At 42.3% G+C, this 115,343-nt stretch carries 106 protein-coding genes (2 of these 106 only partly in view); 75 read left to right on the top strand and 31 right to left on the bottom strand.

Features of this window, described 5'->3' with window-relative positions:
- On the bottom strand, positions 1-287 hold the 5' end (the start) of the coding sequence (locus FG28_RS03090; protein WP_036379877.1) for a replication-associated recombination protein A. It extends 991 nt beyond the left edge of the window; the window shows 287 of its 1,278 coding nt (coding positions 1-287); it begins with the start codon at positions 285-287; its stop codon lies beyond the left edge, outside the window.
- 119 nt (positions 288-406) lie between these two features.
- Here FG28_RS03090 and FG28_RS03085 point away from each other — a divergent pair, with 119 nt between their 5' ends.
- Positions 407-1,135: a rhomboid family intramembrane serine protease gene (locus FG28_RS03085; protein ID WP_036379876.1), complete on the top strand. Its 729-nt coding sequence runs from the start codon at positions 407-409 to the stop codon at positions 1,133-1,135.
- On the opposite strand, the gene rlmB is transcribed toward FG28_RS03085, so the two are convergent.
- From rlmB to FG28_RS03060, 5 genes are all read right to left on the bottom strand, one after another.
- A complete protein-coding gene (rlmB, locus tag FG28_RS03080) occupies positions 1,132-1,863 on the bottom strand; it encodes a 23S rRNA (guanosine(2251)-2'-O)-methyltransferase RlmB (protein ID WP_036379873.1) in 732 nt (243 codons plus the stop codon). The two genes, FG28_RS03085 and rlmB, sit on opposite strands and share 4 nt — an antisense overlap.
- 35 nt (positions 1,864-1,898) lie before the next feature.
- Entirely contained in the window at positions 1,899-5,162 is a 3,264-nt protein-coding gene (locus FG28_RS03075) for a VCBS repeat-containing protein (RefSeq protein WP_197062545.1), read from the bottom strand.
- Positions 5,163-5,473: 311 nt separating this feature from the next.
- Positions 5,474-6,823: a hypothetical protein gene (locus FG28_RS03070; protein WP_036379870.1), complete on the bottom strand. Its 1,350-nt coding sequence runs from the start codon at positions 6,821-6,823 to the stop codon at positions 5,474-5,476.
- Positions 6,824-6,852: 29 nt separating this feature from the next.
- Positions 6,853-8,589, bottom strand: coding sequence for a SusD/RagB family nutrient-binding outer membrane lipoprotein (locus tag FG28_RS03065; RefSeq protein ID WP_036386087.1), 1,737 nt, complete (start codon positions 8,587-8,589; stop codon positions 6,853-6,855).
- Positions 8,590-8,611: 22 nt separating this feature from the next.
- Complete coding sequence (locus FG28_RS03060; protein ID WP_036379869.1) at positions 8,612-11,863, bottom strand: SusC/RagA family TonB-linked outer membrane protein; 3,252 nt, start codon at positions 11,861-11,863, stop codon at positions 8,612-8,614.
- Between the two features lie 429 nt (positions 11,864-12,292).
- Here FG28_RS03060 and FG28_RS03055 point away from each other — a divergent pair, with 429 nt between their 5' ends.
- From FG28_RS03055 to FG28_RS02860, 41 genes are all read left to right on the top strand, one after another.
- The gene (locus FG28_RS03055) at positions 12,293-13,105 is read left to right on the top strand and encodes a hypothetical protein (RefSeq protein WP_036379867.1); all 813 of its coding nucleotides are present in this window, start codon (positions 12,293-12,295) and stop codon (positions 13,103-13,105) included.
- Positions 13,106-13,139: 34 nt separating this feature from the next.
- Entirely contained in the window at positions 13,140-13,943 is an 804-nt protein-coding gene (locus FG28_RS03050) for a hypothetical protein (RefSeq protein ID WP_036379865.1), read from the top strand.
- A 57-nt stretch (positions 13,944-14,000) separates the two neighbouring features.
- Complete coding sequence (locus FG28_RS03045; protein WP_156102189.1) at positions 14,001-14,795, top strand: hypothetical protein; 795 nt, start codon at positions 14,001-14,003, stop codon at positions 14,793-14,795.
- 39 nt (positions 14,796-14,834) lie between these two features.
- A complete protein-coding gene (locus tag FG28_RS03040; protein ID WP_036379863.1) occupies positions 14,835-15,599 on the top strand; it encodes a hypothetical protein in 765 nt (254 codons plus the stop codon).
- A gap of 164 nt (positions 15,600-15,763) precedes the next feature.
- Positions 15,764-16,585 (top strand): hypothetical protein, encoded by an 822-nt coding sequence (locus tag FG28_RS03035; RefSeq protein ID WP_036379862.1) that lies wholly within the window; start codon positions 15,764-15,766, stop codon positions 16,583-16,585.
- A 231-nt stretch (positions 16,586-16,816) separates the two neighbouring features.
- A complete protein-coding gene (rpsL, locus tag FG28_RS03030; protein WP_013305196.1) occupies positions 16,817-17,191 on the top strand; it encodes a 30S ribosomal protein S12 in 375 nt (124 codons plus the stop codon).
- 19 nt (positions 17,192-17,210) lie between these two features.
- The gene (gene rpsG / locus FG28_RS03025) at positions 17,211-17,687 is read left to right on the top strand and encodes a 30S ribosomal protein S7 (protein ID WP_036379861.1); all 477 of its coding nucleotides are present in this window, start codon (positions 17,211-17,213) and stop codon (positions 17,685-17,687) included.
- 8 nt (positions 17,688-17,695) lie between these two features.
- Positions 17,696-19,822: an elongation factor G gene (gene fusA, locus FG28_RS03020; protein WP_036379860.1), complete on the top strand. Its 2,127-nt coding sequence runs from the start codon at positions 17,696-17,698 to the stop codon at positions 19,820-19,822.
- Positions 19,823-19,833: 11 nt separating this feature from the next.
- A complete protein-coding gene (gene rpsJ, locus FG28_RS03015) occupies positions 19,834-20,139 on the top strand; it encodes a 30S ribosomal protein S10 (protein WP_007094989.1) in 306 nt (101 codons plus the stop codon).
- Positions 20,140-20,377: 238 nt separating this feature from the next.
- Entirely contained in the window at positions 20,378-21,001 is a 624-nt protein-coding gene (gene rplC, locus FG28_RS03010; protein WP_036379857.1) for a 50S ribosomal protein L3, read from the top strand.
- Positions 21,001-21,630 (top strand): 50S ribosomal protein L4, encoded by a 630-nt coding sequence (gene rplD, locus FG28_RS03005; protein ID WP_036379855.1) that lies wholly within the window; start codon positions 21,001-21,003, stop codon positions 21,628-21,630. Before rplC ends, rplD begins: the two co-directional genes overlap by 1 nt.
- A 7-nt stretch (positions 21,631-21,637) precedes the next feature.
- Positions 21,638-21,928: a 50S ribosomal protein L23 gene (gene rplW, locus FG28_RS03000; RefSeq protein WP_036379853.1), complete on the top strand. Its 291-nt coding sequence runs from the start codon at positions 21,638-21,640 to the stop codon at positions 21,926-21,928.
- 9 nt (positions 21,929-21,937) lie between these two features.
- Complete coding sequence (rplB, locus tag FG28_RS02995) at positions 21,938-22,762, top strand: 50S ribosomal protein L2 (protein WP_036379850.1); 825 nt, start codon at positions 21,938-21,940, stop codon at positions 22,760-22,762.
- A gap of 12 nt (positions 22,763-22,774) precedes the next feature.
- On the top strand, positions 22,775-23,053 hold the full coding sequence (gene rpsS / locus FG28_RS02990) for a 30S ribosomal protein S19 (RefSeq protein ID WP_036379848.1): 279 nt from the start codon (positions 22,775-22,777) through the stop codon (positions 23,051-23,053).
- Positions 23,054-23,060: 7 nt separating this feature from the next.
- Positions 23,061-23,468: a 50S ribosomal protein L22 gene (gene rplV, locus FG28_RS02985; protein ID WP_036379846.1), complete on the top strand. Its 408-nt coding sequence runs from the start codon at positions 23,061-23,063 to the stop codon at positions 23,466-23,468.
- A 10-nt stretch (positions 23,469-23,478) separates the two neighbouring features.
- Positions 23,479-24,195, top strand: a complete 717-nt coding sequence (gene rpsC / locus FG28_RS02980) for a 30S ribosomal protein S3 (RefSeq protein WP_036379843.1) — start codon at positions 23,479-23,481, stop codon at positions 24,193-24,195.
- 19 nt (positions 24,196-24,214) lie between these two features.
- A complete protein-coding gene (rplP, locus tag FG28_RS02975; RefSeq protein ID WP_036379840.1) occupies positions 24,215-24,634 on the top strand; it encodes a 50S ribosomal protein L16 in 420 nt (139 codons plus the stop codon).
- 19 nt (positions 24,635-24,653) lie between these two features.
- Positions 24,654-24,845, top strand: coding sequence for a 50S ribosomal protein L29 (gene rpmC / locus FG28_RS02970; RefSeq protein WP_014032004.1), 192 nt, complete (start codon positions 24,654-24,656; stop codon positions 24,843-24,845).
- Between the two features lie 13 nt (positions 24,846-24,858).
- Positions 24,859-25,116, top strand: a complete 258-nt coding sequence (gene rpsQ, locus FG28_RS02965; RefSeq protein WP_014032003.1) for a 30S ribosomal protein S17 — start codon at positions 24,859-24,861, stop codon at positions 25,114-25,116.
- A 2-nt stretch (positions 25,117-25,118) separates the two neighbouring features.
- The gene (gene rplN / locus FG28_RS02960; RefSeq protein ID WP_036379836.1) at positions 25,119-25,487 is read left to right on the top strand and encodes a 50S ribosomal protein L14; all 369 of its coding nucleotides are present in this window, start codon (positions 25,119-25,121) and stop codon (positions 25,485-25,487) included.
- A 16-nt stretch (positions 25,488-25,503) separates the two neighbouring features.
- On the top strand, positions 25,504-25,815 hold the full coding sequence (gene rplX, locus FG28_RS02955; RefSeq protein ID WP_036379834.1) for a 50S ribosomal protein L24: 312 nt from the start codon (positions 25,504-25,506) through the stop codon (positions 25,813-25,815).
- 2 nt (positions 25,816-25,817) lie between these two features.
- Positions 25,818-26,369 carry a 50S ribosomal protein L5 gene (gene rplE / locus FG28_RS02950; protein ID WP_036379832.1) on the top strand — a complete coding sequence of 184 codons (552 nt, stop codon included), beginning with the start codon at positions 25,818-25,820 and terminating at the stop codon, positions 26,367-26,369.
- Between the two features lies 1 nt (position 26,370).
- Positions 26,371-26,640 carry a 30S ribosomal protein S14 gene (gene rpsN, locus FG28_RS02945; protein ID WP_036379829.1) on the top strand — a complete coding sequence of 90 codons (270 nt, stop codon included), beginning with the start codon at positions 26,371-26,373 and terminating at the stop codon, positions 26,638-26,640.
- A gap of 18 nt (positions 26,641-26,658) precedes the next feature.
- Positions 26,659-27,057, top strand: coding sequence for a 30S ribosomal protein S8 (rpsH, locus tag FG28_RS02940; protein ID WP_036379827.1), 399 nt, complete (start codon positions 26,659-26,661; stop codon positions 27,055-27,057).
- Positions 27,058-27,076: 19 nt separating this feature from the next.
- Positions 27,077-27,619, top strand: coding sequence for a 50S ribosomal protein L6 (gene rplF, locus FG28_RS02935; RefSeq protein ID WP_036379825.1), 543 nt, complete (start codon positions 27,077-27,079; stop codon positions 27,617-27,619).
- A gap of 11 nt (positions 27,620-27,630) precedes the next feature.
- Positions 27,631-27,984: a 50S ribosomal protein L18 gene (gene rplR, locus FG28_RS02930; RefSeq protein ID WP_036379822.1), complete on the top strand. Its 354-nt coding sequence runs from the start codon at positions 27,631-27,633 to the stop codon at positions 27,982-27,984.
- 7 nt (positions 27,985-27,991) lie between these two features.
- The gene (gene rpsE / locus FG28_RS02925; protein ID WP_036379820.1) at positions 27,992-28,516 is read left to right on the top strand and encodes a 30S ribosomal protein S5; all 525 of its coding nucleotides are present in this window, start codon (positions 27,992-27,994) and stop codon (positions 28,514-28,516) included.
- A gap of 12 nt (positions 28,517-28,528) precedes the next feature.
- Positions 28,529-28,708 (top strand): 50S ribosomal protein L30, encoded by a 180-nt coding sequence (rpmD, locus tag FG28_RS02920; protein ID WP_036379818.1) that lies wholly within the window; start codon positions 28,529-28,531, stop codon positions 28,706-28,708.
- 13 nt (positions 28,709-28,721) lie between these two features.
- The gene (rplO, locus tag FG28_RS02915; protein ID WP_036379815.1) at positions 28,722-29,174 is read left to right on the top strand and encodes a 50S ribosomal protein L15; all 453 of its coding nucleotides are present in this window, start codon (positions 28,722-28,724) and stop codon (positions 29,172-29,174) included.
- A 14-nt stretch (positions 29,175-29,188) separates the two neighbouring features.
- Positions 29,189-30,532 (top strand): preprotein translocase subunit SecY, encoded by a 1,344-nt coding sequence (secY, locus tag FG28_RS02910; protein WP_036379813.1) that lies wholly within the window; start codon positions 29,189-29,191, stop codon positions 30,530-30,532.
- Position 30,533: 1 nt separating this feature from the next.
- Complete coding sequence (gene infA / locus FG28_RS02905) at positions 30,534-30,749, top strand: translation initiation factor IF-1 (protein ID WP_014031991.1); 216 nt, start codon at positions 30,534-30,536, stop codon at positions 30,747-30,749.
- Positions 30,750-30,753: 4 nt separating this feature from the next.
- Positions 30,754-30,870: a type B 50S ribosomal protein L36 gene (ykgO, locus tag FG28_RS20410; protein WP_010519235.1), complete on the top strand. Its 117-nt coding sequence runs from the start codon at positions 30,754-30,756 to the stop codon at positions 30,868-30,870.
- 2 nt (positions 30,871-30,872) lie between these two features.
- Positions 30,873-31,247 carry a 30S ribosomal protein S13 gene (gene rpsM / locus FG28_RS02900; RefSeq protein WP_036379807.1) on the top strand — a complete coding sequence of 125 codons (375 nt, stop codon included), beginning with the start codon at positions 30,873-30,875 and terminating at the stop codon, positions 31,245-31,247.
- Positions 31,248-31,348: 101 nt separating this feature from the next.
- Positions 31,349-31,741: a 30S ribosomal protein S11 gene (gene rpsK / locus FG28_RS02895; protein ID WP_036379804.1), complete on the top strand. Its 393-nt coding sequence runs from the start codon at positions 31,349-31,351 to the stop codon at positions 31,739-31,741.
- 104 nt (positions 31,742-31,845) lie between these two features.
- Complete coding sequence (rpsD, locus tag FG28_RS02890; protein ID WP_036379802.1) at positions 31,846-32,451, top strand: 30S ribosomal protein S4; 606 nt, start codon at positions 31,846-31,848, stop codon at positions 32,449-32,451.
- Positions 32,452-32,471: 20 nt separating this feature from the next.
- Positions 32,472-33,464: a DNA-directed RNA polymerase subunit alpha gene (locus FG28_RS02885; RefSeq protein ID WP_036379800.1), complete on the top strand. Its 993-nt coding sequence runs from the start codon at positions 32,472-32,474 to the stop codon at positions 33,462-33,464.
- Positions 33,465-33,523: 59 nt separating this feature from the next.
- Entirely contained in the window at positions 33,524-34,024 is a 501-nt protein-coding gene (rplQ, locus tag FG28_RS02880; protein WP_036379797.1) for a 50S ribosomal protein L17, read from the top strand.
- A gap of 97 nt (positions 34,025-34,121) precedes the next feature.
- The gene (carA, locus tag FG28_RS02875; RefSeq protein WP_036379795.1) at positions 34,122-35,234 is read left to right on the top strand and encodes a glutamine-hydrolyzing carbamoyl-phosphate synthase small subunit; all 1,113 of its coding nucleotides are present in this window, start codon (positions 34,122-34,124) and stop codon (positions 35,232-35,234) included.
- 119 nt (positions 35,235-35,353) lie between these two features.
- Entirely contained in the window at positions 35,354-36,646 is a 1,293-nt protein-coding gene (gene eno / locus FG28_RS02870; protein ID WP_036379793.1) for a phosphopyruvate hydratase, read from the top strand.
- 122 nt (positions 36,647-36,768) lie between these two features.
- The gene (locus FG28_RS02865; RefSeq protein ID WP_036379791.1) at positions 36,769-38,307 is read left to right on the top strand and encodes a glycogen synthase; all 1,539 of its coding nucleotides are present in this window, start codon (positions 36,769-36,771) and stop codon (positions 38,305-38,307) included.
- 126 nt (positions 38,308-38,433) lie between these two features.
- Complete coding sequence (locus tag FG28_RS02860; RefSeq protein ID WP_036379789.1) at positions 38,434-39,717, top strand: citrate synthase; 1,284 nt, start codon at positions 38,434-38,436, stop codon at positions 39,715-39,717.
- Positions 39,718-39,774: 57 nt separating this feature from the next.
- Here the strand turns inward: FG28_RS02860 and FG28_RS02855 are convergent, their stop codons facing one another.
- On the bottom strand, positions 39,775-40,248 hold the full coding sequence (locus tag FG28_RS02855; RefSeq protein ID WP_036379787.1) for a hypothetical protein: 474 nt from the start codon (positions 40,246-40,248) through the stop codon (positions 39,775-39,777).
- A 276-nt stretch (positions 40,249-40,524) separates the two neighbouring features.
- Between FG28_RS02855 and FG28_RS02850 the strand changes: the two genes are divergently transcribed.
- Positions 40,525-41,439, top strand: coding sequence for a dimethylarginine dimethylaminohydrolase family protein (locus FG28_RS02850; protein WP_036379785.1), 915 nt, complete (start codon positions 40,525-40,527; stop codon positions 41,437-41,439).
- A gap of 67 nt (positions 41,440-41,506) precedes the next feature.
- Positions 41,507-42,412: a citrulline utilization hydrolase CtlX gene (gene ctlX / locus FG28_RS02845; protein WP_036379783.1), complete on the top strand. Its 906-nt coding sequence runs from the start codon at positions 41,507-41,509 to the stop codon at positions 42,410-42,412.
- A 197-nt stretch (positions 42,413-42,609) separates the two neighbouring features.
- Here the strand turns inward: ctlX and FG28_RS02840 are convergent, their stop codons facing one another.
- Positions 42,610-44,067 (bottom strand): BCCT family transporter, encoded by a 1,458-nt coding sequence (locus FG28_RS02840; RefSeq protein ID WP_051947163.1) that lies wholly within the window; start codon positions 44,065-44,067, stop codon positions 42,610-42,612.
- A 662-nt stretch (positions 44,068-44,729) separates the two neighbouring features.
- Here FG28_RS02840 and FG28_RS02835 point away from each other — a divergent pair.
- Complete coding sequence (locus FG28_RS02835) at positions 44,730-46,418, top strand: ATP-dependent endonuclease (protein WP_036379780.1); 1,689 nt, start codon at positions 44,730-44,732, stop codon at positions 46,416-46,418.
- 37 nt (positions 46,419-46,455) lie between these two features.
- Here FG28_RS02835 and FG28_RS02830 read toward each other — a convergent pair whose 3' ends face one another.
- The 4 genes from FG28_RS02830 to FG28_RS02815 form a co-directional block, all read right to left on the bottom strand.
- Positions 46,456-46,656 (bottom strand): hypothetical protein, encoded by a 201-nt coding sequence (locus FG28_RS02830; RefSeq protein ID WP_081894480.1) that lies wholly within the window; start codon positions 46,654-46,656, stop codon positions 46,456-46,458.
- A 136-nt stretch (positions 46,657-46,792) separates the two neighbouring features.
- Positions 46,793-48,298 (bottom strand): hypothetical protein, encoded by a 1,506-nt coding sequence (locus tag FG28_RS02825; RefSeq protein WP_036379775.1) that lies wholly within the window; start codon positions 48,296-48,298, stop codon positions 46,793-46,795.
- 343 nt (positions 48,299-48,641) lie between these two features.
- Positions 48,642-49,160, bottom strand: a complete 519-nt coding sequence (locus FG28_RS02820; RefSeq protein WP_036379773.1) for a DUF1648 domain-containing protein — start codon at positions 49,158-49,160, stop codon at positions 48,642-48,644.
- A complete protein-coding gene (locus FG28_RS02815) occupies positions 49,157-49,582 on the bottom strand; it encodes a hypothetical protein (RefSeq protein ID WP_036379770.1) in 426 nt (141 codons plus the stop codon). The genes FG28_RS02820 and FG28_RS02815 overlap by 4 nt, the downstream gene beginning before the upstream one ends.
- 105 nt (positions 49,583-49,687) lie before the next feature.
- Here FG28_RS02815 and argS point away from each other — a divergent pair, with 105 nt between their 5' ends.
- Positions 49,688-51,796: an arginine--tRNA ligase gene (gene argS, locus FG28_RS02810; RefSeq protein ID WP_036379768.1), complete on the top strand. Its 2,109-nt coding sequence runs from the start codon at positions 49,688-49,690 to the stop codon at positions 51,794-51,796.
- A gap of 30 nt (positions 51,797-51,826) precedes the next feature.
- Here argS and FG28_RS02805 read toward each other — a convergent pair whose 3' ends face one another.
- From FG28_RS02805 to FG28_RS02790, 4 genes are all read right to left on the bottom strand, one after another.
- Entirely contained in the window at positions 51,827-52,228 is a 402-nt protein-coding gene (locus tag FG28_RS02805; protein ID WP_051947554.1) for an endonuclease domain-containing protein, read from the bottom strand.
- Between the two features lie 88 nt (positions 52,229-52,316).
- The gene (locus tag FG28_RS02800) at positions 52,317-54,881 is read right to left on the bottom strand and encodes a carboxypeptidase-like regulatory domain-containing protein (protein WP_036379765.1); all 2,565 of its coding nucleotides are present in this window, start codon (positions 54,879-54,881) and stop codon (positions 52,317-52,319) included.
- On the bottom strand, positions 54,859-55,773 hold the full coding sequence (locus FG28_RS02795; protein WP_036379762.1) for a FecR family protein: 915 nt from the start codon (positions 55,771-55,773) through the stop codon (positions 54,859-54,861). Before FG28_RS02795 ends, FG28_RS02800 begins: the two co-directional genes overlap by 23 nt.
- A 146-nt stretch (positions 55,774-55,919) precedes the next feature.
- Complete coding sequence (locus FG28_RS02790; protein ID WP_036379760.1) at positions 55,920-56,420, bottom strand: RNA polymerase sigma factor; 501 nt, start codon at positions 56,418-56,420, stop codon at positions 55,920-55,922.
- Positions 56,421-56,533: 113 nt separating this feature from the next.
- Here FG28_RS02790 and FG28_RS02785 point away from each other — a divergent pair, with 113 nt between their 5' ends.
- The 3 genes from FG28_RS02785 (at position 56,534) to folD (ending at position 60,740) form a co-directional block, all read left to right on the top strand.
- The gene (locus tag FG28_RS02785; RefSeq protein ID WP_036379758.1) at positions 56,534-58,300 is read left to right on the top strand and encodes a hypothetical protein; all 1,767 of its coding nucleotides are present in this window, start codon (positions 56,534-56,536) and stop codon (positions 58,298-58,300) included.
- 109 nt (positions 58,301-58,409) lie between these two features.
- Entirely contained in the window at positions 58,410-59,738 is a 1,329-nt protein-coding gene (gene ffh, locus FG28_RS02780; protein WP_036379756.1) for a signal recognition particle protein, read from the top strand.
- 117 nt (positions 59,739-59,855) lie between these two features.
- Positions 59,856-60,740: a bifunctional methylenetetrahydrofolate dehydrogenase/methenyltetrahydrofolate cyclohydrolase FolD gene (gene folD, locus FG28_RS02775; RefSeq protein ID WP_036379755.1), complete on the top strand. Its 885-nt coding sequence runs from the start codon at positions 59,856-59,858 to the stop codon at positions 60,738-60,740.
- On the opposite strand, the gene FG28_RS20550 is transcribed toward folD, so the two are convergent.
- Complete coding sequence (locus FG28_RS20550) at positions 60,737-60,895, bottom strand: hypothetical protein (RefSeq protein ID WP_156102188.1); 159 nt, start codon at positions 60,893-60,895, stop codon at positions 60,737-60,739. The two genes, folD and FG28_RS20550, sit on opposite strands and share 4 nt — an antisense overlap.
- Before the next feature lie 118 nt (positions 60,896-61,013).
- Between FG28_RS20550 and FG28_RS02770 the strand changes: the two genes are divergently transcribed.
- Complete coding sequence (locus tag FG28_RS02770; RefSeq protein ID WP_036379753.1) at positions 61,014-61,640, top strand: DUF2306 domain-containing protein; 627 nt, start codon at positions 61,014-61,016, stop codon at positions 61,638-61,640.
- Between the two features lies 1 nt (position 61,641).
- On the opposite strand, the gene FG28_RS20545 is transcribed toward FG28_RS02770, so the two are convergent.
- Together FG28_RS20545 and FG28_RS02760 are read right to left on the bottom strand one after the other, a co-directional pair.
- Positions 61,642-62,064: a VOC family protein gene (locus FG28_RS20545; RefSeq protein WP_036379751.1), complete on the bottom strand. Its 423-nt coding sequence runs from the start codon at positions 62,062-62,064 to the stop codon at positions 61,642-61,644.
- A gap of 33 nt (positions 62,065-62,097) precedes the next feature.
- Positions 62,098-62,937 (bottom strand): alpha/beta fold hydrolase, encoded by an 840-nt coding sequence (locus tag FG28_RS02760; RefSeq protein ID WP_036379748.1) that lies wholly within the window; start codon positions 62,935-62,937, stop codon positions 62,098-62,100.
- 97 nt (positions 62,938-63,034) lie between these two features.
- Here FG28_RS02760 and FG28_RS02755 point away from each other — a divergent pair, with 97 nt between their 5' ends.
- Positions 63,035-63,457: a helix-turn-helix domain-containing protein gene (locus FG28_RS02755; RefSeq protein ID WP_036379745.1), complete on the top strand. Its 423-nt coding sequence runs from the start codon at positions 63,035-63,037 to the stop codon at positions 63,455-63,457.
- Here the strand turns inward: FG28_RS02755 and FG28_RS02750 are convergent.
- From FG28_RS02750 to FG28_RS02740, 3 genes are all read right to left on the bottom strand, one after another.
- Positions 63,454-63,894 carry a DUF4440 domain-containing protein gene (locus FG28_RS02750; RefSeq protein ID WP_036379742.1) on the bottom strand — a complete coding sequence of 147 codons (441 nt, stop codon included), beginning with the start codon at positions 63,892-63,894 and terminating at the stop codon, positions 63,454-63,456. The two genes, FG28_RS02755 and FG28_RS02750, sit on opposite strands and share 4 nt — an antisense overlap.
- A gap of 72 nt (positions 63,895-63,966) precedes the next feature.
- Entirely contained in the window at positions 63,967-64,515 is a 549-nt protein-coding gene (locus FG28_RS02745) for a hypothetical protein (protein WP_036379740.1), read from the bottom strand.
- A gap of 7 nt (positions 64,516-64,522) precedes the next feature.
- On the bottom strand, positions 64,523-66,031 hold the full coding sequence (locus tag FG28_RS02740; protein WP_036379738.1) for a helicase HerA-like domain-containing protein: 1,509 nt from the start codon (positions 66,029-66,031) through the stop codon (positions 64,523-64,525).
- Positions 66,032-66,087: 56 nt separating this feature from the next.
- Between FG28_RS02740 and FG28_RS02735 the strand changes: the two genes are divergently transcribed.
- Together FG28_RS02735 and FG28_RS02730 are read left to right on the top strand one after the other, a co-directional pair.
- Positions 66,088-66,540: a RidA family protein gene (locus tag FG28_RS02735; RefSeq protein ID WP_036379736.1), complete on the top strand. Its 453-nt coding sequence runs from the start codon at positions 66,088-66,090 to the stop codon at positions 66,538-66,540.
- A 49-nt stretch (positions 66,541-66,589) separates the two neighbouring features.
- Positions 66,590-67,222, top strand: a complete 633-nt coding sequence (locus FG28_RS02730; RefSeq protein ID WP_036379734.1) for a 7-carboxy-7-deazaguanine synthase QueE — start codon at positions 66,590-66,592, stop codon at positions 67,220-67,222.
- Positions 67,223-67,234: 12 nt separating this feature from the next.
- Here FG28_RS02730 and FG28_RS02725 read toward each other — a convergent pair whose 3' ends face one another.
- A complete protein-coding gene (locus FG28_RS02725) occupies positions 67,235-68,035 on the bottom strand; it encodes a hypothetical protein (protein ID WP_036379732.1) in 801 nt (266 codons plus the stop codon).
- A 43-nt stretch (positions 68,036-68,078) separates the two neighbouring features.
- On the bottom strand, positions 68,079-68,786 hold the full coding sequence (locus FG28_RS02720) for a bifunctional 2-polyprenyl-6-hydroxyphenol methylase/3-demethylubiquinol 3-O-methyltransferase UbiG (RefSeq protein WP_036379730.1): 708 nt from the start codon (positions 68,784-68,786) through the stop codon (positions 68,079-68,081).
- Positions 68,787-68,871: 85 nt separating this feature from the next.
- Between FG28_RS02720 and FG28_RS02715 the strand changes: the two genes are divergently transcribed.
- Positions 68,872-69,366: a YkgJ family cysteine cluster protein gene (locus FG28_RS02715; protein ID WP_036379728.1), complete on the top strand. Its 495-nt coding sequence runs from the start codon at positions 68,872-68,874 to the stop codon at positions 69,364-69,366.
- Between the two features lie 21 nt (positions 69,367-69,387).
- Positions 69,388-70,218, top strand: a complete 831-nt coding sequence (locus tag FG28_RS02710; protein WP_036379726.1) for a sterol desaturase family protein — start codon at positions 69,388-69,390, stop codon at positions 70,216-70,218.
- A gap of 165 nt (positions 70,219-70,383) precedes the next feature.
- On the opposite strand, the gene FG28_RS02705 is transcribed toward FG28_RS02710, so the two are convergent.
- Positions 70,384-71,610, bottom strand: coding sequence for an exo-beta-N-acetylmuramidase NamZ domain-containing protein (locus FG28_RS02705; protein ID WP_036379723.1), 1,227 nt, complete (start codon positions 71,608-71,610; stop codon positions 70,384-70,386).
- Positions 71,611-71,613: 3 nt separating this feature from the next.
- Between FG28_RS02705 and FG28_RS02700 the strand changes: the two genes are divergently transcribed.
- The 4 genes from FG28_RS02700 to FG28_RS02685 all read left to right on the top strand — a co-directional run bounded on the left by FG28_RS02700 (position 71,614) and on the right by FG28_RS02685 (position 76,024).
- Positions 71,614-72,855, top strand: coding sequence for an ABC transporter permease (locus FG28_RS02700; RefSeq protein WP_036379722.1), 1,242 nt, complete (start codon positions 71,614-71,616; stop codon positions 72,853-72,855).
- A gap of 84 nt (positions 72,856-72,939) precedes the next feature.
- The gene (locus FG28_RS02695; RefSeq protein ID WP_036379719.1) at positions 72,940-73,920 is read left to right on the top strand and encodes a PLP-dependent cysteine synthase family protein; all 981 of its coding nucleotides are present in this window, start codon (positions 72,940-72,942) and stop codon (positions 73,918-73,920) included.
- A 32-nt stretch (positions 73,921-73,952) separates the two neighbouring features.
- Complete coding sequence (locus FG28_RS02690; RefSeq protein ID WP_036379717.1) at positions 73,953-75,254, top strand: M20/M25/M40 family metallo-hydrolase; 1,302 nt, start codon at positions 73,953-73,955, stop codon at positions 75,252-75,254.
- A complete protein-coding gene (locus FG28_RS02685) occupies positions 75,251-76,024 on the top strand; it encodes an aldose epimerase (RefSeq protein ID WP_036379715.1) in 774 nt (257 codons plus the stop codon). Before FG28_RS02690 ends, FG28_RS02685 begins: the two co-directional genes overlap by 4 nt.
- A gap of 279 nt (positions 76,025-76,303) precedes the next feature.
- On the opposite strand, the gene FG28_RS02675 is transcribed toward FG28_RS02685, so the two are convergent.
- The 4 genes from FG28_RS02675 to FG28_RS02660 all read right to left on the bottom strand — a co-directional run bounded on the left by FG28_RS02675 (position 76,304) and on the right by FG28_RS02660 (position 82,181).
- Positions 76,304-77,665 carry an exonuclease domain-containing protein gene (locus tag FG28_RS02675; protein WP_036379711.1) on the bottom strand — a complete coding sequence of 454 codons (1,362 nt, stop codon included), beginning with the start codon at positions 77,663-77,665 and terminating at the stop codon, positions 76,304-76,306.
- 65 nt (positions 77,666-77,730) lie between these two features.
- Positions 77,731-80,148 (bottom strand): TonB-dependent receptor domain-containing protein, encoded by a 2,418-nt coding sequence (locus tag FG28_RS02670; protein ID WP_036379709.1) that lies wholly within the window; start codon positions 80,146-80,148, stop codon positions 77,731-77,733.
- 186 nt (positions 80,149-80,334) lie between these two features.
- A complete protein-coding gene (locus FG28_RS02665; RefSeq protein ID WP_036379708.1) occupies positions 80,335-81,420 on the bottom strand; it encodes a sensor histidine kinase in 1,086 nt (361 codons plus the stop codon).
- The gene (locus FG28_RS02660) at positions 81,420-82,181 is read right to left on the bottom strand and encodes a LytTR family DNA-binding domain-containing protein (protein ID WP_036379706.1); all 762 of its coding nucleotides are present in this window, start codon (positions 82,179-82,181) and stop codon (positions 81,420-81,422) included. The genes FG28_RS02665 and FG28_RS02660 overlap by 1 nt, the downstream gene beginning before the upstream one ends.
- A 308-nt stretch (positions 82,182-82,489) precedes the next feature.
- Between FG28_RS02660 and FG28_RS02655 the strand changes: the two genes are divergently transcribed.
- The 5 genes from FG28_RS02655 (at position 82,490) to FG28_RS02635 (ending at position 92,703) form a co-directional block, all read left to right on the top strand.
- Positions 82,490-85,114, top strand: a complete 2,625-nt coding sequence (locus tag FG28_RS02655; RefSeq protein WP_036379704.1) for a DUF5916 domain-containing protein — start codon at positions 82,490-82,492, stop codon at positions 85,112-85,114.
- A 66-nt stretch (positions 85,115-85,180) separates the two neighbouring features.
- Positions 85,181-85,630: a DUF4440 domain-containing protein gene (locus FG28_RS02650; protein ID WP_036379701.1), complete on the top strand. Its 450-nt coding sequence runs from the start codon at positions 85,181-85,183 to the stop codon at positions 85,628-85,630.
- Positions 85,631-85,669: 39 nt separating this feature from the next.
- Entirely contained in the window at positions 85,670-87,661 is a 1,992-nt protein-coding gene (locus FG28_RS02645; RefSeq protein WP_036379699.1) for a M13 family metallopeptidase, read from the top strand.
- Between the two features lie 434 nt (positions 87,662-88,095).
- Positions 88,096-91,092, top strand: a complete 2,997-nt coding sequence (locus tag FG28_RS02640; RefSeq protein WP_036379696.1) for a TonB-dependent receptor — start codon at positions 88,096-88,098, stop codon at positions 91,090-91,092.
- Between the two features lie 12 nt (positions 91,093-91,104).
- Positions 91,105-92,703 (top strand): RagB/SusD family nutrient uptake outer membrane protein, encoded by a 1,599-nt coding sequence (locus FG28_RS02635; RefSeq protein ID WP_036379694.1) that lies wholly within the window; start codon positions 91,105-91,107, stop codon positions 92,701-92,703.
- A gap of 155 nt (positions 92,704-92,858) precedes the next feature.
- Here FG28_RS02635 and FG28_RS02630 read toward each other — a convergent pair whose 3' ends face one another.
- Complete coding sequence (locus FG28_RS02630; RefSeq protein WP_036379692.1) at positions 92,859-93,701, bottom strand: AraC family transcriptional regulator; 843 nt, start codon at positions 93,699-93,701, stop codon at positions 92,859-92,861.
- Between the two features lie 134 nt (positions 93,702-93,835).
- Between FG28_RS02630 and FG28_RS02625 the strand changes: the two genes are divergently transcribed.
- The 7 genes from FG28_RS02625 to FG28_RS02595 all read left to right on the top strand — a co-directional run bounded on the left by FG28_RS02625 (position 93,836) and on the right by FG28_RS02595 (position 107,347).
- A complete protein-coding gene (locus FG28_RS02625; RefSeq protein ID WP_081894197.1) occupies positions 93,836-94,759 on the top strand; it encodes a dihydrodipicolinate synthase family protein in 924 nt (307 codons plus the stop codon).
- 323 nt (positions 94,760-95,082) lie between these two features.
- Positions 95,083-96,090, top strand: a complete 1,008-nt coding sequence (locus FG28_RS02620) for a 4-hydroxyproline epimerase (protein ID WP_036379688.1) — start codon at positions 95,083-95,085, stop codon at positions 96,088-96,090.
- A gap of 21 nt (positions 96,091-96,111) precedes the next feature.
- Positions 96,112-97,356 carry an FAD-binding oxidoreductase gene (locus tag FG28_RS02615; RefSeq protein WP_036379685.1) on the top strand — a complete coding sequence of 415 codons (1,245 nt, stop codon included), beginning with the start codon at positions 96,112-96,114 and terminating at the stop codon, positions 97,354-97,356.
- 173 nt (positions 97,357-97,529) lie between these two features.
- Entirely contained in the window at positions 97,530-99,779 is a 2,250-nt protein-coding gene (locus tag FG28_RS02610; protein ID WP_036379683.1) for a S9 family peptidase, read from the top strand.
- A 73-nt stretch (positions 99,780-99,852) separates the two neighbouring features.
- Positions 99,853-102,909 carry a beta-L-arabinofuranosidase domain-containing protein gene (locus FG28_RS02605; protein ID WP_036379681.1) on the top strand — a complete coding sequence of 1,019 codons (3,057 nt, stop codon included), beginning with the start codon at positions 99,853-99,855 and terminating at the stop codon, positions 102,907-102,909.
- Between the two features lie 23 nt (positions 102,910-102,932).
- Positions 102,933-104,630, top strand: a complete 1,698-nt coding sequence (locus tag FG28_RS02600; protein ID WP_036379679.1) for a DUF885 family protein — start codon at positions 102,933-102,935, stop codon at positions 104,628-104,630.
- A gap of 17 nt (positions 104,631-104,647) precedes the next feature.
- Positions 104,648-107,347 (top strand): DUF5695 domain-containing protein, encoded by a 2,700-nt coding sequence (locus FG28_RS02595; RefSeq protein ID WP_036379677.1) that lies wholly within the window; start codon positions 104,648-104,650, stop codon positions 107,345-107,347.
- Between the two features lie 8 nt (positions 107,348-107,355).
- Here FG28_RS02595 and FG28_RS02590 read toward each other — a convergent pair whose 3' ends face one another.
- The gene (locus tag FG28_RS02590) at positions 107,356-108,093 is read right to left on the bottom strand and encodes an NUDIX hydrolase (RefSeq protein ID WP_051947162.1); all 738 of its coding nucleotides are present in this window, start codon (positions 108,091-108,093) and stop codon (positions 107,356-107,358) included.
- A gap of 265 nt (positions 108,094-108,358) precedes the next feature.
- Between FG28_RS02590 and FG28_RS02585 the strand changes: the two genes are divergently transcribed.
- The 4 genes in view from FG28_RS02585 to FG28_RS02570 are tightly spaced (at most 48 nt apart) and all read left to right on the top strand, a layout consistent with a single transcriptional unit that may run on beyond the window.
- Entirely contained in the window at positions 108,359-109,912 is a 1,554-nt protein-coding gene (locus FG28_RS02585; RefSeq protein WP_036386081.1) for an alpha-N-arabinofuranosidase, read from the top strand.
- Between the two features lie 7 nt (positions 109,913-109,919).
- The gene (locus FG28_RS02580; protein ID WP_036379675.1) at positions 109,920-111,893 is read left to right on the top strand and encodes a glycoside hydrolase family 127 protein; all 1,974 of its coding nucleotides are present in this window, start codon (positions 109,920-109,922) and stop codon (positions 111,891-111,893) included.
- A gap of 16 nt (positions 111,894-111,909) precedes the next feature.
- Positions 111,910-113,928, top strand: a complete 2,019-nt coding sequence (locus tag FG28_RS02575; RefSeq protein ID WP_036379672.1) for an alpha-L-arabinofuranosidase C-terminal domain-containing protein — start codon at positions 111,910-111,912, stop codon at positions 113,926-113,928.
- A gap of 48 nt (positions 113,929-113,976) precedes the next feature.
- Positions 113,977-115,343, top strand: the 5' portion of a protein-coding gene (locus tag FG28_RS02570; protein WP_036379669.1) for a ribulokinase. 310 nt of this gene lie beyond the right edge of the window; only the first 1,367 of its 1,677 coding nucleotides appear in the window; the start codon lies at positions 113,977-113,979; the stop codon falls past the right edge of the window.

Raw genomic sequence — 115,343 nt, 5'->3', positions numbered from 1 at the left:
GCTGTAAAGAGACCACCACTTTGTTTCGCCTTTTCAATGACCTCCCGAACATCTTTTACCCCACTGCTGATGGCACTCAACGTGTAAAATGGACGTTGGCTCTCACTGGCAATGATATTGGCCAAGGTGGTTTTTCCGGTTCCGGGAGGACCCCAGAAAATCAAAGAAGGAATCACACCATTCCGTATTTGGTTGGTCAAAGCACCTTGTGGCCCCACCAAATGCTGCTGACTGATGTAATCCTCCAATGTTTTGGGACGTATGCGTTCTGCCAAGGGTTCATTCATACGGATAAAAATAAGACAATTTTAGAGGTGTAAAGGGCATCTCTTCCATGGCGTTTTCAACAAACCTGACAATTTGTGTAAATTCATGTCCGTGGTCAGGTAATTGATGAAAGGAGTATATGCATTCAAATGAGCATTTTAGGTTTTCCAATGGCGTAGTTTTGGCACCCTTGCTTGCCGTGTTGTCCATTTGGACCGTATTTTGGGTTGAAGTCAAGTTCGGAATCAACTTCAATGACTATGGCATTTATCCCAGAAGAATTTCTGGATTAAAAGGAGTGTTGCTTAGCCCGTTTATCCATGGATCCGTTGAACATTTGTACAACAATACCATCCCCCTGGCTGTTTTAACAGCATTTCTGTTTTATTTCTATCAAAAGGCGGCCCTTCGGGTTTTTGTAATGGGGATTTTAATTTCGGGACTATTGACTTGGGTAATTGCGCGTCCATCCTACCATATTGGGGCCAGTGGAATTATCTATGTTTTGGCCAGTTTTATTTTTTTTAAAGGTGTTTTTGCGAAGCATTATCGGTTGGTGGCCCTTTCCTTGGTGGTTGTCTTTATCTATGGGAGCATGTTGTGGTATATTTTTCCGGTGCGGGAAAATATTTCATGGGAAGGACATTTAGCTGGATTCATCACGGGTTTTTTGTTGGCCTTGATGATTAGGGTTAAGCTTCCTGTTGAAAAGAAATATGAATGGGAACGGGAGGATTACAATGAGGAAGATGACCCTTTCCTAAGACATTTTGATGAAAATGGGAATTTTATTGAAACCACTGAAGACCCCAGTGAGCACATCCAAATAAAATATCATTATAAGAAGGACAATGGGAGCGATACTTAACTTCTTCGTTGGCGGACCACTTCATACAAAAAAACACCACAGGCCACGGAAACATTAAGCGAGCCTATGCTGCCCAAAAGAGGAAGCTTTGCCGTATGGTCTAAAATAGATAGAATTGAAGGTGAAATGCCCCGATCTTCGGAACCCATGACAATGGCACAGGGTTGGTTAAAATCCACCGCGTAGATTTCATCCTCGGTCTTTTCTGTAGCCCCCACAACTTGAATTCCCGAAGATTGCAGGTAGAATATGGCATCCTTCAGGTGGTCCACTTTCGCAATGGGCACATTAAAGGCTGCTCCGGCTGAGGTTTTTACGGTATCATCTGTAATGGGAGCTGCCCCACTTTTAGGAATGATTATGCCTTGTACCCCACAACATTCAGCAGTGCGTATGATAGCGCCAAAATTGCGCACATCCGAAACTTGGTCCAACAACAAGAAAAAAGGCATCTTTTCTTGTGCCATCACATTTTCAACCAAAGTTTCAAAATTGTGGAATTTCACGGGTGAAATCTGCGCTACCACCCCTTGGTGGTTGTTTCGGGTAAGCCGATTGAGCTTTTCAATGGGCACGTATGACGCACTGAGGCCATTTTTTCGAATAGCCGACTCCAATTCCTTAAAAAGCTCGCCTTTAAGACCTCTTTGTAAAAAAATCTTATTGATTGGCTGGTCGGCATCCATGGCCTCCATTACGGCCCGTATCCCATAAATCTGGTCACTCATCTCCTTGTTTCAATTGCTTGGATGCTGCAAATATATCACGAAGAAATCTTGTGGACACCCAAAGGCCCATTATTCGTGGTATTTAATAAAAAGGTCTCGTTATTGGCGTTGGTGATAAGCTCAACACTTTTTACGTTACCTCCCATAAAAAGTCCAGAATTTGGATAGGGTACGCTGATATACCCATCATTGCCATTGGAAAGGAGGATCACTCCGGATAGGGCATCCAATCGGGGTGTTTCTACCTCAGTTTCATAAATGTTGCCTATGGCAATAATATCTTCAAAGCCATCTTTGTTAAGGTCGGCAACCGCACAATCCAAAATGGGAATGGTCTGCCCCGCTACTGGAAGCAGATGTTTTTCAAAAACCAGATTGCCTTTATTGATCAAAACAACGGACTTGAGTTCGGTAACCGTGCTCTCATAAGAAGATTTCAGCTTTTCCCCATAAATGTCGACCAAACTGGCATTGGCAAAATCGGAATAGGTCTCAAACTTTTCCTTGATGAAAGGCATTTGCTGTGACGAACATTCCCTTCCGCGTACCGGAACGTAAGTTCCTTTGTATTTTTTGCTCAGTACGATGTCGTTGGTTCCATTTTCATCAAAGTCGGTGGCATATACCTTAAATGGTTTTTCCTCTGAAGCCTTGAACTTGATGTTCAGACCTACATTTCCAACCACATAATCTTTTAGACCATCGTTGTTGATATCGGTTTCGGTCACGGAGAACCACCATCCTTTTTCATTGAGTATGGCATCCTCTTGTCCCATATTTTTAAAGGTGCCCTGCTCATTGATGAAAATACCGATTCCGGTCCATTCACCCACAGCGATAAAGTCTGGCCAGCCATCATTGTTCACATCTGTAGTTTGGATATCATTGACAATACCAAAATCCTTAAATTCTGGAGCCACTTGCTCGGTAACGTCCACGAGTTCACCATCCCTGTTTTCAAGCAGTGTGGAAGTTTGTGGTTTTGGGTATTGTTTGGGAACTACCCGGTTGCCCACCAAAATATCGTTGTCCCCATCTTTATCAAAATCTATGATGGAGACCGATTTTCCATTTTTGGGAAGCTTGGACAGCGCGTCGCTTTGCAGTCTTGTGAATTGTCCACGACCATCATTAATATAGATTCGGTCTGAGTGGTATGATGAATTTTCGGCAAACTCGTTTCCACCGCTAACCACATAAAGGTCCATATCGCTGTCACCATCAAAATCAAAAAACACAGATTCCATATCCTCAAACTGGGCATCATTGGAAAGGGCAGGGGAGTTTAGTTTGGTAAAGCCCCGGCCAGATTGTATGTAAAACTGTCCAGCTTGGCCTGAGGCGCCTCCTACATGGATATCTTCCAGCCCGTCACCATTTATATCACCTTTGGTGATAAAAGGCCCTAAATTGGATTGTTTATAGGGTAGAAGTATCTCTGTTTCAAAATCGTCGTATACATTTTCGGTATGAACAAAGTCCAATCCTAAGGTTTTGGCATCAACATCGGCAAAATACCTTCCTTTTTCAGAGCTGGAAGGAATGGGTATGGTGGCGTCACTTTCATTGAAAGTTAGCGTGGAATTGGCCGGTACGTTGAATTTTTGTTCCATTTTGCCAGATTTCCAATATACCGTTACCGTATCTACGGTTTCTTGATGCGCAAGTCCAAAAAAGGCTTTGGGCTCTTGTGCAGAACGGTAGCCACGAACCCGTTTTACTTCAACCATCTGGGAATTATTACCTGTACTGATCTTTACTTTTGCAAATTCCTCGGACGAATCCCCTTTGGTGATAACCTTTAGATAATTGCCTAGTTCGTCTTCAACGGAAAGGTTTTTGTACACAAATGCAGCTTCGTCCATGTTATTGATGACAATGTCCATATCACCATCATTGTCCAAATCCCCGGAAGCGGCACCGTTACTGAACGAAAAATCGGCCAAGCCCCAATCTTTGGCCACATCATCGTAAATAAGCTCAGACGTTCTCTTGTACATGATGTTGGGCAATTTTTCGGAGGGCATGGACTCATAGAGCTGTTGTTTTACTTCCAAAGGAACGTTTTGCCCATATTTCTGTCTAGCTTCAAAAACTTTCATCTGCAGATCATTGTCCAGGGCATACCGACGATATCCATTGGTGACATGGATTTCCTTGTGCCCGTCCAGGTCAAAATCGTTCATGAGCACGGACCAACTCCAGTCTGTATTGGCCACTCCGGATAATTGTGAAATATTACTGAATTTGTTATGGCCCATGTTCTTTTGCAAGGAGTTGTACATGTATTGGTAATGGTATCCGGCTTTGTTCACCAAATAATCGAACCGTTTGGTGTTCATGGAGGCCATAAGTGTTTTGGAGCGAACGTGGTCATTGGCAGCCATATCCAGCACAAAAATGTCCTGAAGGTCATCGTTGTCCAAATCAGCAATATCTATTCCCATCCCATAAAAGGATATCTGATCTGTGGCTTCCTTGATTTGGTCTGTAAAGGTGCCATCTTGGTTATTTATATAAAGGGCATCGGGCAAATAATAATCACTGGCCATATAGATGTCCATCCAACCATCTTCGTTGATGTCTGCGACGGCAAGGCCAAGGCCGAAGATGGGTTTTTCAAGTCCTGCTGCTTTGGTAACATCGGTAAAAGTTCCATCATCATTTCGGTATAGATGGGATGAGTTGAAATAGGCCATTTCTTCGTTTGAATCCACATAGCGGTTAAAGCTGATGGGGTCCATGCCGTAGAGCTCATTCTCGTTCATCACGAGACAGTCCAAGTCACCATCTTTGTCCAAATCAAAAAAGACGGATTGGGTACTGATGCCCATATCCGCTAAACCATATTGTTCGGCTTTTTCTTCGAAGGTTCCATCTTGCTGATTGATGAACAGTAAATTTTTTCGTTTGTCCCGGGTATTGGGCCCACCTTGGGAGACGTAGATGTCCATCCAACCATCGGCGTTTATATCGGCAAAGGTGACCCCGTTGGACCAGACTTTTCCCATATTGATTTGGGCTTTTTCCGAAACATCCTTGAACCTGAGGCCTCCTTGATTGATGTACAGAACATTATTGACTTGATTTCCACAGAAAAATACATCCAAAAGGCCATCATTGTTCAGGTCTTCCATACCAACCCCGGCACCGTTGTAAAAGTAATCATAGTCGAAGAGGTTATTAAGGCTTGCTACATCATGGGTGATGGTGTTTGCAAAGCTTATACCACTTTGCTGTATGTCTATTTTTTTGAAAATGGGGTCAATCCTTTCCAAACTTAGATCTGATTTGGACATCTCATTTTCTTTATTTGAATTGGCACAACTTGAAAGTAATACCAAAGCCAATATTGCTCGAAAAAAATTTCTCATACTAAATGATATGCTTTTGTCGGATATTCTATTAGGTCAATTAAAAATTCGATTCTACTATTTGATACTCAAAATATGAACTGTTTGGAAAATGATACAATACATAAAGAGCCATATAATTCTCCAAAGGTATTTAAATTCAGGGACTGTTCTAATTTAAGTCCTATGATATTAACTGCTTAACAAAAAAGGGCACCGATTCGGTGCCCTTTTTACTATAGAATTATTAGTGATTCCTATTCACAGACCAATATGTCTCCACCTGGATATTCAAATGGGCCAGAGCCATTTGTATTAGGGTAGGGGCCACCAGTCGCTGCTGGACCGCCATTGGGATCATAGAGCGTCCAGGTGTTCTCCTCATCCCAATCCCCACTAGTGTAGAAGAATTCGAAAGATGTCGCACCCTCGGGAATCGTGAACGAGGCGCTACTTTCAGCACCTACTGCGGCGAATGTCTCTTCAAGCGGTTCGCCATCTATAACTACGGTTAAAAAGCCTCCGTTCCAATCATCCTCAAATGCATCCTTCATAACAAAGGTATATTCCCCTGGGTAAGGAGCATCGGCATTCAACTGAACGCATTCAAATACATCGTAGGTAGTGTAATACTCGGTATCTGCTTCAGAAGTTGTGATGATACGGCCATCAGTAGTCAACAACTCATAACGCAAACGGAACTGGTCATTTACCAACAAATCTGAGAAATCGATGTTTGGACCGTACAATTCTTCTTGCGTAAACCCATAAGTTAGGGTCAATACACCATCTTCTTCTGTGAAATCAGCCAAATCAAACACAAAATCCTGGAAAACAGCTTCATCTTCTGATAAATCGTCTTCGGGCTCTTCAATGTTTCTATCCGAGAAAGAGCGGTAAACAGTTACAGACTCCAAATAATCGGTTTCAGCAAAATCAGGATCGCTCATGTCAATACTGATCGTGATCAAGAAGTCATCGTTGGTGGCACCTTCGGTGACATCGACCACGTTTCGATTTTCATCTGTGATCTCAAATTCAATACCATCATCCAATGTTTCAGTGTACTGGAACGGAGCAGTGTAGAATGACCCACCGGAAACTGTACCATTGGCATTATTGGTGAAAACTCTCCCATCGGTCAACTCCCCCTCAAGTCTGAAGAAAAATTGGTCTCCTGGAAGAACATCTTCTATTGAAATCCCCGCTGTTGCCAAGGCTTCTGCATAGGTCAACGAAACTGTCCCAGTTGGTAGCCCAAACTCCCCAACTCCATCAAAGGAAGAGGCAGGGTAGGTATTTACCAACGTTTCTTCTGAAGTTACATCTGTACTTGCGTCGCCTTCAACGGTATTATTGTCGATAAATGTGAAATACAACCTTGTTTCTGAAAGAAAGGCCCCATTTTCTTGGTCTTGGACTTCCAATTCCACAGACCAAGTACCGGAGGTATCAAATATATCAAAGGAGTTGCTATCGGTCAAGGTCCTTAAAACCAAACCTCGTTCGGTGTCTCGTGTGACTTCATCTACTAACGTTTCTTCGCTACACGAAAAGGCAATGCAAACGAAAAAAAGCAGTGTTATATGTTTTTTCAAATTTTTCATGATTTTAGTTTTTACGTTCATTGCCAATATTAATTAGAGAATGGGAATCCACTGGCCGGATTGGTATCCCAGAACACAGTCACGGTTTGATCAGGTTTCTGTGTAATGTTGGGGTTACTGGTCACAGCTTGGTTAGGATAGTACATGGAACGGGGGAATGCCCCTGGATCCGGCTCCCTATTAGGTTGCAACGTACTTGGATATCCCGTTCTTCTGTAAAAATTATAGGTCTCTATACCATTACCGTAGTGGCTCACAAAATATTGCTCTGCAAGAATGTCCCATTGTGCGTCAATATCTCCTGCGGCATCATTGAATGCAATGATGGTGGCATCAATGAAATTGTTCACGTCTGTTTCTGATGGCGCAAACGAGAGATCGGCATTAAGGTCATTGGCCGCAAATGATTGTGCTTTGGCAATTTGTTTGGTCAAAGCATTTTGCAGATGCGTTGCTGCAGTACCGGGCTGATTAGCAGCCAGTGCCATCTCGGCTCTCCAGAAGTCCACCATAAAGGCATCCAAGATGGGGGTGATTCCAGTACCACCCGCTCCAAACGAAGCTGGGTTTATTGATTGAGCAATCGCTTCAAAGCTGTCATCGTCAAATCTTCCCCCTGCAGGGTAAACACCGACTGTAGTTTTTAACAATCCATCCGGTGGTCCCCCTTCATCATCTCCGTGATCTCTACCCCAATACCCATTGGGCAGGGCGCAGAAGGTAAACCCACCATTCACATAATGTGGAGGAGGAGTCTGCAAAGAACAGGTCAATAATTCCTCATCCGGTGGGAAACCTGACTGTCCAGGTACATTAATGGTTTGACGGTAGAAATAGTACCGCAATCTGGGATCTTCTGTGTTATCCATCAAATTGGCCATCCAATTGGATGTGTACGCTGAAGCGCCAGCTGAAGCGTAGTTGACACCATAATTTGGGTGTCTTGTATCAGGCTGTGAAGCACTGGTTCCTGGCCAGAACCAATCCAAGTCATCAGCGGTGTCCATAATATAGTTGTCGGAAGCGATGATGGCATTGAAACTTGCTGCCGCTGAAGCATCTACCAATCTTGTTTGAACGTAGATCTTGAGCTTCAACGTATTGGCGGCCTTTACCCATTTCTCGTAATCATTTCCATAGAAATAATCGTTCACTGGGTTTGAAGAGGGCGTGCTATTAAAGTTAGCAATAGCTTGGTCCAATAGTGAAAGTGCAGCTTCGTAAACAGAGGCTCCACTATCTAAACTAGGGTTTAGAATTTCAGGAGCTTGTAGTGCTTCGGTGTAAGGAATGTCCCCGAAGAAGTCCACCAAAGTAACAATGGTGTACGCCTCAATGAACTGGGCGATACCCAAGTGTCTGGTAAGACCAGCTTCCACTGCAAGAGGCTCCATGTTACGAATGTCAAAAAGGATGCCCCTGTAGGCGTTGTCCCATTCGTCATCCACATCGATGTCCTGAAAACCACTTCTGTAGTCACGGGAACTGTACGGTACCAAACGGGTAAGTTCACCTCCCAATACAGAAAGGCCATCTTCGGTAACGTTACCACCGGAAGTGAAGTTATCCTGGGGGTCCCCTGTCGCCTCTCCATCTATCTGTCTTGCAAAATCTTCCTGTATTGCGTTTAGGAAGAAATCCGGGCTTGCCTGCTGTGGTGTCAAAAAGTTGGGGTCTTCTGTCAGATCCAGTTCGGTGGACTCACAGGATACCATCAATGACCCTACAAGCAAGGCTGATGCTATATATGTGCTTATGTTTTTCATTTTTATAACTATTTTTTTCATCTTAGAATGTTGCTTTAACACTGAATCCATATCTTCTAGAGCTAGGTCCGTTCAAGAAATCAAATCCAAAACCGTTACCGACACCTGTACCAGAGGTATTAGGGTCAAAATTGGCACCGTCAGGCGTGTTTATGGCATCATACCAAAGGTTGAAACCAGATACTGTGAATGACAATGCGCCAAAAGGTGTTTTGTCCAAGAACTTCTTGGGAACCGAGTAGCCTAGGGAAACTTCTTGAAGCCTAAGAACTGTGGCATCATAAACTTGAAGCTCACTAGGGCCGAAAAGAATGTTGTTAAAGAAGTAATCTGAATTGTTGATCTGAACGTCATTAGGTTCACCAGTACTTTGGTTTACACCGGGTAGGATGTATGTGTTCTCCCTATCTACTGTTTCAACAATCAAACCTCTACCTAACAAGGTACTGATCGTACTTGAGTAGATATCCCCACCCTGGGTCCAGTTGAACTGGAAGCCTAAGTTGAAGTTCTTGAAGCTGAAATTATTGATGAAGTTAAGTAGAAAGTCAGGGTTTGGATCTCCAATGATACCATCTTGGGAATCCTGTACATAGTCTCCAGAAGAGTTGGTCACCAAGTTTCCATCTTCATCTCTTAATATACGTGAACTATAGATTACACCAAGGGGCTCACCTTCTATGGCAGCGTTACCCAAGTTTCCGAAACCAGAGTAAACAATCAGGTCCGTATCCTGGCCCAAGTCCTCAACCGTAGTTTCGGTGGCACTGAAGTTCACATTGGACCTCCAGTTAAAGCCATCGCTATCACTTCTGATCAAATTCAAACCAAGGTCAATCTCAACCCCTTCACCTTTAATCTCACCTACGTTAGTGGTGGTCCTAAAGTATCCAGAAGCTGGATCCAAGGGTTGTGTCACGATCAAATCGGTTGTTGTTCTTTGGTAAACAGAGGCATCGAATGTAATTCTGCCATCCCACCATCTAGATTCAACCCCTAATTCAATCTCTGAAACTTGCTCAGGCAATAGGTCTGGGTTACCCAATGTTAACGGAGTTGTATTGGTTACGATATTTCTACCGGTATTATCTTGGAAATCCTGTGTGTCCAAAGAAAGTCTCGCGGCAATTGGGTAAGAATCAGAGTTTTGGTCAGGGAAACCTGCAGAGGTACCGTAACCTGCTCGTATCTTAAGATAGTTCAGCACATCGCTCTTCAGACCGTCAAATGCGGTCGTTGGAACAAAGGACAAACTCGCACTAGGGTAGAACAATGCCCTGTTCTCCGTATCCAAGTTGGATACCCAGTCGTTTCTTCCGGCCAGCGTAACAAACACAAAGTTGTCGTAATCAAACTCAACCTGTCCGTAGAGACCAATTACATTACGTTCTGATGTTTGTTGAATCTCGTTTTGGTTCAAGAAGTTGAAGTGGCGAAGCACGCCAAATACTTGCTGGCCATCACTTGCGACACCAGTCTGGTTGAAGACTTCCCTTCTTCCATTGAAACCTATGTTGAAGGTACTTCCAACGGTTTCGGTCAAATCGAAATCACCGTTTATGGCAACGTTGTGGTCCCAAATAGTATTGGTGTTGTTCCAAGTCTCATAGACACCGCTCTGTAGCCTGATATCGTTACTGTTACTGTTTACACCACCTTTATTCTGGTAGTTTGTGTTGTTCTCACTGTAGTTATCAATACCAACCCTATAGACCAAGTTAAGGTTTTCGCTCAGGTCATATTGTATACCTAGGTTACCAAACACCCTGTTGGTCTGCTGCCGTGTACCGGCGTTGTTCACGGTCCACAAGGGGTGCTGAATGGAGTTGTTCTGACGATAGTAAACACTACCACCAGTGATTGGGTCTTGATAAGGTAATCCTAAAACATCAACCGAACGCGGTGTAAAGAACAAATCTCCAAATACGGATGAACCACTACCAGTGGCTCCGTTACCCTGGCTCAATGCCACAGGTGGAGAGATGAACTTCGTACGCGCATAGTTAAGAGTACCTGAAACGGTGAACTTGTTGCTCAATACTGCTCTACCCCCAATACCAAAGTTGTTCCTGTTTAAACTGTTGCCTGGAGTAAAACCTTGGTCTTTCAAATAGCCATAGTTGGCGTTGTATGAAATTTTTCCGTCAGAAGAGGCTCCTGCAACGTTGATGGAAGTATTGGTAACCGTACCTGTTTTGAAGAAATTTTCAAAACTCTTATACGGTCTCCACTCATAGCGTGCGCCCTGAAATTCTGGGAAAGCGGCCTGAATGGCGTCAGTTGATGTTGAATATGGGTGGGGCAATGTTCCATTTGCATCAAAAGCTGAACTATTTCCCCAACCAGCACGCCCTTCTCTTCTAAAGGCTGGTCCCCAGTTACTGAAGAACCATCCGAAGGCCTGGTCAAAACCGTTACCATACTCATCCTGATATTCTGGCTGTGAAGCAATCTCATTGAAGAACATGGAAGAAGTAACTGTAATTTCAGTCTTCTTGGCTCCTTCTCCTCCTGCTCCTGCCTTGGTGGTGATCAAAATCACACCGTTTCTACCCAAAGATCCATATAGTGTGGAGGCCGCAAGACCTTTCAATACGTTCACACTCTCAATGCTGTTCGGGTCAAGATCCAAGAACCTACTGGAACCGTTGTTACCGTTGATGAAATCCTGACGGCTGCCCTGTCTACCTGAGGGGTTGGTGTCTCCGTTGAAGGGAACACCGTCCACAATGAACAGTGGTTGGTTACTTTGGCTAAAGGAGTTAAAACCCCGGATGATAATATTGGTACCGGATCCGGACAGACCACTTTGCTGGGTGATGTTCACCCCGGAGGCCTTACCCATAAGGACACGTCCAAGGTCACCTTCTGCTTTCTCCTCAAGTTGTTCGGAGCTTACCTCGGCAACCGCATATCCAAGGGCCTGCTTCTCCCTTTTAATACCAAGGGCAGTCACAACCACCTCTTCAAGAGCCTGGGTGTCCTCTTCCATCTGAACATTGATCACACTTCCTGCACCAACTGGTCTACTTGTGGCTCTTTGCCCTATATAGGTGAAAAGCAATGTTTGACCTTGACTTGCACTGATCGAATAGTTACCATCAAAATCTGTTTGGGTACCGTTGGTGGTCCCTTCGACGACAATGTTGACCCCAGGCAACGGAAGACCATCGGAATCCGTAACAGTACCTGTAATCGTCTTGTCCTGTGCAAAGGATACATGCACAACAAACGCCAATAACAGCGTTAACAATCCATTAAGTTTTGTTCTCATTTTTAAATTATTTGAATTAGCTAGCCGCTAAAATCATAATTTCATGTTAATAATCCAAACTAATTTTACTAAATTTTTAAGATGATGTTAGCAAATGCAATAACCTCAAAATGACCTTTGGTATTTAATGGACTTCTTAATTTGGCGCATTAAAAATTATGTTGATAATAAAATAGTGCCAAATTTAGGGTTGGGGTTTTCGTGCGGATGTAGCTATATATGCAAGTTGCTGTGGATTATTCAATTATTGGTTTTGCTTATACCTTATTATATATACTTAAAAATTTTAGATTGTTCTTTTTGAGGTTTTGGCGCATTTGCCCATGTTCTTTTAATAGAAATGACATTTATACGTCTTCCATAGTGCATAACCCCTTAATTTTTATATATTTAAGGTAGATACTTAATTTTATCTTAAAGTTCTAAACCATGAGAAGGTTGTTTTATGTCACTTTTGGTTTTATAATATTCTTTGGCTTCCATGCAAATGCTCAGGGCAATATTCATTCTCCAGGCGAAGGCGGTGTATTTACGGCAAATAGACTGGCTGGTCTTAAAGGAAACAGCAGTGCGGGGTATGCGGAAGAGTATGACCTTGGCAATAACCCAAGTGCCATGAACCTTTTTAGTGATTTACGGATGAAGTTTGCGCGTTTGGGAGAAGAGGTGAACCTTACTTTGGATGACATTGATGGCACAATTTATGTGGATGAATCATTTCAATTGGGTGCACTTTATCATAATGGTGTTGTTTTTAAAAGAATGTACGCCCGATATGATGCATATAATGACGAGATAGAACTTAGGACAAGCCCAAATGCTGAAACCACCAGGGCTATGGTAAAAAATGAGGAATATTCATGCTCCATTCAAGGAAATGAATTTGTGTTCATGGAATATGTGGATGAAAATGGTGCAATTGTCAAAGGTTACCTTACCCCAATGGTCAGAGGTAGGGAATATGTGCTTTATCAAAAACAACTTAAAGTCTTTAAAGAAGGGAAACTGGCAAAGACTTCTTTGGACAGGCCATTTCCGCATCGATTTTTGGATAGGACCAAGTATTATGTTTCGATTGATGGAGGAACGCCTTCCTACATGAAAACAAAGAAGAAGGAAGTGTTATCGGTTTTTTCAGATAAGGATCAAAAAGAAGTTAAGAAATATATGAAGGATAAAAGGAGCAATGTGGATAAGGATATAGATTTGCTAAATTTGTTTGCATACGCCAATACTTTATAGAAGTTGTTTCCCTTAATGGAATAAAAATCAAAAAATGAAAAACAAAGAAAACTTTATTTGGACCTGTTTTATGATTGGGACAATGGTCTCGGTTTATGCCCAGGGAAATATCCATGTGCAGGGAGAAGGTGGGGTGTTTACCCCAGCGAGATTGGCTTTGCTGAAAAGTGATCACGGTGAACAGGCTGGTTTGGGCAATAACCCAGCCATGATGGATCTATACAACGACATGCGAATGAAATTTGGTCGCATGGGAGAAGAGGTGAATCTTACTTTAGATGATATTGATGGGACCATATACCTGAATGAGGACTTTACCTTAGGTGCCCTCTATGAAGATGGGGTGGCATTTAAAAGGTTGTACCTTCGGTATGATGCTTACAATGACGAGGTGGAGTTAAAGGAGTCAGCGGATTCTGAAATGGTCCGGGCCATGGTGAAGCATCCAAAGTATTCTTGCTCCATTGATGGTGATAAATTTGTCTATATGGATTACCAAAATGAAGATGGCGAGTCTGTAAGTGGATATTTAAAACCCTTGGTTTATGGAGATGGCTATGTTTTGTATGAAAAACAGATAAAAGTCTTTAAAGAAGGCAAACCGGCTAAGACCTCGTTGGATAATTCTTTCCCGCACCGCTTTTTGGACAAGACCGAGTATTATGTGTCCTCAGGAGGGGAGTTCCCGAAGTTCATGAAAACGAAAAAGTCGGATGTGCTTTCTGTGTTTCCTGATGATCAATATGGAGCCATGAAAAATTATGTGAAGGGTAAGCGCATCGATTTTGATGACAGTAGGGATTTGATGAATCTCTTCGCTTATGCAAATTCATTGTAAAATTGCAGACGTTATATTGCTGTAGCCCTCTGTATAGTAGAATCAAAAAAAATGAAAATGATAAAAAGAAAAGTATTGGGAATTTTTTTAATTCTCGGAGTGGTAACCGCTATAAATGCCCAAGGTAATATCCATGTGCAAGGAGAAGGAGGTGTTTTTACTGCGGATAGACTGGCGTTGTTGAAGAGTGGTGAAGGTGGTGGTTTGGGGAACAACCCTGCCATGATGAACCTTTACAATGACATGCGGAATAAGTTTGGTCGCTTGGGAGAAGAAGTCAATCTCACCTTGGAAGATATTGATGGGAGCATCTACCCCAATGAGAACTTTACTCTGGGCACATTGTATGAAGACGGTATTGCTTTTAAGAAGTTGTACCTGCGTTATGATGCCTATAATGACGAAGTGGAGCTAAAGGAATCCAAAGATGATGATGTGGTTCGGGCCATGGTGCAACATCCAAAGTACTCTTGCTCAATGAATGGGGAGGTCTACCAGTTCATAGGGTATATAGATGAAGATGGTGAATCCCAAAGAGGGTACTTGATGCCATTGACGGCTGGTGAGAACTACGCCTTGTTCATGAAGCAAATAAAAGTTTTTAAAGAGGGGAAACCCGCCAAGACCTCGTTGGACAATTCCTTCCCGCACCGTTTTTTGGATAAGACAGAATTTTATGTTTCCAAGTCAGGTGACGTACCCGTTTTTGTAAAGACAAGAAAATCAGAAATACTTTCTTTGTTTCGTGAGAAGAATCAAAAGATCATGAAAAACTATATGAAGGAAAAACGGCCCAATCTAAATGATGAGGATGATCTGCAGAATCTTTTTGCTTACGCCAATACCTTATAAAGTGGAAGGCAAAGAAATTAAATCTTAAACAGTACAGTTATGAAGCCATACATATTCGCACTTGTCCTAGGTGCTTTTTTCCTGAATTCCAGTGTTGCCCAGAATGTAAATGTGCAACCAGGAGTAAATGGTGGAAGCTTTGACCATGAATCTGCGTTCGGCAACAATCCTCACGTGCTAAACTTATATAATGACATGCGAATCAAGTTTGGCCGCATGGGTGAAGAGGTAAACTTGACCCTGGAAGATATTGATGGGACTATATACCTTAATGAGAATTTTACTTTGGGGTCTCTATATGAAGACGGGGAAGAGTTTAAAAAGCTGTATATGCGATACGATGCCTATAATGATGAAGTGGAACTAGAGGAGACACTGGGGTCAAACGTGGTGCGTGCCATGGTAAAGCATCCCATCTATTCCTGCGCTGTAAATGGCAACGAATACTATTACCTCGGGTATACTGATGAGGACGGCAACCCTCAAAAAGGGTATCTGACCCCAGTGGTAACTGGTGACGACTATACGCTTTTTGTAAAGCATATAAAAGTGTTCAAAGAAGGAAAACCTGCCAAGACCTCGTTGGACAACTCCTTTCCGCACCGCTTTTTGGACAAGACCGAATACTATGTCTCCAAAACCGGTGATGTTCCCATGTTTATGAAGACCAGAAAATCTGACGTGCTCTCTATGTTTTCCGAGGAAGACCAGAAAGCAATCAAAAGTTATATTAAGGATAAGCGTCCCAATGTAAATGATGGTGACGATTTGCGGAACCTATTCGCGTATGGTAATTCGTTGTAGTAAAGGTAGCAAAGATTGTATTTATTTGAAATTTAGAATGTTATTTAGGGAATTTATGTATCTTAAAAAAGAATAAAAATTGTGATGCATGGTATCCTTCAGATGCAAAGACTTCATGGAGAGTAAAACGTAGAATTTTTGAAGTTAATCTTAAAAACAAAAAAATGAAAAAGCAACTAATCTCTTGTTTTCTATTCCTGTTGGGGGTATCGGCTTTTGGTCAATACCAATTGATGAACCCTGCCTTTGCTAAAGGAGGTGATAAGGCGGGTAGGGATGCGCTCGGTCTCTGTTGTACATCTCAGGCCTCATTGGGCAACAATCCCTCCGTAATGAACTTTTTTTCCGATTTAAGGAACAAGTTTGGGGATGTTACGTTCACCAAAACAGATGGATATGCCAGAGTGCAGGGAAGTGCCTATTATGTGAAGGAATTTAAAAAGGCCACTATTTATGACAAAGGCGAGGAGGTTGCAGAATTTTATGTGCGATATGATGCATTTAACGATGACTTGGAGGTGAAGCGAAACAAGTATAGCCTTACAAAAGAATCACTTATTCGGGACGAGGATGTCTCTTGTGTGGTTGATGGACGCGAATATAGGTATATGTCGTTCAAGGACGACAACGATGAGATGGTAAAGGGTTATGTGGTTTCCATATATGAAGGAAACACCTACACAGTATATGAAAGGTTGCGCAAAACCTATAAGGATGGAAAATACGCAAAGACATCCCATGGAACTGATTTTCCACCACGCTTTTCAGACAAGACGGAGTACTACGTGGCGGTTTCCAATGATCCACCAGTCTATGCCAAATTGAACAAGAAAAAAGTATTGGACTTTTTTGATGGCTCTTCCAAAAAGGAATTGGCAAAGTATATCAAGAAAAAGAGTATTGGTTTTAAGAACGCGGAAGATTTAGTTTCCGTTTTTAGAAAAGCGGATATAATGGGCAATGAGATTGCTGTGGCCAGTAACTGAAAAAAGAAAAACTATTACAGTCAAAGCACCTTTTAATGGGTGCTTTTTTTATAGCCAAAATGTCCATTCAGACCATTTTTTAAGAGTTGGCCAACGCATGAATTGATATAAAATACGACAAACAATAAAAAATCTTTGAAATTAATTATATTGGGATTTGATTACTAATGAAATATCACTACATTTGCAGCCCTCAAAATGAGGGTTATTTAGTTTTTAATAGAAATTTTAATGCCAACAATTTCACAATTAGTACGAAAAGGAAGGGCCACAATTACCAAGAAGAGTAAATCGGCTGCTTTGGATTCGTGTCCTCAACGAAGAGGGGTTTGTACGCGGGTTTACACCACTACACCTAAAAAACCAAACTCTGCAATGCGTAAAGTTGCAAGGGTAAGGTTAACCAACGGTAAAGAGGTGAACGCATACATCCCTGGTGAAGGACACAACCTCCAAGAGCACTCGATAGTATTGGTTAGAGGTGGAAGAGTAAAGGATTTGCCTGGTGTGCGATATCATATCGTTCGTGGGGCGTTGGACACTGCCGGTGTGGCGGGAAGAACGCAACGTCGATCTAAATATGGTGCAAAGCGTCCTAAAAAGTAATCAACTTTAAGAAGAAGCGATGAGAAAAAAGCAGGCAAAGAAAAGACCGTTATTGCCAGACCCAAGATTTAACGATCAACTTGTTACACGTTTTGTGAACATGATGATGTGGGATGGTAAAAAGTCAGTTGCATTCAAGATTTTCTACGATGCAATTGATATTGTTGACGAAAAGAACACTGACGAAGAAAAAACAGGACTCGAACTATGGAAAGATGCCCTTTCCAATGTTATGCCACACGTTGAGGTAAGAAGTAGAAGAGTGGGTGGTGCAACATTCCAGATTCCAATGCAGATTCGTCCAGACAGAAAAATATCCACTGCCATGAAATGGTTGATTCTCTACGCAAGAAAGCGTAACGAGAAATCCATGGCGCAGAAACTGGCTTCTGAAATTTTGGCCGCTGCCAAAGAAGAAGGTGCCGCAGTGAAGAAAAGGGTAGATACACACAAAATGGCTGAGGCCAATAAAGCATTCTCACACTTTAGATTCTAATCATTACAATGGGAAGAGATTTAAAATATACAAGGAATATAGGTATTGCAGCTCACATTGATGCTGGTAAAACAACTACTACAGAGCGTATTCTTTTTTATACCGGTGTGAGCCACAAAATTGGTGAGGTGCACGATGGTGCAGCTACTATGGACTGGATGGAGCAAGAGCAGGAGCGTGGTATTACCATTACCTCTGCCGCTACTACCTGTACATGGAAGTTTCCCATGGAAAATGCACAGCCTTTGCCTGATACAAAAGACTACCACTTTAATATTATAGACACTCCCGGACACGTGGACTTTACCGTTGAGGTGAACCGTTCCCTTCGTGTTTTGGACGGATTGGTGTTCCTGTTCAGTGCCGTTGACGGTGTTGAGCCACAATCCGAAACCAACTGGAGATTGGCCGATAACTACAAAGTACCACGTATCGGTTTTGTGAACAAAATGGACCGTCAAGGTTCCAATTTCTTGAACGTGTGCAAACAAGTTCGTGAAATGTTGGGCTCCAATGCGGTGCCAATTGTATTGCCAATTGGTGACGAAGCTGATTTTAAAGGTATTGTTGACTTGGCGAAGAACAGGGCTGTTGTATGGCATGAGGATAACTTCGGTTCTACCTTTGATGTTGTGGAAATTCCTGCTGAAATGGAGGCTGAAGTGAAAGAATACAGAGCAGCTTTGATTGAAGCTGTTGCTGAATATGATGAAAACTTGATGGAAAAATTCTTCGAAGATGAAGATTCCATCACTGAGGAGGAAGTACACGCTGCTTTGCGTGCCGCAGTTATGGATAGAGCTATTATTCCTATGATTTGCGGTTCTTCCTTCAAAAACAAAGGGGTCCAATTCCTTTTGGATGCCGTTTGTCGCTACTTGCCTTCGCCTTTGGATAAGGATGATATCATCGGTATCAATCCAGATACAGAGAAAGAGGAAAGAAGAAAACCAGACCCAAAACAGCCGTTTTCAGCGCTTGCCTTTAAGATTGCTACCGATCCTTTTGTAGGTCGTTTGGCTTTCTTTAGAGCATATTCCGGTCGTTTGGACGCAGGTTCTTATATCCTGAACAACCGATCTGGAAACAAAGAGCGTATTTCACGTATCTATCAAATGCACTCCAATAAGCAAAACGCCATCGATTTTATCGAAGCGGGTGATATTGGTGCGGCGGTTGGATTTAAGGACATCAAGACTGGGGATACCCTTTCTGATGAGAAACATCCAATTGTATTGGAAAGTATGCAATTCCCTGATCCCGTTATCGGTATTGCCGTTGAGCCAAAAACAAAAGCAGACGTTGATAAGTTGGGTATGGCTTTGGCCAAGTTGGCCGAAGAAGATCCAACCTTCCAGGTTAAAACCGATGAGGCTTCAGGTCAGACCATCATCTCTGGTATGGGTGAGCTTCACTTGGATATCATTGTGGATCGTTTGCGACGTGAGTTTAAGGTTGAGGTTAACCAAGGTCAGCCTCAAGTGGAATACAAAGAAGCGATTACACAAGCGGCAAATCACAGAGAAGTTTACAAAAAGCAATCCGGTGGTCGAGGTAAATTCGCGGATATTGTCTTTACCATGGAGCCTGCCGCTGAAGATGTGGTTGGATTGGAGTTTGTGAATGAAATAAAAGGAGGTAACATTCCTAAAGAATATATTCCATCTGTTGAAAAAGGATTCAAAGAGGCTATGAAGAATGGTCCTTTGGCCGGATTTGAGATGGATAGTATGAAGATTACCTTAAAGGATGGTTCATTCCACCCTGTGGATTCCGATTCACTATCATTTGAATTGGCTGCAAAAATGGGGTACAAGGCCGCTGCCAAATCAGCCAAATCCGTATTAATGGAGCCCATCATGAAAATTGAGGTGTTGACACCTGAAGAAAACATGGGGGATATTGTTGGAGATTTGAACAGACGTAGAGGTACTATCAGTAGCATGAGCGATAGAGCTGGTGCCAAAGTAGTAAAGGGTGAAGTGCCCTTATCTGAAATGTTTGGTTATGTAACCTCTTTGAGGACCTTGTCTTCAGGAAGGGCTACATCTACAATGGAATTTTCACACTATGCCGAGACTCCTTCCAACATTGCGGAAGAGGTGATTAAAGCAGCTAAAGGAGTAACCGCTTAATTTTCAGCAAGATGAGTCAAAAAATTAGAATAAAATTGAAATCTTACGATCACAATTTGGTGGACAAATCTGCTGAAAAGATCGTGAAAACAGTAAAAACAACCGGTGCTGTGGTAACTGGGCCAATTCCATTGCCAACACACAAAAAGATATTTACGGTTTTGCGTTCACCCCACGTGAACAAAAAATCGAGAGAGCAGTTCCAATTGAGCTCTTACAAGAGATTGTTGGACATTTACAGCTCTTCATCAAAAACCATTGATGCCCTTATGAAGCTTGAGCTTCCCAGCGGCGTTGAGGTTGAGATCAAAGTTTGATGAGGACTTGACTTTCTGATTTGCAGAAAGTCTTAGCCGAACAAACACTGAGCGAAGTCGAAGTGTCTTATTGAAGAGATGCTGAAACAAGTTCAGCATAAACATGTCCCGGACGACGGTTCGGGAAAAACGGTGAAAGAAAAAAATCTGGGTCAGAGCAGAATCTTTTCTTGACCCAATTTTTTTGCCAAGAAATTGGCGCAGTTTAAAAGAGTAAACAATTAATAATTAAGTATATATGTCTGGGTTAATAGGAAAAAAAATCGGTATGACCAGCATCTTCGACGAGAATGGAAAGAACATTCCATGTACCGTTCTTGAAGCTGGACCATGCGTGGTTACCCAAGTCAGAACCGAAGAGGTTGACGGGTACAAAGGCCTTCAACTTGGTTTCGATGACAAGGCAGAAAAACGTGCAAACAAGGCCGAATCCGGTCACTTTAAAAAAGCAGGTGCTTCTCCAAAGAAAAAGGTCGTTGAGTTCCAAGGATTTGAAGGTGAATACAAATTGGGAGACACCGTAGGTGTTGACATTTTCATGGAAGGTGAGTTTGTTGACGTTGTAGGAACTTCCAAAGGAAAAGGATTCCAAGGGGTTGTAAAACGCCATGGTTTTGGAGGAGTGGGTCAAGCGACCCACGGTCAGCATAACCGATTGAGAGCTCCTGGTTCCATCGGTGCTGCTTCATATCCAGCCCGTGTTTTCAAAGGAATGCGAATGGCAGGCCAAATGGGAAATGAAAGAGTGACAGTGCAAAACTTAAGAGTATTGAAGGTGGTTCCAGAGAAAAACCTTTTGGTTGTAAAAGGATGTGTACCTGGTCACAAAAATTCATACGTAACTATTCAAAGGTGGCAATAATGAAGGTAGCAGTTTTAGATATCAAAGGAAAAGAAACCGGAAGGAAGGTAGACCTTTCTGACGATGTTTTTGCCGTAGAGCCCAATGAGCATGCCATTTATTTGGATGTAAAGCAATACTTGGCACACCAAAGGCAAGGTACCCATAAATCAAAGGAAAGAGCTGAGATTGCCGGAAGTACCCGTAAGATCAAGAAACAAAAGGGAACCGGTACCGCAAGGGCTGGTAGCATCAAGTCTCCTATTTTTAAGGGAGGTGGTAGAATCTTTGGTCCAAGACCTAAGGATTATACCCAAAAATTGAACAAGAACGTTAAGCGATTGGCCCGTAAATCGGCCTTGAGCATAAAGTCCAAAGAGAAAGCTTTGGTGGTTGTGGAAGACTTTAATTTTGAGGCGCCCAAAACCAAGGATTTTGTAGCATTTTTGACTTCTTTGGGCCTTGAGAACAAAAAGTCTCTTATTGTGTTGGGTGATACAAATAATAACGTATATTTGTCGTCGCGTAATTTAGAGCGTTCCGAAGTCGTAACTGGTTCACAATTAAATACTTACAAAATAGTTAACGCTAACAGTTTAGTATTGACCGAAAGTGCTTTGGAAGGAATTGAATCGAACCTAAAGAAATAAGAATATCATGAGTGTGTTGATAAGACCGATAATTACGGAGAAGATGACCGCTGATAGCGAGCTTTTCAATCGTTATGGTTTCTATGTTGACCCGAGTGCCAACAAATTAGAGATCAAAGACGCTGTTGAAGCCACTTATGGTGTTTCTGTGGAAAAGGTAAGAACCATGAATTATGGTCCAACCCGTAAGAGTCGCTATACAAAAACCGGAATCCAGCATGGAAAAACAAATGCCATGAAGAAGGCAATTGTTGATGTGGCCGAAGGTGACATAATTGATTTTTACAGTAATCTATAAAGACGAGAAATGTCAGTTAGAAAATTAAAACCGATAACCCCTGGTCAGCGTTTTAGAGTAGTAAACGGATTTGACGCGATTACTACTGATAAGCCGGAGAAAAGCTTGCTTGCTCCGTTAAAAAAGACAGGTGGTAGGAACAGTCAAGGAAAAATGACCATGCGCCATAGAGGTGGAGGTCATAAGAGAAGATATCGTATCATCGATTTCAAAAGGGACAAACAAGGAGTAGATGCCACTGTGGTTTCTATTCAGTACGACCCCAACAGAACTGCATTTATCGCCTTGGTAGAGTACAAGGACGGTGAAAAAAGATATGTGGTTGCCCAAAACGGGATGCAAGTAGGTCAGACCATCAAGTCTGGAGCTGGTGCCACCCCAGAAATTGGAAACGCACTTCCTTTAAGTGAAATTCCATTGGGAACCATTGTCTCTTGCATAGAATTGAGACCTGGTCAAGGAGCGATCATGGCACGAAGTGCCGGTACATTTGCCCAGTTGATGGCCAAGGATGGTAAGTTCGTTACCGTTAAACTTCCTTCTGGTGAAACCCGTATGATCTTGGCCACTTGTTTGGCCACCATCGGAGCGGTTTCCAACTCAGATCACCAATTGTTGGTGTCTGGTAAAGCCGGTAGAAGCAGATGGTTGGGCAGAAGACCAAGAACAAGACCAGTAGCCATGAACCCTGTAGATCACCCAATGGGTGGTGGTGAAGGAAGGGCTTCCGGAGGTCATCCAAGATCTAGAAACGGCATTCCTGCAAAAGGATTTAGAACCCGTTCCAAGACCAAGGACACCAATAGATATATCATAGAACGTAGAAAGAAATAAAAGAAAAAGTAAATGGCACGTTCGTTAAAAAAAGGACCATACGTTCATTTTAGTTTGGAGAAAAAAGTCCAAGCCAATATAGAATCAGGAAAGAAAACGGTTATCAAAACATGGTCAAGAGCCTCAATGATAACGCCGGATTTTGTGGGACAGACCATCGCAGTGCACAACGGGAGACAATTTGTTCCTGTGTATGTAACCGAGAACATGGTAGGTCACAAACTTGGAGAATTTTCACCTACACGATCTTTTAGGGGTCATGCGGGAGCTAAAAACAAAGGTAAAAAGTAAGTAAGCTATGGGAGTTCGTAAAAGACAAATGGCCGAAAGGTTAAAGGAAGAGAAAAAGCAACTTGCTATTGCAAAGCTTAACAATTGCCCAACGTCTCCAAGAAAGATGCGTTTGGTAGCTGATTTGGTACGAGGAAAACAGGTAGAAATGGCTTTGGCTATTTTGAAGTTCAACCAAAAGGAAGCTTCAAGAAAGTTGGAAAAGCTTTTGCTTTCCGCTATCGCCAATTGGGAAGCCAAGAATGAGGAGGCCAATATTGAGGAAGCCGATCTTTACATCAAGGAAATCCGTGTAGACGGAGGAACCATGTTGAAGCGTTTGAGACCAGCTCCCCAAGGAAGGGCTCACAGAATCAGAAAGCGTTCCAATCATGTGACCATGATCGTGGAGGCCAATAACAACGTTCAAAGCTAGAAGATATAATATGGGACAAAAGACCAATCCAATAGGAAATCGCTTAGGAATTATCAGAGGATGGGAATCCAACTGGTACGGAGGAAACGATTACGGCGATAAGCTGGCTGAGGATGATAAAATAAGAAAGTACGTGCATGCACGATTGGCCAAGGCCAGTGTATCACGAGTGATCATAGAACGCACCTTGAAGTTGATCACCATTACCATTACCACGGCTCGTCCTGGTATCATCATTGGTAAAGGAGGTCAAGAAGTTGATAAGCTTAAGGAAGAGCTTAAGAAAATCACCAACAAGGAAGTTCAGATCAATATTCACGAGATCAAGAGACCTGAGCTGGATGCCAATTTGGTAGCTGCCAGTGTTGCAAGACAGATTGAGAGCAGGATTTCATACCGTAGAGCCATTAAAATGGCCATTGCAGCAGCAATGCGTATGAATGCTGAGGGAATCAAGATTCAGATTTCTGGACGTTTGAATGGTGCTGAAATGGCACGTTCCGAGTCTTACAAAGAAGGAAGGATTCCATTGTCAACCTTCCGTGCCGATGTGGATTATGCCTTGCACGAAGCCCACACTACCTATGGTAGATTGGGAATCAAGGTATGGATCATGAAGGGTGAGGTTTACGGAAAAAGAGAACTTTCCCCATTGGTAGGATTGAGCAAGAGTCAAGGAAAAGGCGGTAAACAAGATGGTGGTAAAAAGCCACGCCGTAGAAAGTAATAAGATAAAGTAAGGTAAGATGTTACAGCCAAAAAGAACAAAATTTCGTAAAGCCCAGAAGGGGCGTATGAAAGGAATCTCACAAAGAGGGCACCAACTTTCCAATGGAATGTTCGGTATCAAGTCCATGGATTCGCACTTCATTACTTCCCGTCAAATAGAGGCTGCACGTATCGCTGCGACAAGATACATGAAGAGGCAAGGTCAGTTGTGGATCAAGATTTTCCCGGACAAGCCCATCACCAAGAAGCCTCTTGAGGTTCGTATGGGTAAAGGTAAGGGTGCTCCAGAATACTGGGTGGCCATTGTAAAGCCAGGAAGAATCATGTTCGAGATTGCCGGTGTACCCATGGATGTTGCCAAGGAAGCTTTGAGACTAGCGGCTCAAAAATTGCCGGTAAAGACCAAGTTTGTTGTAGCTAGGGATTATTCCGCTTAATTTTTAATTGGGAAGAAAGATGAGACAATCAGAAATAAAAGAACTTTCAATTGAAGAGCTAAAGGAGCGTTTGGCCGAGTTCAAAAAACAACATGCCGACCTGAAAATGGCACATGCCGTTACTCCTTTGGAAAATCCTTTACAGATCAGAAAGACAAGAAGGACGGTAGCAAGACTTGCAACTGAATTAACTAAAAGGGAATTACAATAATTGGTTCTGCCTTATGGAAAACAGAAATTTAAGAAAAGAAAGAATAGGCGTTGTTACCAGCAACAAAATGGAGAAATCAATTGTGGTTTCTGAGGTAAAACGAGTTAAGCACCCAATGTACGGGAAATTCGTTTTGAAGACCAAGAAATATGTTGCCCATGACGAAAAGAACGATTGCAACGAAGGTGATACCGTCAAAATAATGGAAACCCGTCCCTTGAGCAAAACAAAATGCTGGAGGTTGGTTGAAATCCTTGAAAGAGCTAAATAATTATGGTACAGCAAGAATCAAGATTAAAGGTTGCGGACAATACTGGTGCAAAGGAAGTTTTGACCATCCGCGTATTGGGAGGAACAAAAAGAAGATATGCTTCCTTGGGTGACAAAATTGTGGTTACCGTAAAAGAAGCTACTCCAAATGGTACTGTAAAGAAAGGTTCTGTATCAACAGCAGTTGTTGTTCGTACCAAAAAGGAAGTAAGAAGGCCAGATGGTTCTTACATCCGTTTTGATGACAATGCTTGCGTATTGTTGAACCCAACCGGCGAAATGAGGGGAACCCGTGTTTTTGGACCGGTTGCCAGAGAACTTAGGGACAGACAGTTCATGAAGATTGTTTCATTGGCACCTGAAGTGCTGTAATAGAAATATCAGAGAGATGAAGTTGAAAATAAAAACAGGGGATACGGTAAGAGTCATTGCGGGAGACCACAAGGGCAGCGAAGGCAAAGTACTTCGTGTAGACCGTGAAAAGAACAAGGCCATCGTGGAAGGCATCAATGAGGTGTCCAAACACGAAAAGCCAAGTGCTCAGAACCCTCAAGGAGGCATAACAAAAAAGGAAGCTCCTATCCATATTTCTAACCTATCGTTGATCGATCCAAAATCTGGTGACGCCACACGTGTTGGTTACGAAGTACGCGATGGAAAGAAAGTTAGGGTTTCCAAAAAATCCAATGAAGTAATTTAGTCATGAGCTACATTCCAAGATTAAAGCAAGAATATAAGGAGCGCGTGATCAAGGCGCTTACCGACGAGTTCGGTTACAAGAACGTAATGCAGGTTCCAAAGTTGCAAAAGATAGTAGTGAGCCGTGGAGTTGGAGCTGCCGTATCTGATAAGAAGCTTATTGATCATGCTGTGGACGAGTTGACCAACATTACAGGTCAAAAAGCAGTGGCCACCCTTTCTAAAAAGGACGTTGCTTCCTTTAAATTGAGAAAAGGGATGCCCATTGGAGCCAAAGTAACGTTGAGAGGAGAGCGCATGTATGAGTTTTTGGACAGATTGATCACCAGTGCCCTTCCAAGGGTACGTGATTTCCAAGGTGTAAGAGCTACCGGATTTGACGGTAGAGGAAACTACAACTTGGGGGTTACCGAACAGATTATCTTTCCAGAGATCAATATTGACAGAATTAACAGGATCAACGGAATGGACATCACATTTGTGACCACCGCTGAAACTGATAAAGAAGCAAAATCGTTGTTAACCGAATTGGGAGTACCCTTTAAAAAGAACTAGTATGGCCAAGGAATCAATGAAAGCCCGTGAGAGAAAAAGGGCAAAAATGGTTGAGAAATACGCCGAAAAGAGAAAAGCTTTAAAAGAGGCCGGAGATTATGAGGCCTTGCAAAAGCTACCTAAGAATGCATCTCCTGTGCGTATGCGTAACCGTTGCAAATTGACCGGAAGACCAAGGGGCTACATGAGAACCTTCGGTATCTCTAGGGTGATGTTCAGGGAAATGGCCAACAAGGGCTTGATTCCAGGAGTTAAAAAGGCAAGTTGGTAATTTAGATATAGAAAAGAAATGCTTACAGATCCAATTTCAGATTATTTGACCAGAATCAGGAATGCCAGCAAGGCAGGCCATAGGGTAGTGGATATCCCTGGTTCAAACCTAAAGAGACAGATTACCAAAATATTGTTTGATCAAGGCTATATTTTGAGTTATAAGTTCGAGGAGGATAAAGTTCAAGGGAACATTAAAATAGCCCTTAAGTACGATAAAGCTACCAAGGAGCCCATTATTAAAAGACTAGAGCGTGTAAGTAAGCCAGGTCTTCGTAAGTATTCCGGTTCTGGGGACTTGCCAAGGGTCTTGAACGGTTTAGGTATTGCCATTGTGTCCACTTCACACGGAGTAATGACCAGCAAGCAAGCCAAACAAGAGAATGTAGGTGGTGAAGTATTGTGCTACGTATATTAATTGAGAAAAGAGAAGAAAAATGTCAAGAATAGGTAACAATCCAATCGCAATTCCAGAAGGAGTAACCGTAGAGGTTAAAGATGCCTTGGTTACCGTAAAAGGTAAATTGGGGGAACTTACACAAGATTTCTCGGGAGTTGATGTAAAGGTTGAGGAAGGTAAGGTTTTGGTTACAAGACCTTCTGACTCCAAAGAACACAAAGCAAAACACGGTCTATACCGCGCCCTTTTTTCCAATATGATAAAAGGTGTATCCCAAGGATGGACCAAGGAATTGGAGTTGGTAGGGGTTGGATACAGAGCCAGCAACCAAGGCCAGAAATTGGATTTGGCCCTAGGATTCTCTCACAATATCATCATGGACATTGCTCCAGAAGTGAAGATCGAGACCGTCTCAGAAAAAGGGAAAAACCCTATTGTAAAACTAACATCTCACGACAAACAATTGGTGGGCCAAGTTGCTGCCAAGATCAGGGGTTTCCGTAAGCCAGAGCCTTACAAAGGAAAAGGTATCAAGTTTGTTGGTGAGCAACTAAGAAGAAAAGCAGGTAAATCAGCTTAATAATTAAGACTATGGGATTATCTAAGACTGAAAGAAAACAACGCATCCGAAGAAGAATACGTAAGGTATCCTCCGGAACTGAGGCAAGACCAAGATTGTCTGTCTTCAGAAGCAATAAAGAAATTTATGCCCAGTTGATAGACGACGTTAAGGGTGTTACTTTGGCTGCTGCCTCATCCCGAGATAAGGATGTTGACGCCAAAGGAAGCAAATCCGAAGTCGCAACCGCAGTGGGCAAGGCCATAGCAGAAAAGGCCCTTAAGCTTGGTGTAGAAGCCGTTGCTTTTGACAGAGGTGGAAACCTTTATCACGGAAGAGTAAAATCATTGGCCGAAGGAGCTAGGGAAGCAGGACTAAAATTCTAATAAGACTATGTACCAGAAATACAAAAACGTAGAGATAGTTAAGCCAGGGGGACTGGAGTTGAAAGACCGTTTGGTTGGAGTGCAAAGGGTTACCAAGGTAACAAAAGGAGGTAGAGCCTTTGGTTTTTCAGCAATAGTTGTTGTTGGTGATGAAAACGGTGTTGTTGGACATGGTTTGGGAAAATCCAAAGAAGTAGCCACTGCAATTGCTAAAGCTATCGAGGATGCCAAAAAGAACTTGGTTCGTATTCCTTTGACCAAAGCAACGCTTCCCCACGAGCAAAAAGGGAAGTATGGAGGTGCCAGGGTGTACATTAAGCCTGCATCCCACGGTACCGGGGTAATCGCCGGTGGTGCGGTAAGGGCGGTATTGGAAGCTGTTGGAGTACAGGACGTATTGTCTAAGTCCCAAGGTTCTTCCAACCCTCACAACGTGGTAAAAGCAACTTTTGATGCCCTTTTGCAATTGAGAAGTGCGGAAACCGTGGCACAACAAAGAGGTATTTCTTTGGAAAAAGTCTTTAAAGGATAAATAGAGGATATTATGTCAAAGATTAAGGTAAAACAGATAAAGAGCGCCATCAAAAAGCCACAGAACCAAAAAAGAACTTTGGAGGCTCTTGGGTTGCGCAAGATCGGGCAGGTTGTTGAGCATGATGCAACTCCCAATATCCTTGGAATGGTAAATAAGGTAAAACACTTGGTTTCCACAGAGGAAGCTTAAAATATAACGGCACATGGATTTACATAATCTTAAACCAGCGAAAGGCGCTGTGCACAAAGAAGGAAAACGTGTAGGTAGGGGAGAAGGCTCTGGAAAAGGAGGCACTGCCACCCGTGGACACAAAGGAGCCAAGTCTAGGTCTGGATATTCCAAAAAGATTGGTTTTGAAGGAGGTCAGATGCCTTTGCAAAGACGTGTTCCCAAGTTTGGTTTCACAAACATCAACCGAAAGGAATACAGAGGCATCAACTTGGGCAAATTGCAAGAGTTGGTAGACAATGGTACAATTAAGAAAGAAGTTACTTTTGACATCCTTGTTGAAAATGGTTTGGCCCACAAAAACGATTTGGTAAAGATTTTGGGTGATGGCGAATTAAAAGCTGGCCTAAAAGTGTCTGTACATAAATTTAGTGCTTCCGCTAAAGCTGCCATAGAGAAAGCTGGAGGTGAGGCAATAAGTTTATAAGGAATAGTTATAGCATGAAGAAATTTATAGAGACCATATCAAATATCTGGAAAATCGATGAACTGAGACAGCGTATCATCCTAACCCTTGGGTTACTGTTGGTATATCGTTTTGGTACCCGTATTGTACTTCCAGGTATAGATACTACCCAATTGACCCAGTTGGCTTCAAGTACCGATTCGGGTATTTTGGGAATTCTTAATGCTTTCACAGGAGGCGCTTTTGCCAATGCATCGGTTTTTGCATTGGGAATTATGCCCTATATCTCCGCCTCCATTGTGGTTCAGTTGATGGGAATAGCCATTCCGTATCTTCAAAAACTACAAAAAGAAGGAGAAAGTGGCAGAAAGACCATAAATCAGATTACAAGATGGTTGACCATCGGAATCTGTATTGTTCAGGCTCCTGCCTATTTGTACGGTCTGGGTGCACTTGGTGTTCCGGATAGTGCTTTTGTTTTGGGCAAAGGTTTGGATTTCATCATCCCATCTGTTATTATTTTGGTGACCGGATGTGTGTTTGCGATGTGGTTGGGTGAGAAGATTACGGACAAAGGTATCGGAAACGGTATTTCATTGTTGATCATGGTTGGTATCATTGCTACTATGCCCCAATCCTTTGTTCAGGAATTTGTCTCTAGGACCACAAACAATACCGGAGGTATCATGTTCATGTTGATTGAGGTCATCATTTGGTTCTTGGTCATCTTGGCGAGTGTGCTTTTGGTTATGGCTGTTAGACAGATTCCAGTGCAATACGCAAGAAGAACAGCCTCTGGTGGTTACGAAAAGAATATCATGGGAGCGCGACAGTACATTCCGCTAAAATTGAATGCCTCTGGGGTTATGCCCATCATTTTTGCACAGGCTATTATGTTTGCACCAAGTTTGTTGGGAAGAACCTTTAACGATACTGCTGTTGGACAATGGATGGAAGTACAGTTTGCTGATATTTTTGGATTGGCTTACAACATTTTGTTTGCCATTTTGATTATAATTTTCACCTATTTCTATACAGCGATCACCGTGCCTACCAACAAAATGGCCGATGATTTGAAAAGAAGTGGAGGGTTTATACCCGGTATCCGTCCAGGAAAAGAAACAGGGGATTATTTGGATAAGATCATGTCATTGATAACTTTACCTGGATCCGTGTTTTTGGCGCTGTTGGCCGTTTTGCCAGCTGTTGTCGTAAAATTGATGGATGTACAGGCTGGATGGGCCTTGTTTTACGGAGGAACATCACTGTTGATCATGGTGGGTGTGGCTATAGATACGGTACAACAAGTAAACTCATATTTGTTGAACAGACATTATGATGGCCTGATGAAAACCGGAAAAAACAGAAAAGTAGCATAACATGGCAAAGCAACCAGCAATAGAACAAGACGGGACTATTATTGAAGCATTGTCCAATGCAATGTTCAGAGTGGAATTGGAGAATGGGCACGTTGTTACGGCGCATATATCCGGGAAAATGAGAATGCACTACATTAAGTTGCTTCCCGGTGATAAAGTAAAGTTGGAGATGAGTCCATACGATTTAACAAAAGCAAGAATTACTTATAGATACTAGTTACATGAAAGTAAGAGCATCAATAAAGAAGAGAAGTGCCGACTGCAAGATTGTTCGCAGAAAGGGCAGATTGTACGTAATCAACAAAAAGAATCCTAGATTTAAACAAAGACAAGGGTAATTATGGCAAGAATTGCAGGGGTTGACATACCTAAACAAAAGCGAGGCGTTATTTCACTTACCTACATTTATGGAATAGGTAAAAGTAGGGCCCAAGAGATTTTGGCTAAGGCCCAAGTAAGTGAAGATACCAAGGTTTCTGATTGGAACGATGACGAAATCGGGAAGATCAGGGAAGCCGTTTCTGAGTATACCATTGAAGGTGAGCTTCGTTCTGAGACCCAATTGAACATCAAGCGATTGATGGACATTGGTTGCTACCGTGGAATTCGCCACAGAGCCGGATTGCCATTGAGAGGTCAGCGTACCAAGAACAACTCTAGGACCAGAAAAGGAAAAAGAAAAACGGTTGCCAACAAGAAAAAAGCAACGAAATAATAAGAACATAGTCATTAGTATTTAGACGTTAGAAGAATCTGTTTGAAATGTAAAAGTCTAGGATTCCAATAACTAAGAACTAACACTAGAAACTAAAAAATATGGCAAAGGCAAATACCAAAACAACAAAAAAACGCAAGGTAATCGTTGAGTCTACCGGCGAGGCACACGTTGTTGCATCTTTCAACAACATCATTATATCCCTTACCAACAAGAAAGGGGATGTAATCTCGTGGTCCTCTGCTGGGAAAATGGGTTTCCGCGGTTCTAAAAAGAACACCCCTTATGCTGCTCAAGTAGCCGCTGAGGATTGCGCAAAAGTTGCCCACGAAGCAGGATTGCGTAAAGTAAAGGTTTACGTGAAGGGACCAGGAAACGGCAGGGAATCTGCTATCCGTTCCATTCACAACGCTGGGATTGAGGTAACCGAAATCATAGATGTTACCCCACTTCCACACAACGGTTGTAGACCGCCCAAAAGAAGAAGAGTTTAATAATCAGTTTTAATAATGGCCCAAAAGGGTCTTCACCCGAAGGTGCAGTTAGATTATCGAAGGATAAGCCTTAATTCATAATCGCACTTTCAAACTAATAGAAGATGGCAAGATACACAGGACCAAAAACAAAAATCGCTAGAAAATTTGGAGAAGCGATTTTCGGGGACGACAAATCCTTTGAAAAGAAAAATTACCCTCCAGGACAGCACGGCAACAACAGACGCCGTGGTAAAAAATCAGAATACGCAATCCAGTTGATGGAAAAGCAAAAAGCCAAGTATACCTACGGTATTTTGGAGAAGCAGTTCCGTAACCTTTTCGCCGAAGCCAAAAGAAAAGAAGGTGTTACCGGTGAAATTTTGCTTCAATTGTGCGAATCCCGTTTGGACAATGTAGTCTACAGAATGGGAATTTCCCCATCACGAAGAGGAGCACGTCAGTTGGTTTCGCACCGTCACATTACCGTAAATGGAAATGTGGTGAACATTCCATCGTACACCCTAAAGGCTGGAGACGTTGTAGGTGTTCGTGAAAAATCAAAATCCGTACAATCCATTGAGGATTCTTTGTCTGCCAACAGCAGCGTATACGAATGGATCACTTGGAATTCCGAAAAGAAAGAAGGTACGTATGTATCGGTTCCTGAAAGAATTCAAATTCCTGAAAACATCAAGGAACAGTTGATCGTCGAATTATACTCTAAATAAAATTCAACATTAATCCAATTATGGCATTACTTAATTTTCAGAAGCCCGATAAAGTTATAATGATAGATTCAACAGATTTCGAAGGGAAATTTGAATTTCGCCCTTTGGAACCTGGCTATGGATTAACAGTTGGGAATGCGCTGAGAAGGGTATTACTTTCCTCTTTGGAAGGTTTTGCCATCACTTCTGTGCGCATAGATGGAGTTGAACATGAGTTTTCTGTTATCCCAGGCGTTGTTGAAGACGTAACTGAGATCATTTTGAACCTAAAGCAGGTTCGTTTTAAAAGACAGATTGATGATGTTGAGAGCGAGACAGTTTCCATTTCCGTTAGCGGAAAGGAACAGTTGACTGCTGGCGATTTCCAAAAATTCATCTCAGGATATCAAGTGCTCAACCCAGAATTGGTGATCTGCAACATGGATCCCAAAGTGAGCATCAACCTTGAGATTATCATAGAAAAAGGACGTGGCTACGTTCCTGCTGAGGAAAACAAAAAATCCAATGCCCCATTGGGAAGCATTGCGGTTGACTCTGTTTACACTCCGGTAAAGAACGTAAAATACAGCATTGAAAACTTCAGGGTAGAGCAAAAGACCGATTACGAAAAGTTGGTTTTTGAAATCCTTACCGATGGTTCCATCCATCCTAAGGATGCTTTGACCGAAGCTGCCAAAGTATTGATTCACCACTTTATGTTGTTCTCTGATGAGCGCATCACCCTTGAGGCCGATGAAATCGCTCAGACCGAGACCTACGATGAGGAATCCTTGCACATGCGTCAATTGTTGAAGACCAAATTGGTAGACATGGACTTGTCCGTTAGGGCATTGAACTGTCTAAAAGCTGCCGAAGTGGATACTTTGGGTGATTTGGTTTCCTTCAATAAAAATGATTTGATGAAGTTCAGAAACTTCGGTAAAAAATCATTGACCGAGTTGGAAGAGTTGGTCATCAACAAAGGTCTACAATTTGGTATGGACCTTTCCAAATACAAATTAGATAAAGATTAATAATCATATTTTGCTCCCCATTTAAATTGGGTCTGGTAGCAAGATGATAAACAAGAAAGATGAGACACGGAAAGAAATTCAATCACTTAGGTAGAACAGCGGCCCACAGAAAGGCCATGTTGGCCAATATGGCTTGCTCCCTTATCGAGCATAAGCGTATCAATACCACTGTGGCCAAAGCGAAAGCTTTGAAGCAGTTTGTTGAGCCTTTGATCACAAAAGCCAAGATTGAGAACAATCAAACTACCGAAAAAGGTACACACAACAGAAGGGTTGTTTTCAGTAACTTGAGAAGCAAGGAAGCGATTACTGAACTTTTTAGCACTGTTGCTGAAAAAGTAGCGGACAGACCAGGAGGATATACCCGAATCATTAAGTTGGGTAACCGATTGGGTGATAACGCCGATATGGCCATGATCGAACTAGTGGATTTCAACGAGGTATACAACGCAGGTAAACCCAAAAAGAAATCGACCAGAAGAAGTAGAAGGGGAGGAAGCAAGAAAGCGGAGCCTGTGGCACCAACGGCTGAAACCAAAACTGACGATTCTGAAGAATAAGAACAATGTTATTAACTATTGTATTAGTGGAAAAAGGATAAGTGAAAACTTATCCTTTTTTTATGTTTTTTTGTAAACTGAAAAATTGGAACACTTCATGAAGTATCACGAAAAGAAAAAAGCACTGTTATTGTTGGCGGATGGTACCATTTTCTACGGGAAAGCTGTAGGGGGCAAAGAAGGTACTGCCGTTGGAGAAGTATGTTTTAACACCGGTATGACAGGGTATCAGGAAATCTTTACCGACCCCTCATATTTTGGACAGTTGATGGTCACCACCAATGCCCATATTGGGAACTATGGAGCCCATACAGACGAAGTTGAATCGGATTCCGTGAAAATCGCTGGGCTTATCTGTAAAAATTTCAGCTACGAGTACTCAAGACCCGATGCCAGCATGAGCTTGTTGGAGTTTTTGAACAATAACAATCTGTTTGCCATCTCCGATGTGGATACCCGAGCCTTGGTAAGTTATATTCGTGATAACGGCGCCATGAACGCCTTAATTTCTACAAGGGTAGATGAGATTGATGCACTAAAGGAAGAATTGAAACAAGTCCCCAGCATGGAAGGTTTGGAACTTTCCTCCAAGGTTTCCACCAAGGAGCCCTACTACTACGGGGATGAAAATTCGACCTACAGGATTTCAGCTTTGGATATCGGTATCAAAAAGAATATTCTAAGAAACTTGGCCAAAAGAGGTGCCTACATCAAGGTATTTCCATACAACACTTCCTTTGAGGAAATGGAGAAATGGAATCCAGATGGGTACTTTATTTCCAATGGACCTGGAGATCCAGAACCGTTGACGGATGCGATTACCGCGGCAAAAAAGATGATCAATTCTGATAAACCATTGTTCGGTATTTGTTTGGGACACCAAGTATTGGCCTTGGCCAATGGGGTTTCCACCTACAAGATGCACAATGGACACCGCGGTATCAACCACCCTATTTTGAACTTGGTTACTGGAAAAGGTGAGATTACGTCCCAAAACCATGGGTTTGCCATCAATAAGGAAGAAACCGAGGCGCATCCTGAATTGGAGATCACCCACACCCACTTGAACGATCATACCGTAGCTGGGATAAAAATGAAGGAAAAGGACGTATTTTCGGTACAATATCACCCAGAAGCAAGTCCAGGGCCACACGATGCCGACTATCTGTTCGACCAATTTTTTGATGCGATCAAAACAGGAAAGAACTAAAACGTTATAGTTTTATTTTTAGGTTACCAAGCCCATAATATGGGCTGTTTCATACTGTTAAAAGGGTCACCTTTTCGTATCTTTGCCGAATTAAATTACAATCATAAACTTTGAATACAATGAGCATTATTATCAATATTCATGCAAGACAGATATTAGATTCAAGAGGTAATCCTACCGTGGAGGTGGATGTGGTTACCGAAAATGGAATTTTGGGAAGGGCAGCTGTACCTTCCGGAGCCTCAACAGGAGAACACGAGGCTGTTGAATTACGGGATGGAGGAGATTCCTTTATGGGAAAAGGTGTTGGAAAAGCCGTAAACAATGTCAACACTGTTATTGCTGAAGAGTTGGTAGGCACTTCGGTTTTTGATCAAAATGCTATCGATCAAACCATGATTGAGCTTGATGGTACGCCCAACAAATCCAAATTGGGTGCCAATGCAATTTTGGGGGTTTCTTTGGCGGTGGCCAAAGCCGCTGCCAATGAATTGGGAATGCCTTTGTACCGTTATGTAGGTGGTGTTAGCGCCAATACACTTCCTGTACCCATGATGAACATCATCAATGGGGGTTCTCACTCCGATGCGCCCATTGCGTTCCAAGAGTTTATGATCATGCCTGTAAAGGCGAAAGATTTTAGCCACTCCATGCAAATGGGTACTGAAATCTTCCATAACCTTAAAAAAGTATTGCACGACCGTGGTTTGAGTACAGCTGTAGGTGATGAAGGTGGTTTTGCCCCAACATTGGAAGGTGGAACCGAGGACGCTTTGGATACCATCGGTAAAGCGGTTGAAAAAGCAGGGTACAAATTGGGTGACGATGTAATGATCGCTTTGGACTGCGCATCTGCAGAATTCTATGTTGATGGCAAATACGACTACACCAAGTTTGAAGGCGATAAAGGAATGGTTCGAACTTCTGAAGAGCAAGCCCAATATTTGGCTGACCTTTGTGAAAAATACCCAATCATCTCCATTGAAGATGGAATGGATGAGAACGATTGGGAAGGTTGGAAACTCCTTACGGATAAAATCGGAGACAAAGTTCAGTTGGTAGGTGACGATTTGTTCGTTACAAACGTAGAGCGCTTGTCCAGAGGTATTGAAAACGGAATTGCCAACTCCATTTTGATCAAGGTAAACCAAATTGGAACCTTAAGTGAGACCATCGCTGCGGTGAATATGGCCAAAAATGCAGGATACACTTCCGTAATGTCACACCGTTCAGGAGAAACCGAAGACAACACTATCGCCGATTTGGCTGTGGCGTTGAATACAGGTCAAATTAAGACCGGTTCTGCTTCACGAAGTGACCGTATGGCAAAATACAATCAATTATTGCGCATCGAGGAAGAGTTGGGAAGTGTTGCCTATTATCCTCAGGAAAAAGCCTTTAAGGTAAAATAAGCATAAAGATTATTTAGCATAATAAAAGCCTTTCTCAATTGTGAAAGGCTTTTTTTTGTTTCAATACTAAACTTTAGCTAAATTATAGCATCGAACCAACAGAACTAACTTACGTACCTAATATGAATAATTTTCTTTTTGTTGCAGCGGAAAACGACGCCCTCGCCAACTGTAAAGCAGGTGGAATGGGGGATGTAGTACGGGATGTACCACGGCAAATTTCTGAACATGGAGACAAAGTGCATGTCATTGTACCGTCCTATTCCCGACTGCACAAAGATGGATTGTTCAAAACCAACCTGAATTTTTATTTGAGGGGATTGCGGTACACAGCGGAGTTGTATGAGGTAAAACCCAAAAAGGAATTTCCCAACATTGTGCATTATGTGCTCCATCATCCCGAGATAGAGGCAGGCGATATTGCCCATATCTATCACAATGACCCAGAAGAGCCTTTTTATACGGATGCCATCAAGTATTTTATCTTTTGTACTGCTGTTTCGGAGGCCATTAAGCAAGGTGCATTTGGAGATTTGGATGTGGTGCATCTGCACGATTGGCATTCCAGTCTTTTGTTGTTTTTAAGGGAATATCACCCAGATTATAGCAACTTGAAGGACATTCGGTTTGTATACAGTATTCATAATTTGGCCATTCAGGGAATACGACCTTTTGATGGCAACTATTCTTCCGTGAAAAACTGGTTCCCCGAGGTGCCGTTGGATTATCAAAAATTAATGGATTATCGGTATCAGGATTGCATTAACCTGATGGCTGTGGGAATTCGTTTTGCCGATGCGGTGCACACGGTTTCGCCGTCCTATAAAGAAGATGTGTTGTTGCCGAGTTCTCCACCCGAGTTCATTGGGGGTGAAGGTTTGGAAAAGGACCTTCAAAAAGCCGATGATGAAGGGAGATTGTTCGGTATTTTGAACGGATGCAATTACAAGAACATCAATTCCGAAGCAAAAGGCCAGATCTATCGCAATACGGTAAAGGCACTCTTTGGTTGGCTGCAGCAAGAGGATAAGAAATATAAAGCCGATTTTTTGGCCCATACCGGCGAAAAAATCATGGACTATGTGGGTAACCGACCCAAGTTCATTGCATCCAGCGTAGCGCGATTGACCGAACAAAAATTCTACTTCTTCATGCGTTCTCCCGAAGCGTTTGTAGAGATCCTGAAACGATTGGAAAAGGTGGACGGTATTTTTATGTTGTTGGGTACCGGTGCGCCAGAGTATGAGGAACTCTTCAGAAAATTGAGCTATGAGCACAAGAATTTTATTTTTACCAACGGGCAGTCGGAAAAACTCATCGACTCCATTTATCTGGAATCTGACCTGTACTTCATGCCGAGTCTTTTTGAACCCTGTGGCATAAGCCAAATGTTGGCCATGAGGAACGGTAATCCTTGTTTGGTGCACCATACAGGTGGGTTAAAGGATACCGTAAAACATATGAAGACCGGTTTCAGTTTTGATGGCGACAGTTACGATGAAAAGATCAAGAACATGCTGGAAGTGTTGGACGAGGCCTTGGATGTTTATGAGAATGACAAACCCACGTGGAAGAAAATACAAGCAGCAGCCAAAAGAATGCGCTTTACTTGGAAAAAGTCGGTTGATGATTATTACAAGTTGCTCTACAATATTGCCTGATCGCTTTTTTTGTGACCATTGATATTTTATTGTTAATAACGGCACAAATAAGAGTTGGAAATTGTTAATGGCTGTGCTTTTTCGTAATTTTCGCATTCTATTTTTACTAATCTATTAAAACATAAAATGTCGGATAAAGCTATACTCGAATATGGAGGAAAACAGTATGAGTTCCCCGTAATCAAAGGTACTGAAGATGAATTGGCCATTGATATAAAAACGTTAAGGGCCTCAACTGGAATGGTGACGATAGATCCCGGTTACAAAAACACGGGTTCTTGTGAAAGTGCAATTACCTTTCTTGATGGGGAAAAGGGAATTCTTAGGTATAGAGGATACTCCATTGAGGATTTAGCGGAAAAGGCAGATTTTTTGGAAGTAGCATATCTCCTGATTTTTGGTGAGTTGCCCAATAAGGAACAATTGGAAAAGTTCCATAATGATATAAAAGAGGAATCCCATGTAGACGAGGAAATGAAGAAGATTTTGGATGCCTTTCCCAAGGCGGCGCATCCAATGGGGGTACTTTCGTCATTAACAAGTGCGTTGGTAGCTTTCAACCCTATTTCCGTTGATGTTTCCTCTGAGAAAGCGATGTATGCATCCATCGTTCGTATTTTGGCCAAATTCCCGGTATTGGTGGCTTGGACCCAAAGAAAGAAAAAAGGACTTCCCTTGGATTACGGGGATGATAGCTTGGGCTATGTGGAGAACATTCACAAGATGATGTTCAAAAAACCCAACCAAGAGTACAAAAAAGATCCCATTGCCATTGAGGCCTTGGATAAATTATTGATTCTGCATGCGGATCACGAACAAAACTGCTCCACATCAACGGTTCGTATTGTAGGTTCTTCCCATGCAGGTCTATTTGCTTCTTTGTCAGCGGGTATCTCAGCACTTTGGGGACCCTTGCACGGAGGCGCCAATCAGGCCGTTTTGGAAATGTTGGAAGCCATTGAGGCCGATGGGGGAGATACCAAAAAATACATGGCTAAGGCCAAGGATAAGAATGACCCATTTCGGTTGATGGGCTTTGGACACCGTGTCTATAAAAATTTTGACCCCAGGGCTAAAATCATCAAGAAATCTGCGGATGATGTGCTGGGCAACCTTGGCATTGAGGACCCCATTTTGGACATTGCCAAAGGTTTGGAAAAAGAGGCATTGGAGGACAAATACTTTGTGGACAGAAAATTATATCCCAATGTGGACTTCTACTCTGGAATTATCTACAGGGCGTTGGGAATCCCAACAGAAATGTTCACCGTAATGTTTGCCCTGGGAAGACTGCCCGGATGGATTGCCCAATGGAGGGAGATGCGATTGCGAAAGGAACCCATAGGAAGACCCCGACAAGTGTATATCGGGGAAAACCTAAGGTCTTTTGTTCCATTGGAAAAAAGATAAGACTTGGGGGACAGTCAAAAAAACTAAGGGGCGATTGAAAAATCGCCCTTTTTTTGTTTATAGGCTGTGGGGATTGTTACTGGAGCCAAGGTTCAGCGACTTATCATTGTCATAGCATATACGCATGATCTCTTGGAGGTAGTGAACACGTACCCATGAAAGATCCTTGGTATTTGTTATAGTGTTTTTTGATCGTTCAAATTCTTTATGGAGAAAGTTATGGGCATCTATGGCATTCAAGTTTTTAATGGTAGAATCCAAAGTTTGTCCATATCTATTGATAAAAGCATTTACCTTCATCAAGTCCCAGTCACTCTCAATAGTAAGATGGTCACGTGAAATGGTATCATCAGGAAAGTCACTCAACATAATACAATCTTGATACTTTGCGGAATACAAAGAATCAACATTTTGATCCAAAGTGGAATATGTTGTGGTTGTGGAACTCTTGCTCTTTTGAAATGCATTGATAGGCCCCCACAGCGCTAATACTGCCAAGGCCAATAAGGATGAAATCAATAGTTTTTTCATGTGTAGGAAAAATCTTAATGCAAATGTAGTAATTAAAAATGTATAAGCAACATTTGTGGTATAAAAATTTACATCAGATAGTGTTTTTTAACGTATTAATATACAGGTAGTTAAGATTTATGGATTTCCCATTTTTTAGCGGATTAAATCCCATATCTAAAAATGACTTTTTTCCTGTTTTGTAGGAGGAAAATAGGAGTCAAAACACTAGATTTGCCTTAAAATTTTTAGGGGAAATCCCTATTTTCAATTCACACCCACTTCAATGATTACGGTATGATGCAGTTAAACATTGTAGACGAAACAAGCCCTTTAAAGGCAGTGATTTTAGGGACAGCGCAAAGCTGTGGCCCAACTCCCGGCCCTGAGGAAGCCTATGACCCAAAGTCTTTGGAGCATATTTTGGCGGGTACCTATCCCAAAGAAACTGATATGGTGAAGGAAATGGAAGCTTTTGCACAAGTCTTTCATAAATATGGGGTTAAGGTGTATCGCCCAGAAGTCCTGGAAAATTGCAACCAAATCTTTTCGAGGGACATTGCCTTTGTGATTGAGGATAAATTGTTCCATGCCAACATTTTGCCTGATCGTGAGCGTGAATTTGTTGCTATTCACGAAGTATTGGATGAAATCGACCCCAATAAAATCATTCGGCCGCCCGAAGAGGTGCATATTGAAGGTGGCGACGTAATGCCCTGGCACGATTATATTTTTATAGGCACCTATACGGGACGAGATTATCCTGATTTTATCACAGCACGTACCAATAAAGAAGCGGTGGAGTACATTCAAGAGATGTTCCCCCATAAAAAAGTAAAATCCTTTGAGTTAAGAAAATCCAACACCGACCCCAAGGAGAATGCCTTGCATTTAGATTGCTGTTTTCAACCGGTGGGAAAAGACAAGGCCATTTTGCACAAAAATGGATTTTTAATTGAGGAAGAATACCAGTGGTTGGTGGATTACTTCGGAAAGGACAATGTTTTTGAGATCAACAAGGATGAAATGTACCAAATGTTCAGCAACGTATTTTCCATTTCACCCGAAGTGGTCGTTTCGGAAAAGAGCTTCACCCGACTGAACAACTGGCTTCGCGAGCAAGGGTTTACAGTAGAAGAGATTCCCTATGCCGAAATTGCCAAACAAGAGGGGCTGCTTCGGTGCAGTACCATGCCTCTCATTAGAGCATAAAGATTACGCACTTACAACAACTAAACACACAAACGAATTGAGAGCACAGATTACAAACACCATTCTAATGATTCGTCCAGTGAATTTCCGGATGAATGAGCAGACTGCGGTCAACAATTACTTTCAGGAAGACCTGCACCTTAAAAATGCGGAGATCAACCGAAAGGCCCAAGAGGAGTTCGATGCCTTTGTGAAAGTACTTCGCGAACACGGAGTCCATGTGATGGTAGTGGATGACACCAAGGAGCGTGACACCCCGGATTCCATTTTTCCGAACAACTGGGTCTCTTTCCATGAAAGTGGCACCATTTGCGTCTATCCCATGTTTGCTGAAAACCGAAGGAAAGAACGCCGAGAGGATATTTTTGAGGTCTTGGAAAAAGAAGGTTTTGTGATTAACAATATCATGGATTACACCTCAGCCGAAGATGAGGGCGTCTTTTTGGAAGGTACGGGCAGCATCCTAAAAGATCGTGCCAACCAAAAAGCGTATTGTGCGCTCTCGGAACGGGCCCATGAAGAACTTTTTATTGAATTCTGCGAGGATTTTGATTGCTTTCCAGTTATTTTCCATGCCAACCAAACCGTGGACGGGGAACGTTTGCCCATTTACCATACCAATGTAATGATGGCGATGGCGGAGACTTTTGTGGTCATCTGTTTAAAGTCCATCGATGATAAAAAAGAGCGCAAAAATGTGGTGGAACAAATTAAGATGGATGGTAGGGAGATCATTGATATCACTGAGGAGCAATTGTATCACTTTGCAGGAAACATGCTCCAAGTGATAGGGACTAATGGCCAGCGTTTTATGGTGATGAGCACCCAAGCCTACAACAGTCTTCGGGAAGATCAAATCAAGGCCATTGAAAAGCATTGTGCCATCATCCACAGCCCATTGGATACCATTGAATCTTCTGGGGGTGGCAGCGCGCGTTGTATGATGGCCGAGGTCTTTTTGCCGAAAAAGTAATGTCCCCCTTGTCATTCTGAACGCAGTGAAGAATCTGTTTTTGGCTTAACACCTATGCCACGAATTATCTCGAACGCCTTATGTCATTTCGAACTGTCAGATTGAGCGTAGTCGAAATCAAAGTGAGAAATCTCTTCTGAGGTTTTGACACGAATTACACCAATTTACCCGAACGACCATTGGTCATTGTCAATTGTTTATTGTTCACTGGCTTTGAATCCACTCAAAAATACCGCAGCCATAAACACCATAAAAAAGGCAAAGGGCAGGGAGGTGATGATGAGCAATTTCTGAACGGCGGTAAGCACATCAATATCCGGTTTGGCATTGCCGAGAAGAATAAGCGCCAAGGTGGCCAACAAAATAAAGATGGACCAGATAAGTCGGTGTTTCCGTTGCGGATTGGGATTGCCTTTGTCCGTGAACATGCTCAACACAAATACGGCGGAGTCCACCGAAGTGACCAAAAAACTCACCAACAATAAAATAGTGATGCCATTGAGCAGTCCCGAAAGCGGATATTCCCCAAAAAAGAGAAAAATGGAGGAAAACACGCTAGCAAATTCATTGTTGTAGCTACCCCAGCTTTCAATGATTTCAAAGGCTGAAGTGCCAAAAACCGAAAACCAAAAGAACGTCCCCAACGATGGTAAGATCAAAACCCCCAACAACATTTGCCGCAAGGTGCGACCTCGAGAAATTCGGGCGATAAAAATACCGGTAAACGGAGCCCAGGCCAACCAGAAAGCCCAATAATAAAATGTCCAATCGGTGAGGAATTCGATGCCAGGGTTGTAGCGCCCCACGGCAATGCTCATCGGAACAAAATCTATGAGGTAGTGGAACGAGGCCCTTCCGAAGGAAAGTAGAATATCCCCCATATTGCTATTGACAAACACAAAGGCCAATAGCAGCAGCGTCACCAAAATATTGAACTTGGAAATCCTTTTGATGCCCTTGTCCACCCCCAACCACACGGAGACAAACGCAATGGCGGAAATCAGGATAGCCAGCAGTAGGGTAACCATTACCCCAAACTCGGACTGAAACACATGGTTAAGCCCTCCGGTAATCTGGGCGGTACCCAACCCTATGGCGGCAATCAACCCGAAAACGGTGGTGATGATGGCCAGAATATCCACTGCGTTGGCCCGTTTGATGCCCTTGAATTTTTTCGGAATGGAACTGCTCACCAGTACTTTTTGGTTTTTGGCAAAGAGCGCATGGCCAATGATCAGAGCAAACAATCCGTAAAAGGCCCAAGCGGTAAAGCCCCATTGGTAAAAGGTGAACTCCAGTGCCAAGATTTCTGGAGTGGTGTTGGTGGCAATGGGTGGGTTTTGCTGCATAAAAACAGGTTCCTGAACGGCCCTGAGCAAAATACCGGCCCCCATGCCCGTGCTGTAGAGCATACTGGCCCACGCCCAGGTGGAATGCTCCGGTTTTTCGGTGGGTTGACCCAATTTGAGCCTGCCCCAGGGCGATACGGCAATGCCCAAGAGCAGCAGCACACAACCGAGACCCAGATACAGGTAAAAATACCCAAAGCGGCTCCGCACCCAGAGCGAGAGTACCTCAATGGATTGGTAGCTCCACTCCGTAAACAGGAACACCACTGCCGAAAACAGCAACAGCAGCCCTGTGGAGACCGCCAAGAGTGGGTTATGTTTTAGGAAGTTGTAAATGCCGTCCTTATTTTGTCATTCCGCACTTGATGCGGAATCCATTTTATCTTCCCGAAGATAACAGGAAATCCGCAATTAAGGCTGTCCCCTTGAGGGGACTTTAGGGGTGTTTTTGGTTTGACATGCCTGCCTGCCGCAGGCAGGGGACTTTAGGGGTGTTTATGGTTTGACAAGAATGGAACGAATTACTCGAATGTCACCGTCACCCTGAACTTGTTTCAGGGTCTTTTGTTTTGGGATGGGATGCCGAAACGAGTTCGGCATGACGCAGGATCTCTACTTGTCATTTCGAACGAATGTGAGAAATCTGTGAATTGGATGAGATTTCTCAATCGATGCGTTGCATCTCATATCGAAATGACTACATGCCGGCCTTGTCATCTTGAGCGGAGTCGAAAGGTAGACAAGGCATCTCGACTGCGCTCGATGTGACAGGATGGGCATTGCACTGTCCCCTTGAGGGGACCATAGGGGTGTTATTGCTAATTGTACATTGTGTATTGCAATAAGCATTATCGCGCAAGCGTGTAAGATAATTTGGTAAAAAAGTTTATATTGGGTTGATTTTTAATGTTTTAAATACTTATATACTGTTTAGCTCATTGTAGAGACCAAAATGTAAACAAACCCATATGAACCCAAAAGTTTGGATTAAAAAAATTGAATTTAGCGATAATACTGTGATAGAGTTTGACAAGAATGATATCATTGTAGTTGTTGGTCCGAACAATTCTGGAAAGAGCGCTTTACTGAAAGAATCTTCAAGTTTGTTAAGAACTAAAAATACTAACACTAAAGTTATTAAATCTATTGAATTTGATAAATATGGTTCATCCGATGAGGTATTGAAAATGATGGAGGATAATTCAATGGTTGAACATACTGATATGGACAGACCTTGGTATAATGGAATAGGATATAGAATTTATGGAGGTAATGTCAAAAGAATTTGGGAAAAATCAGGAAATGAGTTTGGAGATTTATCATTGATTTTTTCTAAAAACCTGACAACGGAAGCGAGATTGCAAGCTGCAAATCCTGCTCCAAATATTAAATTAACTTCCGAGGCGCCAAGACATCCAATTAACATCATCCAAAAGTCCGATACCTTGGAGAAAAAGTTTAATGGATACTTCAGGCAAGCCTTTGAGCTTGACTTAATAGTACATAGGAATGCTGGTAGTGAAGTTCCACTCTATGTTGGAATTGCCCCTGTAATTAAAAAGGGGGAAGATAGACTTTCAGAATCCTATCAAACCAAATTAGAAGAATTAGATTTATTACATGAACAGGGTGATGGAATGAGAAGTTTTGTAGGCGTCCTTTTAAATGCCTTTATAGGCAATCAGAGTTTGCTTTTTATTGATGAACCAGAGGCTTTTTTACATCCACCACAAGCAAGACTATTAGGAAAGATGCTAGCTAAAGATTTACCGGCCGATAGACAGTTATTGCTTGCAAGTCACAGTACGGACTTTCTAAAAGGTTTATTGGAAGGGAATTCAAACAACCTAAAAGTTATTAGGATTCAGCGAAATGGGAGTATTAACAATGTTAATACGCTAAATAGTGCAGAAATAAATTCCATTTGGGGAGATTCATTATTGCGGCACACCAATGTTTTAGATGGATTGTTTCATAGCAAAGTAATAATTTGTGAAAGTGATTCTGATTCAAGATTTTACTCCGCTATTCTGTCTACTGTAAATGAAAAAAAAGCAAAACCATATTCCGATACATTGTTCATTCAATGTGGAGGTAAGCACAGAATTCCTGTTGTCATAAAAGCGTTAAAAAAACTAAATGTTCCAGTATGTACGATATGTGATTTTGATGTTTTAAATGATGTGAATCCATTGAAAAGTATAATTGAAGAATCTGGTGGAAATTGGAAAGATATTGAGAAGGAGTGGAAAATTGTTAAAGCTGCAATTGAAGCTAAAAGACCAGAGTTAGAAACAAAAGAGTTAAAAGATGAAATTGATAGCATATTTGATTCAGTTTCTGAAAAAAATATGCCTAAGGAAAAAATTTCCGCAATTACTAAATCATTAAAAAAGGCTTCAGCTTGGGCTCATGCTAAGCAAGTTGGAGAATCATTTGTTCCCAATGGACAACCAACTCAAGCATATAAAAAACTGATAAAGGGTTTAAAATCTAATAATATATTTGTTGTAGAAGTTGGAGAGTTAGAGAGCTTTGTTAAATCAGTTGCAAATCATGGGCCAAAATGGGTTAATGATGTTCTTATTAAAGATTTAAAAAATGATTCAGAACTAGAAACAGCTCGAAAGTTTATTGAAGAGATATCAGAACAATAGAATTCTTTAGTTACTCTGTTGGTCAAATTTTAGAATACTATAAAGGCTTGTTTTTATATCTCAACCCCACAACAATCCCCCTCAGTGCAGCCACCACATTTTGCACTTCCTTTTGCTCAAAAGAACCTTCTTCCAAATAAAATAGCATTTCAATCCCATAATCCAGAATTTTAGCCAGTTCTTCGGGAGAACCGTAGGTATCTTCAACCCATTCCTTAAAAGTCTCGTCTTTTTCCATAATAGGAGCAAGAAAACCGTTTTTCGGCAACGGGTGCATGTCATATATGGCAAGAGGGGTAAATAGTTACGAGTTGCGGGTTTCGGGAAAAGGGTTAAAGGTTAAAGTGGGGAAACTAAAAACTCAACCCTTAAAATTACTCTTCCACAGTGAATTCCCGTATCGCTTGGTTGGGCTCCATAATGGTATGGCCTTGCCAAAACTCGGGGTCATAGGTGGGCATATAGGTGGCGCGGGCGGTCTTGTCCTCTTTAAACTCACTAAACTGGTCTTCGGGCACCACGGCTTGGTCAAACACCACCAGTTCCCATTTTTGGGTAGGGCTCATCCGAAAATCTATGTTCAGTGAGAGTTCGTTCTGCTTACGGCGACCCTTTACATGCTTGTTCTTTTCAATTACTTTTAGGGGGCGGTCCACGGCAAAGTAGCGGCCAAAGGTAAAGTCCATAAAGCGGAGGTCGTACTTGCCATTGGGCAGTTGGGCAAAGCGCATGGTGCCCTTGTAGAGCACTTCGCGGTAGGTAATGCCCAGCAGCCTAAAATTGCGCAGGCGCTCCGTGTTCTGCACATCCAGCCGCATAATGGCAAAGTCCTCAATATTGATATAGAGGCGGCCCTTGAACTCGGCACTGCTACGCTTGGGCTCAAAGTCGATGACATACACCCCGGCATCTTCTATTTCGGTATAGCCGGCGAGGGTAAACTCGTATTTCCGGGTTTTTGAGATGAGGTCCAGTTTGCTGTCCTCGTTGTAATACAGTTCGTTGAGCAGTTCCTTGAAAGCACTACGTTGGCTGTCCACCAGTCCGGAGTTTTTCTTTTTTTCAAGATTTTGCGCTAGCTCCTCGGCCTCTTTGGCCTGCTCTTTTTCCATGTCGCTAAGGATGGAATCTACCTGCACCTTTTGGCTAAAGATACCCGATTTGATTTTTAGGTAGGAATCTGGTTTAATGTTCTGCGTAAAAATCGTCTGCATGCGCTCGCCCAGTTCCTCAAAAGAGCCCACTTGGTTCTTGTCGTACAGATCGGCGGCCTTAATGATGTCCAGTTTGTACTTGCCGTTGTTTTTGTAGAGGTCGCCCAGACTTTCGGTGTAGTGGTGGCCATTTCTAGGGATGGATTGGGCAATGCTGTCCATGAGTTCCTTATTAAGCTCCGCAATACTGGATTTTTTAAAACCAAAGTCCACCTTGTTGATGGTGGCAAACTCGGACTGCCGCAAAAAGAAGCGTTGCTTTACGGGTGCTTTGTTGATGTTCTGCGGAACGCGTTCCACCATTTTCTCGATGATCTCGTCCACGTCCAGTTCCTTATCGAAGACATACACGCCACTGAGTTCAATGGCCTTGGGTTGAAGGAATACCAAACTGTCCTGCAATTGTGCCAGGGTGAACCCCTTTTTGGAGTATCCCATGGAAGAAATGTAGATGGAGTCGGGGGCAGCGGTTTCGTCCAACGAAAAACTGAAACGGCCTTCATCGTTGGTGATCACGCCCTTGTGCTCGCCATATTGGATGGTGGCATAGGGAATGCCTTTTTGGGTCTTGGCATCCACCAATTTGGAGCTGATGGTCTGGGCGGTCATGGGCAGCGCCATGAGGAAAAGTAACACGGGGAAGATCTTGGTGTTGGTCAAGGTCATCTGTTCGTTTTTGATGTAATTACTAAATAGACACTGCAAACTTAAAAAGGTTGCACATGGGTTAGACGAGCTGGGGAGGATTTTGTAACAGACGTGCTTTAGTCTTGTCATCTTGAGCGGAGTCGAAAGGTAGACAAGACATCTCGACTGCGCTCGATGTGGCAAATGTATGTCACCCTGAATTTATTTCAGGGTCTTATGCTTTGGGGTGGGATGCCGAAACGAGTTCGGCATGACGTTCGGTATTGTGCTATCCCCTTGAGGGGATTATAGGGGTGTTGTTAGTCTGACACTAATGACACGAATTCTCACGAATGTTCTTTTGTCATTTTGAAATGACGAATTACTCCCGCACAACCACAACCATCTTGTACACGTAATAAAGCGGAACCATACCATTGAGGACCCACAACCCAATGAGGAGCTGGACATCCCCTGCATCTATCCATCCTTTTATTCTAAGAAGGATGATACCTGTGGTCATCAAAAAGGCCATTACAAAACAGAAATTCATGACCGCCAACATGCGCAGGGCCAGCGAATAGAGTTTAGGGGCATTTTCTTCGGTCACTTTTACCGGATAGTTCATTAGCCACGGTTTTAGTTTGGTGGCAACGAGTCCCAGAGCCAGATAGAGTCCGGCACTGAGCATGGGAATGGCCCAAAGGGCGGATTTATGTCCGTAGCCATCCACCCTGCCTAGAAAGTTGAAATGGGTGGGAATGGTTTCGGGGAGGTCAGCATAGACCCCAAGAACCAGAAAAACATTGAAGGCCACCACCATCCAACCAGCCCGGTAGAGCAGTACATCTGCTTGGGAAGGTTTTACTTCGACTCGTGGATGTTTCTTGAACCAGTTCATAGATCTTCAATGGATGTTGGCGTATTATCCGCCTTGTGGTCCAACAATTTTTTAAAGAACCGTTGTATGGCCTTGGTATCTGATTTCACCTTAATGAAATAATGGTCCATATAAACGGAATGTATAGCACTATCGCCCTTGTACAGTTTTAATTTGTAATAGGGGATGATGAGCCCATATGTTTCCAATAAGGACCGAAACCGTACAATAATGCCCTTGGGGCGGATTTCAATATTACAGGAATTCAGGTTATTGTCCAAAATGAGCAGGTTTTGGATCTGCATACTGGTTTCAGTGATATGCAATTTTGGCGAACCAATTCCACCCATGGCAAAACGTTCTTTCAAGGAAAAGGGCTTGCCCACCGACTCATCGATTTTTCGGGTGATGTCCTTGTCAGAATAAGAAACGTTTAGAAGCATGCCTAAAAATACTCAAAATACTAACTATCTATAGGTCAATGCTTCGGGAAATATGTTACAAAAGGGCAAAAAATATGTAGTTTTGCGGGCTGAAACGCTTTTTAGATGAGTTTGCAAAACGATTTGGGCCAAAAGGTCAAGGATGCTGTAAAGGAACTGTACCAAGTTGAACTTCCCACGGTTGAATTTCAACCTACCCGCAAGGATTTTGAGGGGGATGTCACGGTGGTGGTTTTTCCCATGCTTCGTTTTGTAAAGGGCAATCCGTTGCAGATTGGGACCCAAATCGGGGACTATTTGCAGGAACAGGTGGCCGAGGTCGCCAAGTGCAATGTGGTGCAGGGCTTTTTGAACATTGTGATCGAGGACAGCTACTATCTCAACTTTTTCAATAGCATCAAAGATGAAGTGGACTATGGTTATGTGAAGTCCACCTCAAAAGATGCTATTATGGTGGAGTATTCGTCCCCCAATACCAACAAACCCTTGCATTTAGGGCATATCCGAAACAATCTTTTGGGCTATTCCGTGGCAGAAATCTTAAAGGCTTCTGGAAAGAAAGTGTACAAAACCCAAATCATCAACGACCGGGGCATCCATATTTGTAAAAGTATGTTGGCCTGGCAGAAATTTGGCGATGGGGAAACCCCAGAATCCTCCGGCTTGAAAGGTGACCATTTGGTGGGGAAATACTATGTGGCTTTTGATAAAGCATTTAAGAAACAGTTACAAGAAAAATTTCAAGAATTATCAGAGTTACTAAAAAATGAACTTGATAAGCAAGAACCATTTAACTTAAAAACAGCCATACATAATATTGATGAAGGATCTAATTATTACTCAATTTTAGGTGCGGCGATTAAAGATTTTTACAAGTTTGACAATAACATAGGAGAAGAGGAATTTAGGAAAGATAAAGTTTTATCTCAGTTCAGGGATATTGATTTTATGACAGAAGATGTTCCTTTAAAGGATTTGATTAAATCTAGAAATAAGTTTTTAAGCATTTATTCGAAAATTTATGGGGTTACTAGGATTGATGAGGAATTTACGGACAAGGATATTAGGATAGTAAGAAATATATTAGATGACAAGTTAACACCACTAGTTGAAATTCTGAAAGAAGCTCAAGAAATGCTCCGTAAATGGGAAGCTGGTGATGCTGAGGTCGTAGCTCTTTGGAAAAAAATGAACAGCTGGGTCTATGCCGGTTTTGATACCACCTATAAAAATCTGGGAGTTGATTTTGACAAACTCTATTACGAAAGCGATACCTATCTGTTGGGTCGGGATGTGGTGAAAGATGGCCTTGAAAAAGGGGTCTTTTTCAAAAAGGAGGATGGTAGTGTTTGGATAGACCTTACGGATGAGGGCTTGGATGAAAAAATCGTCCTTCGTTCCGATGGTACGGCGGTCTATATGACCCAAGATATTGGTACGGCCATCCAACGGGTAACGGATTTTCCGGATATCAACGGGATGGTATACACTGTGGGGAATGAGCAGGATTATCATTTTAAGGTGCTTTTTCTCATCCTGAACAAATTGGGCTATTCGTGGGCGGAACAATTGTACCATTTGAGTTATGGTATGGTGGACTTGCCCAGTGGGAAGATGAAGAGTAGGGAAGGTACCGTGGTGGATGCCGATGACCTTATCCAAAATATGGAAGAGACCGCAGAATTCATTTCAGCCGAATTGGGCAAATTGGAAGGCTATTCCGAAGAAGAAAAGAAAGGCTTGTACCGAACCATTGGTTTGGGTGCTTTAAAATACTACATCCTAAAAGTGGATCCCAAGAAACGGATTTTGTTCAACCCGGAGGAGTCTGTGGATTTTCAAGGGAACACCGGGCCGTTTATCCAATATACGTATGCGCGGATTCAGTCCATTCTCCGCAAAGCGGACTTTGATGTCTCGACTGCGCTCGACATGACATTTGAACTGCATGAGAAAGAGAAGGAATTATTGAAGGGAATCCAATTATTCCCCGAAACCGTGCAATTGGCGGCGGAGAACTTTAGTCCGGCTTTACTAGCCAATTACACCTACGATTTGGTGAAGGAGTTCAATTCATTCTACCAACAGGTATCCATTTTAGGGGAACCGGACGAGCAGAAAAAGCAATTTCGGGTGCAGTTGTCCCAAAAAGTGGGCGAGGTGATTCAGTCTGCATTTAGACTATTGGGCATTGATGTTCCGGAACGGATGTAACTCTTCTAACCCTCCGAGTTTTGACACTTGTCAAAGCTCACCTCCCTTATTGAGGGAGGAGCCTTGAGGGTTTTGTTGAAAATGTTCAGAGATTTCTAGAAGCACAGATTCCAGATTTTCAAATACCATTTTATTTTCAAACCGGATAACGGTAAAGCCAAGTTCATTCAATACTTCCGTTCTTTTACGGTCATATTCTTGTGCTTGTGGGGTAAAATGTACGGCTCCATCCAATTCTATCACCAATTTTTCAGCGGCACAATAGAAATCAACAATGTAATTTTTTATGCTATGCTGTCTGTTGAAACGTCTTCCGCATAATTTTTTGGCTTTTAAGTGTCGCCATAAAAATGCTTCAGCTGGTGTTAAATTTTCCCTGAGTTTTTTGCGGTAGGCCTGTAGTTCCTTTCGGCTGTGAATTCTTTTTTTCATCAATCCCATTTTAAAGCTCCCCTCTTTGCCCAAGAGGGGTGATTCGGGCTGACCGAATCGGGGAGATTGAGAATTACAATATATGCATTTAAAAACGCACCCTAAAACTTACATTGGGGGTAATGCCCAGCGAAACGCTTTCCACCGTTTCAATCTGGTTTTCATCATTTACCCGATAGTAGCGGTTGAGACTGTTTTTTCGATTGGTCATATTGAGTAGGGAGATCCCTGCATTTGCTTTGATGCCTCGCGTTAAGGCAAAACTATAAATGGCCGAGGCATCTGCCCTAAAGTATTCGGGAAGTCGACTGCTGTTAGGCGCTTCATAGTTGATTTGTGCAGGGAAAAAGGAAGTGTCCAGCGCCTCATCACCTTCCACAGGTTCTGTATAGGGTTTTCCTGTTCGGTAGTTGACCCCAACACTCAATTTTAGGTTTTTATAGGTATAGGTTCCCGCAAAGGTAATGGTATGTCTAATATCCAGATTGTTAGGGAAGCTATGGGGTACTATGGAATCAAAGGTATAGTCATTCTTGTTGTACGCATAGCTCAACCAAGTGCTATACCGGTCACCTCTTTTGTTGATGAGAAATTCAATTCCTTTTACATCATAACTGCCAATTTCCCCACTAAACTGATCTTGGTTCTGGAATCCTTGGGTACTTGTGCTGATACCGTCCACATTTTTATAGAAACCTTCAAGACCCACATAAAAATTGTTTCGTTCAAAGTTGATGCCCACAGAGCCTTGTTTACTTTGGGTTACGGGTAGGGTGTCATCATCAGATAGAATCCATCTGCGTTTTTCAATGCCCAGAAAATTCTGTTCCAAATCTATGACCTGATTGGTGGTCTGGCTCTTGAATTCTCCCAAAACCTCTGCACGTAGATAATTGGCCAGTCGAAAATTAAGGTTGAGACGGGGTTCCACCAAAAATGTATTGAAGGTGTCTAGGTTTTCAATGAAGTTGAACCGTGCCCCAAACTTGCCGATAAACTTATTTTCAAAGGAGGTATACTCAATTTCGGAATATGGGGCATGGATTCGGATAACTCCTTTAGTGTTGATGTCAAAATTAGGTTGATTAACAAACGCTCGGTTGATGATGCCCGTTTCGATATATTGAAACCCGTTGGTCCATTGCAATTGGTCTGAAACCTCATATTCTGTATTGAGCTTTACCGCCCTTTCATCCACACTATTTTTCTGATCCAACTGCCGTATTTGGTTGAACACGCTTTGACCATCCAAATTGTATTTGGAATAATACACATTTAGGCGGGAAGAGAATTGATCGGTCCATTGGCTCTGAAGCTGCCCTCCAACGGAAAGATTGGTTTGTTTCAGCAAACTGATAGTGGTTTCGTTGTCGGTCATGTTATTTTCCACATATCGTAGATTGTTGTTCAGGCTGATGGCACTCAACCTAAATTTATGGGCGTCATTGATATCATAAAACAGTTTTCCGGAAAAGTCGTAGAAATAGAAGTCTTCATCCCGGGTAATCTCATCATCTACGGCCACATTGTCTTCATCGGTTACCTCGCTGTCCTGAAAGGCGCGGTCAAAAAACTTATTATAGGTAGGGGTGTTCAAAAAATCCGTTGTGGATCTACGAGCGGAGAATTGGAAACCCAATTTGTCATTTAAGCGAAACTGGCCAAAAACATCCCCACTGATAAAATTGAATCCTGCACCACCTTCAAAACCATCAGCGATATGATTGCTGGTTTCCATTTGGATGACGCTGCTCACCCCATCGCCAAAATTGGCGGGTGTACCATTTTTAATTACCGAAATTTTATCCGTTAAATAGGGGTTGAAGGCAGAAATCAGCCCAAAGAAATGTCCGGATTGATACATTTTAATGCCGTTCCAAAGGATGAGGTTCTGGTCGTTTGTGCCTCCTCTTACGTTAATGTCGGAGACTGTCTCATCTATACTTTTAATGCCTGGAAGTGCTTGAACGGTTTGTAGGATATCGGGCTCAATGAGTCCGGGAAGAATACCAAACTCGGCTGTGTTCATGGTAATGCTGGCATCGGTTTCCTTAATGAGTCCCGTGGTCAGGAATTTGTATACGATGACTTCGTCCAATTGCTCGTAATGCTGGGCCATCAATATTTTTGGGCATCCGCCTTGTTGCAATAAACTTTCAACATTGACATACTTGGTAAGGTAACCCAAATACCGAATTTTGAGGGACGCATTGCGAGGAACATCATTAAGAACAAAAGAGCCATTTATATCTGTGGTTTGGGCAATGTTGGCTCCCAAGATTTCTATAGTTGCACCCGGAATGGTATTTTCCGCAAAATTGTCGAGCACACGTCCACAGAGTGTTACCGAGCGGAGTTTTGTCAATGTAAAGTAACGATCACTAAGTTTTTTGCTTTCTATTTGAAATTGGGATTCCACATAACCGAGAATATCATCCAGCGTCACCAAATTTTCAGGAACGGCAATGGAAATATCTTCCAAATCTTCATTGAGATATGAAAATTTGACATCAAAGCGCTCTTCCAAGGTTTTTATATATGGAATAAGACCCATGTGTTCTTGCTGTTTTTCTTGGGCATAATTTGAACAGAAGAAGAACAGCAAAAAAACCAAAAAGAGGCCAATTTGGCTATTGCGGTGTATTCCCAGCATAGAAAAGTACGTTATCACCCTCAACTTTATAGTTTGTGCGAGACGGGGTACTTATACTTTTTAACGCCATATTGAGGTCTGTGTTGCTAAAGGTACCTGTAAAAAGTAAATCAGTGTTTACATTTTCGGTCTTTACTTTGATGTTGTACTGTCTTTCCAACTCATTAAAGACATATTGAAGGGGAATACTTGCAAAACTACTTTCATTGTTCATCCAAGTGGGTTGATGACCATCGGGCTTGGAGGTATCCATGACTTTTCCATTAATAACCATAAAGGAAGTGCCCGCGGGCAATTTGGTCTCAGTGTTATTGTAGGCAACGCTTACCAATCCTTCATAGCAGGTGACCTCGAAGAACCCTTTTCTATTTTCTACATTAAACTGGGTTCCTAAAACGGCTACCGTACCGTGTTCAGTCTCCACCGTGAATTTTTTTCCTTTGGCCACCTTAAAGAACGCTTCACCTTTAAGGGTCACGTTTCTTTTTTTGTCCCAGTTCTTTTTGCTGAAGGATACCTCAGAATCTGCATTGAGGAAAATTTCGGAATCATCGGGAAGGGTAACCTCGGAACGTTCGGCAAATTCGGTGGTAATGGATTCGTTCAAGGTGTTGAGGTAAAAGTAGGAACCGGCAAGCAATACGGCAATAACAGCGGCAACCCGAAGGAATTTTTTGAAAGGGTTCAATGTAATGACCTTTGGGACTTGGCCCATGCGTCCTTCTTTTAGGCGCTCCAAACTTTGGTCCACATTAAACTCGGGGGCTTCCAAAGTGCTGGAAACCTCCTTGAGCTTTTTATAGGAAGCATACTCCTCGGACTTTTTAAATTCCGTGAGTTCTGCTTCGGAAAGCTCTCCGCTAAGCCATTTTGCCAAGTAATTTTCTTGCATGGTTTCTATGCTTTACTACCTTATAACAACTCTATTATAAAATACCCTACTTTTTCAATTTACAATTTTCAATTCACAGTAATTAATGGACTGTGGTTTTGATAATCGGTCATTGTAAATTGTTTATTGCTAACTGTCCATTGTCTTCATATTCCATCAATCTGCTCCCGCAAACTTTTTAGGGCCAGGTGCATCCTTTTTTCAATGGCTTTTACACTTACGCCTTCCATTTCAGCAATTTCCGCATATTTCTTCCCATCAATTCTATTGAGCAAAAAGGTGGTCCTTTGGTTCTCCGGTAATGCATTCAGGGCATTGTCCAGTTTTTCCTTGTATTCTTGCTCCTCCATCAAAAACTCTGGGGACAGATTGGAAGATTGGTCATCAACACTATTGGCGTATTTTAATCTGACCTTTTCGGCCTTTATTACATTTAAGTATAAATTATTTGCCACGGTGTATACAAATGATTTGGCCTTTTCAGGACTTACCTTGGCGCAGTTTTCCCAAAGCTTTACAAAGGCTTCCTGTACAGCGTCATTGGCCTTTTCCTCATTACCAAACTTGTAATAAATGTAGTTAAAAACCGTTTTGGAATGGGCCTTGAATATGGAACTGAAGACCTGATCTTCACATACGTTGCTCATGGGAAAGAATTTGTTTCCTCACCAAAGATATTTGAAAAAAATTAAGATTAGGTAGGGTTTTTTTTAACGGAGTTGTTTTAGAATTGAATTGTAACCCCAAAATTCAAATTGTTATGAAAAAGTTGATCAACAACTTAATGTATGCAGGGCTAATTCTTATGGCCCTTAATTTTACCTCTTGCCAAGATGAGTTCGAACAAGTAGGAGGTACCGATGAACAAGAGACTATCCAAGCGAATTCTTCAGTAGCTAAACTAATTAAGGAAACCTCTTCCCATGATGGTTCTTATGACAACATTGTGGATGGTGCCAGCTGTTTTGCCTTGCAATTTCCCTACACGGTGGAAGTCAATGGTATTGAGATCACATTGGACTCCAAAGAAGATTTGCACGCCATCGAAGAAATTTTTGATGAAGTTGATGGTGATGATGATATTTTGGAAATTTTCTTTCCCATTACCATTACATTGGCTGATTTTTCAGAAATCGTAATTGAAAACAAGGAACAATTGCTGGCCAAGGCCGAGGAGTGTTTTGAAGGTGGTGATGACGATGATATTGAATGTATTGATTTTGTTTACCCAATTACCCTTTTCACTTTTGATGTCGATTTTCAACAATCGGGTCAAGTAAAAATCGAGAGTGACGAACAAATGAGGAGGTTCTTTGCCGAACTGGAAGATAATGCCATCGTTAGCATTGAATTTCCAATAACGCTTAAAAAATACGATGGAACAGAAATCGTAGTTGAGAACAATGCCTCATTGGATATGGCACTTGGCTATGCGAAAAATGAATGTGATGAGGATGACGACAACGATTACAACGATGACGACTTCACCAAAGAACGCTTGGATGCCTATTTGGTGGAATGCCCATGGGAAGTTCGTGAGATGTATCGCGAAAATGTAGATCAGACCCAGCAGTACTTGGAGTACCTTATGGCCTTTAAAGAAGATGGAAGCGTAACCGTAAATGACCGTATAGGCAACACATTGCACGGTACATGGAGTACAACTGCCACAGACGCTGGCGTTCTTGTAGCTTTGGATTTTGATGTGTTGGTTGATTTTAATATTGAATGGTTGGTCTATGAGTTGGACGAGCATACCATCAAATTCTATAATGACAATGGCAACAAGATTATCCTAAAACAACGTTGCGATATTACTCCGGGAGAAGAACCCAACCCTAATATTTTGCGGGATATTCTTGGTGAGTGTGAGTGGATCATCAAAAAAGTCAAGAATCAAGGTGAGGAAATCGATAGACTCTTGGGCTATGAGTTCAAGTTCATGGCTGAAGGGGTGGTAACCTTGAGCAATGGTATCAATACTTCCGAAGGCACTTGGGAAATCGGGCTTAACAGTGAATTGGTGTTGTCACTAATGATTAATATTGGCGATGAACCTGGTGTAAGTTTTGAGTGGCCAGTTCGTGAACTTACAGATACTCGATTAAAGTTCGATATTGATGAAATCGGTTATGAATTGATTTTGCTCCGAGTTTGTGATGATAGTGCCAATGATGGCGACATCACCGAAATTAGAAATATAATGATGGGTGGACCCTGGAATGTGGCCCTCTACTCAGAAGGTGAAGTTAATTTGACCACAGAATTCAACGATATGGATTTCAATTTCACTACCATGCATCAAGTTGAAGTATCCGAATTGGGTAATGTAACCGCTGAAGGTTTGTGGAGAATACTTCGGGATTCAGAAGAAGGATTGAAGTTCTACCTCAACTTTGATACCGCAGGCAGTTTAGGTGAATTAACTGAGGATTGGAAAATAATTTCAGTTACATCCACTAGAATTGAATTGAAGGACGAGAGTGGTGATGGAACCATAGAAACCTTGGTATTCGAAAAACCATAATAAATTTTCCCCAATCTTTTTGATTTGAGAAGGACGGCTCTCCCCAAAGCCGTCCTTTTCTTTGTTATTATTCTTAACTTTGTCCTCCTTTTTAAAATGAAGAGCACCTATGTTCGATAATTTAAGCGAAAAACTGGATAAGGCACTCCATTCCCTCAAGGGACATGGACAGATAACCGAGATCAATGTTGCGGAAACCCTCAAGGAAGTTCGGAGAGCGTTACTGGATGCCGATGTCAATTTTAAGATAGCCAAGGAATTTACCAATAAAGTAAAGGAAAAAGCACTTGGTCAGAACGTGTTGACCACCTTGCAGCCGGGCCAGCTTATGGTCAAAATTGTAAAGGATGAGTTGACTGAACTCATGGGCGGTGAAACGGAAGGCATTGACCTTTCTGGGAATCCCTCAGTGATTTTGATGTCTGGTCTTCAAGGTTCTGGTAAAACTACCTTTTCCGGAAAATTGGCCAATTTCCTTCAAAATAAAAAGAGCAAAAAACCACTTTTGGTGGCCTGTGATGTCTATCGTCCCGCTGCGATTGACCAGTTACACGTAGTTGGTGAACAAATTGGGGTCGAGGTTTATTCAGATATAGAGAACAATGACCCTGTGGCCATAGCCAAGGCCGGGATAAAACATGCAAAAAGTTTGGGGTGCAACGTAGTAATCATCGATACCGCAGGTCGTTTGGCCGTGGATGAGCAGATGATGAACGAAATTGCCAATATCCATAAAGCGGTTGAACCGCAGGAAACCCTTTTTGTGGTAGATGCCATGACAGGTCAAGATGCGGTGAATACGGCAAAGGCGTTTAACGATGTCCTTAATTTTGATGGGGTCATCCTTACCAAATTGGACGGTGATACCCGTGGTGGTGCGGCCATTTCCATTAAATCTGTGGTGGATAAACCCATCAAGTTCATCGGTACCGGTGAAAAAATGGAGGCCATAGATGTGTTTCACCCTTCACGTATGGCCGACCGTATTTTGGGGATGGGCGATGTGGTTTCCTTGGTGGAACGTGCCCAAGAACAGTTTGATGAAGAACAGGCCCGAAAAATCCAGAAGAAGATTGCCAAGAACAAGTTCGGGTTTGATGATTTCTTGAGCCAGATTCAGCAGATCAAGAAAATGGGGAACATGAAGGACCTCATGGGCATGATTCCCGGTGCAGGAAAAGCATTGAAAGGCTTGGATATTGATGACGATGCCTTTAAGCATATTGAAGCCATCATTCATTCCATGACCCCTGATGAAAGATCTACACCATCCAAATTAAATGCGAGCCGTAAAAAACGAATCGCTGCCGGGAGCGGTACTTCCATCCAAGAAGTAAACCAATTGCTGAAGCAGTTCGAACAAATGAGCAAAATGATGAAGATGATGCAAGGTGGGGGCGGCAAAAAGATGATGCAGATGATGCAGAATATGAGATAACTTTAGTCAGAAGTCAGAAGTCAGAAGTCAGAAGTCAGAAGTCAGAAGTCAGAAGTCAGAAGTCAGAAGTCAGAAGTCAGAGACCAAAACCTAAAAACCAAAACCAAATACAAGACCATGGAAATCCTTGACGGGAAAAAAATATCGAACCAAATCAAAGAAGAAATCACCGTTGAGGTGGCCCAAATGAAGGAAAAGGGTGAAAAAATTCCTCATTTGGCCGCAGTTTTGGTGGGCAATGACGGTGCCAGTCTCACCTATGTGGGAAGCAAGGTGCGTTCCTGCAAAAAAATAGGTTTTGAATCCACTTTGATCCATCTTCCGGAAGAAACCACAGAAGAAGAACTGTTAAAGCATGTGGCCGACTTAAATGCCAACCCTGACATTGATGGGTATATTGTGCAGTTACCGTTGCCCAAACATATTGATGAGGAAAAAGTGCTCATGGCCGTAGACCCAGATAAGGATGTGGATGGTTTTCACCCTACCAATTTCGGAAAAATGGCCTTGGAGATGGAATCCTTTATTTCGGCAACGCCATTTGGTATCATGGAGCTATTGCGTCGGTACAATGTGGAAACCGAAGGAAAACACACCGTTGTCATAGGAAGAAGTCATATTGTGGGAAGACCCATCAGCATCTTAATGAGCCAAAAGGGCAAAGCGGCCAATTCTACCGTGACCCTTACCCACAGCCGAACCAAAGATATTGCCTCACTCACCCGTCAGGCCGATATTGTGGTCTCTGCTTTGGGGGTTCCCAATTTCTTAAAGGCCGACATGGTCAAAGACGGAGTGGTCATCATTGATGTGGGTATTACCCGAGTGCCTGATGATTCCCGTGAAAGAGGGTATTACATCACCGGTGATGTGGACTTTGAAAATGTAAGCAAAAAAGCATCCTACATCACCCCGGTCCCTGGAGGAGTAGGTCCCATGACCATCGCTATGTTACTTAAAAATACCTTGTTGGCCAGGGAAAGACACAAGGCAAATGCCTAGTCGTTATTTTCCTCAGCTTGGGTTTCCATCAAAAGAACCTCTTCTTCATCGTTGGGGGAAATGAAATCAAGGTCATTATCACCTTCATCATTGGTGCAGCTGGTTACGGCCATGGATGAAAACAGTACCGTGATCAATAGTAGAATAATCTTCATAATAGTACGATTTGGGGGCACTATTGCCTGTTCAACTTCTGTTATAACGATTTAGGGTTGTGATTCTTGTTTTTTAACCCAAATATTCGATAACTTACCTAACTGAAAATCAAGTAATATGGCCGCTAGGGTTAGAAATAAGGTAGCATGGGTGGTGTTTGCTTTTTTAGCCATTGGTATTGGCCTGTATCCTCTTTTGTACTTCTTGACTTCGGAGGAAATTGGACTTTTGGCCAGTAAATCAGAAGAAATATTGTCCAGTAAAGTTTGGAAAGGGGCCTTTTATGGGCATATCACCTTTGGTGGCTTGGCACTGCTCACGGGATGGTCCCAGTTCAGTCAAAAGCTTCGCTCCCGAAACCTGAACTTGCACCGAAATATGGGCAAAATTTATGTGATTGCCGCCCTAATTGGTGGCACTTGTGGTGTATATCTTGGTTTTTTTGCCACTGGAGGAATTATCCCAGCTGTTGGTTTTATCTGTTTGGGAGTTATTTGGCTTTACACCACTATCAGGGCGTATATCGCTATCCGCAAAAAAGACCTTTCATTGCACCAAGGCATGATGATTTACAGCTATGCAGCCTGTTTTGCAGCGGTAACCTTACGTATTTGGATGCCATTACTGATTATGGCCACGGGTCAATTTTTGGTGGCCTACAAGATTGTGGCTTGGCTCTGCTGGGTTCCCAATATGATATTTGCCTTTTTTTGGGTACGGCGAAAGGGACTTACAATAGACTGACTTATTTCGCAAATAACTGCCCCATATCCTTAAATGCCTTAAATTCAAGGGCATTTCCAGCGGGATCTAGAAAGAACATGGTGGCTTGCTCCCCAGGCTCCCCTTTAAACCGAATGTAGGGTGCAATGACAAAATCAATTCCTTTGTCCTCCATTTTTTTGGAAAAAGATTGAAAGGTATCCCACTCCAAAACCACACCATAATGGGGAACAGGTACATTTTTGCCATCCACGGGGTTGGTGTGCAAGGCTTCTTCGGATTTGGGTTTGTAATGAATCACCAATTGATGTCCAAAGAAATCAAAATCCACCCAATGGTCGCTGCTCCGTCCTTCTTCGCATTCCAGAACATCTCGGTAAAAAACGCGGCATTCATCCAAATTATGAACGGGGATGGCAACATGAAAAGGGGTAATGTTTTGCATGATGGATTTTTGCTGAAAATTAAAACATCTTTTTTAAGACTCCAAAAAAGAGATGATTTGGTTGTTCACATCTTCCTGGTGCATGGAATGGCCCAATCCCTCTGTGGTGACCAACTGGCTCCCTTCCCATTTTTTGTTGACCTCCGCAGAAGCATGGTAGGGTGTAATGGCATCAAACCTATCATGGAACAATAGTCCTTTTTTGCTGTTGGTTTCCGCAAATCTTGAAGTGGAAAATTCACGGATTTTAAACCCAAACCTATTTTGAATATAATTATCCAAGACCTTCATCACACGGTCATTAAAACGCAGTAGGTCTTGATAATGCTCCATAATTTCGTGAAACTCGGAAGGCGATCCAATAAGAATCATTTTTTCCACTCCGGGATTTGGGTTGATGTATTCATTATACATTAAAGTCATCCCTCCAACCGAGTGGCCAACAAGGTGTTTCGGGTTGAATTTTTGCACCATGTGATGAACCGCTTTTTCATACAGTGGAACATGTAAAATTTTTCCAGAGGAATAGCCATGTGCTGGGGCATCAAACGCAAAAATGTTGAAATTGGCCTCCCCGAGTTTTTTGATAAGGTTTCGCCATCGGAACGTATTGCTTTCCCAACCATGTACCAATAAAACAGTATCCTTTTCACCTTCCCAGTGGTAGGTTTGAATCTGAAGGTTCGCAACATGCTCAACAGAATGTTTGGCTTCTTTCAAATAATCTTGCTGTTGGGGTTGAACACGACCCTTACGAACCGTACAAAACAGATGAAAGGCCTTATTGGCCGCTTTTTTAGGGGCAAAAAGAGTATAAAGGTTAAAATATTGGCCGTAAGCCAATGGAATTATTTTGGTCAGGAATTTTTTCATTTGGTTACTTTTTGTAACTTACTCTTTAAAGGTTACCAAAAATACATATTCATTTTAGAAGATAAAAGAAGTCACCTTAACAAAACTAAGTAGACCTATGGAAACTGTTACTGAAAATCAAGAAGTTAGAACGGCAAAAAAATTGGAGAAAATGTTCGGACACATAGACTTCAGGAACCCACCTGAGCTTTGCCCGGTACGGGATGTCATGTCCGTGGCCTCTGACCAATGGAGTACCTTGATTATTTTATGGCTGGGTTATTTTCCTGTACTTCGTTTTAACAAACTGAAAAAATATGTGTACGGTATTTCCAATAAGGTGTTAAGTCAACGGTTAAAGGTACTTGAGGCCGATGGCTATATTTCCAGAAATGCATACCCCGAAGTACCCATTCGAGTGGAGTACAGCCTTACCGAGTTTGGACAATCCTATGTGGAAAAATTACTGGAATTGACCGAATGGATGCAAGAAAACAGTCCAAAGGTATTGGCCAATCGGGAAAAATACGGATTGCTCTAATCCTGAATGCGATTCCAAATATCCAGATACATTTTCCAATTACCGTCCTCTTTTTTCCAAACGACCACATATTTCCCCCTCCAATTGGCAATGGAACCATCCTTATTTTCCGATTTTCCCTCAAAATATCCATAATCGTGTGCGTAGTCTCCAAGAAAAGTAATTTCCAAGGGGATTATTTCATGATGTAGAATTTTGGTGCCTGCTCCCAACATCCATCGCCCTTTAATAGCTTCCCTTCCTGCTATGATATCAGCATTATTTGGAAAAATTTTGGCATCTGCGGTGTAGCTGTTGGCTATGGTTTCAAAATCACCATTTATATATGCTTTGGAAAATGCTTTTGTGGCCGCAATGATTTTTTCCTTTTCATCGGGATTGGATTGTGCGCATACTACAACAGGAAGTAGGGCAAAAACAAGAAATAGATTTTTCATTGGAATGGCTTTAGGCCATAATTTAACCAAATGAAAAAGGCTTATACTGCTGTTTAGCAATAAATTAACATCTTATTCCCAACCCAACATCAAGTACTTTATTTTGGCTTCATCGGGTATTTGCACCGCTTCAATATTTGATGTGGAAAAACGAAGATTGCTCGGAAGTTCTTCCTTGTCTATAGTAAAATAGAGGTTACTTTCCTTCGGAAAAACCACAATGCTGTTTAAAGTGGTCACTATTTTTTTGATGGTATACTGTTTTTGAATGTCCTTGAAGGTGCTTTGCAATCCAATACCCTTATTTGTGGTGTAGCGTTTGTCCAATATTCTGATATTCTCAATGGTTGGGATGCTATCTGTATTCGAAGTCAGGGTCAACAAAGGTTTGCCGCCTTTTTCAAAGACTTCAATCTTTTTTGATGTTGCCCCAAGATTAAGGTTTGTGGTATCCTTTACAATGGAATCGTTAACAAAGAGGGTTTCCAATTCGGAAACGGGTGATGTTTTTAATAGCGGCCCCACACTATCCTCCGTAATTAGAAAAGGGGTGTTTTTTTCACAGGATTGTACAAAAGCCAATAAGCAGGCCAAGATGGCAACGGTATTTATTTTTTTCATAGAATTATTATCGAATCACTTTTTTTAATACCCCAAGCACGCCACGTATGAAGGTTGCGCTGGTGAGTACCTTTACCACGGGGTTCATTCGGGTACTTCTTCTGGTTGATGTTGATCTTCGAGAGGAGGTTTGTTCTTTTTCTTTTTCAGCTTCCCGTTCTGCTTTTTCAATTTTATCATTCAAGATTTCATAGGCACTTTCCCGATCAATTTCCTCATTGTATTTTTTGATCAACTTGGATTTTCCAAGCGTCTCTTTGAGTTCGGCTTCGGAAAGAATGTCCATTCGGCTCATGGGAGCGCGCATCATGGTGGCGGCCAATGGGGTGGGTCGTCCCTTTTCGTCCAAAGCGGAGATCAAAGCCTCTCCTGTTCCCAAGGAGGTTAGAATTTCAGCCGTATCGTAGAACTCTGTAATGGGATAGTTTTGCGCTGTAAGTTTTATGGCTTTCCGGTCTTTGGCCGTGAATGCCCGTAGGGCATGTTGCACTTTTAACCCCAATTGGGCTAGGACATCGTCTGGAACATCCGTAGGGTTTTGGGTGACAAAATAAAGACCAATTCCCTTAGAGCGAATCAGTTTCACAATGCTTTCAATCTGATCCAATAAAGCTTTGGACGCATTATCAAAAATTAAATGAGCTTCATCAATAAAAAGGACCAACTCAGGCCGTTCACTGTCTCCTTGTTCGGGAAAAGTGGAATATATTTCGGCCAAAAGGCTCAACATAAAAGTCGAGAAAAGTTTGGGGCGGTCTTGGATATCTGTCAAGCGAATGATATTCACATAGCCTCTTCCATTTTCATCAATCCGAACCAAATCCTCCACATCAAAGGACTTCTCTCCAAAGAAAAGCTCAGCACCTTGCTGCTCCAGTTCAATGATTTTTCGCAAAATAGTGCCCGTTGAACTAGTGGAAATTCGCCCATACTCGCTCTGGAACTCTTCCTTGCCCTCGCCAGTGGCATATTGGAGTACTTTTTTAAAATCCTTCAAATCCAAGAGCGGAAGTTTGTTGTCATCGCAATATTTGAATACCACGGCCACAATCCCTTCTTGGGTCACGGAAAGGTCCAGTATTCGGGAAAGCAAAACAGGTCCAAATTCGGAGACCGTGGCCCGCAAGCGAACTCCATCCTGTTCGGAAAGGGACAAAATCTCCACAGGAAAACCTTTGGCTTCAAAAGGCAGTCCTATTTTTTCGTGTCGTTCATCAATCTTGGGATGGCCCGGGCTGGGCTGGGCAATGCCGCTTAGGTCACCTTTAAGGTCCATCAACAACACAGGGATGCCTTTATCGGAAAGATTTTCGGCCAAAACCTGAAGGGTCTTGGTTTTTCCAGTTCCCGTGGCCCCGGCAATAAGGCCATGTCTGTTAAGGGTTTTTAGGGGCACCTTCACGTAGGCATTGGTAATGGTCTCACCATCCAACATTCCGGCTCCCATAGTGATGTAATCCCCTTTTGTGGCATAGCCTTGCTCTATATGTTCAAAGAATTTTTCTTTGTTGCCCATCACATCTAATTTCCGATAAAAATAGGGTAATTTTAAGCAAATCTAAAAACCCTGTCATGAAACCTTTTCAATACATTTTGCTATTGGTCTTTACATTGGGAACAATAATGTTTGCCCATGCCCAAGAAGAAACTGAAATCATTTTCCACAAATCCCATGAGGCCAAAAAGCAGGATGCACCCTTTAGTGATGCGGTGCAGGCTGGGAATCTGTTCTTTTTGGCCGGACAGATAGGAATGGACCATTCCACCCGCACCTTGGTTGAAGGTGGCATCCAAGCCGAAACCAAACAGGCCATTAATAATATTGAAGCTGTTCTGGCCCAACACGGTATGAAATTGGACAATGTGGTAAAATGTACCGTTGTTTTAAGCACTATGGAAGACTTTGCCAGCTTTAATGAGGTTTATATCCAATACTTCACCAATAAACCGGCTCGCACCACTTTTGCGGCAAGTGGGTTGGCCAGGAATGCCAAAATTGAGATAGATGTTATCGCCGTAAGGTAATGCATTCTGGAAAATGCAATAATCCATTGAGGCAACGTATCTTTGCGCCATGGTAAAAGACAATGTGATGGATTTGGTGGACAAGGGCTTGATGCTTCCTTTGATGGAAGAGTTCTACACCATTCAGGGAGAAGGATATCATAAGGGAACAGCTGCTTATTTTATTCGGGTTGGCGGCTGTGATGTGGGATGTCATTGGTGTGATGTGAAGGAAAGCTGGAATGCGGAGACGCATCCACCCACTGCCATTGAAAGCATAGTTGAAAATGCAGCAAAATATTCCGATACCATTGTAATTACGGGTGGAGAGCCCTTGACCTGGGATATGGGCCCCTTGACTACTGGGTTGAAGGACAGGAATTTGCAAATACATATTGAAACCTCTGGAGCGTACCCGTTGACGGGAACTTGGGATTGGATTTGTCTTTCCCCAAAGAAAAACAAGCTTCCGGAAGAAGACATTTACCAAAAAGCCCATGAACTTAAAGTGATTGTCTACAATAAACACGACTTTATTTTTGCTGAGGAACAGGCGGCCAAAGTCAACAAAGATTGTCTTCTTTATCTGCAGCCTGAATGGAGCGTTCGGGATAAGATGGTTCCTTTGATAGTGGATTATGTTATGAAACACCCCAAGTGGAAGGTTTCATTACAAACCCATAAGTATTTGAATATTCCCTAGATTTTCGGGGAACTAACGACCACCATTGCTTTGAAGGTCTAAAAGGCACTCAGAATCCAGTTCAGGGATTGTGGCCAGACCTTTTGAAGCATTACTTTGCATTGCCTTCAATAAAGGTCCACCGAATTGAAGCTCGGCACGCATTAGGCAACCATCTGTTGTGCAGTGGCTATCTGCATCTGGATCTTCATGTTCATTGATGGCTGGGGTTCCTAAATTTACTAGACCTAATAAATGTCCAAATTCATGGTTTAAAGTGGCAGCTTCAACATCGGCAACCGATACAAAAGAGCTGTTTCCCACCAAATCTCGTATGGTTGCTTCGTAAATGACCATGGAAGTATTTTGGTACACGGCACCTAAGGTAACCGTGTCTTCACTTTCATCATCGTTTTCAGTGGGGGCATCAGCAAAATAAATGTACAGGGCCAAGGTAGATCCGTCATTGTAGGCAGTTCGGTTTTCTTTCTCCAAATTCGCAATTTCGTTAAGGGTAAGGGTTTCTTCATTGGGAGAAGGAAGTTCTTTATAGATAAACGTAATATCTTCCTTAAAGGTGCGTGCTGTTATGAATTTCTCAAAAGTTGTGACAGCTTGAATTGTAGGTTGAAAACCAGAGACATAAGCAATCTCTATCAATAAATTGTCAAAATTTGTATTGGCCAGGAAGTCTTCTGCCGATGCTCCCGTACCCAAAAGATTGGCAGATTTGTTAACTTTTGAAGTTGGATTTTCATCAGTTCCTGAATCTTTGGAACAACTCAAGAGCAGTCCAAAGGCAATTAGGGAGTAAACAGCGATTTTCTTTTTCATAGCAATCGATATTGTATAAAACGTTCCATTTCAGAAACTAGTATCAGTTTTTTGTCACTCTGGCCAAATAATCAAAGTGTTCGCCCTCCATAATCAGTTCACAATCAAGATTATTGGCCCAACACGCATTTTGCAAGGTATTGAAATCCACATAAAGCCAGTCGAATGGTTTACCTTTTTCACCCTTATATTCCATGGTAAAGGTAACTTCACCATAATACCTATCATTGTTGGGGATCCAATAACCGCCATCTTCATCTTGTTCAAACATATAGATGATATCGCTGGAATCCAACAAAATTTGTCCATTGGATCGCAATAATGAGGCCAAATGCCGCAAGAAAACATCCAAATTGGACAAAGACCCTGCCAACCCAATGCCATTCATCAAGAGCAGCAAGGTATCAAATCTTTCATTATCATAGCTCATAATGGAGCTGTTTACCAAGGATTTCAGGCCTCGTTCACTACATACTGAAATTGCACCTTTGGAATTGTCAAGAGCGGTAACTTCAAGTCCTTTGTTTTGAAGATAAAGTGCATGATTTCCTGCACCGCAACCGATATCCAACACTTTTCCCTTAGCCAGTTTTAGGGCCTTTTGTTCCAATCTGGGCATTTCATCGAAATTTCGGAACAAATAGGGAAGTGGAATTACATCCTCTTCATCCAAAGAAGAATAGGTCTTAATATCTTCAGAATAGTTGCCGTGGTGATAGTCCACCAAGGCCCTGCCAAGAATATCCGCCATGTTTTTAGTGATAATCAGCAACAAAGGTGTGACTTTAATCGCAGAATACGATTTAATTGGATTCACTTTTTTAAGTTTGTCCCCTATGGAGCCGGAATTGGAACAACTGCCCCAAAAGGCGAAAGAGAAGCATTCGGAGAACAAAAAGTTCTTTGCCAAGCTCAAAAAACGTCCACCAAAGGATTTGGACTATACCATGCAGGAACTCCACCATGCGGAGTTTGAGCGAACCGACTGCTTAACCTGCGCCAACTGCTGCAAGACCACGGGACCCTTGTTTACCAATACGGACATTGAGCGAATTGCCAAGCATTTTAGAATGAAGCCTTCGGAGTTCATTGATCGGTATCTCAGAATTGATGAGGACAAAGACTATGTGCTACAAGAAGTGCCTTGTACATTTTTGGGAGCCGATAACTATTGTTCCATCTATGAAGTGCGGCCCAAGGCGTGTCGAGAGTTTCCCCATACTGACCGAAAAAAGTTTCAACAAATCAGCAATCTTACCCTAAAAAATGTGGCCATTTGTCCTGCGGCCTTCAACATAGTGGAGGAGATGAAAAAAAGAATAAAGATGTGATGATTTCTTATATTTGAGTTTATGGAACAGGTCATTGCCTACTTTGAAACCATTCCCTCTTGGCACCGAAGTCTCATTTTGGTTGGCGGAATCACTTTTTTTTGGATTTTGGAAGGAATTATGCCGCTTTTTAGCGTTCCCTATAAAAAGTGGAGGCATTCTGTTCCCAATTTTTTCTTTACGCTGACCACCATCATCATCAATTTTCCATTGGCTTTTTTGTTGTTGAAAACCTCGGATTGGGCCATGGAAAACCAATTTGGAATCATCAACTGGTTGCCCGAAATGCCTTTGTGGCTTTATGTACTGCTCGGGGTTATGTTTTTGGATTTGATTGGGGCCTATACTGCACATTGGGTGGAACATAAGATAAAGCCATTGTGGATGGTGCATTTGGTGCACCATTCCGATCATAATGTGGATACCACTACGGCCAATAGGCACCATCCGTTGGAAAGTCTGATTCGCTATTCCTTCACCTTGATTGGGGTTTTTATCGTAGGTGCACCCATTGGAATCATCATGCTGTACCAGAGTTTATCGGTGGTGCTTTCGCAGTTCAACCATGCCAATATTCGACTTCCTAAAAAAGTGGACAACGCCATTAGCTGGTTTATTGTAAGTCCGGATATGCACAAAGTGCATCACCATTTTAAATTACCCTATACCGATTCCAACTACGGGAATATTTTTGCCATTTGGGACAGATTGTTCGGAACGTATATGACTTTGGATGTGGACAAAATTGTGTATGGTGTGGATACCTTCCCCGATGAAAAGGAGAACAGTAGCATCAAAGGTTTGCTAAAGCAGCCCTTTCATAAGTACAGAAGACCAACGACTGAAGGCTAAAGGGTCATTTCAAAATGAGATGTACCCGTCGTCTATTGAAAAATCACTTTTTCTAGACCAAGCACAAGCTTCAAGTTCAAAAGCAAAACCAAAGATTCTTCGCTCTGCTCAGAATGACAAAAAAGAACATTCGAGCCATTCGTAAAATTCGTGTCGGGATACAGGTTAATTATAGATTAAATATTTTACTCTGATTGTTTTAAAGGCCTCCAAGTCCTTCTGCCAAGTCGCTTTTATCTCCGCTTCGGAAAGTCCGGATTCAATTTGTTGCTGTAAAAGTGCTGTGCCCGCATGTTTGGTAAAGCCACTGGTGAGGAAAAATTTGGATTTGTCCAAGGTGTTTTGGTAGGCATCGATCACCCACTTTAGGGAAACCTCATCCATCCGAGGAGAATTTGATAAGTCTTTTCCAAAACAAGTTTTTCCTTCCTCTTTAGGATTTTTCGAGCCAAAATTGGGCTCAGGAATATAACTGAAATCATATTTGGTACTATCCATAAAGGAGGCTCCATATCGTTGAAATTGGTATTCGGTTCCTCGGCCTGCGTTTACATTGGTACCTTCAAATAAGCCCAAACTGGGGTAAAGTGTAATGGAGACATCATTCGGTAAGTTGGGCGAGGGGCGAATGGGGAGATGATATTCAGACTCATGGGTGTAGTTTTCCAATTGGACTACGGTCAAATCTGCTTTTACTCCATTTTCCAGCCAACCTTCACCATTAAGTAGTTGGGCATATTCCCCAATGGTCATTCCATAAACCAAAGGAATAGGGGTCATCCCCAAAAAACTGGTGTTTTCCTTTTCCATCGTTGGACCATCCACATAATGCCCGTTGGGATTAGGTCGGTCCAATACGATAATGGGTGTGTTGTGCTCCGCACAGGCCTCCATCACCAATTGTAGGGTGGCAATGAAGGTGTAAAACCGAACCCCCACATCTTGGATGTCAAAAACAACCACATCGAGTCCATCCAAAAGCTCTTGGGAGGGTTTTCGGTTTTTTCCGTACAATGAAATAATGGGAATTCCCGTTTGGGCATCCACACCATCCTTTACATGTTCCCCGGCATCGGCCTGACCGCGGAATCCATGTTCTGGAGCAAAGACTTTTTTCACATCAACATTAAGCGATACCAAAGAATCAACCAAGTGTGTATACCCTTGGTCATTAAAAATCGCACTCGTTGGATTGGCCACGATTCCAATTTTTTTGCCTTTCAAAAGGGGAAGGTAGTTTTCGGTTCGATTGGCAGCTACTACGATTTCTAAAACGGTATCTTTTGAGGGTTCACTAGACAAGGATTTTGGTTCTTTTTGCTGTCCCTTGCAGGAAGAAAACACTAAAACCAACAATAAAAATGTACTTTTGAAAAGAGATAAAATGGGCATCCGTTGAATTTAGAACTGTTTATTGCCAAACGCCTGATTACAGGGAAGGAGCATAAAATTAGTGTTTCCGCCCCTATAATAAAAATTGCCATAGCCGCAATCGCCATTGGTGTGGTCATGATGCTCATTGCCATTGCCACAGGTGTTGGCCTTAAGCGCAAAATCCGAGAAAAAGTTGCAGCGTTCAACGGTCATATTCAAATTTCCAATTACGATAATAATACTTCCGATGTTTCCATATCTCCCATTGACCTAAACCAAGATTTTTATCCGGAGTTTACCAATGTGGATGGGGTAAAGCATGTTCAGGCTGTGGCCACCAAAGGTGGAATCATCCGTACAGAGGATACTTTTGAAGGAATTTTGGCCAAGGGTGTGGGCAAGGATTATGACTGGTCGGCGTTTGCGGAATATATTGTTGAAGGTAGGTTGCCCGATTATTCAGGAAAGCTCAATGAAGAAGTATTGCTGTCCCAAATGATGGCCAATAGACTGCAATTGGGCGTTGGAGACACTTTTTTTTCTTTTTTTCTGAAGGATGGGGATGCATCCAGACCCCCGAACACCCGAAGATTTGACATTGTAGGCATCTATGATAGCGGTTTTGAGGAGTTTGATGCCACCTATGTCTTTGTGGATATTCGACATATACAACGCATGAACCAATGGGAAGAAGATCAAGTGGGCAGCTTTGAAGTTTTTTTGGATGATTTTGACCAATTGGAGGAAAAAAGTGATGAGATTTATGGAAAAACAGTCTCCAGTTTGGATACCCAGAACATCAAGACCAAATACTACCGCATTTTTGAATGGATAGGACTGTTCGATTTCAATATCGCTCTCATCATTGGAATTATGATCATTGTGGGGGGCATCAACATGATTACGGCCCTTTTAGTATTGATTTTGGAACGTACCCAAATGATTGGGATTCTAAAAGCACTGGGGTCGGCCAATTGGAGCATTCGAAAGGTGTTTTTGTACAATGCCGCCTACTTGATTGCCATTGGTTTACTATGGGGGAATGCCTTGGGATTGGGGCTCCTTTTTATTCAAGACAAGTACCGAATGTTCAAGTTTCCCAATCCAGAGGAGTACTATATTGATTACATACCCGTCTATTTAGATATTCCTACTGTGGTTATCCTAAATTTGGGCGTAATGTTGCTTTGTCTGCTGATGCTCTTGATTCCTTCGTACATCATTACCAAGATAACCCCCGTGAAAGCCATAAAGTTCGAGTAAGGATTTTAAAATCAATAGAACTAAGCAAAGAGTTTAACCTCTCTTGGATTCAATTTAACATCCATAAAAGGTATCTTTATAGCAATGGAATACGCAGAAAACATATTGGGTACCATAGGGAATACCCCTTTGGTGAAAATGAACAAGTTAACGGCGGATTTACCTTGTTTGGTCTTGGCCAAGTATGAGACTTTCAATCCGGGAAATTCGGTGAAGGACCGTATGGCCCTGCAAATGGTGGAGGATGCCGAAGCAGCCGGGATTCTAAAACCGGGTGGAACCATTATTGAAGGAACCTCGGGCAATACGGGAATGGGGTTGGCCTTGGCCGCAGTGGTCAAAGGGTACAAAATGATTTGTGTGATCAGTGATAAACAGTCCAAGGAAAAAATGGATATTCTAAAAGCCATGGGAAGTGAGGTTCATGTATGTCCTACCGATGTGGCTCCTGACGACCCGCGTAGCTATTATTCAACTGCAAAACGTTTGTCCACCGAAATTCCCAATTCGTGGTATGTGAACCAATATGATAACCCTGGGAATACCAAAGCCCATTATTTGAGTACCGGCCCCGAGATTTGGAATCAGACCGATGGAAAAATAACCCATTTTGTAGTAGGTGTAGGTACCGGTGGAACCATATCGGGCGTTGGCAAATATCTCAAAGAGAAAAACCCTAATATTAAGGTTTGGGGGGTTGATACCTTCGGTTCTGTTTTCAAAAAATACCATGAGACCGGAATTTTCGATGAAAATGAGATATACCCTTACATCACTGAAGGTATTGGGGAGGACATCTTGCCCAAAAATGTGGATTTTGATATCATTGATGGCTTTACCAAAGTCACTGATAAAGATGCCGCTATCTATACCCGCCGTTTGGCCCGAGAAGAAGGCATGTTTTTGGGAAATTCCGCAGGGGCGGCCATCAAAGGAGTACTACAATTAAAGGAACATTTTACGAAAGATGATGTGGTGGTCGTGCTCTTTCATGATCATGGAAGTCGGTATGTAGCCAAAATATTCAACGACGATTGGATGCGGGAGAAGGGATTTATCGATTAAAAATTGATAAATTCGGGTCAAAACAGAACACTATGCCCGTCAAGTACCTTTTTACCACCCTAACGTTTTTGCTGGCCCTTTCCATCACTGCCCAGAAACTTTCCAGAACCGAGAAAAAGATTGTCGCTTCCATAGAAAGTAGCAATGCTGAAGCCATCGATTTTTTAAAAAAAGTGGTCAACATCAATAGTGGCACTTTAAATGCCAAAGGGGTCAAGGAAGTTGGGATGGTATTTAAGGATGCCTTTGATAATATTGGTTTCGAAACCAAATGGATAGAAATGCCCAGCGAGATGGGCCGGGCAGGCCATCTTTTTGCTGAAACTTCAGGAAATAAAGGGAAAAAACTATTGCTCATTGGGCATTTGGATACGGTTTTTGAGGAAGATAGTCCTTTCCAAACCTTTGAAATGGTCAATGATAGTATTGCACATGCTCCTGGCGGCAATGATATGAAAGGAGGTGATGTCATTATGTTATATGCCTTAAAGGCTCTGCAAGAGAATGGATTGTTGAAAGATGCCCAGATTATTGCTGCATATACTGGGGATGAAGAGAGTACTGGAAAACCCTTGTCCATTAGCCGTAAGGATTTGATTGATGCCGCAAAGCGAAGTGATATTGCTCTCGGTTTTGAAACTTCCACGGGATTTAATTATGCTACAGTAGCCCGAAGAGGAGCTTCTGGTTGGGAAGTGGAAGTTGAGGGAAAACGTGCCCATTCTTCTGGAATTTTTAGTGAAAACACTGGAGCTGGTGCCATTTTTGAAATCTCCCGTATCCTTCATGAATTTTATACCGATGTGAAGGGTGAAGACCTTTTGACTTTCAATCCAGGAACACTTTTGGGAGGTACTTTTGTGAATTTTGATGTATCAACGAGCAAAGGCGACGTATTTGGAAAAACCAACGTGGTTGCCCAAAAAGCAATGGTTCGTGGAGGACTCCGATTTATTTCCGAAGAGCAAAAGGAGAGAGCCCGGGCAAAAATGCGCGAAATTGTTGACCAAAACCTGCCCAAAACTTCAGCCACCATAAGCTTTACCGATAGTTATCCGGCCATGCAGCCTACCGAAGGGAATATGCAATTGTTGGAGACCCTGAACCAAGTGAGTCTCGATTTAAAACGAGGCGAAGTATTGGCCTATGATCCTGGGAAAAGAGGTGCCGCAGATGTGTCCTTTGTGGCGCAGTATGTGGATTGTCTGGATGGATTGGGGACTATGGGTTCAAATGCCCATACTCCTGAGGAAACTGTCAATCTAAATACCATTGAAGCCTTGACCAAACGTACCGCAATTCTAATTTACCGATTGATCAATACCAAATCATGATTGAACTTAAAAATGAACAAGCTACCGTAGGCATAGACGCTGGAGAGTTGGTAAGTTTTGTGGTCGATGGGCATGAGTTTATCCATCAAAAGGGGAGTCCGGGCTGGAGAAGTTCCGATACGGAAATGTTTCCCATAATTGGTCCGGTAAATGAGGCAGGTTTCAATGTTCAGGTGCCGAGGGGCAATGCCATTCAAGATCAGCACGGACTGCTTCGGGAGTTGGAATATGAACTGCGTTCCCGGACGGAAGATTTGGCCGTTTTTGCAAAGCACTATAAAGCGGGAACCCCTATAAAGAATTCAAAATTTCCCGAAAAGTCACCTAAACAATGGCTCATGTGGCCCTATAGTTTTGGTTTTGAAAAATCATTTTCCTTGCAGGACCAAACCTTGGAAATTAGGTTTACCATTTCCGGGGAAAGGGATATGCCCTTTATGTTGGGATACCACCCGGCCTTTAAGCTTCACTCAGACAGCCCAACCCTAATTGCCAATCGGCAGGAAATTTCTTTGGATGCCATTTTGGAAGTGGGGAGCAGGGCTTTACAAGTGGAAAACTGTACTTCCATTACCTTAAAAGACGAGAAAGAAATTGCGATTGAAACTGAAGGGTTTGGACAATTTATGTGCTGGACCGAAGTCAGGAACATGGTCTGCATTGAACCCATTTCATTTTATCCCTATGCAGTGGAACAGCGGGATTTATATCTTGGTTTTCAACATTTAGAGGATGAAGACACCATCTTTAAGGTGCGATTGAAGGTCTGATCATCGAAAATGTTCCAAAATTCATGATTTTCCAACATTGCGTAAACTTTTTCTTACTAAATTGGGAATGAGAAAGCATTGCCGTTCAGTTGGTTTTGTTTTTCATTGCACTTTTCAAAGGAAACAATAGGGATTCTAAACCAAGGATTCTGGTGTCGGGGCTACATGACCAAAACCAATCCAATTATGGAAATCATACTTCCTTACATTGTTGTAGTTGCCCTGATTATTGTCTTTTGGATAGCCTTTGTGGTACGGATGTACCGAAAAATCAAAGGGCTATAGCACAAAGGACTCCAATTTGGGTAATAGGGATTCCACAATCCGTTGGGCTTCCAAGGTATTTTTTTGTGGGATGATGAAGGACTCGATATCCTCCAAAGTGGAGACATCCATTTCTTGGTCAATAAACCCGTACCCTTTATAAACCCCTTCCGAAATCAAAACTACAGCCTGCTCATTAGCATTCCTTCCTTTTTCTCGGATGATTCGCACTTCAGATTCCAAGGCCTTCATTGCTGAAATGGCCGTCCGTACCTTTTCGTTGTAGATTTCAATAGGTTCTTCGGCACGACAAATCCCCTCACATGTGGTAATTCTATGGTGGGAACAGGCTGCATTGGTCTGCTGCAAATGGCAATATTTAGGACATAACGCAAAATTTTTGCATATTTCCTCCAAATAAGCCCTACAATCCGTTTGGTTATAAAATACTTTTAGCGGATTGGGAATACCCTTAAGGGTATTGAATGCCAAATGCCGGATACCATTCCTATCTTCATACTCAAAAATGGCATATTGCTTCAGCGTTCGTTTTTGAGCGCGATTGTAAAGTGGAAACAGTCGTTTGATTTCAGCGGATTCCATAAGCAGTGCCACCAATTCACTTCCTGAAAGTTTAAAGTCAATATCTGCAGTTTCGCTGCACATTTGGGTTTCTTTGATGCTCTTGTCATAAAAATGGCCCAACACTCTTTTTTTGAGATTGATGGCCTTTCCCACGTAAATGATTTCTCCTTGCTGGTTTTTAAAATAGTAGATACCGGGTTTTGGTGGGATTTTATCAAAAACTGATTTGGGCAGATGTGGTGGCAGGGTGGCCTCTTGACTTCGGGCATTCAAAAACTTTTGAAAAACGGGTTCCGCATTGGGCGTGTTCAATAATTTTTGAAAAAGTAGGGTAGTAGCATGGGCATCTCCCCGAGCACGGTGCCTATCCGTCAATGGAATTTGTATGGCAGAGCAGAGTTTACCTAAGCTGTAGGAGCGTAGTCCGGGAATCAATTTTCGGGACAAACGGACAGTGCAGAGTTTTTTTCGGGTAAAATCAACCCCAATTTGGCGGAATTCTTCCTTAATCACCCCATAATCAAAATTCACGGCATGGGCCACAAAGACACATCCCTCGGTAATGTCTTGGATGGATTGTGAAATTTCTTGAAAGGTAGGCGCATCCTTCACCATATCGTCATCAATTCCGGTAAGTCCCGTTATAAAATAAGGAATGGGACATTGTGGATTCACCAAAGAGGTGAATTCGTCCACAATTTGATCTTCATCGAACTTAAAAATGGCAATTTCGGTGATTTTGTTTCCCTTTATGCCATTTCCAGTGGTCTCTATGTCGATTATGGTATACAAGCTTCCAAAAAGTTCAGGGTATTAAAGTTAGAACTTTTTCGAACTACATCATAGGGTTGGGAAGCTTAGCTTTGGTTATTGTTTTCCTGCCGTGCTCGGTTCATTTCTTCCTGAATTTCGGATTGTCTTCTGCGAACGGGCTGCACAGATTGTTTACCAAACCGCCATGAAACCGAAAGGGTGGCATATCGTGTATCGCGATAGCTGGTGAAGGTATCATCCAAGTTCCCAAATCGTGTTCTTCCCGTAGGGTATTGGTTCCAGAAAATATCGTTGACATTGAATCGAAGTGTCATGGCATCATTAAATAGATTTTTTTGAAGTCCCAGTGAAAAGGACGAAATGGTTCGAGCCTTGGTGATGGTAGCGTAGTGGGGGAGCAAATAAAAGGCTCCAGCCTGCAATCGGTAACCCTTTCCAAGGCCGAAACTGTGGTTGGTGTTGAGGCTGACCACGGGATTGTTTCGGTCAAAATCAAATCCATTGATTTCTCCGTCAAAATCGTTAAGCGAAGCGTTGAGGTTCCAGTTACTTTGCCACCAATTACTGAATTTTATGGGTAGACTTGCCACAAAGGAATAGCTCTTTAAATTGGCAATGTTAATGGGGCGTACAATGACCACTTCCTCATCCCCATCACGGACAATGGCCATGGTAAGGACATTCTCGGTATACCCCACATTAAACGCAAAATAATAACGCTGTTTAAAGGTGTAGTTGACCTCGCTCACCCAAGTAAATTGAGGTTGCAGATATGGATTTCCCTCACGGTAGGTATTGGTATTCACAAAGGTCCGGAAAGGATTCAACTGGCCGTAGCCCGGTCTATCGATTCGCCGTCCAGCGGATAATCCCAATGTATGGTTTTCATTAAACGTGTAGTTATAAGAAGCCGTTGGGAATAAGTTCAAATAGTCCTGCTCATTGACGGTATTAGTGGTAATCTGGTTTCCGGTTACGGTGGTGTTTTCTGCACGTAACCCAAACTGCGCATTCCATTTTTCGCGGTTGAGGTTGTAGCTCACATAAGCTGCATAAATATCTTCATCGTAGATAAAGTGATTGCTCAAATTAGTGTTGGGCGTGATAACCCCGTTGTTGTCGTTGACATACGCTAGGTCATTGTCGGATTTCACCCAGGTATTTTTCCAACCCGCTTCAAGTCTATCCCCATTTTCCAAAGTGAGTTCGTAATCCAAGGTAAGCCCAGTGAGGTTCAAATAGCCATCAATATCGCCTAAAAGAATGTCTTGAGCAGTGGTATTATCCTCGAAGAATTCAAAGTTTGAAACAAACCTTTGGTCGGACCAATTGCTGTAACGCGCATGGTCAAAATTAAAGGTCAGGATGCTTTTATCGGTAAACGAATGTCTAGCATTAAAATTGGCGGTGAGTTGGTTCCATTCTGAATTGATATTGGTATCGGTGTTTTCTTCTGAAATCAATTCACGGTCTGTATTGTAACCCAATATATTACTGGTAGAAATGTTTTTATTGCCATTATTGAGGCCTGTGAAGAGTAACCCAAGGGTGGTTTTTTCACTAGCTGTAAAATCCAAACCCAATCGTCCCGTATGGGTTTTTAAAGGGAGTTCAAAATCATTTTGAAGGTCGTAATAGCCCATAGGTTGCTCCCCGTCCAAAAAAGTTCGGTCAATCACAATCTCTTGGTATTGGTTTCGGTCGGTGTAAGAATACTGACCGTAGAGGTTGAATTTTTCGGTTCGGTGATTAAAATCCACGGAACTGTTCCAACGAAAATAGCGTCCATAGCCCGGACTTAAGGTCAAACTGCCATTGGTGCCATACAATTTTCCTTTTTTGGTGACAATGTTAATGATTCCCGCATTACCCTGAGCTTCATAACGCACGGATGGGTTGGTGATAATCTCTACCTTTTCAATGTTGGAAGAGGGAAGACTTCGCAAAAGATTAGCCAATTGCTCGCCTTGCAAACGGGTATCCTTTCCATCAATATAAATGCGCACCCCGGTTCGGCCACTGAGGGATATATTATCATCTTGATCTACAATCACTCCAGGTGCTTTCTCCAAAATTTCCATGGTGGAATTACCTGTGTTTACGATGCTGTTTTCAATATTAAGGACGAGTTTATCCTGCTCTTTTTGGATGAAAGGTTTTTGGGCCACAACGGCCACCTCTTGCAGCTCTTGAGCCTGGTCTTCCAAAGGAATGTCTCCCAGATTGGTTGTGGATAAATCCGAAATCACCTTGGTCTTGTATCCAACATACGAAATGGAAAGAAAGGAATTTTCAGGTTGTTTTATGTCGATAGTGAACAAACCATCCATATCAGTAATGGCACCTTTAATTAAGGTGGAATCGGTTTCACTCATAGCCACCACATTGGCAAAAGCAATCGCCTCACCATTGGAGTCCACAATTTTACCTTTAAACGCCGTTTGTGCATGTGCTTGGCCGACCATTAGAATGAACAGTAGCCCTAAGAATTTTTTGATCATAAGCTGGTGTCAATAAGAACTAAAGCCAACTAAAAAAGTTGGCTTAAGCATAAATCATCAAACAAAACCATCGTTTTGAAAACAATGCTAAAATCAAGCTTTAAAAGGGCAATTTTTCCAGAATTGATTTAGTCTGCTATGAATTTGATGTGAACCGCTCGAATACTGCATTGGAAGTTTTACAGTTTAGTTATTGGGAATGGTAATGATGGTCCTCACCCCGTTGGACATGTTCTCAAAATGGAAGTCGGACTTACCGTGATACAATGCCTGTAGCCGTTCCTTAATATTGATAATACCAATACCGCTGTTGGAATAAATGGGGAATTTGGGTAATTTTTTACCGTTGTTCTCCACTGAAAGTTCTATGGAATCTTCATTTTTGGCAATCGACAAATGAATGCGCAGTTTTTTGTTTTTCTGTGAAAACCCATGCTTTATGGAGTTCTCAATTATAGGTTGAATCAGTAATCGTGGAATCTGTTTATGCAGCAAAGATTCCTCTACTTGTTTGGTAATGACCAAATCTTCCTGAAACCGCTGTTTTAAAATATTGGTGTAGTAGTCCAAAATTTCCAACTCCTCCCGAACGGTAATGAAATTTTTATTGTCTATGCTCAAGAACTTCCGAAGCAAAAAACTGATGTCGGCCACCATATCCTGAGCGGCATCTGGGTTATTGGGAATAAGACTGGAGATACTGTTCAGAGTGTTGAAAAGAAAGTGTGGGTTCAGTTGGCTCTCCAAAGTCTTTAATTTGAACTTGATCAAACTGTTCTCCAACACCTTGTTGCGGATTTCCTGATCCTTGATTTGTTGCAGATAGAAATAGGCATAGATGATTAATGTCATGGAGCTATACAACAAAATGTTGGTTGTCACATTAAAAAAAAAGGTATGGGTCACCTTTTCAAAAAAGGCAAAATCGGCATTGATCATGGAATAGTCCAAAAGCAAAGGTGAGATAAACCCCACCAGATAACTTATTATGATGCTCAGTACAATATGCAGGGGAATGATCTTGACCCAAGCGACCCGTTTTAGCAACAGATATTTGGTGAGCAACGAAACAGAGCACATGTACAGCAGTACAACCGCCCAATCGATAAAGCTTACCATGGCAAGACCCACAAGGTCATCCGTAACCCGTTGTGGGCCACTGTACAAAAAGTAGAAACCACGTAAAAACTCAATAAGGGCAACGAAAGTATAGAAGACCACCAAATAGATGATTAGCCGCTTTTCACTGTATTTTTTTATGATGTTCCACATTAGCCCAATCCCAATTTTTGAAGAAACTCTTTTTTATACGATTTACTGATTCTGAACAATTCCTGATCTTGCATGCGCACATCCATTTCATTGTAGTCTGAATGCACCAATTCTTGCATATAATCTATATTGATAATGGTTGATCTATGGATTCTCACAAACTTGTGGACATTCAACTGGGGCATAAGATTTTTCAAGGATTCCCGAACGGTATATTTCTTTTCCAAACTATAAATATCTGAATAATAGCTAGATGCACAGATATACTTAATACGGTCCTTGTTCACAAAAACCGTTCTGTTGTTTTCACGAATGGGCAATCGGGATGCCAATGGGCTTGGGGCACCTCCTTGAACTTCCATCAAAAATTTTCTGATATCGGTCCCGTTTGCATTCAGTTTTATCCGCTCCTCAATACGGTCCAAGGTTTCAAAAAAGCGCTGGTTTTTGAAGGGTTTCAACAGAAAGTCAAGCGCATAATTATTGAAAGCCTGGATGGCATAATTATCGTAAGCTGTGATGAAAACGATCAAGGGTATTTTTTGGAGTGTAAGTTGTTGGAGCACATCAAAACCCGTAAGGTCTTTAAGCTCCACATCCAAGAAAAGAACATCGGGAGCAAGACGGTTGATTTGCACTACAGCCTCTTCGCCATTGGCACATTCCGCTTCAATTCGAAATTCTGGGCGCATACGAAGTAATTCGGCAATACGCTTGCGTGCCAGCAATTCGTCATCAACAATAATTACCCTGTGAGCCATCGTCGCAATTTAATCGAAAATATAAAACAATTGGCTTTTTTTCGGATGAGGGTCCAGTCTTATATTTCAGGATGAAGGGGTTTCAAATCAGATACTTGGACATTCACATCAAAATCAAGGTTATTCAATTCATTCTTGGCAACCCACTTTAGGCATCGCCTAAATTTAGCCTGAAAACGCAAGGTTTTTTATCAATCAAAAAACGCAATCAATCACCATAAAGGTGGCTCAAGCTGCCCAGTAGGTTTCCTGTTATCCAAAAATGGGTTTTGGGAAACCTTAGTGGTGTTGATGTCAACCACACTTGGATGAGAAATATTTTTTTGTTGCCAGTAGTGATCATGCTGGCACCAATATATGATTTGGAAGCCCAAATCATTGAAAAAAAGAAATACATGACTACTTCCATTGCTCATGAAAAACCTCCTGAAATAGATGGTAACATTGATGAATCCGTGTGGCAACTGGTGGAGTGGAGTGGAGATTTTATCGAATACAGCCCTGATGAAAGTACTGAACCCAGCTTCCAGACCAAATTCAAGGTAGTTTATGACGCCAAGTACCTGTATTTTGCCATACGCGCGTTTGATTCAGCACCGGACAGCATTGTAAAACGTATGGGCAGACGTGATACATTTGATGGGGATTGGGTGGAGGTGAACATAGACAGCTATCATGATCTTCGTACCGCATTTTCGTTTACGGCTACCGTAGCAGGGGTTCGGGGCGATGAGTTTATTTCCAATAATGGAGACAGTTGGGATGCCAGCTGGAGCCCTATTTGGATGACCAAAACCCAGATTGATGATGAAGGTTGGTCGGCTGAAATAAAAATTCCTTTAAGTCAGTTGCGGTTCAATGGCGATGCGGAGCAAGTTTGGGGGCTTCAAGTACACCGACGATTTTTTAGAAATGAGGAGCGTTCCCTATGGCAAAGGATTCCCCAAGATGCCCCAGGTTGGGTAAGTGAGTTTGGAGAACTTCACGGCCTAAAAAACCTTACCCCTCAAAAACAATTGGAAGTACAACCTTTTACCGTTACCCAACTAAAAACCTATGAGCAAGAAGAGGGGAATCCCTTTAGGGATGGCAGCGATTTTACACTGAATGGAGGGGTGGATGCCAAGGTTGGAATTACGAACGATCTTACCTTGGATTTAACCGTAAATCCCGATTTCGGGCAGGTAGAGGCGGACCCATCCGCTATTGCGTTGGATGGTTTCCAGATATTTTTTCGGGAGCAACGACCCTTTTTTGTGGAGAACAAGAATATTTTTGACTTTCAATTTTCGCATGCTTCGGACAATCTGTTTTATTCTAGACGGATTGGTAGAAACCCACAGGGATATCCCAATACTTCGGGAAATGCATACGTAGATCAACCCAGTAAGACGACCATTCTGGGAGCGGCCAAATTTTCGGGTAAAACTAAAAATGGATGGTCCATAGGGGTTATGGAAAGTCTTACCGCCAAAGAGTTTGCCGAGATTGATGTCAACGGAACCCGAAATAAGGAATTGGTAGAGCCACTCACCAATTATTTTGTGGGTAGATTGCAAAAGGATTTCAATCAAAATAACTCTTATATCGGTGGGGTGGTAACGGCTGTAAATCGGTTTGACATGCCAGAGGCCCTGAACTTTTTGCATACCGACGCCTATTCGGGAGGGCTGGACTTTAAACACCAGTGGAGCAATAGAAATTATTACCTGACCGGGTATTCCGTTTTAAGTCAAGTTAAAGGGAGTCCGGAGGCCATTGCGGCCACCCAGAACACCTTAACACATTTATTCCAGCGACCAGATGCAGGTCATGTTTCTGTTGATTCCACCAGAACATCTCTGGCCGGGACCGGTGGCAAATTGGAATATGGAAAAGTGGGCGGAGGTAATTTGCGATATACCATTGGTGCTTTTTGGAAGTCTCCAGAACTGGAAATCAATGATATTGGCTTTTTGCGACAGACGGATGAATTTCGGCAGTACAATACCATCGAGTATCGGTCCACACGACAAACAGGCCATTTTAGAAGGGCGGGGGGTACCTTTTCGTATTTCAACAGCTTCGATTTTGATGGAAACAGGAATAGAACCCAATACCAATTTGGTGCCGATGCCACTTTTTTGAACAATTGGAGTTTTGATATTGGTGGGGGGCATATCCCGGCCAATTATCGGAATGCTTGGTTGCAAGGTGGGCCACGATTTAGATTGTCCAGAGAAAACTTTGCGTGGTTTATTGCCAATACGGACCGAAGAAAAAAACTGCGTTTTAGTGCGGACCTTTTATATTCCGAAGGAAAACAGGCCCATTTTACTATTATGGAGTTTACGGGGGGAATCACGTATCAACCTTCCAATGCGCTAACGGTGTCCTTGAGTCCGCAGTTTGCCAGATACCCACACAAAACACAATATGTCACCGAAACTGATTTTAATGGAGAACCCAGATACATCACTTCAGAAATAGACAACAAGAGTTTGAGTGCTGCTTTTCGAATCAATTATACGGTCAACCCCAACCTCACCATTCAGTATTATGGACAGCCCTTTATTGCTAGGGGGCGATACACTAATTTCAATTACATTACCAATCCCACGGCGGACAATTTGTTTGATCGCTATCAATTGTTTGATGAAAACCAAATTACCATGGAGCAAGATTCTGAGTTGTACCAGGTGGATGAGGATTTGGATGGAAAAGTGGATTACAGTTTTGACAATCCAGATTTTTCACTGGTGGAGTTCCGTTCCAATTTGGTATTGCGTTGGGAGTACGTCCCGGGCTCCGAACTGTTTTTGGTTTGGTCGCAGGGGATATCAAATTTTATGGACCCCACACTGGGTTTGACCCGTGGATTGGAATCGGGCATTTTTGGGCAGAAGCCGGAGAATATTTTTCTGATGAAGCTGACCTACCGATTAGTGCTTTAAACAGAAATGAAAATAATGATAACAAACATTATAAAATCAGCAAGACAATTTTAAAACCAGTCAAAAATGAAGAACAAAATAATAGGTATAATGGTCACAACGATGCTGTTCACCTCATGTGGCATGAGAGAGAAAAGACCATCCCATGAAATGATGGAAGCTTGGAAAAAGGAAATTTCCGATACCGAAGCGACCTTTGCCCAAATGGCCAAGGAAGAAGGCATGAACAAGGCGTTTTTGGCCTTTGCCGCTGACGATGCCGTGTTGATGCGGGGCAATGAGCTCATTGAGAGCAAAGCAGCCATTGCTGAATATATGAAAGGCCAGAATTCAAAAGGGCTGGCATGGTCACCCGAGTTTGTGGATGTGGCCAAGTCCGGAGACATGGGATATACCTATGGCTATTACACATTTAATTATGAGGATCAAGAAGGCAATCCGGCAGAGGCCAGAGGAGTGTTCCATACGGTGTGGAAGCGTCAGGAGGACGGCTCTTGGAAATTTGTCTGGGATTGACTGGAATAAAGAACACAATGGATAACTAAAACAACAGATATGAAAAATAAGATTATGTTGATTCTTGCCATGGCAAGTATGATCATGGTGAAGGCGCAGGCGCAGGATAAACAATTGCTCCATGATGATTTTTATATGTATGTAAACCAAAAATGGTTGGATAGTGTGGAAATACCTGCAGCCTATGGTTCGTGGGGGAGTTTCCATGAGGTGTATTTTGAGAATCAGGACCGAATCAAGGGAATCTTTCAAGAGCTTGGGGACTCCGGGAAATCCTATCCGAAAGGCTCAACAGAACAATTGGTGGCCGATTTCTATATCAGTTGTTTGGATACAGTTATGCTGGAGGAAAAGGGTTTGAGCCCTCTGAAACCCATTTTGGAGGAAGTGGACCGGATCAAGTCTGTGGAAGATTACCTGTCCCTGACCGCCAAGTTGTATGCCAAAGGTATTCCAGCCCCCATTAGCGTTTATGAAAGTGTTGATGCCAAAAACAGTACGGTTTATGCCTTGCACCTAAATCAATCTGGATTGAGTTTGGGAAATAGGGCCTACTATTTGGAGGACAACCCTCAATACCAAGAGTTTAGGGATAAATATCAGGACTTGATTACAGATCTTTTTACAATAGTTGGACTTCAACAGTTCAAAGAACGGGAAGCAGCTGAAAAGGTTTTTGAAATGGAAACTGTTATGGCTCGTATTCATAGGACTCCTGTTCAGCTTAGGGATTCTGAAAGGAATTACAACAAAAAGACCATCGCAGAACTGAACCAGCTTACTTTTACCGTTGATTGGGCCAAATATTTTAAGGATTTAGGTCTGAAAAAGGATGTGGAATACGCTATTGTAAATCAACCAGAGTACTTATCCATGTTTGATAGGATGCTCGAAGATTTCTCCATAGAAGATTGGAAAACCTATATGCAATGGAAAGTGATTGTAGGTACCACATCCCTGCTCAACAAGTCAGTCAGGGATCGCAGTTTTGAGTTTTATGGAACCACATTGCAGGGGACGGAAGAGCAATTACCCAGATGGCGGACAGCTCAAAATGCCGTCAATTCCAATATGGGTCAGCCTTTGGGCAAATTGTACGTTGAAAAGTATTTTCCGAAACGAAACAAGGATAAGATGATTGGCTTGATTGACAATTTGAAACAAGCATTTCATAAAAGAATTGATGGCTACACATGGATGACGGAAAAGACCAAAGAACAGGCTCACCATAAATTGAACAAAATGGGGGTGAAAATGGGGTACCCTGATGAGTGGTTGGATTATACCTCTGTGAACATTGCCGCAGATGATTATTTTGGAAACGTAATTCGAGTAACAGAATTTGATTATTTGCGTGATTTAAACCGAGTGGGCGAGCCCATAGATCCCAATGATTGGGGTATGACGCCCCCTACGGTGAACGCATACTATTCGGCTACACGAAATGAAATAGTTTTCCCGGCGGGAATTTTAAACCCTCCATTTTTTGACTATGATGCCGATGATGCCACCAATTATGGTTCGGCAGGTGTTATTATTGGTCATGAAATTACCCATGGGTTTGATGATAATGGAAGTTTGTATGATGCCGATGGAAATTTAAAATCGTGGTGGACCCCAAAAGATCGAGAAAAGTTTGAGTCCAGAGCCAAAAAAATAGAAGAACAATATGACGAATATATTGTATTGGATTCCATTCATCTAAATGGGAAACTCACCTTGGGTGAAAATATTGGAGATTTGGGAGGTATGGCCATTGCTTTTGAGGCCATGAAGATAAATCAGGAGGAAAAAGGAAATAAAACTGTTGATGGGTTGACCGATGAGCAACGTTTCTTCTTGGCTTATGCCAAAATGTGGAGAATTAAGTTTAGGGATAAAACGTTAGAGAACCAAGTTAAGACAGATCCTCACTCTCCAGGATATTATAGAGCCAATGGAGCTCTATCCAATTTCGAAGAATTTCACAAAGCATTTAATATCCCGAAGGGGAGTAAAATGCGTCGTGAAGAAATTAACGTTATCTGGTAAGATAGTACATTAATTAAACATGTAAGGTGATAACATTTCGTAATACTTAAGGAGATAGATACATTTTTTCAGACATTGCCTTACATTGTAAAGGGTCATTCCAACGGGTGGCCCTTTTTCTTTCCGCATAGTTACACCAGGAAAATTTCTTGATCAATAATAGAGGACATTTTCAGTTTAATTGAGTAGGACTTCAAGGGGCGATTTACCCTGAAAAACAAGTGTTTAAAACACATTTTACCCGCCTTGAACGCCAAAAATGCGGTATTGGTCAATATAGTATTAAAACAAGATAATATTCCCTGAGCAGTTCCTGTACATAATTTTACTTTTACAACTGTTAAAATAACACTTATTAATCTTTACTAAATCTTAAAGACCAAAAATGATAAGTCTTATGAGAAATAAACAAACCGAACTAACTAAAATGTATTATGAAATTGGTTAAATTTTTATCAAAAACATTTTTGGAATTCAATGGGTTCAAGAAACAATTTTTTCTCCCCATTGTTTGTCTATTATTAGCGCAAGTAGCATTTTCTCAACAGCAAGTTACTGGTACAATTACTGATGAAAGCGGTATTCCTGTGGCTGGTGCATCTGTTGTGGAAAAGAACACTGCCAATGGTACCGTTTCGGATTTCGATGGTAATTTTGCAATTACCACTTCTGGATCCGATGCGGTTTTGATCATTTCCTATCTGGGTTTTGCTACGCAGGAAGTTCCCGCAACATCATCCATGAGTGTGGTGCTGAAAGAGGATTTGGAACAACTTTCTGAAGTTGTGGTCATAGGTTACGGTACACAAAAACGTGCCGATGTAACAAGCTCGGTAGCTACCGTAAAAGCCGAAGATTTTGTACAGGGTAATGTTAAGGATGCCGCCCAACTTATTCAAGGTAAGGTTGCGGGTCTTTCTGTATCTGCTCCTTCTGGAGACCCTACAGAGGGTACCCAAATCAGTTTAAGGGGTATGTCATCCTTGTCGGCAGATTCTGCACCCTTGGTGTTGGTGGACGGTGTTCCGGGAAGCTTAAATACAGTAGCTCCCGAAGACATTGAGTCCATTGATGTGTTGAAGGACGGTTCTGCTACTGCTATTTATGGTACTAGGGGTACTAATGGTGTAATCATCATTACCACTAAAAAAGGAACCAACGACATGAAGTCTACCATTGAGTACAATGGGTACGCTTCCTTGGCCACCATTGCTGATCGGATGAACTTTTTAAATGCCTCTGAGCTTAGACAGAAATTTAATGAGGGCTACACCTTTAACGGGGCCAACCTTCAAGATTTTGGTGCTGATACCGATTGGGTGGACGAGATCACCCGGGATGCTTTCAGCCAAGTGCACAACATTATTTTTAGGGGAGGGAACTCAACTTCAAATATGACGGCTTCTGTTAACTATCGTGATATTGAGGGGATTTTCCTAAAATCCAACAATGAAAAATACACAGGTAGGATAAATATAAACCATGCCATGTTCGATAATAAATTGAAAACCAATGTTGGTGTCATTTTAAGCGAGCAGGTGTATAATGCATTGGGTGATGGCCAAAGCTTTAATCCGACCATCTACCGCCAAGCCATTATCCATAACCCAACAGAGCCTATCTATAATGAAGATGGCAGTTATTTTGAAAGGGCGGTCTATTTTTATGACAATCCGGTTTCAATGATTCAGGAAACCATTGGGGAGAACAGATACAGAACCAGTAGGATAGATTTTTCCATGAGCTATGACTTTGGTGATCACCTTACGGTTAAAGGTTTGTACACCCGAAAAGGGGAGACCAATATTAGGGGGTTCTATCAAACAAAAAATCACGTTTCTACCACTGAAAGTGGACAGGATGGATTTGCCTCAAGAGGTACGGATAACTACGTTGGAAACTATGGTCAGTTCACAGTGGATTATGACAATAATTTCGGTGACCACAGAGTAACCGCGCTGGTAGGATACAACTACGAAGACAACATGAACGAAGGTTTTTGGGCTACCAACCGAAGATTTCCTACTGATGGATTTACCTATAACAATTTAGGAAGTGGACAAGGACTTCAGCTGGGTGAAGCTGGTATGGGAAGTTTTAAAAATGCAGATAAACTGATTGCCTTCTTCTCACGGGTAACCTATAACTATGATGATCGCTACCTTTTGATGGCCAGTTTGCGTCGTGAAGGTTCTTCCAGATTTGGAGAAGATTACAAATGGGGTAGTTTTCCAGGGGTTTCTTTGGGATGGCGGATTGATCAAGAGTCCTTTGCTGAAAACTGGGATTGGTTGTCCAACTTGAAACTGCGTACAGGTTTTGGGGTTACCGGTACCAATGCTGGAGAAAGATACCAATCTTTGAGCGGTCTTTCTTATGGGGATTATTTTTACAACAACGGCCAATGGGTAAGACAATTGGTGCCTACTCGTAACGCTAACAAAAATTTACGTTGGGAAAAGAAAGAGGAATTTAACGTAGGGCTGGATTTCGGTGTATTGCAGGGAAGAATCAATGGATCCGTTGATTATTATAACAGGACTACCAAAGATGCTTTGTTTGACTATAGTGTACCTACACCTCCTTATTTTTATGGTAGTATTGCGGCAAACGTTGCAGAAATAAAGAATACCGGTCTAGAATTCTTGTTGAATGTGACCCCGTTCAAGACAGATAACTTTGAATGGACTGCAAACTTGACCTATTCCACCAATACCAACGAGATTGTATCATTGTCTAACGATGAATTCCAATTGACCAACGATTTCTTTGATGAAGGATATACAGGTGAGCCTATTCAGATTTCCACCCACAGGGTACAGGAAGGAGAACCTATTGGTAACTTCTTTGGATTAAAGAGCGTTGATATCACTGATGATGGAATTTGGATTATTGAAAGACCTGATGGTTCCCGAGTTCCTGCTACCGAAGCAACCAACGATGATCGTCAGGTATTGGGTAACGGTCTTCCAAAAGCATACTACAGCTGGAACAATACCGTAAAATACAAGAACTGGGATCTTATGTTCAATCTAAGGGGGGCTTTGGATTATCAAATCCTAAACTTCTCCCGTATGTTCTATGAGAACCCAACCATTGGGTACAATACCTTGGACTCTGCCTACGATTTGGTGTACGGTAAAGCCGTGCTTCAAGATGTTCAGCGTTATGTAAGCCACTATATTGAAGATGGTGATTTCTTAAAAATTGACAACGTTACTTTGGGATACACACTGCCCAAAGATGCCATTAAGTTTGCCCAAACGTTCCGCATTTACGCTTCCGGTCTAAACTTGGCAACCTTTTCAAAATACAAGGGAATCGACCCAGAAATTAACAACAGGGATAATCCGTTGGCGCCAGGTAATGATAACAGGGATAAATATCCTACAATCAGAACCTTTACGTTGGGTATCAACTTTACATTTTAAAAATAAAGAACTATGAAAAATATACGAAACAAAGTAACTACACTTAGACTAAGATTTTTGATACTATCGGTCAGTGTGCTTCTACTGCAAATAGGATGTACGGACCTTGAGGAAGAAGTGTTTTCGGAAGTGACCGAATCATCCTTCGTGCCAGCAGAGTCAGATATTATAGCGGTAATGGCCTCGGCCTATACACCCATGCGTTATGTGATGGGATGGCAAGGATATTTTGATTTACAGGAAGAGCCTGCTGATATGTTTGTGACACCAACAAGGCCCAACGGTTGGGATGATGGGGGTACCTATAAGAGAATGCACTTTCACGAATGGACCGAGACTCAATGGCAGCCCAGAAACACATGGATTACCTGCTTTAATGGGATAAACAGTGCCAATAGGGTTATTCTTCAAATAGAATCAGGGGAACTGCCCGTTAGTGAAGCACAAGCCGCCTCAATCATTGCAGAAATGAGAGCCTTACGAGCTTTGTATTACTCCATGTTGGTCGATACGCACGGAAATGTACCGATCATTTCAAGCTACAGTGATGAACTCCCCGTTCAGAGCAACCGCTCCGAAGTGTACAACTTCATCGTTTCAGAATTGAATGAGGTGATTCCAAGTCTAACCGAAACCGTAGATCAGTCTACCTACGGGCGCATGACCAAATGGGCAGCCTATCATGTTTTGGCACGAGTGTACTTAAATGCAGAAGTTTATACAGGTACGGCACAATGGAATAACGTTATTGCTGCTTGTGACGAGATAATCGGTAGTGGTGCATACGAACTTTCGCCCAGCTATTCAGATATTTTTGCTACAGAAAACCAAGGGAATTCAGAAATGGTTTTTGCCATCCCTTACGATCAAATTTTTGCAGGCCAATGGAATGCCCACATGAAAATGATGAATCCAGAGCACCGATTGGTCTTTGGAATGCAGGCACAACCTTGGGGCGGATCTAGCTGCAATCCACAATTCATTGATAGTTATGAGCCAACCGATAATCGTTTGGCCGATACTTGGTTGATGGGTGATCAATTGAGCTACACCGATGGAAGTGTTGTGTTCACTTTGGTAAAAGAAATGCCAAGTATATATGGATGTGACTTTACCCAAGGATTTAAATGTGGTAAATATGAAATTGAGCCCGGTGCAACCAGTGGCCTTAGTGTAGATTTCCCATTCTTGAGATACACCGATGTTCTTATGATGAAGGCCGAAGCCCTACTAAGAACTGATAGAAGCGATGAAGCTGCCGCTATTGTGACCCAAGTGCGTATGCGTTCTTTTGATGATCCTGCCGAAGCCACCGTTACAGGCGCTGAGTTGGAAGGTAATACCACAGTACAATATGGAACCTTGGCCGAAGATGGTACAATTGATGATCCTGGCGACCAGTCCGTTGTTCCTTACGGACGTTTCTTGGATGAATTGGGCTGGGAGTTTGCCGCTGAGGCCAGAAGAAGAACCGACCTTATCAGATTTGGCGTTTATCAGACCAAAAACTGGTACAACCATACACCTAAGGGAGAGTATACCACATTGTTTCCTATAGGTTTGGAAGAATTGAATACGAATACGAATCTAAGCCAGAACCCTGGTTACTAAGATTTAGATTTAGGATTTGTACTCAAGTGTTTTTTATAATTGTTTGAGTTTGTTGTTAGTGAAGAAAGCGGATGGGATGACATTCGCTTTCTCTTTTTTTGGATGTTTCCCAAAAATGGTTTAGCATGCTAATTGCTATTGATGGTGTTGTGGTTTTAAAATTGGGAACGGTATTTAGAAGGGGTACAACCTTTTAATTCCTTGAACTTTCTGTTGAAGTTGGCAATATTGGCAAAACCGCACTGCTCAGAAATCAGTGAAATGGAAAGTTCGGGTTTGTGGACAATGAGCTTGCAGGCATTTTCAATCCGTATTTCTATTAGAAATTGAAAAAAAGTTTTATTGGTACGCTTTTTAAAGTATCGGCAAAAGGCATTTTTGCTCATGTTGGCCTTTTCGGAAATTTGCTCCAAGGTAATCTGTTCATGATAGTGTTCCATGGCAAACTTTAAAATGGTGCTCATGCGTTTCCCCTCATCATCAGTATAAATTTTCCGATACACAAATGAAGAAAGTGGTTGGGTCTCCGATTTTACAATTTGATTGATCACCAGTAAGAGCGATGCAATTTGTTCAACTTTATTTTGGTTCGGAAGATCATTGAAAATTGAAATGATTTTATCCTTGTTCGAGAGTACCTTCATGCCATATTCGGACAGGTTAAAAAAATCTTGGGTAGAGGCGAGGTCGGTCAAACGAAAAAAATCTTTTCCAAAGGAATTGTAGTCGAAAAAAAGGGTGTACATAATGGACTCATCGGATGCATTCACATCACTTCGGAATACGTGGGGAACATAGCCTCCAATCACCAAAATATCACCTTCCCTATATTCATTAATGGAGTCACCCACAATTAAAGAGCCCGAACCTTTTTCAATATAGCTTATTTGTATTTCGCCGTGTTGGTGGAGTTGGCCATAGAATATTTTTTCCCTGTCTACTTGGTAAACCAGGGCCTCATCCTTGGGTTTGGGAATTTTGAACGGGAGAACTCTCAAGGTTTTTTAGCAAATATTACTAAAAAATATAAGTGAAATCAATTTATGGGTCAACATAGTATTACAAGAGGCTAATAATCAAACAAATTGTTGGGGTCGAGTAATATATTTTTGTATCAAAATATTTAAGTATTATGATAAATTGGGAAGGCGTAATGCCAGCTGTAACCACAAAGTTTACCAGCGAGGATCAACTGGACCTTGCAATGTTTGAGAAGAATATTAAAGCGCAAATTGATGCTGGGGTCCATGGGATCATTTTAGGAGGAACGTTGGGTGAGGCCAGTACACTGGAGCAAGAGGAAAAGGAAACCCTTATCAGGACTTCTTTGTCCCTTGTGGAAGGAAAAATACCCGTTATCATCAATATTGCCGAACAAAGTACCAAAGAGGCCATTGCCGTGGCACAACATGCCGAAAAGGTAGGTGCCCAAGGTTTGATGATCCTCCCTCCCATGAGGTATAAAGCAACTGATTTTGAAACTGTTACCTATTTTAAAAGCATAGCAAACAGTACTTCTTTGCCTATTATGATCTACAACAATCCAATTGATTATAAGATTGAAGTGACCTTGGATATGTTGGAAGACTTGTTGGAATGTGAGAATATCGAAGCGGTTAAGGAGTCCACTAGAGACATCACCAATGTACTTCGTATTAAGAGCAGATTTGGTGACCGTGTAAAAGTATTCACGGGAGTGGATACCCTTGGCTTGGAAAGTTTGGTGATAGGTGCCGATGGATGGGTTGCCGGTTTGGTCTGTGCTTTCCCTGCCGAAACCGTTGCCATCTACGAATTGGTTAAAGCTGGAAAAATCAACGAAGCTCTCGAAATTTACAAATGGTTCATGCCATTGTTGGAGTTGGATATCAGCCCTCAATTGGTACAGAACATTAAATTGGCAGAGGTGGCCACTGGTATCGGTACGGAAAATGTCAGGGCCCCAAGACTGCCTTTGCAGGGATCAGAAAGAGAACGTGTAATAGGAGTGATAAATGAAGCAATGGCGTGTAGACCCACACTGCCCGAATATAAGAACCTCAGTAGCGTAGCCTAAATAATTGCTGGGAAACTATATTGAAAATAATCGTAGTGCAATTGGGGGTAGCGGTTTTTAAAACCATAAACCCCCAATTGAATATTCAAACAACATATATGCCATGCTGGGATAAGAGCCAATTGCGATTCATAGGGTCTTATCCAGCATCTTCAGATTCAAGGTTTACTGCGGTATGGACCCATGCCATTAAAAGAGGGGTGCAACCTATAAGCTATCAATCGGTTTCTCAAGGAACTATTACCCGATTCTTTAAAAGGATAATAGTACATTTTAGTTTTACTTTGCGTATAAATTCATAATACCGTTTTAACAAACAACAAGTGGCAAGAAAGACTTTTTTTTGTGTTGATGCCCACACCTGCGGTAATCCCGTTCGTTTAGTGGCAGGAGGTGGTCCCAACCTTTTGGGCAAGAACATGAGTGAGAAAAGACAACACTTTCTCAAGGAATATGATTGGATTCGTAAGGGCTTGATGTTTGAGCCTAGGGGTCATGATATGATGAGCGGAAGCATCTTATTTCCTCCCCACCAGCCCGAAAACGATTTTGCCATTCTGTTCATTGAGACCTCTGGTTGTTTGCCCATGTGCGGGCATGGGACCATCGGCACAATTACCATTGCCATAGAAGAAGGGCTGATTGTACCCAAGACACCGGGCAAAATTAGAATGGAAGCCCCCGCAGGATTAGTGGAAATAGAGTATCAACAATCTGGCAAGAAGGTGGATTGGGTGCGGTTGGTCAATGTTAAATCGTACCTCGCTGCAGAAAACTTGACAGTGGAATGTCCGGAATTGGGAGAACTCACCTTCGATGTGGCCTATGGAGGTAACTATTATGCCATTGTAGACCCGCAAAAGAATTTTAGCGGAGTCCATGATTTTACCGCTGCCAAGATTGTGCAGTATTCCAAAGTGGTCAGGGAACGCATAAATGAAAAATACCCAGATTTGTTCATACATCCAGAGGACCCTACCATTAGGGATGTAAGCCACATGTTGTGGACAGGGAATCCCATCGATCCAACATCGTCAGGAAGAAATGCGGTTTTTTATGGCGACAAGGCCATAGACCGCTCTCCATGTGGTACGGGAACTTCGGCACGAATGGCCCAGTTGAGCGCCAAGGGAAAACTAAAAATGGGAGAAGATTTCATTCATGAGAGTTTTATTGGCAGTAAATTCATTGGTAGAGTGGTGGAGGAAACTACTTTGGGCGGAAAAAAGGCCATTATTCCCAGTATTCAGGGTTGGGCTCAGGTCACGGGCTACAACAACATCATTATTGACGACGATGACCCCTATGCCCACGGGTTCCAAGTGTTGTAAAATCTTTTTTAGGAGTAGTAGATGAAGAGAGTTGTAATAGTTGGTGGAGGAATTTCAGGGCTCTGCAGTGCCTATTATTTGGTACAAGAAGGATTTCAGGTGACCATTTTGGATAAATCGGACCTGTCAACTGGTGCCTCGTTTATTAATGCAGGATATATAACCCCGAGCCATTTTATTCCATTGGCGGCCCCCGGTATCATTACACAAGGATTAAAATGGATGTTGGACAGTTCCAGTCCATTCTACATAAAACCTAGATGGGACGTTGATTTTTTTAAATGGACCTTATTGTTTAAAAAATCAGCTAAAAAATTCCATGTAAAAAAGGCCATTCCAATCATAAAGGAACTCAATTTAAAGAGTAGGGATTTGTATGAGGAAATGCTTTCAGCAGTAAATTTTCCATTTCAGTATGAGAAAAAGGGATTGTTGATGGCCTACAGAACTGCTAAAAGCGAAGAAGAGGAATTGGAAGTTGCTGAAATGGCAGTTAAGGAAGGTTTGGACGCTGTGGCACTTTCCAAAGAGGAAGTTCATAAAATGCAGCCTGTATTTTCTGATGATGTCATTGGTGCGGTCCACTACAAATGCGATGCGCACATGACCCCAAATTACTTTATGGCACAAATGAAAACATGGCTAAAATCCAAAGGGGTCATTTTTGAGTTCAATCAAACCGTTGAGGAATTTGTGGTCAAGAATAAGAAAATTACAGCCATAAAAACCAAGGATGAGGTCTTTGAGGCCGATGAATTTGTGTTGGCCAGCGGCACTTGGACTTCAAAATTGGCAAAATCGCTTAATCTCTATGTTCCTGTGCAAGGTGGAAAAGGATACAGCATGGATGTGAGTCGGAATACGGGAATTACCATGCCAGCTATTTTGGTGGATGCCAAAGTGGCGGTAACGCCCATGGAAGGTTTTACTCGTTTTGCGGGGACCATGGAATTTTCAGGAAACAACAACATTGTGCGCAAAGAACGTGTTGAGGCGCTCGCCGGGGCCGTAAAAAACTATTATGCCGACTTTGAAATCAATCAGGATGAAAAAGATAGGGCGACTTCAGGGCTTAGGCCTGTTTCCCCAGATGGACTTCCCTACATTGGTAAGACTTCAAAATATGATAATTTGACCATTGCTGCAGGTCATGCCATGATGGGATGGAGTTTGGGTCCCATTACGGGTAAATTGGTTACAGAAGGCATTACCAAAAAAAGAGCATCACTGGATTTGAAACCACTTTCCCCAGAACGTTTCAAATAGCTTTTGCTTGACCATACTCCATTGGTGATCAGATTAAAAGTTGCCCTAATTCCTTATTTATATTATATTTTTTAGCATGAATAGAGTGTTAAGGGTAATATAGTATCAGCAAAAGTTAATAATGACTGAAAAACGATGGGAGATTATCTCTAGTTTTAAGCATAATTTTAAATATGGAATCTTTTGCGAAAAAAATAAGTGTATTTTTTATACTTATAACCTGTGGAACCACATTGGCCCAGGGCACATTAAGGGAATATAAAAAGGCGATTATTGTGGATTCGCTTTTTAGGGATAAAGTATACAATTCCCCTTCTTCTTTTCATTGGTTGGACATCAATTTGATGTGGTATGCGAACAATTCGTCCAACGGAAAAAAGTATTTGTTGGTTGACCCGGAGAAAAAAACACAAAATGAATGTTTTGATCATGATGCCTTGGCCTCTTTACTATCCAAAGAATTCAATGAAGAGGTTGACTCAAAGGATATCGATATCAGTAGACTGGAGTTCAATGAAGACCTCTCTGAGCTTACTTTTGTTTATGGTGAAACCAAGGTTGCCTATAATTTAAAAGCCAATACTTTAAAAGTAATTGACCCGGAAGGAGGGAAAAGAGATTCCAATAGAAGGTATTGGGGCAATAGGTTTGATGAGAAAAGCAACCCTCCGGTAATTTCACCAGATTCGACTAAGACAGCTTTCATTAAAAATGATAATCTGTACATAAAGGACAATGCCACAAATGAAGAAACCCGCTTGAGCTTCGATGGAGCCCCAGGTTTTTTCTATTCAACGTATATAAAATGGTCTCCGGATGGTAACAAGATCATGGCGTACAAAGTACGTCCCGGGGATGATCGCAAGATTTATTTTGTGGAATCTAGCCCTGAAGACCAGTTTCAGCCCAAGCTACAATCCCGGGATTATCTAAAGCCTGGTGATGAGTTACCATTTAAGAGTCCCCAATTGTTTTTGGTGGATTCCAAAAAGCATATTCAAGTGTCCACGGATGAGTTTAGCCATCAATTTGGCCTAAATCGAATCGATTGGAGAGAAGATAGCCGTGCTTTTACCTTCGAATACAATCAAAGAGGACATCAGGCTTATAAAGTTATTGAAGTGAATGCTTCCACCGGAAAATTGAAGGTCTTGGTTAATGAAACCAGCGACACCTTTATCGATTACAGCAGCAAAAAATACCGCTACGATGTGGAAGATGGTAAAGAAATGATTTGGACTTCGGAACGGAATGGTTGGAACCACATTTACTTGTACGATAACAATGGTAAGGTAAAAAAACAATTGACCAAAGGCGAATGGGTGGTTCGCGAGGTGATTCATGTGGATGAGGATAATCGAGAGGTCTACTTTACCGCCAGTGGAGTGGACAAGGATCAAGACCCTTATTTTCTACATTATTTCAAGGTGGATTTTGATGGAAAGAACCTTACTCGTTTTACCAAAGAGGATGGAAATCACAACGTAACTTTTTCAGAGGACTATACCTACTATGTAGACCAATACTCCAAAGTGGATACCCCTCCTATTACCGTCTTGAAATCAGCTAAGAACAGTAAAAAAGTTATGGACTTGCAGCAAGCGGACCATTCCGAACTTTTAAAGGAAGGTTGGATTGCCCCTGAAGTTTTTACGGCAAAAGGTCGTGATGGCGTCACCGATATTTGGGGAGTGATTATTCGCCCTACCTCTTTTGACCCCAACAAAACCTATCCGGTGATAGAGTACATTTATGCCGGGCCACACAGTTCTTTTGTTCCCAAAGATTTTAGATCGTACTATTGGTCCATGTCTTCCATAGCTGAGTTGGGCTTTATTGTGGTTCAAATTGATGGAATGGGAACGTCCAATAGATCAAAAGCGTTCCATGATGTATGCTGGCAAAACCTAAAAGATGGCGGTTTCCCGGATAGAAAATTATGGATCAAGGCCGCGGCCCAAAAATATCCATATATGAATGCTGAGAAAGTGGGCATCTTTGGTACATCGGCTGGGGGGCAGAACTCCGCTGCCGCCTTGGTATTTAATTCAGATTTTTATGACGTGGCGGTTTCTTCCTGCGGATGTCACGACAACCGAATGGATAAAATTTGGTGGAATGAGCAATTTATGGGATACCCTATTGGTCCTCACTACGCTGCATCCTCCAATATTGAGAATGCCGCCCAAATGGGTGGTAATTTAATGCTTATCTTAGGTGAGGTTGATGACAATGTGGATCCCTCCACAACCATGCAATTTGCCAATGCCCTTATAAAAGCCAATAAGAACTTTGAACTGGTGACCATACCAGGTATGGGGCATTCATCCGGTGGCGATTTTGGGGAGCGTAAGCGTAAAGACTTTTTTGTAAAGCACTTAATGGGTGTTGATCCCCCTTCTTGGGAGGAAGTTTACGAGTAGAAGAATAGAACTAAACTAAACATAAACAGTAAGTAACTATCAGTTACTAAACATTGTTGAAAAGGATATAATTATGAAATTAAATAAGTTGTTCGTTGGTGTGGTATTGGTTTTTTGTGCTTTGGGCACGACCAGCGTAATGGCACAGGAAGGTGATCAAATATTGGATGGAATCGGTGAAACAGGATTGATAGCCAGATATGTTTTTGATGGAGATACCAAGGATTGGTCAAGAAATAATTTGCACGCTACCCTTGAAGGTTCAGAACCCATTTTTGTGGAGGACGAATACTTTAACAAAGTACTTTCGCTGCCTAAGGATAAAGAAGCGTTTATTACGATTCCTGGTGAAGCGGTGACCAATGAAGAATCCATTAGTATTACAGGCTGGGTGCACATTGAATCGGCACAACCTGGCGCAAGACTTTTTGATTTTGGAACTAGTACCAAATCCCACTTTACAATTGCCCCTACCGGAACCCAAGACAAAAAGGGCGTACAAGTTGAGCTTTCTTCAGGTGATGGAGATATGTACAATACTAGTTCTTCAGCCTTGGAAACCGGTAGGTGGAACCATTTGGCCGTAATCATCAATATTCCTTCCAAAACTGTGAACACCTATGTCAATGGAAGAAAAGCTGGTGAAGCAACAGATGTGGAATTGATTTTGGAGCAGGTCTTCGATTTTGAAAATGGAGGCAATAATAAACTCTATATTGGAAAATCATTGGGCGGTAATGACCCATACCTGACTGCCAAATTGCATGATTTTAGAATCTACCGAATTCCTTTGAGTGAAGGGCAAGTGGTTCGAATCCTTCGTGGATCGTTTAGAGGAAATGGAGACGATGATGAAAGAAAGGAGGAAGTCAATCTTCCACAATTTGATGCTAATACACCTCAGCTTTATAACGAATACCTGACTTCTGTTTCTGATGTTGAGGTGGAAACCGTGGTTGGATTCTTGCCAAGATTACCCCGTTTTGTGGAAGGGACTTACGGAAATGGTGTAAAGGGACCCAAGGAAGTGCGTGTGCTTTGGCCTGCACCTATTGATAATTCCCAAGTAAGTCAACCTGGAAAGTATACCATAACCGGCAGAATTTCTGGAACAAATTTAAAACCCAAAGCAACGGTTACTGTAAAAGCAGCTGCGGCGGCTTCAACTCCTAGCCGTACCTTGGAAGGTTTTGAACTGAATCAGGTATCCTTGAATACTGATGGCCAAGGGCATCAAACAAAATTCATTGAGAACCGGGATAAGTTTATTAACACATTGGCAGAAACCAATCCTGATTTGTTTTTGTACATGTTCCGAAACGCATTTGGGCAAGAACAGCCTGAAGGTGCAGAGCCATTGCGGGGTTGGGACAGTCAAGAGACCAAATTGCGTGGCCATGCTACAGGGCATTATCTAACCGCTATTGCCCAAGCCTACGCCAGTACCGATTATGATGCAGCTTTGCAGTCGAATTTTGCTGACAAAATGAATTATATGGTAGAAGTGTTGTATGAATTGTCACAAATGGCCGGAAAACCAAAACAAGCTGGAGGTCCGCATGTATCCGACCCAACTGCCGTTCCTCCAGGTCCAGGTAAAGAAGGGTATGATTCAAATCTTAGTGAAGAGGGTATTCGCACCGATTACTGGAACTGGGGCGAAGGGTTCATCAGTGCCTATCCTCCTGATCAGTTTATCATGTTGGAGAATGGAGCCTCTTACGGAGGTCAACCCACCCAAGTTTGGGCACCCTACTACACTTTGCACAAAATTTTGGCCGGGTTGATGGATATTTATGACGTATGCGGTAATGAAAAGGCCTTGGAAATCGCCAAAGATATGGGAACTTGGGTGCATGCCCGATTGAGTCAAGTGCCCACCGATACCCTCATCAGCATGTGGAATACCTACATTGCTGGGGAGTTTGGGGGTATGAACGAGGCCATGGCACGTTTATACAGAATGACGGATGACCGTCAATTCTTGGAAGTGGCCCAATTGTTCGATAATATTAAAATGTTCTTTGGCGATGCCGAGCATTCCCATGGATTGGCCAAAAATGTGGATACTTTCCGAGGGCTACATGCCAATCAGCATATTCCACAGATTATGGGAGCTTTGGAAATCTATCGTGATTCCAATGCTCCTGAATACTATCATGTGGCCGATAACTTTTGGTACAAAGCGAAGAACGACTACATGTACAGCATCGGAGGAGTTGCCGGAGCCCGTAACCCCACAAATGCCGAGTGTTTCATCGGACAACCCGCTACATTGTATGAAAACGGATTTTCTGCTGGTGGACAGAATGAGACTTGTGCTACCTACAACATGCTTAAATTGAGCCGAAATCTATTCCTATTTGATCAGCGTGCAGAATTGATGGATTACTATGAACGTGGATTGTACAATCATATTTTGGCTTCAGTAGCGGAGGATAGCCCTGCCAATACCTACCATGTTCCATTGCGACCTGGTTCTGTAAAACGTTTCGGAAATTCAAACATGACCGGATTTACCTGTTGTAATGGTACTGCTTTGGAAAGTAGCACTAAACTTCAGAATTCAATCTATTTTAAAAGCCAGGATGATAAGGCGTTGTATGTAAACCTTTTTATTCCATCCACATTAAAATGGACCGAAAAAAATATCACTGTTGTGCAAAAAACAGCATTTCCAAGGGAAGACAATACCCAGTTGACCATTAAGGGCAAAGGAAAGTTTGATTTGAATGTTCGTGTACCCCATTGGGCAACCAAAGGCTTTTTTGTGAAAATCAACGGAAAGACCGAAAAAGTAAATGCAACTCCAGGTACCTATCTTACCTTATCACGCAAATGGAAGGATGGAGACATTGTGGATATTCAAATGCCATTTGAATTTCATTTAGATCCAGTCATGGATCAACAGAACATTGCCAGCCTTTTCTATGGCCCTGTGTTATTGGTGGCCCAAGAGCCAGAGCCAAGGGATGATTGGCGTAAAGTGACGTTTGATGCTGAGAATATTGGTAAAAATATTCAGGGAGATCCAAAAACTTTGGAATTCACCATAGATGGGGTATCGTTTAAGCCCTTCTATGAAACATATGGACGTCATTCTGTGTATCTGGATGTTACCTTGGAATAACTAACCACCTAAAACAAAACTGTATGAAGATTAAAAAAACAGGGCTGATGTTGGCTTTTTTGATTACCAATTTAGCCACGGCGCAAACAAGCAAACTGGCCGATTTGGTAGATGAGTTTCGGGCGGATACCCGTGCTTTGGATCGTACCTACATCATTGATGAATCGGAGGAGTATTACCAACGCTTTACCGATTTTTACGAAAATTGGGAAAAGAAAATTGGAGCCCTGGATTTTAATGCACTCTCCCAACAAGAGAGGGTAGACTATATTCTTCTAAAGAATAAAGTGGCTGAAGAAGCTTATTTTTTGGATCAAAGTTATACCGCATTCAAAGAGGTGGCTGATGTGGCCAACTTTACCAAAGAACTCTTTCCTTTCATCAAGGAAAGGCGAAGGGGTAAAAAACCAGATGCAAAACTTATTGCTCAAAATCTGAACAATGCCGCTAAAGCTATCGACTCCGAGATGGAATCCAGAAAATCTAAACCTTTCAAGGATTGGCAAACTGCAGAAAAAGCTTCCAGTGTTGTAACATCCTTTCAAAAAGGATTGGAAGAGGCATATGGTTTTTACTATAGCTACGACCCCGATTTTACGTGGTGGGCCGAAAAACCCTATGTGGCCTTGGACGAAAAACTTACCGCCTACGCTGAGTTTTTGAAAAATAACTATTCGCAGACCAGTGTTAAGGACGATGGCAGTGGGATTATTGGTAAGCCCATTGGCGAAGCTGCCCTCAATGAAAGTCTGGCCATGGAATTTATTCCGTACTCTCCAGCCGATTTAATCAAGACAGCAGAGGAACAATTTGCATGGTGCAAGAATGAAATGATCAAGGCTTCCCGTGAAATGGGATATGGGGACGATTGGAGAAAAGCACTGGAGCATACCAAGAATACGTATGTGCCTGCGGGAGAACAACCACAGGCCATTTTGGATTTGTACGACCATTCTGTAAAGTTTATTGAAGATAGAGATCTTATCACCTTGCCAGATTTGGCCAAAGAAACTTGGGGCATGATCATGATGACGCCAGAGCGCCAAAAAGTGAACCCATTTTTTACAGGAGGAAGAAATATCAGCATTTCGTATCCTACGGATGGGATGGCCCATGATGACAAATTGATGAGCATGCGAGGCAACAACCCCAATTTCTCATTTCCCACCGTGCAGCACGAATTGTTGCCAGGCCACAACCTGCAATTCTTTATGACGAGCCGTCATAAAAATTATCGTGGTGCTTTTTCAACACCTTTTTGGACAGAAGGATGGGCCTTGTATTGGGAAATTATTTTGTGGAACAAGGATTTTCCAGTAACTCCGGAACAAAAAATGGGAATGTTGTTTTGGAGAATCCACCGATGTGCCCGTATCATTTTTTCATTGAAGTTCCATTTGGGTGAAATGACCCCTCAAGAATGCATTGATCTTTTGGTGGATGAAGTGGGGCACGAATACGCCAATGCCGAAGCAGAAGTAAGGCGTTCCTTTACCACCAGCTACCCCCCATTGTACCAATTGGCCTACATGATGGGAGGATTGCAGTTTTATGCTTTACGAAACGAAATGTTGGAGAAAGGATGGACCGAAAAGCAATTTCATGATAGGGTAATGCATGAAGGAAGAATACCAGTGGAATTACTGAGGGCTCTACTTCAAGATTTACCACTGAGCAAGAATTATAAAACCAAGTGGAAGTTTTCCACAGCTTTTAATTAACCAAACTAACCATACAGATGAAGAATAGGCTATTTTGGATTGGACTGCTATTGTTTTTTGGTACCATTTTTAGAATGGAAGCCCAAGGATATTGGGGACGAATTGAGCAACGGGAGCCTACCTTGGGTATTGCAGAGGTGTATGAAAAGTTCAATACACCTGATTTTCAACTGAAGTTGGTCAAGGCATCACAAACTGTGGCCGCACTTCGTCCTGTCAAGGCATTGAATTTTGATTTTAACCCTGGGGACCGATTGGAGCTTCGAGACAAGGATAGTTTGTATCACTTGGGCGACATCAACCTTAGAATAAAGGACGCCAATGGCAATTGGATGGATTTCTCTACGGCAACCGCTAGGGCAGCGGTAACACCATTGGAAGTGAGCGGTAACATTTTGGCCGCTGCTGATTTGGCCAATACATTGCCCAAAGACATTCCGGTATCCGTAAAACGCTATTATGAATTGGATAATGACCAGTTGGTGATACGATTTGAAATAACCAATACGCAAAGCACACCTGTTGAAATTGGCGCTTTGGGAATTCCTATGATTTTCAACAATATTTTGGAAGGAAAATCTTTGACCGAGACGCATGCCCAAAACGTATTTTTTGATCCTTACATTGGAAAAGATGCCGGTTATTTGGAGGTGAAGCGCCTTAGCGGAAGAGGACCCGCGTTATTGGTACTTCCTAAGGAAAATATGTCTTTTGAAGCCTATCGACCACTTTTGGATGATCTTACCAGAAGAAGTATTGTTTTTGAAGGCTTCCATGAGTGGATGGTCTATAGCAAGGCCTATGCTGATAACGAATGGAAAGGTGTGGAGCAGTGGAACACGCCGACCTCTTTGGTGCTACAGCCCAACGATACCAAGAATTTTGCATTAAAGCTGGTCCTGTCCGAAGGGATAAAAGACATACAGGAAACCTTGGTGAAAGAGGAGCGTCCTGTGGCAACCGGAGTTCCCGGCTATGTGGTGCCCCAAGATGTAGATGCCCAGTTGTTCCTCAACTACAAAAGTGGAGTGAGTTCCATAATTGTAGAGCCTAAAGACGCTTTGGATGTAAAAGAAGATGGCGCTACGGCATCAGGATTAAAAAAATTTAGGGTCTCAGGAAAAAAATGGGGGAGAGCTCGGGTTACTGTCACCTATGTGGACGGATTAAAACAGACCATCAACTATAAAGTAATAAAGCCCGAGGAGGAAGTCATTTCCGATTTTGGTCGTTTTTTGACCAACGAACAATGGTTCGATGACCCAAATGATCCTTTCGGAAGAAACCCATCTGCCATCACCTATGATTATGATAAGAAAGAGCAGGTAACCCAAGACAGTAGGGTTTGGATCAGTGGTTTAAGTGATGAAGGAGGTGCTGGTAGTTGGTTGGCTGCGGTAATGAAGCAATTGGTGCAACCCGATCGCGAGGAAATCGTGAAACTTCAGAAATTTGTGGACAACACACTGTGGGGTGGAATTCAATATAGCGATGGTCCACTAAAATATGGAGTGAAAAAAAGTCTGTTCTACTACGAACCCGATTCATTGCCCAAAGGCACCTATAGTGATACAATCAATTATGGTACATGGGCGGCTTGGGATCACAAACATGCGAATGATCCAGGTAGATCATATAATTATCCCCACGTAGCGGCGGCCTATTGGGTGCTTTATCGTTTGGCTCGATATCATGAAGGCTTGGTGGATAATAGATCTTGGCAATGGTATTTGGAAAACGCCTACCACACCAGTGTGGCGATGGTGGAAAAAGCGCCATATTATGCCCAATTCGGTCAAATGGAAGGTTCTGTGTTCCTGCTGATTTTGGAAGACCTTAAAAATGAGGCTTTTGAAGATATGGCCGCTAATTTGGAGGAACGCATGAAGGAACGTGCCAACCATTGGAGGGCATTGGATTATCCGTTTGGCAGTGAAATGCCATGGGATTCCACAGGTCAGGAAGAGGTATATATGTGGTCCGATTATTTTGGCTATGATCGAAAAGCATGGGTCACTTTGAGTGCTATTTTGGCCTATATGCCCACCATGCCCCACTGGGCGTATAATGGAAATGCCCGAAGATATTGGGATTTCTTGTACGGGGGCAAAGCAGGGAAAACTTCTCGTGTAGAACGTCAAATCCATCACTATGGCTCTTCCTTGAACGCTATTCCTGTATTGAAACACTTCAGAAAGAACCCTGATGATCTCTATCTTTTAAAAGTAGGCTATGGTGGTCTTTTGGGCGGAATTTCAAATATTACCCAAGATGGTTTTGGCCCAGCAGCCTTTCACAGTTTTCCATCTACCTTAAAAATAGATGGTATTACTGGGGATTATGGTTCCGGTTTTTATGGCTATGCCGTGAATTCGGCAACCTACATTACCCAAGATGCGGATTTAGGGTGGTTGGCTTTCGGTGGAAACCTGACCCAAAAGGGAGCTATCCTTGAAGTGGATATTACTACCGCTGCAAAATCAAGGGTTTACATTGCTCCCAAAAAAATGTGGCTGACTTTGGATGCCGGAACTTTTGATAAAGTGAGCTACAACACTAAAACTGAGAAAGTTGAAATCACCCTTGGAGGCAAAGATGATTATACACCAAACGCTTTTTTACGAGTGGATGCTGAAAACATCAGTCTCCCCTTCGAGAAAGTCAGGGGGGCGTACAAAATTCCATTGGATAGTAAAGAGCAAAAAATAGTAATATAAAAAGTAGATTAGATCTTAAAGATAAACCCGTCTTCCTCTACTTTCTTATTGTATTTTTCCTTGTCAAATACATAGAGATAGGCACCTTTACGGGAAACGGTCATGTCTTTTTCATCTAGTTTGATGAGCACATCCAATGAATTGATTTTATTGATGAAGTTCCTCTTGTCCAGTTTTTTGTCCAAGATAGATTCATAAAGATTTTGCAGCTGCCGCATGGTAAATTTTTCGGGGAGCAGTTCAAACCCAATAGGCTTGGTGAGTGCTCTCCTTCGGAGCCGGGCCATGGCTCTTTGTACCATTTGATTGTGGTCAAAGATTAAATCGGGGGCTTCATTAAGTTCAAACCATCGGGCCGAATCAATCTGAATGCCGTCAAATTTGTGGGATTCAACATCAATGAGGGCATAATAGGAAACAGAGATGGTTCGCTGGCCAGGATCACGATCTATTTTGCTAAAGGTGTACAACTGTTCCATATAAATATCGCTGAGCCCTGTGAGCGTGTGCAGTACCCGAACTGCTGCTTGATCAAGATTTTCATTCTTCTTTAAGAAACCACCAATTAAGGACCATTTACCCTTTTCTGGTTCAAAATTTCGTTTAATGAGCAGTATTTTCAGGTTTTCCTTATCAAAGCCAAAAATGATGCAGTCAACGGCCAAAAGCACCTGATCTTCTTTGTCATAATAATTGAGTTGCATATTTATATCTTCGGCTTCTTCTAGGTTGTTGATTATTTTCATGAGGACTAAAATCCTAAATCTAATTATGTTAAGCAAATGTTTGTAAGGTAAACACAAAAAATAATCTAGGTGTCTTCATAACACTTTTTTAACGCTAATCCTTGCAAAATCCAAAATTCTTTACGTTCTTTACTAGTGTGTAAGATACACTTTAAAATTGATTGATAGATAACTCGCTTTGCGAAACCTATTTTGAGTTAGTTTTAAGCTTAGTAATTATAGTAAGGCCATGGTCTTGCCATGGCCTTTTTTTAAACCTTCCGTTATGAAAATTAGTGCACATGTTTTAAAATATGCAATGGTCTTTTTGGGCTTTGTTTTACCTTCATTGCTTTTAGCACAGCAACCGGTAACTATTCAAATTAGCAAGAATGCTGATTCTATACAAATAAGCAAACATATATACGGTCATTTTGCCGAACATTTGGGTCGATGTATTTATGATGGCCTTTATGTTGGAGAAGAGAATACCGTTATTCCCAATACCGAAGGAGTTCGTAATGATATTATTGCAGCCCTAAAAGAGTTGAACATTCCCAACTTGCGTTGGCCCGGTGGCTGTTTTGCCGACACCTATCACTGGAAAGATGGTGTTGGACCCCAAGAAGACCGTCCAACCATTGTAAACCGCTGGTGGGGAGGTACAACAGAAGACAACAGTTTTGGTACACATAACTTCTTGAATCTCTGTGAAGAATTGGGTGCAGAACCTTATCTGTCTGCCAATGTTGGGAGTGGAACCGTTCAGGAATTGATAGATTGGATGCAATACACCAACCATGACGGAGTGAGCCCAATGGCTGACTGGAGGCGGGAAAACGGAAGAGAAAAACCTTGGGATGTAAAATACTGGGGCGTTGGTAATGAAACGTGGGGCTGCGGTGGAAATATGACTGCTGAGTACTATGCCGATATTTATAGAAAGTATGCAACCTTTATGTCGGATTGGAACAATACTGGCGGAGTATACAGAATTGCATCCGGCGCTTCCGAAGATGATTACCATTGGACCGAAACCTTGATGAAGAACGTACCTTATAGCCTAATGGAAGCGGTTGCTTTGCATGACTATGCCGTTTTTGATTGGAATGCCAAAGGACCATCAGTAAATTTTGATGAGGAAATCTACTTCAAAAGTATGGAGCAGGCCCTTAAAATGGAAGAGTATGTGACCAAGCATATTGCCATCATGGATAAGTATGATCCCGATGGAAAGGTAGACCTTTTTGTGGATGAATGGGGTGGTTGGTACGATGCTGAACCCGAAGTACAGAATGGTGTGCTCTACCAACAAAATACTATCCGGGATGTAATGATTGCCGGTACTGTACTCAATACCTTTAACAATCATGCAAAACGGGTAAAAATGGCGAATTTGGCCCAAATGGTCAATGTACTGCAGGCTGTGATTCTCACCGATGAGGAAAAAATGATCAAGACGCCTACCTATCATGTGATGAACATGTACAAGGTGCACCAAGATGCAATGTTGCTTCCTTCAAAAATTGAGAACAACGCCCAGTACCGTGGGCTTCCTACCATATCGGTATCGGCATCAAAAGATGCGGACAATACGGTCCACATTTCCTTGGTCAATATCGATTCCCAAGCTGAAAAAGCAGTAGAAGTAAATGTAGCCGACCTAGATATCAAAAACATTAAGGCTCAAATACTGACATCAGAAAAACTTCAGGATCACAACTCGTTCAACAATCCTGAAAAGGTTGTGCCTGGTGAATTCAAAGATTTTAAACTCAGAAAAGGTGTGCTCACCATTCAAGTGCCTGCGCACTCACTTATCGTATTAGAAGGAAAATAATAAAAAAATGAAAAAAGGATTAATTCTAGCAGTGGGTCTTTTGGCCCTTTTGGCATCGTGCAAGACGGATACCCAAAAACAAGAAGATGCCCCAGAGGCAAAGGTGAAGGAGGGCTATCCCATTGAAGCCATAAACATCAGAAATGTAAAATTGAAGGATGAATTTTGGTTACCCATTATTGAAAGGGTCCAGGAAAAAACCATTGAATTTGCCATTGAGAAATGTAACGAGGAAGGGCGTTTTGACAATTTCCTGATCGCTGGAGGGCAGATGGAAGGAACGGTAAAAGGGGCCATGCCCTTTGATGATACCGATGTCTACAAGATTATTGAAGGAGCATCCAACTCCTTGATCAGTGCGCCAAACCCGCAATTGGAATCCTTGTTGGATTCCTTGGTGTCCATTATTAAAGTGGGACAGGAAGAAGATGGTTATCTCACCACTTGGAGGACCATAAATCCTGCAAAACCACCAGCGGAATGGGTTAAGGTAGAAGAAGGAAAACGATGGGAATATCTCGCCATGAGCCATGAACTGTACAATGCAGGTCATTTGTTTGAGGCCGCCGCAGTGCACTATAAGGCTACTGGAAAGCGTAATTTCTTGGACATCGCCCTTAAGAATGCCGACCTTATGGTAGAAACCTTTGGGGATGGAGAAGGAAAGATTGCAGCCGTTCCCGGTCACCAGATTATAGAGACCGGACTTATCAAATTATATGAGGTTACGGGTAAAAAAGAATATTTTGACTTGGCCAAATACTTCTTAGATCATAGGGGTGACCCAGAAAACCATGAACTTTTCGGACCCTATTCACAAGACCATTTGCCGGTAACAGAGCAAGATGAGGTAGTAGGCCATGCCGTTCGCGCAGTGTATATGTATGCCGGGATGACGGATATAGCCGCCATTGAAAAAGATACAGCTTATCTAAAAGCGGTAAATGCACTTTGGGACAATATGGTGACCAAGAAAATGTATGTTACCGGAGGTATTGGCGCAAGACATGAAGGAGAGTCTTTTGGTGAAAACTACGAGTTGCCCAATTTAACGGCTTATAACGAGACCTGTGCTTCCATCGGGGATGTATATTGGAATCACAGATTACATAATCTAACCGGAGATGTAAAATATTTTGATGTCATTGAGAGAACTTTATATAATGGTCTTATCTCAGGACTTTCATTGGACGGTGAGAAATTTTTCTATCCTAATGCCTTGGAGTCCGATGGGGTTTATAAGTTCAATCAGGGGGCGTGCACACGTAAGGATTGGTTCGATTGTTCGTGCTGTCCAACCAATGTTATCCGTTTTATTCCCGCTATGCCCGGTTTGATCTATTCTAAGACTGACGATACCATATTTGTAAACCTTTATGCAGCCAACGATGCCACGGTTGATCTTAAAGATCAAGCCATTCAGGTATCGCAGGAAACATCCTATCCATGGGACGGAAAAGTGAAACTAACTGTTGATCCTGATGAAGCTGGTGAATTTACCATGAAGTTCAGGGTTCCCGGATGGGCAAGAAACGAGGTGTTGCCCAGTGACCTATATCACTATGCCAATCCAGTGGATGAGAACAACTCCATAACTATAAACGGAGAATCCATTGATGCAACTGCAGACAATGGCTACTATACTGTAACCCGTGAATGGAAAGCTGGCGATGTAGTGAATTTGGAGTTCCCCATGGAAGTACGAAAAGTTATTGCCAACCCATTGGTGGAAGAAGACCAGGGCAAAATGTCCTTGGAATACGGACCCATCGTATACGCCGTGGAAGAGATTGATAACAAAGGAGATTTTGATAACATCAAATTGACTTCCAACGATCAGTTTCAGGTGGAGATGCAACCTGACTTATTGGGGGGCGTAACCACTATCTCCAATGATAATTTAACCGCTATACCATACTATGCTTGGTCCAATAGGGGCGTAGGTAAAATGAAGGTATGGCTACCCACAGAAACTAACTAGCAAAAGCGGAACAATGATGAGGCATTCAATGGTGAAATATGTAATGGGACTGGCCATAGTGGTGAGCCTTGTCTCTTGTAAAACAGAGAAAAAGGATACCATTGAAGGTGCTAAAGTGGTAAACCGTAATCTTGTGGTTGATTTGGGCGATACCGGAATAAAGATTCAACCAACCATGTACGGTGTGTTTTTTGAGGATATCAACTTTGCGGCTGATGGCGGCATTTATGCCGAAATGATAAAGAACCGTTCCTTTGAATTTACCTTGCCAAAAACAGGCTGGGTAGAGCCCAATAGTGATAGACACTCCTATAATGCTGAATCGGGTATTTTAAGTATTGTGAAATATGCTGGGGATACCAACAACCATAATTACGCTCGGGTTGCGGTCAACAGTGATCAAGGCTATGTCTTGATAAATGAAGGTTTCCGAGGTATGGGGGTCAAAGAAGGTGCCCAGTATGATTTTTCCATAGACGTTGCCAAACATTCAGGCAATATTCAAAAAATAAACCTTCAAGTGGTTGACTCTCTAGATCAGGTATTGGGGGAAACTTCCATCAGTCCGGATAGTGATTCGTGGAAGACCTATGAATCCAGTTTTATGGTCAGCAAATCTGAAATGAAGGCCAAAGTCAAGATTACTTTTGAAGGTACAGGCGCGATAGATTTGGATATGATTTCCTTGTTTCCCCAAGATACTTGGAAAGGAAGAAAAAAAGGGCTTCGCAAAGATTTGGTACAGCTGTTGGATGATATGAACCCTGGATTTCTGCGTTTTCCAGGGGGATGCATTGTAGAAGGAAGAACCTTGGCCAGACGCTATCAGTGGAAAAAAACCGTTGGTGACATTGAAGACCGGGAGATTTTGGTGAATCGCTGGAACACAGAGTTCGGTCATAGACCCACTCCGGATTACTATCAGAGTTTTGGTTTGGGATTTTTCGAGTATTTCCAGCTATCAGAAGATATGGGTGCCGAACCGCTTCCCATTTTGGGATGTGGTATCGCTTGCCAGTTCAACACAGGAGAGTTGGTGCCATTGGATGAATTGGATCCCTATGTACAAGATGCATTAGATCTTATCGAATTTGCCAACGGAGACACCAATACCGCTTGGGGTAAGGTAAGGGCCAATATGGGTCATCCAGAACCCTTCAATATGAAGTACATCGGTATTGGAAATGAACAATGGGGTCCCGCTTATATTGAACGCTATGCCATTTTTGAAAAGGCACTCAAGGAGCAATATCCAGAAATTATCATTGTTTCAGGAAGTGGACCTTTCCCCGATGGCGATTATTTTGAATACGGATGGGAACAACTTAAAGAAATGAATGCTGAGATTGTGGATGAACACTATTACCGTCCTCCACAATGGTTCCGGGACAATGCAACAAGATATGACAGCTATGACCGAAATGGGCCCAAGGTCTTTGCAGGTGAATATGCTGCGCAAAGCGTGGCCATTGCAAGTCCTGATAATGAAAACAATTGGGATTGTGCTCTCTCCGAAGCCGCTTTTATGACGGGATTGGAACGTAATGCGGAAGTGGTTCAGCTTACTTCGTATGCTCCCCTTATGGCACATGCCGATGCATGGCAATGGACTCCGGACATGATATGGTTCAATAATTTGGAATCTTACGGTACCGCCAATTATCAAGTGCAAAAAATGTATGCTACTAATGCAGGGACAGATTTGTTGGGAATATCGGAAAACGGAAAACCCTTGATAGGGCAAGAAGGATTGTATGCCAGTGCGGTTAAAGATGCCAATACAGGTGAGCTAATTGTAAAAATAGTAAATACCGAATCGCATCCACAAGCATTGAAGCTTACCACCAATAATGGAAATCTAGATAAAACAGGAACAATGCTCACCCTTCAAAACAACAATTTACGAGCGGTAAATTCATTCGAATCTCCAGACTTAATAAGCCCAAAAGAAAGTACCTTTGAGACTAGTGCTGAGGTAGTTGAGGTTACTGTTGAACCCTATTCAATGAATGTCTTAAAAATTAAAATACAGTAAAATAAAGTTTTTTGGGTCAAAAAGAAGTCCCAGACACTAACCAACACAATGAAAAAGTACGTAATAGGATTGGATTATGGTTCCGACTCGGTTAGAGCGGTTTTGATTGATACGGAAAATGGAGCGGAGTTGGCCTCAGAGGTCTTTTGGTATCCGCGCTGGAAAGAACAGAAATACTGTAAACCTGGTATCAACCAGTTTAGGCAGCATCCCTTGGATCATATTGAAGGTTTGGAACATACCATCAAAGCGGTGGTATCGCAAAGTGGTGTAAATCCAGAAACCGTTTTGGGAATTTGTATAGATACTACAGGTTCATCACCCATGCCTTTGACAAAAGATGGAACCCCTTTGGCCTTGGTCGAAGGATTTCAGGAAAATCCCAATGCCATGATGGTATTGTGGAAGGACCACACAGCAGTAAAAGAAGCCAATGAAATCAATGAACTGGCCAGAAGCTGGGGCGGTGAGGATTATACCAAATATGAAGGAGGTATTTATTCCTCCGAATGGTTTTGGGCCAAGATTCTTCATGTAGCTCGGGAAGATAAAAATGTTGTTGAAGCTACCCACACATGGATGGAACATTGTGATTTCATCACGTATCTATTGGCAGACCATAAAGATTTAGAAACATTCAAACGAAGCAGATGTGCTGCCGGTCACAAGGCCATGTGGCATGAAAGCTGGGGTGGATTGCCATCCCAAGAATTTTTGTCCAAGTTAGATCCATATTTGGCATCCCTTCGGGATAAATTGTATGATGAAACCTATACGTCCAACGAGATTGCAGGTCATTTGAATGAGGAGTGGGCCAACAAATTGGGACTTACCACCAATACCGTATTGGCCGTGGGAACCTTTGATGCCCATGCCGGAGCAGTGGGGGCCAAAGTGGACCACCATGCACTCGTTCGGGTGATGGGTACTTCCACTTGCGATATCATGGTGTCTACCCACGATGCGGTTGGCGATAAAACCGTAAAAGGAATTTGTGGTCAGGTTGATGGCTCCGTAATCCCGGGATTGATGGGATTGGAAGCAGGTCAGTCTGCATTTGGCGATGTCTTGGCGTGGTTTAAAACTGTGCTGGCTTGGCCGTTGGATAATTTGGTGATGAAATCATCCGTTTTGTCCGATGAGCAGAAGAAACAATTGCAAGAAGAAGTTGAAGCCAAGTTTATTCGGACTTTAGCAGAACAAGCAGAGGCCATTCCACTTTCAGAAGTGGTGCCCATGGCGTTGGACTGGATTAACGGACGAAGAACGCCCGATGCCAACCAAGAATTGAAGAGCGCCATAACCGGAATCTCATTGGGAACAAAAGCGCCTCATATTTTTAAGGCCTTGGTCAATGCCATCTGTTTTGGTTCCAAAATGATTGTGGACCGATTCGAGGAAGAAGGTGTGAAGAT

Origin of the sequence: Muricauda sp. MAR_2010_75, assembly GCF_000745185.1 — a bacterium.
Classification (GTDB): Bacteria; Bacteroidota; Bacteroidia; order Flavobacteriales; family Flavobacteriaceae; genus Flagellimonas.
Note: the sequence above shows the minus strand (reverse complement) of the source record. Positions and strands in the feature narration are given on the sequence as shown.

What these genes read in the sequence shown, in the direction of transcription:
- FG28_RS03085 (WP_036379876.1), top strand. Translation starts at nt 407, where the DNA reads ATGCATTCAAATGAGCATTTTAGGTTTTCCAATGGCGTAGTTTTGGCA.
- rlmB (WP_036379873.1), bottom strand. Translation starts at nt 1,863, where the DNA reads ATGAGTGACCAGATTTATGGGATACGGGCCGTAATGGAGGCCATGGAT.
- FG28_RS03075 (WP_197062545.1), bottom strand. Translation starts at nt 5,162, where the DNA reads ATGTCCAAATCAGATCTAAGTTTGGAAAGGATTGACCCCATTTTCAAA.
- FG28_RS03070 (WP_036379870.1), bottom strand. Translation starts at nt 6,823, where the DNA reads ATGAAAAATTTGAAAAAACATATAACACTGCTTTTTTTCGTTTGCATT.
- FG28_RS03065 (WP_036386087.1), bottom strand. Translation starts at nt 8,589, where the DNA reads ATGAAAAACATAAGCACATATATAGCATCAGCCTTGCTTGTAGGGTCA.
- FG28_RS03060 (WP_036379869.1), bottom strand. Translation starts at nt 11,863, where the DNA reads ATGAGAACAAAACTTAATGGATTGTTAACGCTGTTATTGGCGTTTGTT.
- FG28_RS03055 (WP_036379867.1), top strand. Translation starts at nt 12,293, where the DNA reads ATGAGAAGGTTGTTTTATGTCACTTTTGGTTTTATAATATTCTTTGGC.
- FG28_RS03050 (WP_036379865.1), top strand. Translation starts at nt 13,140, where the DNA reads ATGAAAAACAAAGAAAACTTTATTTGGACCTGTTTTATGATTGGGACA.
- FG28_RS03045 (WP_156102189.1), top strand. Translation starts at nt 14,001, where the DNA reads ATGATAAAAAGAAAAGTATTGGGAATTTTTTTAATTCTCGGAGTGGTA.
- FG28_RS03040 (WP_036379863.1), top strand. Translation starts at nt 14,835, where the DNA reads ATGAAGCCATACATATTCGCACTTGTCCTAGGTGCTTTTTTCCTGAAT.
- FG28_RS03035 (WP_036379862.1), top strand. Translation starts at nt 15,764, where the DNA reads ATGAAAAAGCAACTAATCTCTTGTTTTCTATTCCTGTTGGGGGTATCG.
- rpsL (WP_013305196.1), top strand. Translation starts at nt 16,817, where the DNA reads ATGCCAACAATTTCACAATTAGTACGAAAAGGAAGGGCCACAATTACC.
- rpsG (WP_036379861.1), top strand. Translation starts at nt 17,211, where the DNA reads ATGAGAAAAAAGCAGGCAAAGAAAAGACCGTTATTGCCAGACCCAAGA.
- fusA (WP_036379860.1), top strand. Translation starts at nt 17,696, where the DNA reads ATGGGAAGAGATTTAAAATATACAAGGAATATAGGTATTGCAGCTCAC.
- rpsJ (WP_007094989.1), top strand. Translation starts at nt 19,834, where the DNA reads ATGAGTCAAAAAATTAGAATAAAATTGAAATCTTACGATCACAATTTG.
- rplC (WP_036379857.1), top strand. Translation starts at nt 20,378, where the DNA reads ATGTCTGGGTTAATAGGAAAAAAAATCGGTATGACCAGCATCTTCGAC.
- rplD (WP_036379855.1), top strand. Translation starts at nt 21,001, where the DNA reads ATGAAGGTAGCAGTTTTAGATATCAAAGGAAAAGAAACCGGAAGGAAG.
- rplW (WP_036379853.1), top strand. Translation starts at nt 21,638, where the DNA reads ATGAGTGTGTTGATAAGACCGATAATTACGGAGAAGATGACCGCTGAT.
- rplB (WP_036379850.1), top strand. Translation starts at nt 21,938, where the DNA reads ATGTCAGTTAGAAAATTAAAACCGATAACCCCTGGTCAGCGTTTTAGA.
- rpsS (WP_036379848.1), top strand. Translation starts at nt 22,775, where the DNA reads ATGGCACGTTCGTTAAAAAAAGGACCATACGTTCATTTTAGTTTGGAG.
- rplV (WP_036379846.1), top strand. Translation starts at nt 23,061, where the DNA reads ATGGGAGTTCGTAAAAGACAAATGGCCGAAAGGTTAAAGGAAGAGAAA.
- rpsC (WP_036379843.1), top strand. Translation starts at nt 23,479, where the DNA reads ATGGGACAAAAGACCAATCCAATAGGAAATCGCTTAGGAATTATCAGA.
- rplP (WP_036379840.1), top strand. Translation starts at nt 24,215, where the DNA reads ATGTTACAGCCAAAAAGAACAAAATTTCGTAAAGCCCAGAAGGGGCGT.
- rpmC (WP_014032004.1), top strand. Translation starts at nt 24,654, where the DNA reads ATGAGACAATCAGAAATAAAAGAACTTTCAATTGAAGAGCTAAAGGAG.
- rpsQ (WP_014032003.1), top strand. Translation starts at nt 24,859, where the DNA reads ATGGAAAACAGAAATTTAAGAAAAGAAAGAATAGGCGTTGTTACCAGC.
- rplN (WP_036379836.1), top strand. Translation starts at nt 25,119, where the DNA reads ATGGTACAGCAAGAATCAAGATTAAAGGTTGCGGACAATACTGGTGCA.
- rplX (WP_036379834.1), top strand. Translation starts at nt 25,504, where the DNA reads ATGAAGTTGAAAATAAAAACAGGGGATACGGTAAGAGTCATTGCGGGA.
- rplE (WP_036379832.1), top strand. Translation starts at nt 25,818, where the DNA reads ATGAGCTACATTCCAAGATTAAAGCAAGAATATAAGGAGCGCGTGATC.
- rpsN (WP_036379829.1), top strand. Translation starts at nt 26,371, where the DNA reads ATGGCCAAGGAATCAATGAAAGCCCGTGAGAGAAAAAGGGCAAAAATG.
- rpsH (WP_036379827.1), top strand. Translation starts at nt 26,659, where the DNA reads ATGCTTACAGATCCAATTTCAGATTATTTGACCAGAATCAGGAATGCC.
- rplF (WP_036379825.1), top strand. Translation starts at nt 27,077, where the DNA reads ATGTCAAGAATAGGTAACAATCCAATCGCAATTCCAGAAGGAGTAACC.
- rplR (WP_036379822.1), top strand. Translation starts at nt 27,631, where the DNA reads ATGGGATTATCTAAGACTGAAAGAAAACAACGCATCCGAAGAAGAATA.
- rpsE (WP_036379820.1), top strand. Translation starts at nt 27,992, where the DNA reads ATGTACCAGAAATACAAAAACGTAGAGATAGTTAAGCCAGGGGGACTG.
- rpmD (WP_036379818.1), top strand. Translation starts at nt 28,529, where the DNA reads ATGTCAAAGATTAAGGTAAAACAGATAAAGAGCGCCATCAAAAAGCCA.
- rplO (WP_036379815.1), top strand. Translation starts at nt 28,722, where the DNA reads ATGGATTTACATAATCTTAAACCAGCGAAAGGCGCTGTGCACAAAGAA.
- secY (WP_036379813.1), top strand. Translation starts at nt 29,189, where the DNA reads ATGAAGAAATTTATAGAGACCATATCAAATATCTGGAAAATCGATGAA.
- infA (WP_014031991.1), top strand. Translation starts at nt 30,534, where the DNA reads ATGGCAAAGCAACCAGCAATAGAACAAGACGGGACTATTATTGAAGCA.
- ykgO (WP_010519235.1), top strand. Translation starts at nt 30,754, where the DNA reads ATGAAAGTAAGAGCATCAATAAAGAAGAGAAGTGCCGACTGCAAGATT.
- rpsM (WP_036379807.1), top strand. Translation starts at nt 30,873, where the DNA reads ATGGCAAGAATTGCAGGGGTTGACATACCTAAACAAAAGCGAGGCGTT.
- rpsK (WP_036379804.1), top strand. Translation starts at nt 31,349, where the DNA reads ATGGCAAAGGCAAATACCAAAACAACAAAAAAACGCAAGGTAATCGTT.
- rpsD (WP_036379802.1), top strand. Translation starts at nt 31,846, where the DNA reads ATGGCAAGATACACAGGACCAAAAACAAAAATCGCTAGAAAATTTGGA.
- FG28_RS02885 (WP_036379800.1), top strand. Translation starts at nt 32,472, where the DNA reads ATGGCATTACTTAATTTTCAGAAGCCCGATAAAGTTATAATGATAGAT.
- rplQ (WP_036379797.1), top strand. Translation starts at nt 33,524, where the DNA reads ATGAGACACGGAAAGAAATTCAATCACTTAGGTAGAACAGCGGCCCAC.
- carA (WP_036379795.1), top strand. Translation starts at nt 34,122, where the DNA reads ATGAAGTATCACGAAAAGAAAAAAGCACTGTTATTGTTGGCGGATGGT.
- eno (WP_036379793.1), top strand. Translation starts at nt 35,354, where the DNA reads ATGAGCATTATTATCAATATTCATGCAAGACAGATATTAGATTCAAGA.
- FG28_RS02865 (WP_036379791.1), top strand. Translation starts at nt 36,769, where the DNA reads ATGAATAATTTTCTTTTTGTTGCAGCGGAAAACGACGCCCTCGCCAAC.
- FG28_RS02860 (WP_036379789.1), top strand. Translation starts at nt 38,434, where the DNA reads ATGTCGGATAAAGCTATACTCGAATATGGAGGAAAACAGTATGAGTTC.
- FG28_RS02855 (WP_036379787.1), bottom strand. Translation starts at nt 40,248, where the DNA reads ATGAAAAAACTATTGATTTCATCCTTATTGGCCTTGGCAGTATTAGCG.
- FG28_RS02850 (WP_036379785.1), top strand. Translation starts at nt 40,525, where the DNA reads ATGATGCAGTTAAACATTGTAGACGAAACAAGCCCTTTAAAGGCAGTG.
- ctlX (WP_036379783.1), top strand. Translation starts at nt 41,507, where the DNA reads ATGATTCGTCCAGTGAATTTCCGGATGAATGAGCAGACTGCGGTCAAC.
- FG28_RS02835 (WP_036379780.1), top strand. Translation starts at nt 44,730, where the DNA reads ATGAACCCAAAAGTTTGGATTAAAAAAATTGAATTTAGCGATAATACT.
- FG28_RS02830 (WP_081894480.1), bottom strand. Translation starts at nt 46,656, where the DNA reads ATGGAAAAAGACGAGACTTTTAAGGAATGGGTTGAAGATACCTACGGT.
- FG28_RS02825 (WP_036379775.1), bottom strand. Translation starts at nt 48,298, where the DNA reads ATGACCTTGACCAACACCAAGATCTTCCCCGTGTTACTTTTCCTCATG.
- FG28_RS02820 (WP_036379773.1), bottom strand. Translation starts at nt 49,160, where the DNA reads ATGAACTGGTTCAAGAAACATCCACGAGTCGAAGTAAAACCTTCCCAA.
- FG28_RS02815 (WP_036379770.1), bottom strand. Translation starts at nt 49,582, where the DNA reads ATGCTTCTAAACGTTTCTTATTCTGACAAGGACATCACCCGAAAAATC.
- argS (WP_036379768.1), top strand. Translation starts at nt 49,688, where the DNA reads ATGAGTTTGCAAAACGATTTGGGCCAAAAGGTCAAGGATGCTGTAAAG.
- FG28_RS02805 (WP_051947554.1), bottom strand. Translation starts at nt 52,228, where the DNA reads ATGAAAAAAAGAATTCACAGCCGAAAGGAACTACAGGCCTACCGCAAA.
- FG28_RS02800 (WP_036379765.1), bottom strand. Translation starts at nt 54,881, where the DNA reads ATGCTGGGAATACACCGCAATAGCCAAATTGGCCTCTTTTTGGTTTTT.
- FG28_RS02795 (WP_036379762.1), bottom strand. Translation starts at nt 55,773, where the DNA reads ATGCAAGAAAATTACTTGGCAAAATGGCTTAGCGGAGAGCTTTCCGAA.
- FG28_RS02790 (WP_036379760.1), bottom strand. Translation starts at nt 56,420, where the DNA reads ATGAGCAACGTATGTGAAGATCAGGTCTTCAGTTCCATATTCAAGGCC.
- FG28_RS02785 (WP_036379758.1), top strand. Translation starts at nt 56,534, where the DNA reads ATGAAAAAGTTGATCAACAACTTAATGTATGCAGGGCTAATTCTTATG.
- ffh (WP_036379756.1), top strand. Translation starts at nt 58,410, where the DNA reads ATGTTCGATAATTTAAGCGAAAAACTGGATAAGGCACTCCATTCCCTC.
- folD (WP_036379755.1), top strand. Translation starts at nt 59,856, where the DNA reads ATGGAAATCCTTGACGGGAAAAAAATATCGAACCAAATCAAAGAAGAA.
- FG28_RS20550 (WP_156102188.1), bottom strand. Translation starts at nt 60,895, where the DNA reads ATGAAGATTATTCTACTATTGATCACGGTACTGTTTTCATCCATGGCC.
- FG28_RS02770 (WP_036379753.1), top strand. Translation starts at nt 61,014, where the DNA reads ATGGCCGCTAGGGTTAGAAATAAGGTAGCATGGGTGGTGTTTGCTTTT.
- FG28_RS20545 (WP_036379751.1), bottom strand. Translation starts at nt 62,064, where the DNA reads ATGCAAAACATTACCCCTTTTCATGTTGCCATCCCCGTTCATAATTTG.
- FG28_RS02760 (WP_036379748.1), bottom strand. Translation starts at nt 62,937, where the DNA reads ATGAAAAAATTCCTGACCAAAATAATTCCATTGGCTTACGGCCAATAT.
- FG28_RS02755 (WP_036379745.1), top strand. Translation starts at nt 63,035, where the DNA reads ATGGAAACTGTTACTGAAAATCAAGAAGTTAGAACGGCAAAAAAATTG.
- FG28_RS02750 (WP_036379742.1), bottom strand. Translation starts at nt 63,894, where the DNA reads ATGAAAAATCTATTTCTTGTTTTTGCCCTACTTCCTGTTGTAGTATGC.
- FG28_RS02745 (WP_036379740.1), bottom strand. Translation starts at nt 64,515, where the DNA reads ATGAAAAAAATAAATACCGTTGCCATCTTGGCCTGCTTATTGGCTTTT.
- FG28_RS02740 (WP_036379738.1), bottom strand. Translation starts at nt 66,031, where the DNA reads ATGGGCAACAAAGAAAAATTCTTTGAACATATAGAGCAAGGCTATGCC.
- FG28_RS02735 (WP_036379736.1), top strand. Translation starts at nt 66,088, where the DNA reads ATGAAACCTTTTCAATACATTTTGCTATTGGTCTTTACATTGGGAACA.
- FG28_RS02730 (WP_036379734.1), top strand. Translation starts at nt 66,590, where the DNA reads ATGGTAAAAGACAATGTGATGGATTTGGTGGACAAGGGCTTGATGCTT.
- FG28_RS02725 (WP_036379732.1), bottom strand. Translation starts at nt 68,035, where the DNA reads ATGAAAAAGAAAATCGCTGTTTACTCCCTAATTGCCTTTGGACTGCTC.
- FG28_RS02720 (WP_036379730.1), bottom strand. Translation starts at nt 68,786, where the DNA reads ATGGCGGATATTCTTGGCAGGGCCTTGGTGGACTATCACCACGGCAAC.
- FG28_RS02715 (WP_036379728.1), top strand. Translation starts at nt 68,872, where the DNA reads ATGGAGCCGGAATTGGAACAACTGCCCCAAAAGGCGAAAGAGAAGCAT.
- FG28_RS02710 (WP_036379726.1), top strand. Translation starts at nt 69,388, where the DNA reads ATGGAACAGGTCATTGCCTACTTTGAAACCATTCCCTCTTGGCACCGA.
- FG28_RS02705 (WP_036379723.1), bottom strand. Translation starts at nt 71,610, where the DNA reads ATGCCCATTTTATCTCTTTTCAAAAGTACATTTTTATTGTTGGTTTTA.
- FG28_RS02695 (WP_036379719.1), top strand. Translation starts at nt 72,940, where the DNA reads ATGGAATACGCAGAAAACATATTGGGTACCATAGGGAATACCCCTTTG.
- FG28_RS02690 (WP_036379717.1), top strand. Translation starts at nt 73,953, where the DNA reads ATGCCCGTCAAGTACCTTTTTACCACCCTAACGTTTTTGCTGGCCCTT.
- FG28_RS02685 (WP_036379715.1), top strand. Translation starts at nt 75,251, where the DNA reads ATGATTGAACTTAAAAATGAACAAGCTACCGTAGGCATAGACGCTGGA.
- FG28_RS02670 (WP_036379709.1), bottom strand. Translation starts at nt 80,148, where the DNA reads ATGATCAAAAAATTCTTAGGGCTACTGTTCATTCTAATGGTCGGCCAA.
- FG28_RS02665 (WP_036379708.1), bottom strand. Translation starts at nt 81,420, where the DNA reads ATGTGGAACATCATAAAAAAATACAGTGAAAAGCGGCTAATCATCTAT.
- FG28_RS02660 (WP_036379706.1), bottom strand. Translation starts at nt 82,181, where the DNA reads ATGGCTCACAGGGTAATTATTGTTGATGACGAATTGCTGGCACGCAAG.
- FG28_RS02655 (WP_036379704.1), top strand. Translation starts at nt 82,490, where the DNA reads ATGAGAAATATTTTTTTGTTGCCAGTAGTGATCATGCTGGCACCAATA.
- FG28_RS02650 (WP_036379701.1), top strand. Translation starts at nt 85,181, where the DNA reads ATGAAGAACAAAATAATAGGTATAATGGTCACAACGATGCTGTTCACC.
- FG28_RS02645 (WP_036379699.1), top strand. Translation starts at nt 85,670, where the DNA reads ATGAAAAATAAGATTATGTTGATTCTTGCCATGGCAAGTATGATCATG.
- FG28_RS02640 (WP_036379696.1), top strand. Translation starts at nt 88,096, where the DNA reads ATGAAATTGGTTAAATTTTTATCAAAAACATTTTTGGAATTCAATGGG.
- FG28_RS02635 (WP_036379694.1), top strand. Translation starts at nt 91,105, where the DNA reads ATGAAAAATATACGAAACAAAGTAACTACACTTAGACTAAGATTTTTG.
- FG28_RS02625 (WP_081894197.1), top strand. Translation starts at nt 93,836, where the DNA reads ATGATAAATTGGGAAGGCGTAATGCCAGCTGTAACCACAAAGTTTACC.
- FG28_RS02615 (WP_036379685.1), top strand. Translation starts at nt 96,112, where the DNA reads ATGAAGAGAGTTGTAATAGTTGGTGGAGGAATTTCAGGGCTCTGCAGT.
- FG28_RS02610 (WP_036379683.1), top strand. Translation starts at nt 97,530, where the DNA reads ATGGAATCTTTTGCGAAAAAAATAAGTGTATTTTTTATACTTATAACC.
- FG28_RS02605 (WP_036379681.1), top strand. Translation starts at nt 99,853, where the DNA reads ATGAAATTAAATAAGTTGTTCGTTGGTGTGGTATTGGTTTTTTGTGCT.
- FG28_RS02600 (WP_036379679.1), top strand. Translation starts at nt 102,933, where the DNA reads ATGAAGATTAAAAAAACAGGGCTGATGTTGGCTTTTTTGATTACCAAT.
- FG28_RS02595 (WP_036379677.1), top strand. Translation starts at nt 104,648, where the DNA reads ATGAAGAATAGGCTATTTTGGATTGGACTGCTATTGTTTTTTGGTACC.
- FG28_RS02590 (WP_051947162.1), bottom strand. Translation starts at nt 108,093, where the DNA reads ATGAAAATAATCAACAACCTAGAAGAAGCCGAAGATATAAATATGCAA.
- FG28_RS02585 (WP_036386081.1), top strand. Translation starts at nt 108,359, where the DNA reads ATGAAAATTAGTGCACATGTTTTAAAATATGCAATGGTCTTTTTGGGC.
- FG28_RS02580 (WP_036379675.1), top strand. Translation starts at nt 109,920, where the DNA reads ATGAAAAAAGGATTAATTCTAGCAGTGGGTCTTTTGGCCCTTTTGGCA.
- FG28_RS02575 (WP_036379672.1), top strand. Translation starts at nt 111,910, where the DNA reads ATGAGGCATTCAATGGTGAAATATGTAATGGGACTGGCCATAGTGGTG.